Origin of the sequence: Bacillus sp. YKCMOAS1 (assembly GCF_030268125.1) — a bacterium.
Classification (GTDB): domain Bacteria; phylum Bacillota; class Bacilli; order Bacillales; family Bacillaceae; genus Bacillus; species Bacillus safensis.
Genome location: NZ_BSEI01000002.1, coordinates 346,029 through 459,531 on the forward strand (window position 1 = coordinate 346,029; position 113,503 = coordinate 459,531).

A 113,503-nucleotide genomic window follows, 5' to 3' on the forward strand; every position below is an offset into this window, starting at 1 on the left:
ATAAAGTGATGGTGCTCGTGCCTCAATTCATCCCGAAAAAAAGATGGCATACGATCTTGCATAACCAATCTGCCTTTTTATTAAGATTCCGTCTATTATGGAAGCGGGATATAGTGGTCGCCACCCTTCCATATCATTTTAAAAAGTAGCAGCAAGTTGAAACGTTTGATCAAAAGGGTGCGGTGGTATGGACTAAGAAAAAAGGAGTTTTCTCACATGCCGCAAAGAACCGCAGGAAAAGAAGTAACAGCGCTACTGGAAGAGTGGGGCGTAAAACATATTTATGGAATGCCCGGCGACAGTATAAACGAATTGATTGAAGAGCTTAGGCATGAATCAAGCCAAATACAATTTATACAAACGAGACATGAAGAAGTGGCGGCACTTTCAGCGGCGGCTGATGCCAAACTAACAGGTAAGCTTGGTGTCTGCTTATCCATCGCTGGACCAGGTGCTGTCCACTTATTAAATGGACTATACGATGCAAAAGCAGATGGGGCACCCGTATTAGCAATTGCAGGGCAGGTTGCGTCGACTGAAGTAGGGAGAGACGCCTTTCAAGAAATCAAATTAGAGCGGATGTTTGACGACGTCGCTGTCTTTAATCAGCAGGTACAAACAGCAGAAGCTCTGCCTGATTTATTGAATCAAGCCATTAAAGCAGCTTATACCCACAAAGGTGTGGCAGTTCTCACCGTATCGGATGACTTATTTTCTCAAAAAATTAAGCGTAAGCCTGTTTATACATCTCCTCTTTATGTTGAGGGAGAAGTACGGCCAAAGAAAGATCAACTGTTAAAAGCCGCACAGCTGATTAACAATGCGAAGAAGCCAGTCATTCTAGCAGGTAAAGGTTTAAGAAATGCAAAAGAAGAGCTTTTGTCGTTTGCAGAAAAGGCTGCTGCACCTATTGTTATTACACTTCCTGCAAAAGGGGTTGTGCCAGACAGGCATCCATACTTTTTAGGGAACCTAGGTCAAATTGGAACGAAGCCAGCATATGAAGCGATGGAAGAGTGTGATCTCTTAATTATGCTTGGCACTTCCTTCCCATATAGAGACTACTTACCTGAGGACACACCTGCCATTCAACTGGATATTAAACCAGATCAAATCGGTAAAAGATATCCAGTAGACGTAGGAATCGTGAGTGACAGCAAGAGTGGTTTGCAGGAACTGACCTCCTACATTGAATATAAAGAGCAGCGTGGTTTCCTTGAAGCGTGTACAGAGCATATGATGAAATGGCGAGAAGAAATGGATAAGGAAAAATCCGTTGCCACATCACCGCTTAAACCTCAGCAAGTCATTGCTAGATTAGAAGAAGCAGTCGAAGACGATGCCATTCTTTCTGTTGATGTAGGGAATGTGACCGTATGGATGGCCCGCCATTTCGAAATGAAACAGCAGGATTTCATCATTTCCAGCTGGCTTGCCACAATGGGCTGTGGATTACCTGGAGCGATCTCTGCTAAGTTAAATGAACCGAATCGTCAAGCAATTGCTGTCTGTGGTGATGGTGGCTTCACAATGGTCATGCAAGACTTTGTGACAGCGGTAAAATATAAGCTTCCGATCGTTGTTGTGATCTTAAACAACAGCAACCTTGGAATGATTGAATATGAACAACAAGTAAAAGGAAACATCAATTATGGCATAGAGCTTGAAGATATTGATTTTGCTAAGTTTGCAGAAGCATGTGGCGGCAAAGGAATCTCCGTGTCATCGCATGAAGAACTAGCTCCGGCTTTTGATACAGCCCTTCAATCTGATAAACCCGTCATTATTGATGTTGCTGTCACCAATGAACCGCCGTTACCTGGGAAAATTACCTACACACAAGCAGCCGGTTTTAGTAAGTACTTACTGAAAAAATTCTTTGAAAAAGGCGAGTTGGATATCCCTCCACTCAAGAAAAGTTTAAAACGCTTTTTCTAAGCAAAATGTAGTCGGTCCTCTCAAAAGAGGACTGACTTTTTTTGCTGAAAGGAAAAAACATTTCAATTATCACTTGTTTTATTCCCTCTAAAAATATTTGGAAATTATTTTTGTAACTTAAAGCCTATTTTTCCAATTCGCTGAGAAAGGTAAAATAGACTTTATGATCAATAATGGAGGGAGTGACGTCTTCTGGGTAAGATACTTGATGCAAAAGCACTAACCAGTGCCATGGACACAAGGGCAAAACACTATCAGGAACTCCGCGAACAAATGGTAGATTTAAAAAAGGCATTACAAGGTGTTGCCAACCTCGGTGACGACTTCACTGGGAAAGGTGCCGATAACATTAAAAGCTTTTATAAAGAGCTCGCCGGAAATGTAGACATGTTTATCAGCTTCATCGATAAGCAAAAAGCCTTTCATGAAGGTATTTCTGGGACACTGGATGATACAAACTTTGGCGGTGATACCTTTATAGAAGAACACTTTTTAGACAACGCAGTACATATGGGCATCAAAAACGCCAAAAGCATTGTAAAGGATCAAAAAAAGGCACTCAAAACGATTTTTCAAGACATCGATGACCTTATTTCCCTAGAGGTATTTGATAGTCAAACTTTCGATGAAAAAATAGAAGATGCGGAAGATGAACGAAAAAAGACGGTCAAAGAATTAAGAGAGCTTGATCAAAATTTAAAAGATGAATATGCTTTGTCAGAGACGGAGCAGCAAGCTACAATGGCATTGTACGCTGAAATGATGAATGCGACAAATGACGGAAAAGCGATTTCGCCTATGAATTTTGACAAGAAAGCGTATCAAAATAGCGAAATCTACAAGGCAAAAAGCGATATTGAAAAGCAAACTTCTGAATATCTGAAAATCAAAAAAGAACAAGAAGAAGCCCGAGAGATCGCAAAGGAACAAGAAGCCCTCGCCAACCGTCCTTGGTATGAAAAAGCGCTCGATTACGGTGGAAATATCGTGAATGAACTGACAGGTGTGAACGATGCAAAACGTGCCGCAACAGGCGTTGATCCAATCACAGGTGAGGAACTCACCGCAGGACAGCGAGTCGCGGCAGGCGGCATGGCAGCAGCCGGTTACATCCCAATCGTCGGCTGGGCAGGCCGCATTTTCAAAGGCGGAAAAGCTGTCTATAAAACAACCCAAGCCACATCAGCTGCAGTCAGAGCAGTCGACATCTACAAGACATCTCAAAAATCCTTTGACGCCCTGAAGACATCTCAAAAAGGATTATATGGCCTCACCGCCACCAACGGCTTCAGCGAAGCAATCACAGGCCGAGACATGTTTGGAAACAAGATCTCAAAAGAACAGCAGGAAGCAAGTATGAATGCGGCGCTTGGAATGCTTTTGCCGTTTGGGGCGAAAGGGTTTAATGGCAGAATGGGAATTAATCAGAAAAGCAACCACCTTAATCAAGCAAGCGTAGGAAAGACTGATTTAGATCGTTTGCGGAAGAAGTGGAATGTTCCAGAAACTCAAACTGTTGCTGTAGGAAAAACAGATGTCAAAGGTTTGGAACGTAGCGTGTTCGAAGGTGGGTCGCCAAAAGTTAGGAAAGAAGGAGGTCTTCCTTCATTAGATGAAGTTTATCCTGATCGGAAAATTAAGGCACCATATAAAAGATCAGTTAGAGGGCACGCTCAATTTATGGATCATGCAGAAGAAGGCGTAATCGCAGAATTTGAGGACGCAGTTAAAAAGGCAGGACTTAAACCAGAAGAGATAAAAGGTATACTAAATATCCATCAATCCAATCCAAATGGAGTTTGTAATAAATGTACAAAAGGTTTGTTTGATCGAGTTCCAAGTGAGGAAAGAGGAATATTCAAGCAACTGACAGATCAATATCCTGAATTGAAAATAAAAGTAACAACAGAACGAGATCCAAGTGTCCCACATCCAAGAGATACTTTATCTTTTGATGTTAAAAATGGTGTTACAGAAAATGTAGTTAAAATGAAAAAATAGGAAAGAGGCTATAGAATGGATTTTATAAATGACCTTAGTGAAGAGGCTAAAGTTGCTCTAGGATTAGCAATAGCTGAAAAAATGTATACATTCATAGATAAAGAAGATGATGGTTACCACATAGGAGAAAAAGCTTTAGATGATTGTTGGAAATGGCTTTCTGGCAAAGAGTTAAGTGCAGAAGATTTATGTAATTATATAGATAGTGAAGATTATATGGATGTAGCTGAGTTCGCTACTAAAGAAAAAGATGAACAAAAACAATATGGCTGGTATTCAGTATTAGATGCAGTTTCTTACACAGCGTATCAAGCGTATAGACGAGAAAATAAAAAATTTGTTCCTCAAGTGCTAGAGGTAATAGACGATGAAACATTAATTGTAATGTGGGAAAATGCAATTGAAACAAAAAAGATTGATAGGGCTGAATTAAATACCTTGAGAAAATATTTAATTGATCATTATCCTAGCAAAGATCACGATCATAACAAAATATATTTAATTAACAAAGAGGACATCGCAGTCATTTAAATTAGATTAATTGGGCGATATGAATAAAGGGCAGCTATTATCAAAAGAAATGCAGAGTGACAGTAGCGTAGCTTAGTGCCGAAATAAAAAACAGACCTCATGAGGTCTGTTTTTGTTAGAAGTTAGGGGAATTTTTTTCACTTCCCCTTCTCCCGCTTCCGTTTTTCCTTCTCCGCCTGGTAAAACTCATGAAACATCTTCATCAGCGCCCGCTTTTCAATCCGTGACACATAGCTCCGCGATATCCCGAGCTCTTTGGCTATTTCCCGCTGCGTTTTTTCTTTCTTTAAATCAAGTCCGAACCTGCCGACGATGACTTCTTTTTCTCGGCCGTCGAGGATGTCGATATACTCCTTTACTTTTTCAAGCTCCATGTTGAGCTGAATATCGATTACATCTTCATTTTCGGATTTTAAGACATCGATTAATGAAATTTCGTTGCCTTCTTTATCCTGACCGATTGGGTCATGCAAGGAGACATCTTTTTTCATTTTTTTGAGGGCGCGTAAGTGCATGAGAATTTCATTATTAAAGTCAAAAGGGGGGGGGCAGAATTTAAAAATCGAATTTCACTTTTGCCCCATCATGCAATAATTCAGGTTCGTCATTTAGAAATACATCTCCTAAGTGAAGTGTGATTGAGCTCAAATCTGAAACATCATCTACAAGTAAAGGAACTACAACCATACCTTCATTTTCGACTTTACCATAAAAAGAACCAACACCTTTATCCGTATACAAATTAGACTCATTGACTTCAATTTGTTTTTTTGTATTAGTGGTAATAACTTTAACACCAGAAAACAAAACATCTTTATCGGAAGTGTTTTCAGTCGTGTAAGTGATTTGTATTCTATGATATTTATCTTTTTCATATTGATTATCAGAAAGAAGCTCTTTATCGTCTTCACCTAAATTACTGTATTCAAAAACTTTAATATCTTGTATTTTCATCTTAATAGGACTTAAATCTATTTCTTTTTGTTTGTTGTTTATCTTTTTCAAAGTCAGTGTTGACCCATTTTTATCTTTCTTCCACTCCCCAATCTTTGATAAGCGTCCTGACGTTGGTTTATTCTCTTTTTGTGCTGATTCTTTTGAAGCCTCTTTGCTCGTTTCTTCTTTTTTTGCTGGATCAGTTGAACTGTTAGTGTTACCGCAAGCAGTTAGAACTGCCATAAAGCATAAGAATAAAATTAGTTTAGCTTTTTTCATTAGTCTGCACCCTTCTATATACACATTTTAGTAATACAGGAAACATTATAATATAAAAAATATTAAATTGATGATTTTCGACAAAATAAGACAAAACAATTCATGACTTATAGCATGGGTTTAAAGTCACGAAACGTTCGGTAGTGAATTCGGATGTAACATTAAAAAGTGCTGATATTTCATTTGTGAAATTATTATAAGTCTGAATAGCTTTTATTTTTCTAAACATAAAAGTTGAAATACAAAACTATGCAAACAGTTTGTCCTGCATTTTTCCACAATTCTCTAAACAGTGGGACATAATTAGTTGATTTCCTTCATGTCTAAACGCATGACACAAAGTTCATCACCAAAATATTTCCATTTTCTTGAGGTCTAAGGCGGTAGCTATTATCAAAAGAAATGCAACGAGACAGTAGCTTATTGCCGAAATAAAAAACAGACCTAGTAAGGTCTGTTTTTGTTAGAAGTTAGGGAAATTCATTTTCACTTCCCCTTCTCCCGCTTCCGTTTTTCCTTCTCCGCCCGATAAAACTCATGAAACATCTTCATCAGCGCCCGCTTCTCTATACGTGACACATAGCTCCGCGATATCCCGAGCTCCTTGGCTATTTCCCGCTGCGTTTTTTCTTTCTTTAAATCAAGTCCGAACCTGCCGACGATGACTTCTTTTTCTCGGCCGTCGAGAATGTCGATATACTCCTTTACTTTTTCAAGCTCCATGTTGAGCTGAATGGTATCGATCACATCTTCATTTTCGGATTTTAAGACATCGATTAATGAAATTTCGTTGCCTTCTTTATCCTGACCGATGGGGTCATGCAAGGAGACGTCTTTTTTCGTTTTTTTGAGCGCACGTAAGTGCATGAGAATTTCATTTTCAATACACCGCGCCGCATACGTTGCCAGCTTTGTTCCTTTTCCAGAGGAATAGCTTTCGATGGCTTTAATGAGTCCGATCGTCCCGATGGAGATGAGGTCTTCAGCGTCTTCCCCGGTATTTTCAAATTTCTTTACAATATGGGCGACGAGCCGAAGGTTATGTTCAATCAGCATGTTTCTTGCGTGTTCATCGCCCTGTGCCATGAGGGCTAAGTATTTTTTTTCATCATCTCCCGAAAGGGGCTGTGGAAAGGCATTGTTTTTGACATAGGACACTAAAAACACCAATTCTTTGACCATCAATCCCATCGCTGTAAATACTCCTGCCACGATTTTCACCTCCACCATGTTTAGGCTGCTGCCTATATCCTCAAATGTATGTGAAGGAGGGATTGTCTGTGTCTGTACGATGAAAAAATCATCTTTTTCAAAAAAATCGTGCTTCTGTGCGTCTCTTTTTTATGTTTGCGGTTTCTTTTCGGTGCTTGGCGGTCAAGAAGCGTGCTAAAATATGTAATATTAGACCGAAAAGGAAGGGGTCATTTCGGAACATGGGGAAGGTTCTATCTTCACATGTAGGTATGAAAATTAATGAATGGTATCGAATGATACGGCAGTTCAGTGTTCCAGATGCGGAAATCTTGAAAGCGGAAGTTGAAGCGGAAATTGAACAGATGGAAGAGGACCAGCATTTACTGATTTATTATCAGCTCATGTGTTTTCGGCACCAAATCATGCTTGACTATATACACCCTTCAAAATACCAACCTTTCTCAGTATCTAATCTAGTCGATAAAATCGAAAATTCCAATCATGAGTTATCTGATATGCTGCATTATTACCATGCATTTTTTCGTGGCATGCATGAATTTAGTCAAAAAGAATATTTAGAAGCCGTCAAATATTATCGAGTCGCAGAAAAGCAGCTGTCCATGGTATTTGATGATATTGAGCAGGCTGAGTTTCATTTTAAAGTGGCAGAAGCCTACTATATCATGAAACAAACACATGTCTCCATGCACCATATTTTAAAGGCGCTGGAAATATACGATCAGCATGATGCGTATACCATTCGCATCATTCAATGTCTCTTTGTCATTTCAGGAAATTATCAAGATTTAAAACGAAAAGACCGGGCACTGCCTCATTTAAAAAAGGCAAAACAGCTCGCATCTCAAATTGATCACCCGCGCATATACAGTTCAGCGCTCTATAATTTAGGAAAATGTTATGGCGAGCTTGGCTATAGAGAGGAAGCGGAACGATATTTAACGGAATCCGCTGATCTTGCCCGCAAAGAGCTGCTTCCAACGCTTCCGCATACGCTCTATACGCTGGCGAAGCTGCTTTTTAGACAGAATGAACAGGCGGATGCCTTGCGCATATTAGAAGCTGGGAAATTGGCTGCAAAGAAGCATGAAGACCAGCTGTTCTGTCATATGTTTGAGTATCTGGATGCTTTATATGTTCAGGAAATCAATGAAGACCAACTGCAAAAAACCATTGATTATTTGGAAAAACTTAGCCTATACTCTTATATAGAGGATATCTCACTAGAAATTGCGACAGCCTTAGAAGCCTCTCAACAATACAAAAAGTCCAACCAGTATTATCAGAAATTATTATGGGCTCAAAATCAAATCCAAGAAGGAGAGTGTCTGTATGAATTCTAAGCAACGTTCGACAGTTGAAGAGAGAAACCAAACGTGAAACACAAAGAGCGGGCCAGTATGGCCGGCTTTTTTTTATGTGAAAAAGATGTCGATATCCTCATGAGGTTTGCATGAATTGATGAGAAAGCGGGCAATTTAATTGGTAATGATGTTCGGTGGAGGAGGCGGTCGAATGAAAGGGCTGCATATCTTAATGTGTATATGGCTGCTATGTGCTTTTGTTCCTAATAAAGTAGAGGCACGTACATTAAAACGAGTCGATCTTGAAAAAACGGGACGTGCCTTTTGGGACATGAGAGCGGAACGGAAAAAGATTGCAATCACCTTTGATGATGGACCTCACCCAGTGTATACAAATCAAATATTGGATGTGCTGAAGGAGCATCAAGTGAATGCGAGCTTTTTTGTGATAGGGAGCCGAATCCATGCATATCCGATGATCGCAGAACGGATTGTGGACGAAGGGAATGAACTTGGCAATCATACGATGAATCATACGTATTTTGACCTGTTGTCGTCAAAGGAGATCAAGCGGGAATTAAAAGAATCAGCGGCTCATATCGCTTCACTCCAGCCTGGCGGTCCCTTATTATTTCGCCCTCCTGGTGGACGTTTAACAATGAAATCATTCCGCATTCTGTCAAAGCAAGGGTACGATGTGGTCATGTGGTCATTTACGCAAGATCCGAAGGACTGGTCAAGACCAGGCGCACATAAAATTGCAAGCCGAATTATTGATCATATTCAAGGCGGCGATATCATCCTTTTACATGATGGCGGGGGAAATCGCAAGCAAACGGTAGAAGCATTAAAGCAGGTGATTCCTGAATTAAAGAAGAGAGGCTATGAATTTGTAAAAGTAAGTGAGCTGCTTCACCATGACAAAGCATATATGCCAGTTCAACTGCAATAGGAAGCATTCGTCAAAAACAGTCATTCATTGAAACCAAAAGTCTTGTCGTTTACTATATGAAGAGGGCTTTTGGAGGTGAATGTTGTGAAGAAGTATGTTTTCCTACTTATCCTATTATGTGTTGCTACTGGGTGCTCAAAGCCAGTACAAGAAAGCGTCATTGCATTTGGTGACAGCAATACAAGAGGATCAAACTGGGACTTTCGAGATTACCCAACATCTGAAAAATGGGTGAATCTCATGAAAAACGTCGAGCGCGGCCAAATTCAAGTGAAGAATGCAGGCATTGGCGGGCAGACGACTGAAGACGCGAAACTTCGCTTTAAGCAGGATATTTTAAAACAGAAACCAACTTACGTCCTCATCATGTTCGGTACGAATGATGCGGCGATTTTAGACGGCAAACATCCCCGAGTGACGAAAAAACGGTTTAAAGAAAATTTAACCTACTTTATTTCTGAAAGTAGAAAAGAAGGCATTACCCCGATTCTCATGACCTGTGTGCCTGTTGTAGAAGGCGGGAAAAAGGGCTTGTATTATTACTCTAGATATAAGTCGTCTTATTTTGCCGGAAGAGGCGGGGCAAGAGCTTGGCAAAACTCTTATAATGACATCACGAGAGAAGTAGCGAAGGATGAGCAGGTGCCGCTTGTCGACAACTGGAAAGCTTTCATCCGAGAAGCTGGTGAAGATAGTGATCATGCCCTGATTCAGTCAGGCTTGATCGACCCTTCTGGCAATCATATGACACCAAAAGGTGCGAGAATTATTTATAACGAAATCAAAGAGCGTGATGTCATCAAACATTTTTAAATGATGGCCATCTGCCTAAACAAGACCATCCATCCAGCATAGTCTAACAGTATATCTTCCTAGAAGGAGGTAACTGATATGTGGGGATGTCCTTATCCTTACCCTGCGTGTTCGCCTTATCCAGCACAAGGAGCAGGAATCGGTTACGCTTTTCTTGTTGTGTTCCTTGTGGTCATTTTAGTCGTAGGCGGAGGGTTATGGTTTTGGAATGAACAGCCTTACAATTAAGACACCTCTTCTTTTATCAGAAGGGGTGTTTTTTACGGAAAATAGTAGTAAGCCTATAGCGCAAGTGATATAATATCAGTCACCTGAGTTTAAAAAAGGAGAGTGCTCGGGAGGCATGGTTCCTGTGATATGGAATTAAGAGGAAACAGAGAGCATATGCCCGAGCGAACGTCTTTTCATTTCTGTCTCAATTAATTCAATGAAGTCGCGATTTAAGTTCATTTCATTTGCTTTATAATACGATTCTATAAGTAAATCATCTGACAGCTTTTTCATACTAGAAACCCATATGATGGGAAAAACACCTCCCCTGAAAAAGTTGGCATAAAATTTGAGGAAAAGACATATCATCATAGGTTGATCGACTGTCTTTGAAGTACCTTTAATCTACCATGAATGGGAAACAAGAACAATCGTTCTGTTATCCACATGGTTAAGTGGATAACTTGTGGGTAGAGTGTTTATAATTGAATGAAAGCGTGATGAAATATAGGTGGATAATGTGTGTAAAATTATCCACACCTGTTGAAGGTCCTCATCATATGTCGAAAACTTTTTCATTGTATTCGATAGACAGACAAATTGTGATTTGATTCGACACAATCGCTGAAAACCAATGGAAGAAAGGGTGCAAATTGTGCTAAAGAAGTATTTCTTACCGGATGAATTTGTGAAAAGTATTTTCCACATTTCACCGCAAAAATTAAAAGAACGAAATGTAAAAGGAATTATTACTGATCTAGATAACACACTAGTAGAATGGGACCGTCCAAGTGCGACACCGCGCTTAATTGAGTGGTTTCAAGAAATGAAAGATCACGGGATACAAGTGACGATTGTATCGAACAATAATGAAAAAAGGGTCAAGCTTTTTTCTGAACCGGTTCATATCCCGTTTATCTATAAAGCGAGAAAGCCTATGGGAAGAGCCTTTAATAAGGCAGTCGCTGATATGCAATTGAAAAAAGAAGATGTGGTTGTCATTGGGGATCAGCTCATGACAGATGTTCTTGGCGGGAATCGTCATGGCTTCCATACGATTTTGGTCGTTCCTGTTGCTGCCTCGGACGGATTTTTCACAAAGTTTAACAGGCAGATTGAACGCAGAATTTTAGGAGCCTTAAAGCGTAAGGGCCACATTCAGTGGGAGGAAGAGTAATAATGGAAAAGGTTGTTTGTATTGGCTGCGGTGTAGCCATTCAGACGGAAGATAAAGATCAATTAGGATATGCGCCGGCAGCATCTCTATTGAAAGAAGATGTGATCTGTCAGCGCTGTTTTAGGTTAAAGAACTACAATGAAATTCAAGATGTTTCTTTAACAGAAGACGACTTTTTAAATATATTGCACAGCATTGGAGAGACAGATTCTCTCATTGTGAAGGTCGTTGATATTTTTGACTTTAACGGAAGCTGGATCAATGGACTGAGCCGTATTGTCGGTGGTAATCCGATTTTACTTGTCGGCAACAAAGTGGATATTTTACCGAAATCCGTGAAAAAAGATCGTCTGATTCATTGGATGAAACGGGAAGCAAAGGAAAACGGATTAAACCCTATTGATGTTTTCTTAATTAGTGCAAGCAGAGGCCAGGGCGTACCTGAGGTGATGGAAGCGATTGATCATTACCGCGAGGGAAGAAATGTCTATGTTGTCGGCTGTACGAATGTTGGGAAATCAACATTTATCAATCGAATCATCAAAGAAGTATCTGGAGAAGAGAATGTCATTACTACCTCCCAATATCCAGGTACTACACTTGATGCGATTGAAATTCCGCTTGATGATGGGTCTGCTTTATTCGATACGCCGGGCATCATCAACCGACATCAAATGGCACACTATGTCAGCAAAAATGACTTGAAGATTTTAACGCCGAAAAAAGAATTGAAACCGAGAACGTTCCAATTAAATGAAGCACAAACGCTTTATTTTGGCGGACTGGCTCGATTTGATTACGTAAAAGGCGGCAGAACGTCATTTGTCTGCTATATGCCAAATGAGCTGAACATTCACCGTACAAAGCTGGAGAACGCAGATGATTTATATGAAAAACATGCAGGAGAACTGCTGTCACCGCCATCAAAAGAGGGAATAGAAGATTTCCCGCCGCTCGTTCCGCATACCTTTACCATTGATCAGCCAAAAATGGACATCGTCTTTTCAGGTTTAGGCTGGGTCACTGCAAATGATGCGGACAAGCAAATCAAAGTTTATGCGCCAAAAGGCGTTCATGTGTTTATGAGACGTTCGTTAATTTAAATGTTCAAAGGGGGAGAGACCTTGAAACCTTTATACGGAGTAATCGGCAACCCTGTTGGCCACTCAATGTCTCCGGATATTCATAATGCAGCACTAAAGGATGCTGGAATAGATGGACATTATCATGGCTTTCAAGTAGAAAATGATGACCTGAAAGATGCGATTAGCGGCATGAAAGCGTTAGGAATCAGAGGCATTAACGTCACTGTTCCGCACAAGGTAGAAATCATGAAGTACCTTGACAAAATTGATGTGACAGCTGAACGCCTCGGTGCCGTCAATACGGTACGGCGCGAAGGGGATCAGCTCGTTGGGTACAATACAGATGGAGAAGGCTTTCTTCATTCATTGCTTGAAGCCTTGGATCAGCCGTTATCAGAGCTATCATTTCTCTTGATTGGTGCTGGCGGAGCGGCAAGAGCGATTTATACGACAATTGCTCAGTATGCACCGAAGAGCTTTGATATTACGAACCGCACCATTGAAAAAGCTGAAGCTTTAATTGAAACTGCAGAGGGGAAAATCACATCTCATGCAATCACATTAAATACAGCAGAAGAGCGGCTTGGGGAATATGATGTCATCATCCATACGACCTCGATCGGCATGTATCCGAATGTTGAAGAAACCCCGATTTCTTTAGCGAACGCAAAAAAAACAGCGGTCGTTTGTGATATTGTGTATAATCCAATAGAAACAAAACTGCTAAGTGAAGCAGCAGGTTTAGGCTTGAAAACAGTGGATGGGGTTGGCATGTTTGTTGGACAAGCAGTAAGAGCCTTTGAACTGTGGACAGGCATTACGCCTGACGCCGGAAAAATGAAGTCAATTGTCATAGAGAAATTAGGAGGAACACCATGTTAAAAGGTAAGCAAAAACGTTTTTTACGTGCACAAGCACATCATTTATCACCTATTTTTCAAGTTGGAAAAGGCGGGGTAAATGACAATATGGTCAAGCAAATTTCCGAGGCGCTTGAAGCAAGAGAACTGTTAAAGGTCAGCGTATTGCAAAATTGCGATGAGGACAAAACGGAAGTTGCGAAAGCACTTGTAAAAGGTGCAAAGGCTGAACTCGTTCAAACGATCGGAAATGTGATTGTCCTTTACAAAGAATCTAAGGAAAATAAACAAATTAAGCTGCCGTAAAGGTGGATGCGATATGAAAAAAATAGGATTGTTCGGCGGTACGTTTGACCCTCCCCATAACGGGCATTTACTGATGGCAAGTGAGGTGCGGACTCAAGTGGGGCTGGATGAAATATGGTTTATCCCAAACCATATGCCTCCTCATAAAGCAGGAAGGAAACGAGCAGATAGTCATCACCGGATAAAAATGGTGGAGACGGCGATTCTGTCAAATTCGTATTTTCGTCTCGAGCTCATTGAAATGGAGCGGGAGGGTCCGTCTTATACGGTAGATACAGTGGATCTGTTAAAGAAGCGTCATCCAGAAGATCAGTTCTTTTTTATGATAGGAGCGGACATGGTCGAGTATTTGCCAAAATGGCATCGGATCGACGATTTGCTTCAAATGATCACCTTTATTGGGATGAAAAGACCGGGTTACGTTGGAAGTACGGCATATCCGCTTTTATTTGCAGATGTTCCAGCTTTTGATGTATCATCGACATTGATTAGGCAGCGAATAGAGCAGGGAATACCTGTTGATTATTTGATTCCGAAAGCTGTTGAGCGTTATATAAAGGAGCATCATTTATATGAATCGTGAAGAAGCATTGAACTGTGTCAAAGAGCAGTTAACAGAGCATAGATATACACATACACTTGGAGTCATGGAGACAGCCATTTCATTAGCGGAACGGTTCGGTGCAGATGTGAAAAAAGCAGAGATCGCCGCTATTTTTCATGATTATGCGAAATTTAGACCAAAGGAAGAAATGAAGGGGATTATCGAGCAAGAGAAGATGAACCCTTTATTGCTTGAATATTCGCCTGAGCTTTGGCACGCGCCGGTTGGTGCCTATTTGGTCAAAAAAGAAGCTGGAATTGATGATCACGATGTGTTAACAGCCATTGAATTTCATACTTCCGGCAGACCAGACATGACTTTACTTGAAAAAGTCATTTATGTCGCAGATTATATTGAACCAGGACGACATTTCCCTGGTGTCGAAGAAGTAAGGGAGTTAGCAGAACATGATCTAGATCGTGCACTGATCCAATCATTAAAAAACACCATCAGTTTTCTAATGAAAAAGAATCAGCCAGTCTTTCCAGATACGCTTGCTACTTACAACTCGCTTGTGCATAAGAACAACTAAGGAGGAATTTTGGATGGATTCATCATCAATTTTAAACGTCGCAGCAGGAGCATGCGATGATAAACGGGCTGAGGATATTATTGCCCTTAATATGCAAGGAATCTCGCTTGTTGCAGATTATTTTCTCATTTGTCACGGGAATTCTGATAAACAAGTGCAAGCCATTGCAAGAGAAGTAAAACATCTTGCAGAGGAAAGCGGAATCGAAGTGAAGAAGATGGAAGGCTTTGATGAAGCAAGATGGGTATTGATTGACCTAGGAGATGTCATTGCCCATGTGTTCCACAAAGAAGAAAGAGGATATTACAATCTAGAAAAGCTTTGGGGAGATGCGCCGAGAGAAACGCTTTCACTTGGCATTAACTCATGATTTATCAAGGGTTTGCAGGTGTGTATGACGAGCTCATGACACATGCGCCTTATGATGAATGGGTTCAGTGGATCCAGCAGTATATTAAGCCGAATGCTGACATCATCGATGTAGGCTGTGGAACTGGAGAGATTTCTCTTCGGTTAGCTGAAAAGGGCCACAAGGTCACAGGAATTGACCTCAGTGAAGAAATGCTGGCCTTCGCGCAGCAAAAAGCCCAGGCGAAAAAGCAGTCGATTCAATTTTTACATCAAGATATGAGAGAGGTTACGGGCTTTGAGCAAGCCTTCCAGGCAGCCGTTATTTGCTGTGATTCCTTGAATTACTTAAAAAACGAAAATGACGTCAAAAAAACCTTTAAAAACATGTTTCAGCTTTTAGAGGCAGATGGGGTTTTACTTTTTGATGTTCATACGCCTTATAAAATGGAAGAGGTATTCCCGGGATCGACTTTTGCAGATCAAGATGAAGAGATTAGCTATATTTGGCAGAGCGATAAAGGGGATGACATGTATTCGGTCATTCATGATTTAAGCTTTTTTGTAAAAGATGGAGACATGTATCAGCGTTATGATGAGACGCATGAACAGCGCACATTTCCATTTGAAACATATTCAGCGTTCCTTGAGTCCGCTGGTTTCGAACAAATAGAAGTGACCGCTGATTTTACAAATGAAGCCCCCGGTGAATTCGCCGAAAGATATTTCATCTCAGCTAAGAAACCAAAAACCATCGTTTAATAGAACGATGGTTTTTTAAAACCCTTTTTTAGCAAGTTGCAAAGATGATTAATTTCTGCGATCATCAGTGAACACACTTGGTGGATATTGATGCGCAACTGCTTCAAGATCTTCATCGAATTTTTCATGAGTGTTTTGAAAGAGACGGTGAAACATATCTTGCACACCTGCTTCAAGTGCTTTAATGCCTTCACCAGTGATCCCGCCTTTCACACATACTTTGTCTTGCAGTGTCGGAAGGGTATAGACTCTTTTTTCAATCAAACGGCCAAGTCCAACGAGCATATCTTCTGATAAGGTGGTGGCTTCTTCTTTAGAAATATCCGTTTCTTCTACAGCCGCTTCAATCATCTTCTGAACGAGAAAACTGATAAAAGCAGGTCCGCAGCTGACAATATCGGAAGCCACTCTTGTAATCGAATGATGGATCTCGATTGGTGTTGAAATGCACGAAGCCAACTGTCTTAACGCTGTTTTCGTCGCGGCATTGCAGGATGAACCAAAAGTTAAAAGTGATGCGCCTGATAAAGCGCGGTTTGTAATGCTTGGAATTAGCCTGGCTGTTTGACAAGGAACGATATCCTGAAGCTGTTCAGGATGAACCGGACTTGTAATGATGACAATGGTTTGCTGCTCCGTTAAAAGAGGACTCAGCTCTTTTAAAAGTGGATAAATATCAAGTGGTTTGACACAAACAAAAATGAAATCTTTATTCGTGACAGCCCCTGAAAGCTGTTTCGTTACTTCAAGCTCTGGATGGTTCTTTTTTATATTGAACGCTTTTTCAATGGTTCGGTTTGTAATGGTGATCGATGAGGGATTGACTGCCTTTGATTCAATAAATGCCTCAGTAAGTATGGTACCCATGTTTCCTGTACCGATTAACCCTATATTCAAACGTTCTCCCTCCTTAGACGCATAGGATCTGTTATCTTCTAAACAGTATGTTGAGCAGTAGAAAAATATGATTGAAAGAAGCGTGAGTAAGTGAAACGACTCATATCATTAAAAAAATACAGTCTTTATATTGCAGCTGGGCTCATGGTTGTGATGATCATCAGTTTCTTCTTTTTCACTGGAAAAGGGGAGGGAAGCAGAGAACCAAATGTATTGAAGGGGAATAAAGACATACAAGTCACATTAGAAGACAAACAAGAAAAGACAGAAAAAGAGCCATCGACGATTTTTGTAGAAGTCAAAGGAGCTGTAAGAAAGCCAGGTGTTTATACGTTTCAATCTGATGCTCGGGTAGAAGAAGCGATTCGAAGGGCAGGAGGCTTTACTAGCAAAGCAGACTCGATTGAAATCAACCAAGCAGCAAAATTAGAGGATAGTATGATGATTTATGTTCGGAAGCAGGGGGAAGCGGAAAGAGGGACGCAAACAGCATCAGCTGACGCGTCAACGGACGTTGAAAAGAGTGAGGGTGTAAATGTCAATCAGGCCAATGCAGCCGAATTGCAAACCATTAACGGCATAGGACCAGCTAAAGCCGAAGCTATTATTACCTATAGAGAGGAACACGGAGATTTTCAACAAATTGAAGACTTGCGGAACATTTCAGGTTTTGGGGAAAAGACGATTGAACGGCTGAAAAGTCAATTGACCGTGAAGTAGAATTGACGGTATAGAAGAAAGGCATGTACACTTAATATCAACCATCATTCTGGAGGGATCAGCTCGTGGAAAGAATTTCATGGAATCAATATTTTATGGCACAAAGCCATTTGCTTGCTTTACGAAGCACCTGTGAGCGGTTAGCTGTTGGGGCGACCATCGTAAGGGACAAGCGCATCATTGCAGGGGGGTATAATGGCTCCATTGCCGGTGATGTTCATTGTGCGGATGTAGGATGCTATGTCATTGATCATCACTGTGTTCGCACGATCCATGCGGAAATGAATGCTATTTTACAATGTGCCAAATTTGGTGCACCTACAGCTGATGCTGAAATATATGTCACACATTTTCCATGTTTACAGTGCTGTAAAGCCATCATTCAAGCGGGCATACGGACAGTGTACTATGCAAAGGATTATAAAAATCATCCATATGCCGTTGATTTATTCGAGCAGGCGGGTGTTCAAACAGAGCAAGTTGAATTAGATGAAATGATCATCGACTTAAAAAATCAAGAAAAATTGGCCTTTGTTGCAGATTTAATTGGGAAGCTGAGTGAATCAGGACTTAGCGAAACAGAAATTCGCGATATGCATGAGAAGGCGAATCGATTATTTACTTCCTATGTTTAAATATTTGCCGTTTGGGGCAATTTCAGCAGCTGTTGGAATTGCTCTGGCTGCATATCATCTTCATATATATTTCCTTCTCTTTCTTCTCATCATATTACTTCTCAGCCTACTGAAAAAAATGCCCCAGCTTTTTTTAATGGTCAGCCTATGCGGGGCTGTCTATACACTCATTTTTATGGTTCATGAGTCTCTTGAAACGGAGCTAGCCGTACAAGAAAAATTCCTATCTGGTTCCGTTGTGATTGAAAGCATTCCGAAAACAGATGGCAATCGTTTTTCAGCGACTGTATCGACAGTCCATGAACGACTAGCCACTTTTTATACAATTCAAACAGAGCGTGAAAAAGAGGCATTAAAAGAGGTAGAACCTGGTATGAGCTGTCACATGACAGGTGATGTTCGCCCAGCAAAACACGCCACCATTCCTAATGGGTTTCAATACGATCAATTTTTAAAAACAAAAGGCATTGACGCTATTTTTCTGCCGCAGTCGATCAAAAACTGTACAAAAAAAGGCGGTTCTTCCTACTATCTTCAAGCGATGAGGCAAAAGGGTTTGACATTTTTAGAGGATCATGTGCCAAAACACTCTGTTGGCATTGTACAGGCACTTATTTTTGGCGATCGTGAGTTGATAGAACCTGACATATTAAGAGATTATCAAATGCTCGGCATTATTCATTTACTAGCGATCTCAGGACTGCATGTGCAAGCGCTTCTTGCATGTTTATTTTGGTGTCTCCTTCGTGTGGGTGTGACAAGAGAGACAGCACGTATTCTTCTATTATGCTTTCTTCCTGTTTATGCTTGTTTGACAGGTGCTGCACCATCTGTTTTAAGAGCTTGTCTCATGGCAGGAATCTATTTAGTGATGACTAGTCTGCCAAAAGAATTGAAACAGCCTTCTGCTGTGGTATTAAGTGCAACGTTTTTACTCTTATTAGCAATTCATCCTCTTTATTTATTTGATATCGGATTTCAGCTTTCCTTCGTGGTGACGTTTTTTATTTTGTTATCGACTAGGATTTTATCAAAAGCAAAAAGTTCGGTCATGCAATTATTCCTGATTTCCTTTATTGCACAGTTAGCTTCGCTCCCTGTTCTTTTATATCATTTTCATCAATTCTCTTTATTGAGCGTTCCTTTGAACATGATATTTGTTCCTTTTTATACGACGATCGTCATGCCGCTATCCTTACTCTTTTTTCTTTTGACGATCATTTATCTTCCGCTTGGACAAACATTGTTTCAACTTCTTGATTCGGTGATCCAGCTTAGTCATCAATTGTCAGCCTATATGGCTGATTTTGATGGATTCAACTTGATTTTTATGAAGTCAACTTGGTGTCATATTGTTCTTGAGGTGAGTGCCTTAATTGTTCTGTTAGTTGTGATGGAGTGCAAAACGTCTGTGAAGTCCTATGCTGTGCCGCTCCTTTTTCTCATTGGTGTCTTGAGTGTTCACTATTTTACCCCGAATTTTTTCGAAAAAGGGGAAGTGACGATGCTGGATGTAGGACAGGGGGATAGTTTGTTTATTCAGCTGCCCTATCGAAAGGGGCACCTACTTGTGGACACGGGAGGCAGGCTTTCTTTTGAAGAAGAGCCGTGGAAAAAAAGACGAAAAGTGTCTACGATCGGTGATCAAACGCTGATCCCGTTTCTGCATTCTAAAGGTATAGTAAAACTTGATGTTCTTATTCTGACGCATGCGGATCAAGACCATATGGGAGAAGCAGTTCGGTTAATCAAGCGAAATAAAGTAAAGCGGCTGGCTATACCAAAAGGCTTTGCCCGGAGTCCAGAGGATGCGGAGCTGTTAAAAGAAGCAGCTGATAAAGGGATCATGATTGATGAATTAGAGAGAGGAGATCGGCTTCAGATTGGAGAGCAAATATTTGAGGTTCTTCATCCGTCGCGTCATCGAGTGACAACTAAGAATAATGATTCGCTCGTTTTGACATTTACTCTAGGCGGGAAGCGGTTTATGCTCACTGGAGATCTTGAACAAGAAGGGGAGCGAGACATTATAAAAGCCTTTCCTCATCTGCGGGCAGATATCTTAAAGGTTGGACATCACGGGAGTAAAGGGTCAACAAGCGAAGAATGGCTTCAGCATCTCAAGGCCTCACATGCACTCATTTCAGCAGGTGAACGCAATCGTTATCAGCATCCACATCAAGAAGTTTTGAAGAAATTAAAGGACCAGCAAATGAAGGTGTATCGTACAGATACCGACGGGAGCGTGACGTATGAATTTCTCGATGAGGAAGGAACGTTTTACACTCATCCTCCATATGATATCTTACAAACTCAATAAAAAAACTGCCAAAAAGGCAGTCATGTAACCTTCATGAAGTTAAGATCCAACGAGGTGTATAATGGTTGCCAAAATAAACATTGAGGCGAAAAATCCGAATGTGACGATAAAACCAACGGCTGAGTCGGTCACATCATTCCGCTTGCTTTGAACATTTTTTTCAAATTCATTCATTTTCATCCCTCCTGGCTAATTTTAGTATACTTGAACTCATTTGGAATTGCTAGAAGGTAAAGTAACCGTTTTCCATTTTCATGATCATTTTGTGAATATCGTCTGACAGCAGGCTGACCCGGGAGCTTGCGCCGGACGTTTACTATAAATGAGGAGGCGGCACTTTCAGCTTCCTCTTTACTAATGTCTTCGCACACTTTAGGATAGAGGAGGAAGTGAAAGAGAGGGATTCAATTGATGGTCTTTGATGTATGGAACAATTTAAAACGAGGGGATATCCATCCCGTTTATTGCTTATATGGGAAAGAAACATATTTACTGCAAGAAACCGCCGCTAAATTGAGACAAGCTGTAGTAGACGAGGAAACGAAAGATTTTAATTACTCCATCTTCGATATGGAAGAGGTGCCGCTTGAACAGGCTGTGACCGATGCAGAAACATTTCCGTTTATGGGAGAAAGACGTCTCGTCGTGATCAAGAATCCTTATTTTCTTACAGCTGAGAAGAAAAAGGAAAAGATCGAGCATGAGCTTTCTGTATTAGAAGCTTATTTAGAAAAGCCCGCGCCCTATACCATTCTCGTGTTATTAGCACCATATGAAAAGCTGGATGAGCGTAAAAAAATCACCAAATTGCTAAAAAAGAAAGCTGCTGTTGTTGAGGCGAAAGAATTAAACCCAAAAGAAACAACTGATTTCACCATTACACTGGTGAAGACAGAAGGAAAGATGATTACATCTGAAGCGGCTGAACAGCTTGTGATGTTATGCGGCGGAAGTCTATCTTCTCTATTCCAAGAGGTTCGGAAGCTAAGTACATATATTGGAGAGCGGGAAGAAATTGAGTTAGCAGATGTCAATCAGCTCGTTGCAAGAAGCTTAGAGCAAAATATTTTCGAGCTGATTAATCAAATCGTAAACAGACGCCGCTCTGAGGCCATGCAGATGTTCTATGACCTCTTGAAGCAAAATGAGGAACCCATTAAAATATTAGCACTCATTTCAACTCAATTTCGATTGATTTTACAGACGAAGTACTTCGCTCAGCAAGGCTATGGGCAAAAACAAATTGCTTCAAACCTAAAAGTCCACCCATTCCGTGTCAAACTCGCTATGGATCAGGCAAGACTGTTTTCAGAAGAAGAGCTCAAACAGATCGTCAAAGAACTCTCAACGATTGATTATGAAATGAAAACGGGTAAAAAGGACAAACAGCTATTGTTAGAATTGTTCCTGCTTCGACTATTAGGCGCTTGAACATAAAAAAACGACCTTCTAAAAAGAGGGTCGTTTTTGTTTAGATGTATAATTGCCAGTCTGTCCTTAAGGCTCGGCCGGTCAGGACGGACGTACAGTTAAACAGGTGCCTCATTACTGAGGCGTTGCAAGCATTATGCAGAAAGTCCGTTTACTTGTTTAGCAAGTCTTGATTTGTAACGCGCAGCTGCGTTTTTGTGTACAAGACCAGTTTTAACGGCTTTGTCAATGCGTTTTGCAGCAGAAGCAAGAGCAGCTTTTGCTTGCTCAGCATCGTTGTTAGCTACAGAAACTTCAACTTGTTTAATCGCAGTACGCATCGCAGACTTGATTGTTACGTTATGTGCACGGCGTTCGTTATTCGTTTTTGTACGTTTGATCGCTGATTTAATATTTGGCATGTGTTTCACCTCCTAAGATACAACCTAAACACAATTGTCTTAAGGTTAAATCTTCACAATAGAACAAATTGTATTCTATCAAACACACCTTTAGAATGCAATATAAATGTAAAGTATTTTTCATTGATGACGTGCTCGAATGTTTCTTTCAAGAGATGGAAAGACTACTGTTAATTACTTGGTGGAAGGAGTCTTTTTATGGAGAAACAGAAACTCGATTTAAGCGTTTATCAAATCCGGACAGACCTGGCTGTTGAAACAAAAGAGATACTAGAACAAGAGAACGATCCGAATGTCGTCAAAAAGGACGGGATCCAAGGGATCGTCGAAAAAGAAAAAGATGAGCAAGGCATCCGCATCCGTACTGTAGAAATCACGAAAGAAGGGGAGGAGCTGACCGGCAAAAAGGCAGGGACATACTTGACGTTTGAAGCGCAAGGTATTCGGGAGAAAGACTCTGAGATGCAAGAAAAAGTCGTCCAAGTCTTTGCCCGTCATTTTGCTCAGTTTTTAAAAGACAGAGGCATTCAGGCTGATGCGAGCTGCCTTGTTGTAGGACTGGGAAACTGGAATGTCACGCCTGATGCACTAGGTCCTCTCACAGTCGAAAACCTGCTTGTGACCCGTCATCTCTTTGAATTGCAGCCGGAAAATGTTCAGGAAGGCTATCGCCCAGTTTCCTCTTTGTCGCCAGGTGTGATGGGACTGACTGGTATTGAAACAAGTGACATTATCCAAGGTGTGATTGAGCGGTCTAAGCCTGATTTTGTCATTGCTGTCGACGCCCTTGCTGCTCGTGCGGTGGAACGAGTGAATACAACCATTCAAATTTCTGATACAGGTATCCATCCTGGTTCTGGTGTAGGGAATAAGCGAAAAGAATTAAGCAAAGAAACATTGGGCATTCCAGTAATTGCAATTGGCGTTCCGACAGTTGTGGATGCAGTAACGATTGCTAGTGACACAATTGATTATGTCTTAAAGCATTTTGGTAGAGAACTAAAAGATGATAGACCATCCCGCTCTCTTGTGCCGGCTGGTTTGACATTCGGGAAGAAAAAAGTGCTCAACGAAGAAGACTTGCCAGATGAGGAAACACGCCAATCATTCTTAGGCATCGTAGGAACCCTTCCAGAAGAAGAGAAAAGGCAGCTGATCCATGAAGTGCTTGCGCCGCTCGGGCAAAATTTAATGGTCACGCCTAAAGAAGTCGATACATTCATTGATGATATGGCCAACGTACTTGCCAACGGATTAAACACAGCGCTTCATCAAAAAATCACGCAAGATAACATGGGTTCATATAATCATTAATCGGTTCTACTTTCTCTAGCTCGCTCATAGTGTAATTACTAGAAAGCGTGCTGGAGGGAGTAAATCATGAAAAAAAGACCCCGCCGTCCTCGACAGTTGGTCGTTGCGATTAATGGAACGAAAGTAGTCAAAAGCATTTTCTTATTTATTGCCTCTCTTGTTGTGGTGTTTGTGATGTCAGGGGCTTTAACATCTTTAAAACCTGAGCTGAGGCCGCAAGCCTCGTTATATGGTGTAGCAGAAGAGCTCTCTGGCGCATTTTTTGCTACATTAATGGGCATGGAAAACCAATATTTCGCCTCAGCAGTTCCAGAAGCTCAAAAAGGATTTCATTTCTCTGGGCTGTCACTGAAGCTTGCAACCAGTATTAATTTAGAAGACCCGCGCAGTTTTCTAGGAAGAGAACTTCCAGGCTTTGAACATTTTGATACAAAAATCATCTTAGCGGGTGAAGGCACAGACTATACCAACATGCCAATGGAATCGCCGCCTCCGAGTGAAGTGATCCAAGATGAAAAAGAAGCAAATTTAGCTGAACTGGACAAGCTTGATGAAGATGGGCCGAAAAAGCCTGCCAAAGAACCGGACCGGTCAACAGGAAAACGAAAAGCTGTGTACATTTATCACACACATAATACGGAATCATATTTGCCATTTTTAAAAGGAGAAACGAATCCAAATAATGCACGGCACTCAAAAGTGAATGTCACCCTTGTCGGCGACATGTTTGGAAAGGCACTTGATCAGCAAGGAATCGGCAATACAGTCGACAAAACGGAAATTGAAAAAAGACTCGTGAAAAAAGGATTAAAGTATCCGCAGTCTTATAATGAATCAAGATTGGTCGTGAAAGAAGCCTTAGCGAAAAATGATGACCTCGATTATTTAATTGATATTCACCGGGACTCAAGAAGAAAGAAAGATACGACTGTCGAAATCAAAGGGAAGAAATATGCGAGAATTGCGTTTGTTGTTGGGAAGAAGAATCAAAGCTATGAGAAAAACTTAAAGCTTGCGACAGTGTTCCACCATTTGATGGAGAAAAAATATAAAGGTCTTAGTGTCGGCGTGTTTGCCAAAGGAGAAATTGGCGATAATGGAATCTATAATCAAGATTTATCCGACAAAGCCCTTCTTTTAGAATTTGGCGGAGTGGATAATAATATGGAAGAATTAAGAAATGCATCCAATGCGGCAGCTGATGTATTCAGCGACATTTTCTGGGACGCGGAAAAGGTGGATGGCAAAGCAACGGGTGAGAAAAAACGCTCTTAAGGTGGTGACGGGTATGGGCTCATTTATTGGAAAAACCATTATTTTAGGATTGGTCTTGCTGTTTGGTGTCTTTTTAGGAATGCAGCAAGCGAATAATGGCATGCTGCAAATGAAGGGCTACCATGATCCGCAATTAAAAGGAGCTTTCTCCATTCAAATGAACGACGATGAAGAAAAGGAAGCTTCTATCTTAGGAACGGCTGTTACAGAAAAGGATCTTGCCGAAAAACAAAAGCAGCTGGAGGAAATAGAAGGCTTTAATGCCTTTTCCAAAGCAGGAAAAGTCCTGTCTGATGGTATGACACATGCAGCCCGTTCTCTTTATGATTGGGTGAATGGGAAATAAACGAATTTCATGAGATATCACCCTTTTAATCAAAGCCGCTGACCGATAAGCGGCTTTTCTTGATTTCGATTGAATCTTTACAGCCCTATTGATATAATCTAACCTAGCGCAACCCGCGTTTTATAGTAGGAGTGATAGATTGTGACAGATAAAGAAAAACGATTAGAACGGCAATCAAGAATTCGAAATTTCTCCATTATCGCCCATATTGACCATGGGAAATCCACATTGGCGGACCGTATTTTGGAAAAAACAGCGGCGATTACTCAACGGGAAATGAAAGAACAATTACTTGATTCCATGGATTTAGAGCGTGAACGCGGCATAACGATTAAATTAAACTCTGTCCAGCTGAAGTATAAGGCGAAGGATGGAGAAGAATATATCATGCACCTGATTGATACACCAGGGCATGTCGACTTCACCTATGAGGTATCTCGAAGCCTAGCTGCCTGTGAGGGTGCGATTCTCGTAGTAGATGCAGCACAAGGAATTGAAGCACAGACACTTGCGAACGTTTATTTAGCTCTTGATAACAACTTAGAAATTCTTCCGATTATCAATAAAATCGATCTGCCGAGTGCAGAGCCTGAGCGTGTAAGAGAAGAAATTGAAGATGTCATCGGGTTGGATGCGTCTGAAGCTGTTCTCACCTCTGCTAAGGCGGGTATTGGAATCGAGGATATTTTAGAACAAATCGTTGAAAAGGTGCCGGCACCTGCTGGAGATCCAGAAGCACCACTTCAAGCCCTTATTTTTGATTCTCTTTACGATGCGTATCGCGGCGTTATTGCGTACATACGAATTGTTGAAGGAACCGTCAGACCTGGTCAGAAAATTAAAATGATGGCGACGGGGAAAGAATTTGAAGTTCTTGAAGTCGGCGTATTCACACCAAAAGCCATGCCAACAGATGAACTCACCGTTGGAGATGTTGGCTACTTAACAGCTGCGATTAAAAATGTCGGTGATACACGAGTAGGGGATACGATCACAAGTGCGGAAAACCCTGCGAAAGAAGCGCTGCCAGGATACAGAAAGCTAAACCCAATGGTATACTGCGGGCTTTATCCGATTGATACAGCGAAATACAACGACTTACGTGAAGCGTTAGAAAAGCTTGAATTAAATGATTCTTCACTTCAATATGAGGCAGAGACATCCCAAGCACTTGGCTTCGGTTTCCGCTGCGGCTTCCTTGGAATGCTTCATATGGAAATCATCCAAGAACGGATTGAACGTGAATTTAAAATTGATCTGATTACGACAGCGCCAAGTGTTATTTATGATGTATATATGACAGATGGAGAAAAAATCGTCGTAGATAACCCGTCCAATCTGCCTGATCCGCAAAAGATTGAGCGAATTGAAGAACCATATGTAAAAGCAACAATGATGGTGCCGAACGATTATGTAGGCTCTGTGATGGAGCTTTGCCAAGGAAAGCGCGGAAATTTCATCGATATGCAGTATCTTGATGCGAACCGTGTGAGCATTGTGTACGAAATTCCTTTGGCAGAGATCGTATACGAATTCTTTGATCAGCTAAAGTCCAACACAAAAGGCTACGCGTCCTTTGATTATGAGCTGATTGGCTATCGTCCATCGACGCTGGTGAAGATGGATATCATGCTGAATGGCGAAAAAATCGATGCCCTTTCCTTTATTGTTCACCGCGATTATGCATATGAACGAGGTAAGATCATCGTAGAAAAGCTAAAAGAACTGATTCCGCGCCAGCACTTTGAAGTGCCAGTTCAAGCAGCAATCGGTCAAAAAATCGTTGCTCGTTCCACCATTAAAGCGATGCGTAAAAACGTACTTGCCAAATGTTATGGTGGAGACATTTCCCGGAAAAGAAAGCTTCTTGAGAAGCAAAAAGAAGGGAAAAAGCGCATGAAGCAAGTGGGCTCTGTTGAAGTCCCGCAAGAAGCATTTATGGCCGTGCTGAAGATGGATGACAGCACACCGAAAAAATAACATCCTCAAGGCTGCTTGCTTTACAATGTTCGCCTTGACGTTTATAGTCGATAACAAACAAAGGCGCCGCAGCGATAAACTGCGGCTCTTTACCTGTAAAGAAGGTGTCATCAAATGAAAGCAGCATACATTCACATTCCATTTTGTGAGCACATTTGCCACTATTGTGATTTCAATAAATTTTTCATTAAAACGCAGCCAGTCGATGAATACTTAGCGGCTCTTGAAAAAGAGATGCAGCATACGATCGAACAAAAGGGCGAGCAGGAACTCAAGACGATTTTTATTGGCGGGGGAACCCCGACATCACTGACTGTCAGCCAGCTAGACAAGCTCATGAACAGCATTCACCGTGTATTAAAGCCGACAAAAAAACTGATTGAATTTGCAGTGGAAGCGAACCCAGATGAATTATCACTCGAGAAGCTGCATGTGTTAAAAGAAGCCGGTGTCAATCGGCTGAGTTTTGGCGTTCAAACCTTTGAAGACGATTTGCTCAAAAAAATCGGACGAGTTCATCAAAAAAAGGATGTCCTTACGTCCTTTGAGCGGGCTAGAGCTGTTGGATTTAACAATATTAGCCTCGATCTCATGTTTGGCTTGCCGCATCAAGAAAAGCATCATGTGATGAATTCACTTGAGACAGCTTTCTCGCTGGGGGCAGAGCATTATTCGGTTTACTCACTCATCGTCGAGCCGAAAACCGTTTTTTACAACTTAATGCAAAAGGGAAAACTTCATTTACCGCCGCAAGAACGTGAGGCTGAAATGTATGAGCTTGTGATGGATGAAATGGAGCGCCATGGATTAAAGCAGTACGAAATTAGCAATTACGCCAAACCTGGCTTTGAAAGTCAGCATAACCTGACCTATTGGAGCAATGAAGATTACTTCGGTTTTGGTGCAGGCGCACACGGGTATGTAGATGGCGTCCGAAATGTGAACGCAGGGCCGGTGAAGCATTATTTGGAGCTGATTGACCAAACAGGGTTCCCGTATAAGGAAACACATGAGGTCACAAAAGCAGAGCAAATAGAAGAAGAAATGTTTCTAGGTCTTCGAAAGATCGAAGGAGTGAAAAGTGCTGATTTCCAAGCAAAATATGGTACTGCACCAGAAGCACTTTTTCCCACTGTTCTTGAAGAATTAGAAGAAAAAGGCCTCATTGTAAAAGATGACATCGGGATCCGTTTAACAAGAAAAGGAAAATTGTTAGGGAATGAAGTATTTCAAGCGTTTCTCGGTGAGTTATAATTGACATTTTAATTTGAGTTTGGTAATTTTGTTTATACAATTAGCACTCGTTGAAAGAGAGTGCTAACAGGGGTGATGATGATGTTAACAAATCGTCAGCTTTTGATTCTGCAAGTCATCATTAATGACTTTATTCGTTCGGCGCAGCCAGTTGGATCAAGGACTCTTTCTAAAAAAGAAGACATTACATTCAGCTCTGCGACGATTAGAAACGAAATGGCTGATTTGGAGGAACTTGGTTTTATTGAAAAGACCCATTCTTCATCAGGAAGAATTCCTTCCGAAAAGGGATATCGTTATTATGTAGATCATTTGCTCTCTCCGCGAAAACTGTCGTCTAAAGAGCTTGTGCTCATCCAGTCGGCCTTTCAGGAGAAAATTTTTGAGCTGGAAAAGACAGTTCAAAAATCGGCGGAAATTTTATCAGATCTCACAAACTATACATCGATTGTGCTTGGTCCAAAGCTAAGTGAAAATCGATTAAAGCAAATTCAGCTTGTCCCTGTTCAGCCGAACAAAGCAGTGGCAATCATGATTACAGACAGCGGACATGTTGAAAACAAAACCATTACCTTCTCTGAGCATCTCGATGTCTCCGATATTGAGAAGCTGATGAATATTTTAAACAGCCGCCTAGCCGGAGTCCCGATGGATCAGCTGAAGGACAGAATGTATAAAGAAGTTGTGATGCTTCTTCGCACGCATTTAAAAGATTATGATCATATTTTAGATGCGCTCGGCAATACATTTACATCGACTCAAAATGAATCAAAACTTTTCTTTGGCGGGAAGATTAATATGTTGAATCAGCCAGAGTTTCATGACATTGACCGCATTCGTTCACTCATGATGCTTATTGAGCAAAAGAATGATGTCATGCAGCTGTTTCATCCAAATCAGCAAGGAATCACCATTAAAATTGGTTCAGAAAACAATTTGGAAGCGATGGAGAACTGCAGCTTAATCACAGCCACTTATTCGATTGATCAAAAATCACTCGGCTCCATTGCTGTCATCGGTCCAACCCGTATGGATTATGGCAGGGTTGTCAGTCTCTTGCATCATGTATCAAAAGACTTGTCAAACGCACTTTCCAATTTGTATGATGAGTAGGGTGATAAAAGATAGGGGCATAGCCCCTTCGTATTTTTGAATCTTTTGAGGGAGGTGAACACAATGTCAGAAGAAAAACAGACACCTGAGCAAGAAGCAGAGGTTGAAGCACAAGAAGAAGCAGTTCAAGCAGATCCTGAGGAAGTAACACATGATGAACAGTCTGCCTTCCAAGAAAAAATCGATGAATTGCAGCAGCTTCTAGATGAAAAAGAGAACAAAATTCTGCGTGTTCAAGCAGATTTTGAAAACTATAAACGCCGTGCTCGAACTGAAGTGGAGACCGTGCAAAAATATCGTTCTCAACATGTTGTCAGTGATCTTCTCCCAGCTCTTGATAACTTTGAAAGAGCGCTTGGAATTGATCCAGACAATGAGCAGACGAAAAGTTTGTTAGAAGGAATGCAAATGGTTTACCGCCAGCTGGTAGAAGCGTTGAAAAATGAAGGCGTTGAACCAATTGAAGCTGTCGGCAAAGAGTTCGATCCAAACCTTCATCAAGCCGTCATGCAAGTTGAAGATGAAAACTATGATTCAAATATTGTTGTAGAAGAATTGCAAAAGGGCTATAAACTCAAAGATCGAGTTATTCGTCCATCAATGGTAAAAGTAAATCAATAACTACATAATGGGAGGTCATCGAATATGAGTAAAATCATTGGGATTGACTTAGGAACAACAAACTCATGTGTTGCAGTACTTGAAGGCGGCGAGCCAAAAGTCATTGCAAACGCTGAAGGAGCACGTACAACACCATCTGTTGTCGCTTTTAAAAACGGAGAGCGCCAAGTGGGTGAAGTAGCAAAACGTCAATCAATTACAAACCCAAACACAATCATGTCTGTTAAAAGACATATGGGTACAGATTATAAAGTAGAAGTTGAAGGCAAGAACTATACACCGCAGGAAATCTCTGCAATCATTCTTCAACACCTTAAATCTTACGCTGAAAGCTATCTTGGTGAAGAAGTAACAAAAGCAGTTATCACTGTTCCTGCTTACTTCAACGATGCAGAACGTCAAGCAACGAAAGATGCTGGTAAAATTGCCGGTCTTGAAGTAGAACGTATCATCAACGAACCAACAGCAGCTGCACTTGCGTATGGTTTAGATAAAACAGATGAAGATCAAACGATCCTTGTATACGACCTTGGCGGCGGTACATTTGACGTGTCAGTTCTTGAACTTGGAGACGGCGTCTTTGAAGTGCGCTCAACTGCTGGGGACAACCGTCTAGGTGGAGACGATTTTGACCAAGTCATCATTGATCACCTAGTGGCTGAATTCAAAAAAGAAAATGGCATTGATCTTTCTAAAGATAAAATGGCGCTTCAGCGTTTAAAAGATGCGGCTGAAAAAGCGAAAAAAGATCTTTCTGGTGTATCTTCTACACAAATTTCACTGCCATTTATCACAGCTGGAGAAGCAGGACCTCTTCACCTTGAATTAACGTTAACTCGTGCTAAATTCGAAGAGCTTTCTGCAGATCTTGTAGAGCGTACAATGACACCTGTACGTCAATCACTGAAAGATGCTGGTTTATCTGCTAGCGAGATTGATAAAGTCATCCTTGTAGGTGGATCAACTCGTATTCCTGCAGTCCAAGAAGCAATCAAAAAAGAAACAGGCAAAGAGCCTCATAAAGGTGTAAACCCTGATGAAGTTGTTGCACTTGGTGCAGCGATCCAAGGTGGAGTGATCACAGGAGATGTCAAAGACGTTGTTCTTCTTGACGTAACACCACTTTCTTTAGGAATTGAAACAATGGGCGGCGTGTTCACGAAGCTGATTGAACGTAATACAACAATTCCAACAAGTAAATCTCAAGTATTCTCAACGGCTGCTGACAACCAAACAGCTGTAGATATCCATGTCTTGCAAGGTGAGCGCCCAATGGCTGCAGATAACAAAACATTAGGCCGCTTCCAATTGACTGATATCCCGCCAGCACCACGCGGCGTACCACAAATTGAAGTATCATTTGATATCGATAAAAACGGTATTGTCAACGTACGTGCGAAAGATATGGGTACAGGCAAAGAGCAAAACATCACAATCAAATCTTCTTCAGGTCTTTCTGATGATGAGATCGAAAAAATGGTCAAAGAAGCAGAAGAAAATGCTGAAGCAGATGCGAAGAAAAAAGAAGAAATCGAAGTGCGCAACGAAGCAGATCAATTAGTGTTTACAACTGAAAAAACATTAAAAGATCTAGAAGGCAAAATCGATGAAGAGCAAGTGAAAAAAGCAAACGACGCGAAAGATGCACTAAAAGCTGCGATCGAAAAAGGCGAGTTTGAAGACATCAAAGCGAAAAAAGATGAGCTGCAAACAATCGTTCAAGAATTAACGACCAAGCTCTATGAAGAAGCTGCAAAACAAGCACAAGCTCAGCAAGAAGGCGCTGAAGGTGCTCAAAAAGCAGATGACAATGTAGTGGATGCAGAATACGAAGAAGTAAACGACGATCAAGAGAAAAAATAATCACCTTTACTTTTGAAAAAGACTGCTGAAACGTACTCGTCAGAAAGTCAAAGTCAGGATCTCTTGGCTTTGACTTTTTTTCTTTTCAACGATGAAAGGAATTGAAAAAAGTTAAATCAAAATGATACAATCGTATTTATGTGAGAAAATCGGGAGTGTGAAGAGATGAGTAAGCGTGATTACTATGAAGTGCTTGGCGTAAGTAAGAGCGCCTCAAAGGACGAAATCAAAAAGGCATACCGCAAGCTTTCAAAAAAGTATCACCCTGATATTAATAAAGAAGCTGGCTCAGATGAGAAATTCAAAGAAGTAAAAGAAGCCTATGAAACCCTTTCTGATGATCAAAAGCGTTCGCATTATGACCAGTTCGGTCATACCGATCCAAACCAAGGCTTTGGCGGTGGCGGTTTTGGTGGAGGAGGAGACTTTGGCGGCTTCGGCGGCTTTGATGACATCTTCTCTAGTATTTTTGGCGGCGGAGCGAGAAGAAGAGATCCAAATGCACCGCGCCAAGGAGCGGACCTGCAATATACAATGACGCTTTCATTCGAAGAAGCGGCATTTGGAAAAGAAGCAACCATTGAAATCCCTCGTGAAGAATCTTGTGAAACATGTCATGGATCAGGTGCAAAGCCTGGTACGCAGGCGAAAACTTGTTCACATTGCGGAGGATCTGGTCAATTAAATGTTGAACAGTCAACCCCATTTGGTAAAGTGGTCAACCGCAGAGTATGTAACTACTGCAGCGGAACAGGGAAACAAATTGATCATAAATGTTCAACATGCGGCGGATCTGGCAAAGTGCGCAAGCGTAAGAAAATTAACGTGACGATCCCTGCAGGTGTTGATGATGGTCAGCAGCTCAGAGTATCTGGTCAAGGTGAACCAGGTGTAAATGGAGGACCTCCAGGCGATCTATTCGTTGTATTCCATGTGCGTGCGCATGAATTCTTCGAACGTGATGGAGATGATATTTACTGCGAGATGCCGCTCACCTTTGCCCAAGCTGCATTAGGTGACGAAATTGAAGTGCCGACATTACACGGAAAAGTAAAATTAAAAGTTCCTGCTGGCACTCAAACTGGCACGAAGTTTAGACTTAAAGGAAAAGGTGTGAAAAATGTACGCGGCTACGGCCAAGGCGATCAGCATATCGTTGTACGTGTCGTCACACCGACAAATTTAACAGACAATCAAAAAGATATCATTAGAAAATTTGCTGAAGTGAGCGGAAATAAACCGGACGAACAAGAAATGAGCTTTTTCGATAAGGTAAAACGCGCATTTAAAGGCGAGTAAGACGGATAAGGAGTTGGTAGTATTGAAGTGGTCAGAAATTAGCGTCCATACAACAAATGAAGCGGTGGAACCGATCACCAATATTTTGCATGAAGCAGGTGCAAGTGGTGTCGTGATTGAGGACCCGCTTGATTTAGTCAAGGAACGTGAAAATGTATACGGTGAGATCTACCAGCTCGATCCGAATGACTATCCGGATGAAGGTGTCATTGTCAAAGCCTATCTTCCGATGAACAGCTTTTTGATGGAAACGGTAGATGAGATCAAAGAAGCCATCAACAATCTTCTTCTATACGATATTGACCTTGGACGCAATACACTGTCAATTTGTGAAGTAAATGAAGAAGAATGGGCCACCGCATGGAAGAAATACTATCATCCTGTGAAAATTTCTGAAAAATTCACCATCGTTCCAACGTGGGAAGAATATACACCGGTTCATTCTGATGAACTGATTATTGAAATGGACCCTGGAATGGCATTTGGAACAGGTACGCATCCCACAACCGTCCTTTGTATTCAGGCGCTTGAGCGCTATGTAAAGGAAAACGATATGGTGATTGATGTTGGAACAGGCTCTGGGATTTTAAGTGTGGCAGCAGCGATGCTTGGTGCAAAGAACATTCAAGCCTTTGATCTCGACACCGTTGCGGTAGAAAGTGCGAAGCAAAACATCGAACTCAATGGTGTAAGTGACCAAGTGACGGTCAAACAAAACAACTTGCTTGATGGGATTTCAGGTGAGCGTGATGTGATTGTCGCCAACATTCTGGCAGAAGTAATTTTGCGCTTTACAGATCAAGCCTATGACCTATTGAAGAAAGATGGCTATTTCATTACATCAGGCATCATTGGACAAAAGAAATTACAAGTCAAAACAGCATTAGAAGAAGCAGGTTTTGATATTGTTGAAGTGCTGTCAATGGAAGATTGGGTCAGCATTATAGCGAAAAAATAAAGCGAGTAGGTGTCAGGACACGTATGCAACGATATTTTATCGACCTCACGAAAGAAGAAGTGACTGCAAAGGGAGCCATCGTCATAAAAGGTGAAGATGTACATCATCTTTCCAATGTTATGCGGATGAAAGCGGGACAGGAAATCCTTTGTTTAACGACAGACGGCTTTGAAGCGCTCAGTAAAATTGATACAATAACAAAGGAAGAAGTGATTTGTCACCTTGAAAGCTGGACAAATCAGGACAGAGAACTTCCGATTCGGGTGACGATCGCAAGCGGTCTTCCAAAAGGAGATAAGCTTGAGCTCATTATCCAAAAAGGCACAGAGCTTGGCGCAAGTGCTTTTATCCCATTTCAAGCGGCTCGTTCTATTACAAAGCTAGACCAAAAAAAGTCACATAAAAAACGAGAACGCTGGGAGAAAATCGCGAAAGAAGCAGCAGAGCAGTCCTACCGGAATATCATTCCGCGTGTTTATTCAGTATCAACGTTTAAAGAGCTGACGCAATTAGCTGGTGAATTCGATAAATGTGTCGTTGCATACGAAGAATCATCGAAAGAAGGAGAGCAAAGCCGCTTTCAAACTGTGCTTCAACAGATGAAAGGCGGACAAACCTTGCTAGTGGTTTTTGGCCCTGAAGGCGGTTTGGCAGAAAAGGAGATTGAAGAGCTTGAAACGCTTGGTGCAGTCATTTGCGGGCTCGGACCACGCATTTTAAGAACGGAAACCGCTCCTTTATACGCGCTTTCCGCTATATCTTATCAAACAGAGTTATTAAGAGGTGAATCATGATGGGAACAGTAGCGTTCCATACACTTGGCTGTAAGGTCAACCACTATGAAACAGAGGCGATCTGGCAGCTGTTTAAAGAAGCTGGCTATGAAAGAAAAGAGTATGAATCAAAAGCAGACGTATATGTCATTAATACATGTACGGTCACGAATACAGGCGATAAGAAAAGCCGCCAAGTCATTAGAAGAGCCATTCGTCATAACCCGGATGGTGTCATTTGTGTAACCGGCTGCTATGCGCAAACATCTCCAGCAGAAATCATGGCGATTCCTGGTGTTGATATCGTGGTTGGAACACAGGATAGACATAAATTACTAGGTTATATAGAAGAATACCGCAGAGAAAGACAGCCGATCAACGGGGTTGGCAATATCATGAAAGCACGTGTGTTTGAAGAACTTGATGTTCCTGCCTTTACAGACAGAACGCGCGCTTCATTAAAAATCCAAGAAGGCTGTAACAACTTCTGTACATTCTGCATTATTCCTTGGGCACGCGGCCTTCTTCGTTCTCGCGATCCAGAAGAGGTCATCAATCAAGCGCAGCAGCTTGTTGATGCAGGCTATAAAGAAATTGTGCTTACAGGTATTCACACAGGCGGATACGGAGAAGACTTAAAGGATTATAACTTTGCGAAGCTTCTGAGAGAATTAGATGAACGTGTTATTGGCTTAAAACGAATCCGTATTTCATCTATTGAAGCTAGTCAAATTACAGATGAAGTGATTGAAGTGCTTGATCAGTCAGATAAAATTGTCAGACACTTACACATCCCGCTTCAATCTGGCTCAAATACTGTGCTAAAAAGAATGCGCCGTAAATATACGATGGAATTCTTTGCAGAGCGTTTAACAAAGCTGAAAAAAGCATTGCCAGGACTTGCTGTCACCTCTGATGTAATCGTAGGGTTCCCTGGGGAAACAGAAGAAGAGTTCTTGGAAACGTACAATTTTGTCAAAGACCATCAATTCTCTGAGCTGCACGTATTCCCTTACAGCAAACGTACAGGCACGCCAGCTGCAAGAATGGAAGATCAAGTGGATGAAAATGTGAAAAACGAACGTGTCCACCGTTTGATCGCTCTTTCTGACCAGCTTGCGAAAGAGTATGCATCTGCATATGAAGGTGATGTGCTAGAAATTATTCCGGAAGAATCCTTCAAAGAGCAAGAAGGAAACCACAATCTTTATGTTGGTTATACTGATAACTATATGAAGGTTGTTTTTGAAGGAACAGAGGACATGATCGGACGTCTGGTCAAAGTAAAAATTACGAAAGCGGGTTATCCTTATAACGAAGGACAATTCGTTCGCATCAGCGATGATGTGCAGCCAAACAAAGTGAGAATGACCTCATAATAGATAAAAAAACCGGCAGCCAAAAGGGCAAGCCGGTTTCTTTTATTTTGACTGATTCGGCATGAGACACAAGATCAATGCGTGAAAAGGGCGTATGAACGGCAAGAAGAGGAGAGAGCTTGCCACATTAAACAGCAGGCTGAAATGCGCAATCTGCTGGGCGGGTGAGCTTGCGAGAAGGGCGACAACCTCTGTGATCAGGGCGAGAAACGGAAGGCATAAAAGAACCCCGAGCACATTAAACACGACGTGTGCATAAGCCGTTTGACGTGCTGCGTAGCCGCCAGATATCGCAGCCATCACAGCCGTAATACATGTCCCGATATTGGAACCTAACACAAAGCTGATGCCTTCCTGAAGTGCCACAGTTCCCTCATTCATAAATCCCATTAAAATGCCGATACAGACGGAGCTCGAATGAACAATCGCTGTGAAAATGGTACCCGAAAGCAGCGCTGTCCAGTCTGAATGCTGCATCATTTCAAGAAAACGCAATGTCTCAGGCTGACTTGTCATCATCACTGCAATTTTTGAAAAGCCTTGTATGCAAAAAAAGATCATCCCGAGCCCAAATAAACTTTTTCCTGCATGTCTAAAAGATGTTCTGCCAAAAAGGATGCATACAAGACCGGTTATGATCAAAACCCACATGAAGACATCCATTTTAATAGCGATAAATTCTGTCGTAAACGTGGAGCCGATATTGGTTCCAAGAATCATAGGGATCGATTTTTTAAAAGAGAGAATGCCTGTACTGACAAAGCCGATGACGATGACCATAAACGCCGAACTGCTTTGTAGAACCCCTGTAAACACAATGCTGACCAAGAATGCTTTGACCGGGTGATCTGTAAAGAGAAGAAGTGATTTCTCAATACGAGAGGACGCAAGCGCCATTAATCCTTTTCTCAGCAAACCCATTGACCATAAAAAAATGAAAATAAGTGCACAAAAATAAATGATCGCCATCATAGAAAAGTCCTCCTCTTACCAATGAATATATGGACTTGTCTACCTGCTCATGACGAAAATATATTTCCAAATCACTTAGTTGACCTCACACAAGGCTTATATTATAATGTCTAGGTACATGTTTTGCATGTATATCTTTTTTTAATGCAGTCGATTGGTGTATTCGGAGGGAGGGAAAGAGAATGTCAAAAACGGTCGTTAGAAAAAACGAATCGCTTGAAGATGCTCTTCGTCGCTTTAAACGCAGTGTATCCAAAACTGGAACATTGCAAGAAGCAAGAAAGCGTGAATTTTATGAAAAGCCTAGCGTAAAGCGCAAGAAAAAGTCTGAAGCTGCTAGAAAACGTAAATTCTAAAGAGGGTGGATTTTATGAGTCTTCTTGAGCAATTAAATTCTGATATGAAGCTTATGATGAAAAACCGTGAGAAAGACAAGCTTGTTGTCATTCGTATGGTAAAGGCTTCGCTGCAAAATGAAGCAATTAAGCTTAAGAAAGACAGTTTGACCGGCGATGAGGAACTAACCGTCCTTTCCCGCGAGATTAAGCAACGTAAAGACTCCCTCCATGAATTTTCGAAAGCTAATCGCTTAGATTTAGTAGATAAAGTTCAAAAAGAGATTGACATTTTAGACGTTTATTTACCTGAACAGCTTTCTGAAGAAGAACTGCAAACGATCGTGAAAGAAACGATCGCTGAAACAGGTGCTTCCTCAAAGGCTGACATGGGTAAAGTGATGAGCGCTATTATGCCAAAAGTAAAAGGTAAAGCTGATGGAGCTGTCATTAACAGACTTGTCAGCGAGCAGCTGTCTCAATAAAAAAGTATCCTTCTATTGTTAGAAGGGTACTTTTTTTATGCCCTCATGATTCTGTCATATAAAAATGAAACCTATGATACATTTGTAACGTATGTAAAGGAACAGTAAAATGGAAGAAAGAGAGGAGGGATCACCAAATAGATGAAAAAAATAAAAATTTCTATTGCTCTCTTCAGTTGTTTTATAATATGCTTGTTATTAGGGGTTCAATTGACCGCGAAATCAGCAGATCAGAAAGTTCATGTTATCCCAATTGAAGATACAGTAGAAAAAGGACTTTCTAAATTCATTGAACGATCGTTTGAGCAGGCAAAGGCGGAACGGGCGAAGCATATTATTCTCGACATCAATACACCGGGTGGTGCAGTCGATGCAGCGCTTGAGATCGCAGATACCATCCGCGCTTCCGATATCCCAGTGACAGCGTTTGTCAATCATAGAGCGCTTTCAGCCGGGGCATTCATCGCGCTAAATGCCGATCAAATTTATATGACCCCGAATGGAAAGATGGGGGCTGCTGCGATCATTGATGGAGAAGGCAATGCTGCCGATCAAAAATCTGAATCTCTATGGCTTGCTGAAATGAGTGATGCTGCCGAAAAGCAGGGGCGTGATCCAAAGTATGCTCTTGCCATGGCGGATGTAGATATAGACGCAAAAGAAGCCGGTGCACCAAAAGGGGAATTGCTCACCTTTAACACAGATCGGGCGCTTCAATTCGGGTATGCAGAAGGTGAAGCGAAAAATATGGATGACTTGCTTCAGAAGCTGAAATTAACAGACGCTTCTGTTCAATACGATGAAGTGAGCTTTGCTGAAAAGGTTGCGCGTTTTCTTACGCACCCAATCGTCATTCCGATCCTTTTATCCATTGCAAGCTTAGGATTAATTGTTGAGCTCTATTCTCCTGGCTTTGGAGTCCCGGGCACCATGGGAGTGACAGCGCTTCTTCTATTCTTTTATGGTCATCTCGTGGCAGGTTTTGCAGGATATGAGACATTGTTCCTGTTTTTAGCAGGGATTGCACTCATCATTCTGGAATTGTTTTTGCCAGGGGGAATCGTAGGTGTCATTGGACTGATCTGTGTCGTTGTCAGCTTATTTTTAGCAGCTGGAAGCTTTACAGAAATGGCGATTTCCATCTTGATTGCCACTGCTGTTTCAATCATAGCAGTTATTTTATTGACAAAGGTGTTGGGGAAACGTATGAAATTCTTTAAAAAGTTCATTTTAACCGATTCAACCAATAAGGAAAGCGGTTATGTCTCAAATGAAACAAGAGAAGATCTTGTTGGACAAATCGCAGTGACAGCAACTGCACTTCGTCCATCTGGTACGATCGTATTCGGAGATGAGCGCATTGATGTTGTGTCAGAAGGTGCATTTATCGATAAGGATGAGCAAGTAAAAATTGTGAAAGCGGAAGGCTCACGCATTGTCGTGAGGAAAGTATAGATATACTGATTTTAGAGGAGGAATAAAATGGATCCATCTACTTTACTATTATTTGTGATTATCGCAGCAGGTTTGATTGTTCTTTCGATCTTTTTCACCTTTGTACCGGTGATGCTGTGGATTTCTGCCCTAGCGGCTGGCGTAAAAGTGAGCATTTTTACACTTGTAGGAATGAGACTGCGCCGAGTCATTCCAAACCGAGTGGTCAACCCGCTCATCAAAGCACATAAAGCAGGTCTTGATGTGACGATTAACCAACTGGAGAGCCACTATCTTGCAGGTGGTAACGTGGACCGAGTTGTGAACGCATTAATTGCAGCTCAACGCGCGAATATCGAATTGAACTTTGCTCGCTGTGCAGCCATCGACCTAGCAGGCCGTGATGTACTAGAAGCAGTTCAAATGAGTGTAAACCCTAAAGTCATTGAAACACCATTTATCTCTGGTGTTGCGATGGACGGGATTGAAGTCAAAGCAAAAGCACGTATTACAGTTCGTGCAAACATCGACCGTCTTGTCGGTGGTGCAGGGGAAGAAACAATTATTGCCCGTGTAGGTGAAGGGATTGTCTCGACAATCGGTTCATCAGATAATCATAAAAAGGTTCTTGAGAATCCTGATATGATTTCTCAAACGGTTCTTGGTAAAGGATTAGATTCAGGTACTGCATTTGAAATTCTCTCGATTGATATCGCAGATGTGGATATCGGTAAGAATATCGGGGCGATTCTGCAAACAGACCAAGCAGAAGCAGACAAAAACATTGCACAAGCGAAAGCAGAAGAACGCCGCGCAATGGCTGTTGCACAAGAGCAAGAGATGCGTGCGAAAGTTGAAGAAATGCGCGCGAAAGTTGTAGAAGCAGAGGCTGAAGTACCACTTGCAATGGCTGAAGCATTACGTGAAGGCAATATTGGTGTCATGGACTACATGAACATTAAAAATATCGATGCTGATACGGATATGAGAGATTCATTTGGTAAAATGACAAAAGGTCCATCTGATAATGAAAACAAATAAGCATCCTCTCACGCTGTAAGGAGGGAGCCCATTGGACATTCTATTTGAAAATCCGCTACTAATTGCGATTATCATCGGTATCATCTCTGCCGTCTTTGGGAAGATCGGCAAACAAGAGGAGAACGAAGAGCAGAATCAGCAAAAGAAGCCCGCTCCTCAGCGTAAGCAGGTGCCCCAAAAACAAACAAAGCAAACAAGTCCAGATCCAGTCGTGACGGATCAGCTGGACGATTTCGGTGATGTACATGATCATGGCGGGATGAAGAAAAAAACATCTCAGTCCTTACAAGATCGCTATACGGCTACACTTGCCGAAATGGAAGAAAGAAAAAACGAGTTGAACAAAGAGTTTCAATCGCTTGAAAGAGAGCTGACAAGGCCAAAGGCTGCATCTGCTGAAGTGAGGCCAAAAGTCATTGAGAATCTGAACCAAGATACAATTGTTCAAGGAATGATCCTTGGAGAAGTATTTGGAGAGCCGCGCGCGAAAAAACCGCACAGAACGATGAAACGGCCATATAAAAGATAAAGAAGAAAGCCCCCTTCAAAAAAGGGGGCTTTTCAGCGCGCGGACAAACCCTCGCATTCGGTGTCAGTCATGCTTGCCGGTGCTCACGTATGTTCAATTAGCTCCGGTACTCGTTCAAAGGGTTTCCTATCACGCTGAAAAGAAGACAGAGGGCTAAAATAAAGATCATTTTAGCCCTTTGTCAACAATCTGGAAAGCCCCTTCATGAAAAAGGGACTTTTTTTGTCTGATAACGATTTTTCATAAAGAAAATGCTGAAACGGCTGTTTTACGGGATTCATTAGCATGATATGAACCCCTGAGGAATAGGATGATATAGAGGCTTTCTCATCAGTCTCACCATCTTTCAGTTTGATCTCATACACATGAGGTGGGAAGGGGTTCTTATTGAATGGGAAAAAGAAAAAATCGACTTAAAGCATGGCTGACAAGAACACTTGAAATCCCTCCAGACGTGATGATGGATCTTCCCCGTATTACGATGGTTGGCAGACTCCACATTTACATAGAGAACCATAAAGGGCTTCTGCTTTTCAGTGATCAAGAGGTAAGGCTGATGCTCAAACAGGGACAATGCATTATTTCAGGGAAAGATTTTGTGATTAAAACGATTTTGCCAGAAGAGATTTTATTGGAAGGGAAAATCGATGAGGTCCGTTATATTGATTCTTAACTGACGGAGGGGAGAAGCGTGAAGAATAAATGGTTCGGCTATTTTATTGGCAGAGTGGAAGTGGAGATCAAAGGAAATGGCATTGAGCGGCTCATCAATGAGTGCACGAGGCAGGGGATCACAATGTTTCAAGTGAGCCGCCGTCAAGACAGCGTGCGCTTATTTATTCGCCTATCAGATGTACATGCCTTCAGAAAAGTACGCAGACATCATGACGTGACATGTTCATTTCATCAAAAGAAGGGCTTTCCGTTTCTACTTCTTTGGTCAAGGAAGAATATCGGATTTACCCTTGGGATTGTATGCTTTCTAGTGACGATATTGGCACTTTCAAACATGGTATGGAAAATTGATATTAAAGGAGCCAATCCAGAAACTGAACATCAAATGAGAAAGCATTTAGACGACATTGGGGTGCAAAAAGGACGTTTTCAGTTTCTAATGGGAACACCTGAAAAAATTCAAAAATCCCTGACAACCAATATTCAAAGCATCACATGGGTCGGCGTTGAACTAAACGGCACAACCTTTCAAATGAAAGTTGTGGAAAAAAATGAACCCGAAAAAGAAAAATACACGAGTCCTCAGCATATCGTCGCCAAGAAAAAGGCTGTCATCACGAGAATGTATGTAGAAAAAGGGGAGCCGCTCGCCGCGGTTGATGAACATGTAAAGAAAGGACAGATGCTTGTCTCTGGACTCATTGGCAGCGAAGATCAGCAGAAAACGGTAGGAGCCAAAGCGAAAATCTATGGTGAAACGTGGTATCGTTCTGAAGTTTCTGTCCCTCTTCGAACATCTTTTGACGTCTTTACGGGTAAAATGAAGACAAAGCACAAGCTCTCCGCATTTGGAGGCTCACTGCCATTTTGGGGCTTTTCTTTTAAAAAGGATGATTTTAAACAGCCAAAAACAGAAACAGAAGTTCATCCGCTTCATTTCTTAAACATGCAGCTCCCATTCTCTTATGAAAAGGAAATCACACGTGAAAGTGAGAAAATAAATCGAGAATACACAAATAAAGAAGCGGTTCAAGCAGGGATTAAAATGGGTAAAAAAGAATTAGAAGAGAAGCTAGGTCAAACAGGAGAGGTGAAAAGTGAAAAAGTTTTGCACGAGACAACAGGGAATGGTAAAGTTAAGTTAATCATCCTTTACCAAGTAATAGAAGATATTGTTCAACCAACACCTATTGTTCAGGGAGACTAGAGAATGACAGAACATTTACTTGAGATTCAACAAAAATTGGATAGCCCAAACGAAGCGATTGCTTTATTTGGCAATCAAGATGCTTATCTGAAACTAATGGAAAACGAGCTGAATGTCTCCATTATTACGCGTGGAGAAAAAGTGTATGTTTCTGGTGAGGAAACATCAAGAGATACAGTAAGCCGTTTGATCACATCTCTTTTACATCTCATCCGTAAAGGAATCGAGATATCTGAACGGGATGTCGTCTATGCCATTAAAATGGCGCAAAAAAACAAGCTGAATTATTTTGAGAATATGTATGAAGATGAAATTACGAAAAATGCAAAAGGAAAGTCGATCAGGGTGAAAACAATCGGCCAGCGGGAATATGCTGCGGCGATGAAAAAAGATGACCTGGTCTTTGGAATTGGACCAGCTGGTACAGGGAAGACGTATTTGGCAGTCGTCAATGCGGTACATTCATTGAAAAATGGACATGTGAAACGGATTATCCTGACCAGACCAGCTGTTGAAGCAGGGGAGAGTCTTGGCTTTTTACCAGGCGATCTAAAGGAAAAGGTAGATCCTTATTTAAGACCACTATACGATGCCTTGCATGATGTGCTTGGCAGTGATCATACGGAACGTTTAATCGAGCGCGGCGTGATTGAAATAGCACCCCTTGCCTATATGAGAGGCCGGACGCTTGATGATGCATTTGTTATTTTAGATGAAGCGCAGAATACAACACCTGCCCAAATGAAAATGTTTTTGACGAGACTTGGCTTTGGTTCTAAAATGGTCATTACAGGAGATATTACACAGATTGATCTGCCAAAGGGCATGCAATCAGGTCTTGCGGCTGCAAAGGACATGCTTGCAGAGATCAAGGGCATCTCATTTATTGAATTAGACCAGACAGATGTGGTCAGACACCCGCTTGTGGCGAAGATCATTGGCGCATACGAAAAGCAAAAATGAACTGAGTGACCCGATCGTCTTCATCGGGTCATTTTGTTTCGATCGTGGTTTAAAGTAAAAAAGGAGGTACTTTCCTTGAGAAAGAATCAAAAAGGCAGTAAGCGCAAAAGACTGCTGTCTAAAAAAGAACCTCAGAAAATGGAGCGCTCACGTTATTTAAATGTCTTGCTGTACGCTGCTTTAGCAGCCATTTTATTCGTGGTGCTCTTCTTCCATGTAAAGCCTGAATCGCTAGACTTAGATTTATTTTCTGTGAGCGAACAGACCATCTATTCTCCGTCAACTGTTGATGATCAAGAAGCGACAGAAGAAAAGAAACAAGAAGCAACAGATCAAGTAGAAGATCAATATACGCTCAAAAAAGCGTATTCTGATAATCGTGTAGACCTCATCTCATCCCTCTTTGAAGCCATTAAAGAAGAGAAGAAAGCAGCTGATGATAAAGAGAAAGCGCCATCAGATCAAGAAATGGTCAAGCGTGTCAAAGAAAAGCTCACAACAGATATGCAGGAAGCTGTTTCGGATCAATCCATTAAAGCACTGCTTCAGGCAAGTGATGAGAATCTCTCATTTACTAAAGATTCCATCATCACAGTGGTGAATTCACTGATGAGTAAAGAAATCACAGCAGCGAAATTACAAGATGAGAAAAAACAAGTCAAAACAGAGCTTGAAAACAATTCGATTCCATCAAAATACTTAAATGCAGCGAAAGAAATCGGTGAATTTGCGATCATCCCAAACTATGTATTTGACCCAGTGGCAACAGAGAAGAAAAGACAGGAAGCGGCTGACAATATTCAGCCAGTGCAAATTAAGCAAGGGCAAATCTTAGTTGAAGAAGGAGAGCTCATCGACCGGGAAGTTTATCGCAAATTAGAACTCACGGGTCTATTAAACAGCTCAAATTTATTTAAGCCTGTAAGTGGTCTTTTCATATTAATTGGCCTTTTCTTAGCAGCGATTATTCATTCCCTTGAATCGAGAAAAAAGTCGCTTGTCCATAAGAATAAGTCATTATTGCTCTACTCGCTTATTTTTACGATTATTTTAATTATTATGGAAGTGTTCAGTCTCTTTCAGGAAACGAAATATACAACGATAGGCTATGTTGTGCCAGTGGCACTTGGCACGATGCTGATCAAACTGCTCATTAATGAGCGGTTAGCAATCTTCTCCGGTCTTGTATTTGCTCTTTGCGGCAGTATGATGTTTAATCAAGGAGTAACCGGCGTCTTTAACTATGTGATCTGCGCTTATTATCTGATGAGCGGGATGGCAGGTATTTTATTTTTAAGAAAACATAATGCAAGATCAAAAATATTGCAGGCTGGGCTTTTGGTGGCCTTGGTGAATGTGCTTGTGGTTTTATCCATTACACTGATCCAAAACTCTTCACCATCAGGGCTTGAAATCGGTGTGAACCTCATGATGGCGATTGTGTCAGGGTTTGCATCATCTATCTTGGTCATTGGGTTAATGCCTGTTTTTGAGAGCATGTTTGGCATTCTTTCCACAATGAAGCTGATCGAATTATCTAACCCAAATCATCCGCTGCTCAAAAAGATTTTAACCGAGACACCAGGTACATATCATCATAGTGTCATGGTGGCGAATTTAGCGGATGCTGCATGTGAAGCAGTCGGTGCAAACGGTCTTTTAGCAAGGGTCGGCGCTTATTATCATGACATTGGGAAAACGAAAAGACCGCAATACTTTATCGAAAACCAAATGAACATTGATAATCCGCATGATAAGCTTTCTCCTCAGCTGAGTAAAAATATTATTATTGCCCATACGACAGATGGCGCTGATATGCTGAGAGAAAAGAAGTTTCCTGAAGAGCTTGTCGACATTGCAGAACAGCATCACGGGAAGTCTCTTTTAAAGTTCTTTTACTATAAGGCAAAAGAGCGTGATGATCAGGTGACAGAAGAAGAATTTCGTTACCCTGGTCCAAAGCCGCAATCAAAAGAAGCAGCGATTATTTCTGTGGCTGACAGCGTTGAAGCGGCAGTTCGTTCCATGCATAATCCAAATCCAGAGCGGATTGAAAAGCTTGTCAAAGGCATTATTTCGGATAAAATGCAGGACGGGCAATTTAGTGAATGTGACCTGACATTTAAAGAATTAAATATTATCAGCCAAACAATTTGTACAACATTAAAGGGGATTTTCCATTCTCGGATTGAATATCCAGATGCCCCGAAGCAGAAGGTGAAGTAAATGACATTGTTAATCGATTTAATAGATGAAACAGGACAAGTATCAAAAGAGCAGCTTGAAGAAGTGGAAAAGCTTCTTCAGTTTGCTGCAGACGAACTTGAGGTTAAGGATCAAGCGGAAGTATCAGTGACGATCGTTTCGAATGAAGAGATTCATCAAATCAATAAAGAATACCGCGGAAAAGACGCACCAACGGATGTGATCTCCTTTGCACTTGAAGAAGAAGGAGAAGGGGAGATTGAAATCATTGGAGCGGATGATATCCCGCCTGTACTTGGTGACATTATCATTAGTGTAGATCGAACGAAAGAGCAGGCGGAGGAATATGGACATTCCTTTATGAGAGAGCTTGGATTCTTAACGATTCATGGCTTCCTTCATTTGCTCGGGTATGATCATATGACAGAGGAAGATGAAAAAGAAATGTTCGCCAAACAGACAAAGATTTTGGATGATTATGGCCTTTCGAGATCATCGTAAGAAAAGAAGGCCGCTCGCCCGTTTTTTTCGGAGTTTTTACTATGCATTTAGAGGAATATGGCGAACTTTCTTGAATGAACGGAATTTTCGATTTCACACAGTCGCAGCCATCATCGTGGTGATCTGCGGCTTTTGGTTCCGCATTGACCCATTTGAATGGCTAATTGTTCTTCTTCTATGCGGGGGGATGTTTGCGCTTGAACTTGTCAATACAGCCATTGAACATACAGTGGATCTGATGACAGAAGAAAGGCACCCGCTTGCAGAGAGAGCGAAGGACGCTGCGGCAGGCGCTGTTTGCGTTTACGCCGCAATTTCGGTTATGATTGGGTTGATCATCTTCTTACCGAAGATCATGCAATAGAACAATATTACTATTTATTAACATTTTTAGAAATGGGCGTGAAAATGTCACGTGAATTATGTAAAATATAAATGTGACAGTGGTACCATTTCTTCTGAAAGTGGGAACTAGGAATGAACAAACAAGAGTTGATTTCAGAAGCAATCAAAGCAAGAGATTTTGCATATGTACCCTATTCTAAATTCAAAGTCGGTGCAGCGTTACTGTCGAATGATGGAAAAGTGTATGGCGGCTGCAACATTGAAAATGCAGCATATGGTATGTGTAATTGTGCGGAAAGAACAGCACTTTTTAAAGCCTATTCAGAAGGCATTACATCTTTTCAAATGTTAGCAGTGGTGGCTGATACAGACCGTCCTGTTTCGCCGTGCGGCGCATGCAGACAGGTCATTTCAGAGCTATGTGCACCTGACATGCCAGTGATTCTAACGAACTTAAAAGGACATATATACGAAACAACAGTAAACGAACTATTGCCAGGAGCATTTTCACCGGAGGATTTAAATGACTAACGAAAGCTTCAAATCAGGATTTGTATCAATTATTGGAAGACCAAATGTAGGGAAATCAACTTTTCTTAATCGTGTTATTGGACAAAAGATCGCCATTATGAGCGATAAGCCCCAAACGACGCGAAACAAAGTGCAAGGTGTCCTGACAACGAACACATCACAAACGATCTTTATCGATACACCGGGGATTCATAAACCTAAGCATAAGCTTGGTGATTTTATGATGAGGGTGGCTCAAAATACACTGAAGGAAGTCGACCTGATCTTATTTATGATCAACGCACAGGAAGGCTATGGCAAAGGTGATGAATTCATCATTGAACGACTAAAGCAAACATCTACACCGGTGTTCCTTGTCGTGAATAAAATTGACCAAATTCATCCAGATGAACTGTTCCTTTTAATTGATGAATACCGCACACGTTATCCATTCAAGGAAATTGTGCCAATTTCAGCTCTTGAAGGGAACAATATCGACACGCTTCTTCAGCAGATTGAAGGTTATCTTCCAGAGGGCCCTCAATTTTATCCGGCAGATCAAGTAACAGATCATCCAGAACGGTTTATTATTTCTGAATTAATTCGTGAAAAAGTGTTGCATTTAACGAGAGAAGAGATTCCGCACAGTATTGCGGTTGCGATTGAATCGATTAAGCCAGATGAAAATGGCAAGATCCATGTCGCGGCAACCATTGTTGTAGAACGTGATTCACAAAAAGGGATCGTCATTGGTAAACGAGGCAGCTTGTTAAAAGAAGTGGGACAAAAAGCGCGCAGAGATATTGAAGCACTTCTAGGCTCAAAAGTGTATTTAGAGCTTTGGGTCAAAGTTCAGAAGGACTGGCGTAATAAATCCACTCACCTTCGTGACTTCGGATTTAGAGAAGACGAATATTAAAAAATCGCTGCATTTGTCAGCAAATCTGACAATGGTGCGGTTCGATTAGTAAAAATTGTTTATCATGAAATGGAGGTAGCCTGGTCAAGATAAAATTAATATGTTGGATGTAGCGTTGCTGCTTCTAATAAAGAAAGGTGGGGTTTTTATGTTGAATTTTACATGGAACGTATTTTCACAAACAGGAAGCGTTGACACGTATCTGCTTTTCAAAGAGTTAGAAAAGGAGAACCTGGAAAGACCCGATGTACTTGAAGAAGAAATAGCACGATTTGATTTTCCAATTTTATAATTCTTGACCCCCTCCAGCGCTCGGAGTGTAGACAAATGCTCATTAAAAGTGAAGGAATCGTCCTTAGAACAACAGATTATGGCGAAACAAACAAAATTGTCACGCTGCTCACTAGAGAACATGGAAAAATTGGCGTGATGGCAAGAGGCGCAAAAAAATCAAACAGCCGCCTGTCAGCCATAAGCCAGCCGTTTTTATACGGCACCTTTCTTATCCAATCATCAACAGGACTTGGAACGCTCCAGCAAGGCGAAATGATTGAAAGTATGCGGGCCATTCGGGAAGACTTATTTCTGACCGCATATGCCGCATATATGACGGAATTGATTGATAAAGGCACAGAAGAAAAAAAGCCAAACCCTTATTTGTTTGAGCTTCTGCTTCAATCTCTGCGTCATCTCAACGAAGGCACAGATGCTGATATTATTTTATTTATCGTAGAGGTTAAAATGTTATCAGTGATGGGGATGAAGCCTGAACTTGATCAATGTGTTCACTGTGGTCAAAAAGAAGGGCAGTTCCATTTCTCGATAAGAGATAACGGCTTCATTTGCCAAAATTGTTTTTCGAAAGATCCATATAAACTGCCCTTATCCCCCGCAGCTGCAAGGCTGCTCCGTTTGTTTCATTATTTTGATTTATCAAGGCTTGGTCAGGTTGATGTGAAGCCTCAGACGAAACAAGAAATTCGTCAAGTGCTTGATCACTACTATGACGAATATTCCGGCCTCTATTTAAAATCAAAAAAATTCATGAATCAGATGGAATCCATGAAAAAGCTAATGGGTGACGAAAACAAAAGTTGACATCTCCCATGACTTTTTGTAAGATCATCTAAGATAAAATATGTTGCATTGACAGAAAGAAGTACTTACGTAAAATCCATAAAAGCGACCTTAGGGCGGTGTGAGCTAAGGATGGAGGCGTAACGAAAGGCATTCTTGAGCAGCGTAAAACAAAGCGGCTGGATGCTACGACACCAGCAAATAGGGTGGAACCGCGGGAAAAACTCTCGTCCCTATGTTTGCAAAGAACCTTGCGAGCATAGAGACGGGAGTTTTTGTGTTCTCTTACAAGGTTCTAATCCCACCCGCCATACATAGCGGTTGGTGTAGAAAAGATGGAGGTGCGATCATTGAATATTCAAGACATGATTTTGACGCTGCAAAAGCATTGGTCAAATGAAGGCTGCGTATTAATGCAGGCGTATGACACAGAAAAAGGTGCCGGAACGATGAGTCCATACACGTTCCTCAGAAGCATCGGCCCAGAGCCGTGGAAGGTAGCATATGTAGAGCCTTCAAGACGCCCGGCTGATGGCAGATATGGAGAAAACCCAAATAGATTGTATCAGCATCATCAATTTCAAGTGATCATTAAGCCATCACCTGACAATATTCAAGAACTATATCTTGAATCATTGAAAGCACTTGGCATTGACCCGCTGAAACATGATATTCGTTTTGTAGAAGACAACTGGGAAAACCCATCTCTTGGCTGTGCAGGACTTGGCTGGGAAGTATGGCTTGATGGGATGGAAATTACGCAATTCACGTATTTCCAACAAGTCGGCGGCTTAGAATGTAAGCCCGTTTCTGTTGAAATCACATACGGTATTGAACGTCTTGCTTCTTACATCCAGGACAAAGAAAATGTCTTCGATCTTGAATGGACAGACGGATTTACGGTCAGAGATTTATTCTTAATGGCTGAATATGAGCACTCTGTGTATACATTTGAAACATCTAATACTGACATGCTGTTCGAGCTATTTACAACCTATGAGAAAGAAGCACACAGTCAAATGGACAAAGGACTTGTTCACCCGGCATACGATTATGTCCTCAAATGCTCTCATACGTTTAACCTGCTCGATGCAAAGGGCGCTATTTCTGTGACTGAGCGAACTGGTTATATCGGAAGAGTACGTCAGTTAGCAAGAAAAGTAGCCAAAACCTATTATGAAGAACGCGAAAAATTGGGATTCCCTATGCTAAAAGAGGAGGCGGCTTCTCATGAATAAACAAGATGTATTACTTGAGATCGGCTTAGAAGAGATGCCGGCTCGTTTCATGCCAGAGAGCACAAAACAGCTAGGTGAGAAAGTAAAAGCATGGTTTGAAACGCAAAATATTTCATTTGAAGAGACTGCTTTATTCAACTCACCAAGACGTCTTGCTGTACTTGTGAAAGGTGTCGCAGAAAAACAAGAAGACATCAAAGAAGAAGCAAAAGGCCCAGCTAAAAAGATTGCCCAAGATGCTGAAGGCAATTGGACAAAAGCTGCTGAAGGCTTCGCCCGGGGCCAAGGTGCTTCAACAGATGATCTCTATTTCAAAGAGATCAAAGGAGTGGATTATGTCCATGTCCAAAAGTTTCAAGAAGGGAAGCAAGTCAAAGACCTTCTCCCAGCGTTAGGTGAGATCGCTGCTTCATTAAGCTTTCCAAAGAACATGAGATGGGGAAGCGAAGATTTACGCTATATCCGTCCGATTAAATGGATTGTTTGTCTATTTGGACAAGAGATTGTACCTGTTGAAATTGCTGGGGTGAAAAGCGGCCGTGAAACAAGAGGACATCGTTTCCTTGGTACGACAGCCAGCATTGACTCACCTGCTTCTTATGAACAAACTTTGCGCGATCAATTTGTGATTGCAGACTCAGATAAAAGAAAACAATTAATTACTGAACAGCTAAATGCGCTATCTTCAGAAAAAGGCTGGGTCATTCCTGTTGATCCTGAACTTCTAGAAGAAGTGAACGATCTTGTAGAATATCCAACTGTGCTGTCTGGTTCCTTTGAAGAGGAGTTTCTTGCATTGCCGGAAGAAGTATTGGTGACAACAATGAAAGAGCATCAACGCTACTTCCCTGTGAAAAATGAGCAAGGAGAATTATTGCCTCATTTTATTACAGTCAGAAATGGAAACAGTGAGGCGCTGGAAAATGTCGCAAGAGGGAACGAAAAAGTACTTCGCGCACGTTTATCAGATGCTGCATTCTTCTATAAAGAAGACGAAAAACTAGTGATTGAAGACAATATTAAAAAGCTTGATAAAGTGGTATTCCATGAGAAACTTGGAACAATCGGCGACAAGCTGAAGAGAGTGACAGACATTGCAACCCGTCTAGCGGCGCATGTCGGAGCAGATGAAGAAACAACAAAACGTGTGGCTAGAGCAGCAAGTATTTCGAAGTTTGACCTTGTGACTCAAATGGTCTATGAATTCCCTGAATTACAAGGAATCATGGGTGAGAAATATGCAAGAGCTCTTGGTGAGCATGAAGAAGTGGCAAGAAGCATTAACGAGCATTATATGCCGCGCTTTGCTGGTGATGAGGCGCCGTCTACTTTGATTGGTGCGATTGTGGCAGTAGCAGATAAGCTCGACTCTATTTGTTCATTCTTCTCAATCGATGTGATCCCTACAGGTTCTCAAGACCCTTATGGACTTAGAAGACAAGCGAGTGGTATCGTTCAAATCCTGCTCGACCGTCATTGGAATATTTCATTTAAAGAGCTGTTAGCACTTGCTCAAGTAAAAACAGATCATGAAGCTGCTCTAATTGAATTTTTAACGCATCGTTTAAAATATGTTCTTCAAGCAGAGCATATCCGCCATGATGTTGTTGATGCAGTGCTTGATGTTGAAAATATTGAGCCATATGCAGTTGTCAAAAAAGCAGCTGTTCTTGAAGAGAGTGTAAAACAAGAAAGCTTTAAAGAAACGGCTGAAGCATTGGGACGCGTCATTTCAATCAGTAAAAAAGGCGAAGACACAGAGATTCAGCCTGAACTGTTTGAAAATGAACATGAGCAAAAGCTGTTTGAGGCGTATCAGCAAGTAGAGAAAGCTGTCAAGGAACATGTAGCAGCAGGACAATACAGCTTGGCACTTGAGGCACTGGATACGTTAAAAACACCGATCGTTCATTATTTCGATCACACAATGGTTCATGCGGATGATGAAAAACTGAAGCGAAATCGGTTGGCACAGATGGTCAAACTAGCCAAAGTGATTCAATCATTTGCGAACATGAACAATTTAATTGTAAAATAAATACCTAAGAACGGTTGCCTTTTCCGAAGGGCAATCGTTTTTTACTCATTTAATTCACGGTTTTTGAGTGGATTTTTGTTTCATTCGGACAAAGATGCGCTATAATATGATGAGTTATGAAAATGATATACATAAAATAAAGATTTCGCTCTCTCTATTTAAAGGTGGTGAGTACAATCGAGTTAAATAAACGGCAAGAGCAGATTTTACAGATTGTCAAAGAGAATGGTCCGATCACTGGAGAGCATATCGCCGATCGGCTGAACTTAACAAGGGCGACCCTCAGACCGGATTTAGCCATTTTAACAATGTCAGGCTTTTTAGAAGCAAGACCAAGGGTCGGCTACTTTTTCACAGGAAAAACAGGCACGCAGCTTCTCGCAGATAAGCTGAAAAAACTTCAAGTGAAAGACTTTCAATCCATTCCAGTGGTGATACATGAGAATGTTTCGGTTTATGATGCGATTTGTACGATGTTTTTAGAGGATGTGGGCACATTATTCGTTGTGGACGATCACTCTATTTTAACAGGCGTATTATCAAGAAAAGACCTCCTTCGCGCAAGTATAGGGAAACAGGAGCTTCCATCTATCCCTGTCCATATTATTATGACAAGAATGCCGAACATCACCGTTTGCCGCAAAGAAGATTTCATTATGGATGTGGCGAAGCACTTGATTGAAAAGCAAATAGATGCACTTCCTGTGATAAAAGATACGGAAAAAGGCTTTGAAGTGGTCGGAAGAATCACGAAAACAAACATGACGAAAATACTTGTCAGCTTATCGGAGAACGAAATAATCTAATGACAGAAGACTGCGAGGGGATGTTATGAGTAATCGCGTAATTTTTGTGGTATCAGATTCAGTAGGAGAAACGGCAGAGCTCGTGGTCAAAGCGGCACTTAGCCAATTTGATGGCGGCTCATCAGACCATTCAAATATTAGAAGAATCCCGTATGTAGAAGATGTTGGTACGATTAAAGAAGTCATTTCACTGGCGAAAGCAGATAATGGGATCGTCTGCTTTACTCTTGTTGTGCCAGAAATGCGCCAATTCTTAATCGAGGAAGCAGAAGCAAACGGTGTCGTTTATTATGACATCATCGGTCCACTCATTGATAAAATGGAGACGGCATACGGAAATGAAGCGAAACATGAGCCGGGTCGTGTACGTCAATTAGATGAGGACTATTTTAAAAAGGTAGAAGCCATCGAGTTCGCTGTGAAATACGATGACGGCAGAGACCCAAGAGGTATTCTAAAGGCTGATATTGTGCTCATTGGTGTATCACGCACGTCCAAGACACCATTATCTCAATATTTGGCGCATAAACGGCTGAAGGTAGCGAACGTACCAATTGTACCTGAAGTTGATCCGCCAGAAGAGTTATTTTCAGTTGATCCGAAGAAATGTATCGGTTTGAAAATTAGTCCAGACAAACTAAATCATATTCGCAAAGAGCGTTTAAAATCTCTTGGTTTAAATGATCGCGCTATTTATGCGAACATTGAGCGGATTAAAGAGGAACTAGAGTATTTTGAAAAAGTGGTTGACCGTATTAACTGTCAAGTCGTTGATGTATCGAATAAAGCAGTTGAGGAAACGGCAAATGTCATCCATCAAATGCTGACCAAAAGAGGTTCCGAATAAACTCAGGATGCTCCTCCTGGGTTTTTCCTATGGGGGGAAACGGGTAAACAAAAACAATAGCATATTTGCTGCATTTGTATTATAATAAAAAATTGTGATAAAATGATTGATTTTAGGTTTAAGTTAAGTCAAGAACGAATAAACTAATATTGGCAGAAGTCAAGTGATTCTGAACATAACTTTTCGACAAAATGAGTTTTACTGTTGATTGCTTTATGGGGGAAAAGTATGGTCTTTTTGCTTCTCTAAAGCAGGAATAAGGTGGAGGGATGGAGAATTAGTCACCTGAATGAACGTAAAAAAGAGAGGACGATTTATGTCGATGCAGATGCTTGTCCTGTAAAAGACGAAATCCTTTCTGTCGCATCTCAATTTAAAGTACCAGTGACATTCATTGCTTCATATGAGCATTTTCAAACCAAAAGATCTCCACTTGAAGATTGGCGGTTTGTAGATACACATAAGGAAGCAGCGGACTTAGTCATTGCCAACTCAGCTGCCGCGCATGATATTGTCGTCACCCAAGATATTGGTCTTGCCTCCTTACTGCTTCCGAGACAGGTCATTGTTCTGTCTGAAAGAGGACGAATGTACACAAACGAAACAATTGATTTTGATTTGGAACGCAGGCATGTTTCCAGCCAACAGCGAAGAAAAGGTGTATACGGAAAAGGTCCCAAAAAGCTTTTAGAAGAGGATAAGAAGCGATTTATGGCGCAACTACAAAAAATCCTGTCGAATCATGAAGGATTTTTAAATTAAAAGGCGAATAATGTACGACGGAGTGTTATTAGGATGAGCAAACGTATACCAGATGAACTTTTGGAGCAGATCCAAAAAAACGCAGACATTGTCGAAGTGATTGGAGAATACGTACAGCTTAGAAAGCAGGGTCGAAATTACTTCGGTCTTTGTCCATTCCATGGTGAAAATACTCCTTCATTCTCTGTTTCAGCAGATAAGCAAATCTTCCATTGTTTTGGCTGTGGTGCAGGAGGCAATGTGTTTTCGTTCCTCAGACAAATGGAAGGCTACTCATTTATTGAAGCCGTTTCACATGTGGCTGATAAGTACCATATTGATCTGCCTGATCAGGTGGCGAATGCTCAGATGAGTTCCTCTCAGCAAGAGGACACAGCAGATCATAAAATGATTGAGGCCCATGAGCTTCTTAAGAAATTTTACCACCATTTGCTGGTAAATACAAAGGAAGGTCAAAACGCACTTGATTATTTACGGTCCAGAGGCTTTACGGATGAAACGATTGCCAAGTTTGAGATCGGGTATGCTCTTGATTCTTGGGATTTCGTGACCAAGTTTTTAGAAAAACGAGGATTTGATCCTGTGATGATGGAGAAGGCTGGTCTTTTGATTCAACGTGAAAACGGCACAGGCTTTTTTGACCGCTTTAGAGATCGTGTCATGTTTCCCATTCATGATCATCATGGAACGGTCATCGCTTTTTCCGGAAGATCGCTTGGTGATCAGCAGCCTAAATATATGAATAGTCCTGAAACGCCGCTTTTTCATAAAAGTAAGCTGCTTTATCACTTTCATGACGCACGTATGCATATTCGCAAACGCGAACGGGCAGTTCTTTTTGAAGGATTTGCAGACGTCATCTCAGCTGTTACATCAGGTGTCGGTGAAAGTGTTGCAACAATGGGTACGTCTCTTACAGAAGAGCACGTAAAGCTTCTCAGGCGGAACGTAGAAGAGATCATCCTTTGCTATGACTCTGATACGGCCGGATACGAAGCGACCATGAAAGCATCAGATTTGCTTGGAAAAAGAGGATGTAAAGTTCGCGTTGCCATGATACCAGATGGACTTGATCCAGATGATTACATTCGTAAATATGGCGGCGAGAAATTTAGGAATGACATCATAGATGCAAGTGTGACATTAATGACGTTTAAGATGAATTTTTTCCGAAGAGGAAAAAACTTATCAGACGAAGGAGACCGTCTTACTTATATGAAGCAGGTTCTTCGAGAAATCAGCCGGTTAAACGGCTCTTTGGAGCAAGAGATTTACATGAAACAGCTTGCTGGGGAGTTTTCGATCTCACTTGATTCATTAAAAGAACAACTGGAGCTGTTTGAAAAGCAGCAGCGGCAAGAAACCAAAAGCACACAGGAAGAAAACGGGCTTGAAAAACGGCGTGCACATCTGTCAACACAAGTGAGAAGAAAGCGTCTGCGGCCGGCATATGAAAATGCAGAGCGAATGCTGCTTGCTCATATGTTAAAAAGCGATGACGTGATCCGCAAAGTACTTGACAGAATCGGGATTGAATTTAATATAGATTCGCACAGGGCGCTGGCAACGTACATTTATGCCTTGTATGAAGAAGGCAAAGAACCAACGCCGCAGCATCTGATGAATCGGATAGAAGATGATGTCATGAATCAGCTGTTGACGGATATATTGATGATTCAAGTCGGAGACGAACTAAGTGAAGCTGAATTAAGTGATTATGTAAAAAAAGTGTTGAATCATCGGAATTTGTCAATGATAAAGGAAAAAGAACTAGAACGTGCAGAAGCGGAGAGGCAAAAAGATTTCTTCAAAGCGGCAACACTTGCAAAAGAAATTATTCAGTTGAACCGTTCGCTGAAGTAATACGTCTATTATTAATGACAGGACTTACGGCTGGCAATGAATCCTTTACGGGAGGAGCATAAGACCGCAAGCATCTTGCCTTCATCATTATTTATTTTATTCCTATTTGCTTGGCTCATGTTTGATAGAGAGAGAAAAGCAGAGCGGAAGCAAATCGCAAGTTACTTTAGAATTCGTTGCAAGCTTTGGAAGGAGGGATCCATAATGGCTGATAAACAAGCCCACGAAACCGAAACTGAATTAACCTTTGAACAGGTGAGAGATAAGCTCACTGAAACGGGTAAAAAACGGGGCGTTTTAACATACGAAGAAATTGCAGAGCGTATGTCTAGCTTTGAAATTGAATCAGACCAAATGGATGAATACTATGAATACTTAGGCGAACAGGGTGTAGAGCTCATTAGTGAAAACGAAGAGACAGAAGACCCAAATGTTCAGCAGCTGGCTAAAGCGGAAGAAGAATTTGACCTGAATGATTTAAGCGTACCACCAGGTGTCAAAATCAATGACCCTGTTCGTATGTACTTAAAAGAAATCGGACGCGTCAATTTGTTATCTGCTAAAGAAGAAATTACGTACGCTCAAAAGATCGAAGAGGGCGATGAGGAATCAAAAAGAAGATTAGCGGAAGCGAACCTTCGTCTCGTTGTCAGCATTGCGAAACGCTATGTCGGTCGTGGTATGCTGTTCCTTGACTTGATTCAAGAAGGAAACATGGGTCTGATGAAGGCGGTTGAGAAGTTTGATTACCGCAAAGGATATAAATTCTCAACATATGCGACTTGGTGGATTAGACAGGCGATCACACGTGCGATTGCCGATCAGGCGAGAACAATCCGGATCCCGGTTCATATGGTGGAAACCATTAATAAATTGATCCGTGTTCAAAGACAGCTTCTGCAAGACCTAGGCAGAGAACCAACGCCTGAAGAAATTGCTGAAGACATGGATTTAACTCCAGAAAAGGTAAGAGAGATTCTTAAAATTGCGCAAGAGCCTGTATCTTTAGAAACACCTATTGGTGAAGAAGATGACTCGCATCTTGGTGATTTTATCGAAGACCAAGAGGCGACATCTCCATCTGACCACGCTGCGTACGAACTCTTAAAAGAGCAGCTTGAAGATGTATTAGACACGCTGACGGACCGTGAAGAAAATGTGCTGAGACTACGTTTCGGACTAGACGACGGAAGAACACGCACGTTAGAAGAGGTTGGTAAGGTGTTCGGCGTAACAAGAGAGCGTATCCGACAAATTGAAGCGAAAGCTCTTCGTAAATTAAGACACCCAAGCAGAAGTAAACGATTAAAAGACTTCTTAGAGTAGAAACCGGACGGATCTTGAAAGAGATCCGTTCTTTCTTATCAAAAATGAAAACGCTTTTTTCAATCTGATTATATTTTACTGAATAACAAATGAATTTGCAACGTTCTTAGAGAAAAGATGTATAAAAAATACATCTAAATGTGCTGGAGGCTTCATTTCTCATCTTGAATCATTTTTGTCTAATCTGTGAACTTGACCAAAGTTTTGTATCATAATTCGTTTACTTTTTGTAAAATTAAAGTAGAATTAGAATTGTTTGCATAGTCTCAAAGGGGTTTTCACAAAGGGGAGGATGAAAGAAATGAAACGGAATCCACTTATACCATTTTTATTGATTGCCATTTTAGGTATTGGACTCACTTTTTTCTTATCAATGAAGGGGCTGAAAGATGAAGAAAAAATTGCCTCAGGGGGCAAGGAGCAAAAGCAAGAAGAGACAGCAAATGCGACGCCGGAAGAATTGTATAAACAGAACTGTCTAAGCTGTCACGGGGAAAACTATGAAGGCGGCGCAGGTCCTGCTTTAAAAGGTGTTGGAGACAAGCTTGAAGTGGCTGACATCAAGAAGAAAATTCAAGAAGGCGGCAACGGGATGCCAGGCGGGCTGATTCCGAATGAAAAGCTCGATGAAATGGCGGAATGGGTGTCTAAAATTAAATAATCTTACACAAAAAGCTCTTTTTCAAAAGAAGAGCTTTTTTCATTTGAAAACGACTTTTAAAAAGTCCATAATTTATATAAGATAGACAAGTATGAACATTAAAGAAAAGTAGTGATACGTATGAATGAAATGAATTTATCCAAACGATTAAAAAAAGTCGCAGACTTTTTACCAGATGAGGCAGTCTTCGCTGATATCGGCTCAGACCATGCCTATTTGCCATGCTATGCGATCCTGCATCAAAAAGCAGTGAAAGCCATTGCTGGTGAGATTACCGATGGACCGCTCCAATCGGCGCAGCAGCAAGTACATAGACTTGAATTAGATGAACAGATATCGGTCAGAAAAGGAAATGGCCTTGAAGTCATTGAAAAAGGCGAAGTGAATGCAGTGACGATTGCAGGTATGGGCGGGGCACTCATCGCAAGCATTCTAAATGATGGAAGGCATAAGCTCGCAGGCCATGAGCGGCTCATTCTTCAGCCGAATATCCATGCCCACCATATTCGTTTATGGCTTTATCAAGAGGGGTATGAATTGATGGATGAAGTCATTTTAGAAGAGGACGGCAAAATATACGAAATCATCATCGCAGAAAAAGGCGATAAAGATAAAGCTTATGAAGGAATGTCACTTGAAGCAGGCATGCTCGTTGGTCCGTTTCTTGCGAAAGAGCAAAATGACGTCTTCCAGCGCAAGTGGATGCAAGAGCTTCAGCATATGGAGAAGATAGAAAGTCAAATTCAGCAGGCAGCACGGACAGAAGAAAACAAAGAGCGCCTTGAAGAGCTGAATGCGAAAATAAAGACGTTAAAGGAGGTTTTGACTGTTGGCTAAAACAGTAAACGGGCATGAAATCATCCAATTGTTTGAACAATTTTCACCAAAGGCATATGCCATGGAAGGTGATAAAATTGGTCTCCAGATTGGAACATTAAATAAAAAAGTAAGTAATGTGATGATCACCCTAGATGTATTAGAGAATGTAGTAGATGAGGCGATCGAGCGAAAAGTGGATCTCATTATTGCGCACCATCCGCCGATTTTTCGTCCATTAAAACATGTAGCGACAGATCAGCCAGCTGGACGGATCATTGAAAAATGTATCAAACATGATATTGCGGTATATGTGGCACATACGAATTTAGACGTAGCTGATGGAGGAGTCAATGACTTGCTTGCTGAGGCTTTAGAGCTTGAGGACACAAGTGTGTTAGTGCCGACATACGAGGATCCAATCAAACAGCTTGCTTTGTATGTCCCTGAAGAGTTTGAAGAGGCCATCCGGACAGCTTTAGGAAATGCGGGCGCAGGACATATCGGCAACTACAGCCATTGTGCGTTTTCAAATGAAGGGACAGGCAGCTTTTTGCCATCAGAAGAAGCTAAGCCGTTTATTGGGGAGTCGGGTCAATTAGAATTTGTGAAAGAAGTGCGGATTGAAACCATTTTCCCAGCAAGTATAGAAAAACAAGTGATTCGCGACATGATCAAAGCACATCCTTATGAAGAAGTCGCCTATAGTGTACACACGACAGATCTTCCTCCTATTCAAAAAGGCCTTGGCCGTATTGGAAAGCTAAATGAGCCTATGACACTTAGAGATTTCACACAATTTGTGAAAACGAAGCTAGATGTGAATGGTGCTCGTTTTGTAGGAGATCAAGACGCTGTAGTGAAAAAAGTGGCGGTGCTTGGCGGAGACGGAAATAAATACATCTATCAAGCGAAAAGAATGGGTGCAGATGTGTATGTGACAGGAGACCTTTATTTCCATGTTGCGCATGATGCCATGATGCTTGGGCTGAACGTAGTGGACCCAGGGCATTATGCTGAAAAGATTATGAAAGAGGGCGTAAAGGCGAAGCTTCAATCGCTATGTGCAAATAAAAAGTATGACGTACAGCTCTTTGTTTCTGAATCAAACACAAACCCATTTCAATTTATGTAAACAAAAAACGTCAGAGCGGATATGCTCTGACGTTTTCTTATTTCTTTGTTTTGACGCGAGGTAAAATTTTAGAAAGAGGAACCGTTCGTTCAATCTTCCAAGTCGTTTCATCATCCGGTTCATAGTTTTCTAAGAAACGAATGACTTCCTTTGTAATAGGTGTTGGTGTTGAAGCACCAGCAGTAACAGCAACGGTTTTGACGCCCTGCAGCCATTCCAGCTTGAGTTCACTTAAATCGCCAATACGGTAAGCCTGCGTTCCGGCTATCTCCATTGACACTTGTGCGAGACGGTTGGAGTTATTACTTTTTGGATCGCCGACAACAATGGTTAAATCGGCTTGACCAGCTTGCTGCGAGACAGCTTCTTGACGCACCTGTGTCGCAAGGCAAATTTCTTGATGATACTCGACGTGAGGGTATTTCTCTTTAATCAGCTCCATCAGATCGTGGACATCCCATTGAGACATCGTCGTTTGGTTCGTGATGAGCAGTTTTTCTGATGTTAGATCGAGCGACTCAATATCGGCTTCTGTTTCGACAAGATGTACCTTGTCAGGGGCTACTCCGACAGCTCCTTCTGGCTCAGGATGCCCTTTTTTTCCAATATAAATAATGTCATAGCCATCGGCTGTTTTCTCTGAAATGAGTTCGTGGGTTTTCGTGACATCAGGACAGGTCGCATCAATGGCGACAAGGCCCTTTTCTTCTGCGATTTGACGAACCTCAGGAGAAACGCCGTGAGCCGTGAAAATGACTGTTCCGCTTTCTACCTGCTTTAAAATGTCTAAGCGGTTTGGTCCGTCCAGTGTGTAGATTCCATCTTCCTCGAAGGCATCAGTGACATGTTTGTTGTGCACAATCATACCTAATATATAAATTGGGCGTGGCAAGTTCTTATCAAGTGCGGCATTTTTAGCAATGACCATTGCATCCACAACGCCATAGCAATAGCCACGCGGCGATATTTTAATTACATTCATTTATTCGTCCTCCTGTAGGGAAGTGCTGCTAGAGAAGAACAATATAAAAAGCCGTAAAAAACGGCTTTTTATCATTCTCTTGCTTCCATTATAGCCAAAGTAAGCGTATATATCAAAGATTGTTATACGCAGTGAACACTTCGCCGTTAAAAGATCACTAGACATATAGTTTTGGAACAGAGCTGCCAGATCTTTTTTTCGGTTTTGCTTCAGGAGCAGGTGATGTGTGTGGTGCTGCTTTTTTGACAAGGATGTCTTCGGGTTCAACATTTTCTTCTATTTCATCAGGTTGTGCTTCTTCCTCGGGCACTTCTGTTTCCGCGCTGGTCTCCGTTGATTCTGCATCATCGTCATTTGCATTTGCTTCATCATCGTCCGCACTGCCAAGCTGGCTGTACAGTTTAATCATTGCAGGTAAGTTTCTCACTAAAGGACCGTATTGCTGAATCATTGGCGTAAATTGCTGCGCCATCCCGAGCACTTTTTGAACATTTCCTAACATGCTTGAGAGAGTCGCAGGATTCGTGAAGCTCTGGATTCCTTGTAATCCCGCACCACCTCCAGAGACTCCAGCTCCTCCTGCGCCAGGAAGAAATTTAGAGAGCATGCCTTTAATTCCTGCTCCGCCGCCTAGTGCACGGCTCTCACCTCCTGGAATTCCGCCCATCCCGGGTAAACCGCCTCCCTGTACAGACGGGGAGCGAGGCATCATTTGCTGAAATGGATTGCCTTGCCCTTGAAAAGGCTGTTGGATAGGAGGCTGCTGCCCTCTTTGAAACATTCGGGGCTGTCCGCCATTTCCAAGGTGCCGGCGTGAGGGGCGGCGCGGCTGAAAATCGCCCATAGGCCTTTGCCCTAACATACTTGTACCTCCCTTACTGCATTCTCTTTCTCTTCATAGGTTATGCAAGGAAGCATCAATTGGTTTCCTGTAGGAAAAGCGGACATGGTTTTTTTACTGAAAATCAGCTATAATGAGGAGATGAGCAAAAAGGCATTGCCTTAAGGAGTGAAAACATGAAAGAAACAAAATTTACGACATATGAATTAAAGCCTTTTATTATAGATGCTATTCATGAACTAGGCTTTTATGAGCCGACTGATATTCAAAAAAGAATCATCCCTGCTGTTTTAAAAGGAGAAAGCGTGATTGGCCAGTCACAAACAGGAACAGGAAAAACTCATGCGTACTTACTGCCGCTGATTCATTCAATTGATCCAAGCAAAGAGCAGGTACAAGTCGTGATTACTGCGCCTACAAGAGAATTAGCCAATCAAATTTTCAAAGAAGCTCAAACGATTTTAAAGAATGCTTCTCCAGAAGAAGAGATCAAAGCAAAGCTTTACATTGGCGGAACGGACAAGCAGAAATCAATTCAAAAGCTAAAAAACCAGCCGCATTTGGTTGTCGGCACACCTGGACGTATTGCTGATCTCATTCATGAGCAGGCGCTGAATGTTTACAAAGCGACCTCTCTTGTCATTGATGAAGCGGATTTAATGCTGGATATGGGATTTTTAGAAGATGTGGACCGTATTGGTGCACAAATGCCAGAACAGTTGCAAATGCTAGTGTTCTCTGCAACCATCCCAGAAAAACTAAAGCCTTTCCTGAAAAAATATATGGACAATCCAAAGTATGCGCATGTTGAACCAAGACGGATTACAGCAGAAAACATTCAGCATATTTTAGTTCCATCTAAACAGCGTGATAAATTAAAATTGCTCCATGAAATGGTGACGAATGTACAGCCATATTTAGGGATTATTTTTGCCAATACAAAAACAACTGTTGATGAAATCGCATCGTTCCTACAAGAAAAAGGAATGAAAATCGGTGTGCTTCATGGCGGTTTAACGCCGCGCGAACGTAAAAAAGTCATGAAACAAATTGAAGATTTGGAGTTCACTTATATTGTGGCATCTGATCTTGCAGCTCGCGGAATTGACATTAAAGGCGTCAGCCACGTGATTAACTATGAGCTACCATCTGATCTTGATTTTTATGTGCACCGCGTTGGAAGAACAGCTCGTGCTGGCTCATCTGGAATTGCCATGACCATTTATGAGCTGGCTGATGAGGATGCACTCATTCAAATTGAGAAAATGGGCGTTGTGTTTGAAAACAAAACCATTGTTCATGGTGAATGGCGAGATGCAGATGACCGTCTGAAGCGTCAAAGACGTAAAAAAGCACCAAATGAAATTGAAGAAAAAGCAAAACGTCTTGTGAGAAAACCGAAAGCCGTCAAACCTGGATATAAAAAGAAAATGACACGTGAGATGGATAAAATCAAAAGACAGGAACGTAGAAAGTCAAAGCGTAATGGAAAGTAGGGGGAAACATTGTTAAAGATTGGTTCACATGTATCCATGAGCGGAAAACATATGCTTCTTGCAGCGAGTGAGGAAGCTGCCTCTTATGGTTCGAATACGTTTATGATTTATACAGGTGCACCGCAAAATACGCGCCGCAAAAAAATCGAAGACCTCAATATTGAAGCTGGACAAGCGCATATGAAAGAGCACGGCATGACAGATATCGTCGTCCATGCTCCGTATATTATCAATATTGGAAACACAGTGAATCCCGCGACATTTGAGCTTGGCGTAGACTTCCTGCGCTCTGAGATCGAGCGTACGGAAGCGCTAGGTGCAAGACAAATTGTTCTTCACCCAGGTGCGCATGTTGGAGCAGGGGCAGAAGCAGGGATTCAAAAAATCATTGAAGGCTTAAACGAAGTCATTGTGAAAGGTCAAGAGGTTCAAATCGCACTTGAAACAATGGCAGGAAAAGGATCAGAGTGCGGAAGAAGCTTTGAAGAGCTTGCCCAAATTATCGACGGCGTGACACATAACGAAGCTCTTTCTGTCTGCTTTGATACGTGTCACACGCACGATGCTGGTTACCCGATTGTGAGTGACTTTGATGGTGTATTAGAAGAATTTGACCGAATCGTCGGTATTGACCGAATCAAAGTTCTTCATATTAATGACAGTAAAAACGTACAAGGCGCAAGAAAAGACCGACATGAAAATATCGGTTTTGGTGAAATTGGTTTCGATGCACTGAACTATATTGTGCATCATCCGCAGCTTCAAGATGTGCCAAAAATTCTAGAAACGCCTTATGTAGGTGAAGATAAAAAGAACAAAAAACCACCTTACAAATTCGAAATTGCGATGCTGAAAGAAAAGCAATTTGATGAAGGCTTACTAGACAAAATTATGGGTCAGTAAAAAAGGATGCAACATGTTGAGGTGCCGCTAAATGCGGCCCTTTTTTGCTTAACTTGTAAACTGGTTAAACAAATCATTCACAGTCTGTGCTGTCTGTTTAGAAGTAATCGCTTCCACTTGCTTAAGAAGCCGGTTACGCTCTGAATCATTAAAAATATTGATGTTTTTCCCGTTCATGAGTTTGGCAACCTCAGCTGCTTGATGTGACGTTAAACTGACACCATACTGTTTCGCATACCTTAACAGATCATTTGCTGTGATCTGATTGAGCCGCTGCAGGACAATTTTTTGGATTAAAATCAATTCCATTCCTCCCCTCTGTAACAATGTATGGGCGAAAACGGAAAATGTGCAAAAAATTTTATTTTATTCTGTGAAATGATAAAATAGTAAAGTGAATAAAATGTTCATTGAAAATTTAACATGTGTAGAAGGGAGAACGTATGGCAAATAGTAAACAGCATAGAAAGGAATCAGTGCCTCATTTTATTTTGAGAATTTTCCTGATTCTAGTAGGGGCTGCATGTGCAGCAGTCAGCATTGAATTATTTTTAGTGCCAAACAATATTATTGATGGGGGCATCATCGGCATTTCGCTTATTTTGGATTATCTCTTTACAGATAACCCGTTTATTAATTTTGCGACGATTGTTGTCATTTTAAATATTCCATTTATGATATCAGGATACAAGCATATTGGAAAAACCTTTCTGGTTTCCACTGTGATTGGGATTGTCAGCTTAGCCGTGATTGAATCTTCACTTCATCATGTGGAGGCATTTACAACACAGCCGATCTTAGCCACTGTATTTGGCGGGCTATTACTTGGATTTGGTGTTGGACTTGTCATCCGTAATGGAGGCTCAATGGATGGAACAGAGATTTTAGGAATTCTTTTGACGAAAAAAATCCCTTTCTCCGTCGGTGAGTTTGTTATGATCGTCAATGTGTTCATTTTTATTTGGGCGGGCTTTGTTTTCGGACCAGAGCAGGCTATGTATTCTGTCATGACATATTATTTGGCAATGAAAACAATTGATGCTGTCATTCAAGGGCTTGATGAAACAAAAGCTGTCATTATCGTATCAGATTATTATGATGAAATTTCAGATGCGATTCTGCATCGACTCGGCAGGGGAACGACAAAGCTGAGAGGAAAAGGCGGCTATACAGATGAAGAAAAAGATGTCATCTACGCCGTTGTCACAAGGCTTGAAATTACAAAGCTGAAATCCATCGTATTTGAAATTGATGACCAAGCATTTATCACGATTATGGATACGCATGAAACAAAAGGCGGTAAGTTCAAAACAGCCATTCATTAGCTTTTATTTTACTTTTTTATCTTTCTTTTATATAATGAAATGTATGTATGGACAGAGAAAATGGCAAAAGCCATTTTCTTTTTGTTGTATAAATCGTAATCATTCTTTTTATATTGATTAAAGGTGGAAAGATTCATGGCAAAGCCAATCATTGAAATGAAGGACATTTCGTACTCATATGGACAGCGAAATGTTATTGATCACATTCATTTAACAGTAGAGGAAGGAAACTTTCTAGCACTTGTTGGACCGAATGGTTCTGGTAAAACAACCTTATTAAAATGCCTGCTTGGGCTCATTAAACCGCAGCAAGGTGAATTAAAGCTATTTGGCACGCCTGTTTCAAAATTTAGAGACTGGGATCAAATTGGATTTGTTTCTCAAAAGGCGAATAGCTTCAATACGGGTTTCCCTGCTTCTGTATATGAGGTCGTCGCAAGCGGATTGACCGCGAAAATTGGTTTGTTTAAACGAATGAGCAAGCAGGATAAATGGCAAGTGGAAGATGCCATTCGCTCAGTTGGTATACAAGATTTAAAGCATCAAAACATCGGGGAGCTATCTGGCGGTCAGCAGCAGCGCGCATTTATTGCCCGTGCGCTTGTCAGTCAGCCAAAGCTGCTCATTTTGGATGAGCCCACAGTTGGGGTAGACCAGCGGACAGTAGAAGGCTTTTATCAGCTGCTCGAAACATTGAACAAAGAAAAAGGAATGTCTTTAATTCTCGTCACACACGACGTTGGCACCGTTTCCGATAAAGTCACCCATGTGGCTTGTTTAAATCAGACACTGCATTTCCACGGGGATGCAGAAGCGTTTGATTCAATGGATGATCAGGCGCTATCCCAATTTTACGGGCATGACATTCAAGTGATTCATCACGACCATCACCATCATGGGGGACATGAATAATGCTATTTCCATTTTTTCATTATGAATTTTTACAAAATGCGTTTATCGCAGGGTTACTGATTGGTTTTATTGCGCCCTTACTTGGTGTATTTATTGTCGTCAGAAGGCTCTCGCTTATTGCAGATGCCCTCAGTCACGTATCACTTGCCGGTATTGCGGCAAGTCTATTTCTTGATAAAAAGTTTGGCCTTTTGACAGGGGTAAGCCCGCTGTACTTAGGGATGGCTTTTTCTGTTGCTGGTTCATTGTTTATTGAACGTCTGCGCTCCGTGTATAAGCATTATCAGGAGCTGGCCATTCCCATTATTTTATCTGGGGGTATTGGGATCTCCGTCATCTTCATTTCACTAGCGAATGGCTTTAATACAGATTTGTTTAGTTATTTGTTCGGAAGTGTCAGTGCGGTGTCAAGACTCGATCTTTGGATTATTGTAGGGATCTCACTCGTTGTTGTGTTAGTTGTTGTGCTTTTATATAAAGAATTATTTTTGCTTTCTTTTGATGAAGAGCATGCAAAGGCTTCTGGTATTTCAGCAAAATGGATTCATTTTATTTTTATCTTAGTCGTTGCACTTGTCATTGCGGCATCGATGCGTATCGTCGGTACACTGCTTGTGTCGGCGCTCATGACGCTTCCTGTTGCGGCAAGTATCCGCATTGCCAAAGGATTTAGACAGGCGATTTTCCTTTCGATCTTGTTTGGTGAATTGTCGGTATTAGCCGGATTGATTTTAAGCTATTATCTTGATTTAGCGCCAGGCGGAACCATTGTGATGCTGTCTATTTTGATTTTAATCGGGTGTATTAGTATTGGGAAATTCAGAAGGGGGAATCAACATGAACGTACAAGAAGCGCTTGATTTATTAAAGGAAAAAGGCTACAAATATACAAGCAAACGTGAAGATATGCTTCAATTGTTTTCTGATTCTGATAAATACTTGACCGCTAAAAATGTGCTGACGGCACTAAGTGAAGATTACCCGGGTCTTAGCTTTGATACAATTTATCGAAACTTGTCACTATATGAAGACCTTGGAATATTAGAAACTACGGAATTGTCAGGGGAGAAACTATTCCGTTTCAAATGTTCATTTTCCCATCATCACCATCACTTTATTTGTCTTACATGCGGGAAAACAAAAGAAATCGATGCCTGTCCTATGGACAAGCTTGACGCCGATTTAGAGGATTATCATATTAGCGGACATAAATTTGAAATATACGGAACGTGTCCTTCCTGCGAACCGAAGGAAGTTCACTCGTGAAAAAGCCAGCCATGGAGCTGGCTTTTTTGTTTTGTCATTTGAAAACGTTTTACAAAGAGTGGCTGTTTCATTAAAATGAGATCAAGGTACTACAGCGTGCAATTTGAGTCTTTTGGAGTAAAGGGAGGGGTCAAAAGTGGCTTATTACGTCGTGTTTGATGTAGGCGGGACGAGAACGAAACATGGATTAATGGATCAGGATGGAAAGCTGGTCACTAGCGGTGACTATCAGACGAACTGCCGGCAGCTTGAACCGTTTTTAGAAGCAATGGCGGGTGTGGTCAGGGATTATCAAAGGAAGCAGAATGTCAGGGGTATCGCCATCAGTCTTCCAGGCTTTGTGGACAGTGAATCAGGTTTTACAGAATTTGCAGGCGCCATTATCGCCTTAAATGGTCAAAATGTAAAAACACTTTTAGAAGAGAAAACATCTCTTCGTGTAGAAGTGGAAAATGATGCGAACTGTGCAGCTCTCGCAGAAAAATATAGCGGCCATGCGAAAGAGTGTGACAGCTTTATTTGTATGACGCTTGGCACAGGTGTTGGCGGTGGTATTTTCGCTGGTGGTCAGCTTGTGCGCGGGGCTTCCTTTCGCGGCGGTGAATTTGGCATGATGCTGACAGAAACAGACAATGGACAATTTACAACACTCAACAGCAGCGCTTCAACGGCTGGACTCATTCGCAGCTATAAAGAAAAGCAAGGAATTCCGCAAAGTACACAAATAGACGGACAAGACATTTTTGAAAAGGCGAAGCACGATCCGTCCATTGAAAAACTGGTGGATCAGTGGTACAAGCGAATCGCCATTGGCATTTACAATGTAGCAACCGTCCTCAATCCAGAAAAAATTCTCATTGGCGGCGGCGTGAGCGCAAGACCAGATTTACTATCAAGTATTGAGAAACACCTACATACACTGCCTGCGTGGAAGAACATTCAGGTGAAGCTGGAAACGTGTTATTACTTGAATCAGGCAGGCATGAAGGGAGCGTTGTACCATTTCCTCATGAAAGAAGGGCAGCTTGCTCCATCGAAAAAGCCGATACATTAAACGTATCGGCTTTTCTACCTTAATAAGCAGCTTGCAGACTTTGTTCATATTGTTTGATCCATTGAGACGCTTCGTGCCAGTTGTTTACGCGAATAATTCTGTCGTCAATTGGCATCTGGTTATAAGGGGAGTTAAAAAGTATAACCGGGATGTCTGCCTCTTTTGCAATCATTGTGGCATTGCCGTGATGGTCTTCAAAAAATACATCAATCTTGTGCTTTTGAACGGCTTCCAGCTTATGATGACCGCCAACCAGCTCAATGTCATCATAATGCACGTCATGTTCTTGAAACCACTTGTAGGTGATATCTGAATGCTTCTGCCTTCTTGCTGTAATATAAATCAATTTGTGCTGCTGCTTCATTTGGTCGAGGATTTCTTTAGCACCCTCAGCAGGCTTTGCCTGTTTATAAATAAGAGGCTCATGCTCATTCATCCAGCCCCAAAATTCTTCTTGAGAAATCTTTAAAAGCTTCGTCAAATCATATTCTGTCATATCATCTAGTGTCATGGCACATTGGAACGACTCGTTTAAATAGGGAACAAAAGTGTCCTGCGCCGTCACTGTACCATCAATATCAATTCCTAAACGTAACATGCCCACACTCCTCATTTTTATACTCTTAAAGTGTAACATAATCATTTCACAATTCCAGCAAGTTTTAGCAAACATGAAACAGACATTTTTGCTCATACTAAAAAAGCTCCTTTCTATTAACCAAAAGGGGGAATTGATCATGGAAAGAGACGAGGATTTCAGAAGAAATGATCGTGAAATCGACACACACTTTAGTAATGATGATGGCTATTTAGAGGAAACAGCTGCTGAAATTGCAGAGCCATATCAAGCATCAAGAGATCGAGAAGATAGACGAGGACGTGACCATGCAGGTGACGATTCGGGCAGTAAGGGGATAGGCTATACAGCACTCGCGATTGCGATTATCTCATTATTTGTCTTGCCGGTGCTATTAGGGGTAGCGGCAATCGTCGTTGGTTATATTGCAAGAAGAAAAGGAGCACATGCGCTTGGCGCGTGGTCAATCGGGATCGGAATTGTTTCCGTCATCCTAGGCATATTTATCACCCCGTTCTTTTAACAAGGACAGAAAAACGCCTGACAATGACGTCAGGCGTTTTTTGTTATGCATTCGCTTGTTTTTCTTTTTCAGCTTCCATTTTCGCATAATGTTCTTCAGCGATTTTATCGATTTCTTTTTTCAGTTCTTCGACCATTGTTTCTTCAGGTACTTTACGAACAATTTCACCTTTACGGAACAATAATCCTTCGCCTCTAGCACCTGCGATGCCGATATCTGCTTCACGCGCTTCACCTGGACCATTTACAGCGCAGCCGAGGACTGCTACTTTAATCGGAGCTTTGATTTTAGAAATATATTCTTCGACTTCATTTGCAATGCTGATAAGGTCAATTTCAATTCGTCCACAAGTTGGGCAGGAGATCAGAGTTGCTGCATTTGATGCAAGACCAAATGATTTCAACAATTCACGTGCTACTTTTACTTCCTCAACTGGGTCAGCACTTAATGAGATACGGAGTGTGTTCCCAATCCCCATATTCAAAATAGCGCCAAGTCCAGCTGCACTTTTGACTGTACCTGCAAATAACGTACCTGATTCTGTAATCCCAAGATGAAGAGGATAATCAAAGGCTTTAGCCGCTTTTTCGTATGCTTCAATTGCAAGGTTTACATCAGATGCTTTCATACTGACGATGATGTCATGAAAGTCTAGGTCTTCTAGAATTTTAATGTGATGCAGTGCACTTTCGACCATACCATCTGCAGTTGGGTAGCCGTATTTATCAAGAATCTTTTTCTCTAATGAACCAGCGTTTACCCCAATACGAATTGGAATGCCTTTTTCTTTTGCTGCTTTGACAACAGCTTCGACTTTTTCTCTTCTTCCGATGTTTCCTGGATTGATTCGGATTTTGTCTGCGCCTGCTTCAATCGCTTTCAGTGCAAGCTTGTAGTCAAAATGAATATCCACAACAAGCGGGATGTTAATTTGTTTTTTAATGTCCGCAATTGCATTTGCTGCACGCTCATCTGGACATGCGACACGCACGATTTGACAGCCTGCCTCTTCTAAACGTTTAATTTCAGCGACTGTCGCTTCGACATCATGTGTTTTGGTTGTTGCCATACTTTGAATGACAACCTCATTATTTCCACCTATAGTTAAAGGTCCCACTTTGACGGGACGCGTTTTAGTACGATGTGTGACTTCACTCACTTGTCAATCGCTCCTTAGTGTACAAGCAATTCTTTGCCGTGTACGTCGTGTTTTACAGTTCATATTGTAACAGTCTCTTTGTATGAATGACAAGGAATTAACGTTTTATCTCTTATAGACAGGAAACTTATATGTGCTGCCTGCTCTGATTTCGTTCGCTTTCACACCTTGATTCAGCTCCTCGAAATCTTTAATGACATCATCAAGTGGCTTGCTTGTATGTACGATGGAGAGGACCGTTTCACCTTGTTTTACCGTGACGTTCTTATATGTCTTTTTCTCAGCTGTTTGAAGGGCACTTGCTGGAACGGCTGGGTTTTCCTCAACAGGAATGGTTCCATTTTTTAAATCAAAAAAGATAATAAAGAGGACAAACAAACTGATTAGTAAAAAAAGAATTCGCCGCATTTTACTCACCGCTTTTAAGAGTTTACTTCAGTCTATGCATATCCTGAAATGATAGAACCAAAAAGAGGAGAAAAGCTGGAAAGGATGGTTCTAGTTAGTTCTAGTATGTCTTGTAATAAAACTGCTTGGATCGTTGGTGTAAATAGGAGAGCAATCTCATATGACGATTATGATAAAATAAGAAAGGGGGGAGATTTAATGAAGAAAGTTAGTCAGCATATATATGTGAGAACACTAACAGAAAATGATGCAGAATCACTGTTAACATTAGAGCTTGAGAATCGCTCATATTTTCAGGAATTTACACCTTTGATCAAAGATGATTTCTTCACGTTACCTCGTCAAATTGAACGAATTCAGCGGAGTAGGCAAAGAAGTGAACAAGATGAATCATACATGCATGGTATTTTCTTAAATGAAACAGGTGCCTTAATTGGGACGATCTCTTTAAGTTCTGTCGTAAGAGGTCCGATAGAAGGAGCTTGGCTCGGGTATGTACTCGATCAAAGGCAGGGCGGAAAAGGATATATGACAGAAGCCATTCGTTTAATCATTGACTATGCCTTTTTTGAGTTGAATCTCCACCGGATTGAGGCTGGAGTAAAGCCGAGTAACAAGGGTTCCATTCGTGTACTTGAAAAGACAGGTTTTGAAAATGAGGGACTAAATCGTAAAAAAGTAAAGATTAATGGCGTGTGGGAGGATCATTATTTATTTGCGATCATCCATCCAGATGAGTCCTAGTGCATGAACATACATAAAAAGCTCCTCCGAGACGGGGGAGCTTTCATTGTGATGGATCATTTGCTTTTTTTGGCAGGTATTTCTTTTACAACAAGATATAAAAAGATAAAGTTAATGACCCAATTTAATAAAAATGAGTTTGCAACAGGCGTGTTTAATGCACTCATGATAGCGAAAAAGACCGTTGTTAATGTGAGTGAATAAGCGGAGAGCTTCCAAAGCATTTGGAAAGACAGCTCTTTTTGCTGCATTCGTTTAATAAATGTACCAAGCATCGCAAGGAATGTTGCGCTAATAAACATGAGAGCCGCAGTTGATAAATATAGCAGTACACAGATGACAGGGATAATAATCGCTTGGTTCTGATTTGTGACGCGAGCAAGTTCGTCTTTTGTCAGCGTTCCGCCAAGGAGCTGGTATGGAATATCTGTCATTTGCCCATCAATCGCAATCACTGCTTTTTCCTTTAATAAAGCGATGGCTGTTTGCTTTGATTCAAGTTCACTTGCTTTTATTTTTTCAGCAGGATCAAAGATGATCGTAATGCCGTTTTCTTCTTTTTCTATTGGTGCACTTTGATCCGCTTGAAGCTTCCCTTTTTCAATTGAAAAGTCGGGTAAATCTTTTTTGATCACGTGCTGAAATCCTGACATCGCATTCGAGATCTCTTGGCTCATATGATATCCCTGCGGAACTGCTGCGATAATTGAGAGGATAAAAATGAATAAAATCGCTTTACCGATTCCTGTAAATCTTGCTTTGGCAATATCTTTTGGTGAATAAATTCCTTTTAACAATAGATTAAATACGTTCAATACCCATTCACTTCCTACATTCTTTTCTATTTCTCATATTGTATCAATGTCTATCCATCAAGTACAAGTATGGCCCTCATCACTGGTTAAGATAGAAGGAATGAGGCATAATGTATACAGCATATAAAAAGGAGGCGGCAGGGTCTTGGACGTGCTTTATTGGATACTGATTGGCTGTGCATTTATCATTGCGTTTGTTGGACTGGTTTATCCAATTATCCCGAGTGTGGTCTTTATGGTACTCGGATTTATTCTATATGGTTTCTTCTTTAGCTTCGAGCCGCTTACACTGACGTTCTGGCTCATTCAAGCGATGTTTACTGCCGTCTTATTTGCGGCAGATTATGTCTCAAACCTTATTGGGGTCAAGCGCTTTGGCGGCAGCAAGGCTGCTATATGGGGAAGCACCATTGGGTTATTGGCTGGTCCTTTTGTGATCCCCATTGCAGGAATTATTATTGGGCCATTTCTCGGGAGTGTCATTGCAGAGCTCCTTGTTCATCAAAAAGATTTGAAGACGAGTGTGAAAGTCGGATTAGGTTCATTAATTGGATTTGTATCAGGTGTTTTTGCAAAAGGATTGATTCAGGCGCTGATGCTGGGCATCTTTTTATTTTATGTCCTTCGCTAAGTTGAAAAAGGGTGTTTAAAACTTTATCTAAAGGGCTAAATACAAAATAAACACTGAAATGTTTCAGAACATGAGCAATAACGTTGAAACAAGCTGTTTCTTTTGATACTCTTTGAGTAGGGTGAATTGCTGACTTACAAAGGAAGCATTTCAGTACATACATTTTAAGGAGGAATTTAACCATGGCTTTTAAACTTCCAGAATTACCATATGCTTACGATGCATTAGAACCACATATCGACAAGGAAACAATGACGATTCACCACACAAAACACCACAACACATACGTAACAAACTTAAACAAAGCAATCGAAGGTGTATCAGCTCTTGAAGATCAATCAATTGAAGAGCTAGTGGCTAACTTAAACTCAGTGCCTGAAAACATTCGTACAGCTGTACGTAACAATGGCGGAGGACATGCGAACCACTCATTATTCTGGACGCTTCTTTCACCAAACGGTGGCGGCGCACCAACTGGTGAACTTGCAGATGCAATCGAAAAAGAATTAGGCGGATTTGAAAAATTCAAATCTGATTTCGCTGCAGCAGCTGCAGGACGCTTTGGTTCTGGTTGGGCATGGCTTGTTGTGAACAACGGAAAACTTGAAATCACAAGCACGCCAAACCAAGATTCTCCTTTAACTGAAGGAAAAACGCCTATTCTAGGACTAGACGTTTGGGAGCATGCTTACTACCTAAACTACCAAAACCGTCGTCCTGATTACATTTCAGCATTCTGGAATGTTGTGAACTGGGATGAAGTAGCTCGCCTTTACAGCGAAGCAAAATAATGATTTGATTCTAAAAGACCTGCTTTCAAGAGAAGCAGGTCTTTTTATATTTTCCCTCCTTTTTTTACATATCTGCCTTTTGATGAGACAGACTATTGTGTAGAAAAGGAGAATGAATTGTATGAGCAGATTAAAGAAAATGTTCGGGGACATGGATGTTACAAGAGATTTATTGCTCCTCCTCACGATTGGCGGGTTATACGCACTTGCCATTGCGCTTTCAAATACGTTTGTAAATGTGTACTTATGGAAACAGTCTGGGAAATTCACAGATCTTGCGATTTATAACTTGGCCATTGTGGTGCTTCAGCCCATTACGTTTTTATTTGCTGGCCGGCTCGCTAAAAAAATAGACCGGGCGTTTGTCCTTCGTTTCGGTGTCATCTTTTTAGCCGCTTTTTATTTAATTGTTTTAATGGCAGGAGAACAAGCGGCCGCACGGCTTGTTTTATTGGGAAGTGTCCTTGGGATCGGCTATGGTTTTTACTGGCTTGCTTTTAACGTACTCACCTTTGAGATCACCGAGCCTGAAACAAGAGACTTCTTTAATGGGTTTCTCGGGGTGCTTACTTCAACTGCCGGCATGATCGGTCCTCTCATTGCGGGCATTGTCATTTCTCAGTTAACGGATGATACAGGCTACACAGTCATATTCACATTATCGCTTTTTTTGTTTTCATTAGCGGTTGTGATGAGCTTTTTCCTCAAAAGAAGGCAGTCAAAAGGCAAATTTATCATCAAACAAATTTGGAAAGAACGCCATGCAGACGAGAATTGGCGTAGGATTACAACAGCTCATTTTTTTCAAGGGCTTCGTGAAGGGGTCTTTGTCTTCTTAATCAGTGTCTTCGTGTTTATTGCAACAAACAGTGAGCTTGCTCTCGGGACGTTTGGTTTAGTGAATTCAGGTGTTGCGTTTTTTGCTTATTTCTTCGCTACACGTTTGATTAAGAAAAAGTGGCGGAAGAAGGCGATTATGCTTGGCGGGCTGATTTTATACGGCGCCCTGTTTTTAATCGTTTTCCACTTGTCCTATGTTTCACTTCTGATGTATGCGGTAGCCATTGCGATAGGATATCCGCTCCTGCTTGTTCCTTATGTATCCTTAACATATGATGTCATCGGCCATGCAAGGTATGCCAGAAAGGCCAGAATTGAATATATTGTGGTCAGAGAGCTATTTTTAAATGCCGGCCGTATTAGTTCGATTGTTTTGTTCCTGCTGTCTGTCACCTTACTAGGTGATGAGCTCGGAATCCCAGCATCTCTTGTTGTGCTCGGGGCGGGACATACCCTCATTTATTATTTTGTAAAAGATATTCATTTAAAAGAAAAAACAGCTGATATGAAAGAGGCTGACGGTCAAAAGCCAGTTTCTCACACGAACCTTATTAAGGGAGAAAGGTAAAATTTCTTACCAATGGAACATCAAATTTCTAGATAAATGATAGAAAAACCGCTAAAATGATGATGGCACCTTTTAAACACAAAAAGGGGTGCCATTTCTTTCTTGATAGAAAAGGTGATGTGATGAGAAACAAGAAAAACAAAAAAGACGCGAAGGAAGGGCGCAAAACACTTCCGATCCGGCTGAATTTATTATTTTTAGCTGCGTTTATTATTTTTACTGGCGTTGTCGTTAGACTCGGGTTTGTGCAAATTGTCAATGGAGAAGATTATAAAAAGCAGGCAGAGAAACAAGAGGATGTGAATGTCAGCTCATCTGCTCCGCGGGGAAAAATTTACGATCGAAACTACAATACGATTGTCAGCAATAAAGCGCTAAATGCCATTACATATACGAGAACCTCGACGACTTCACAAGAAGAGCGGCTCAAAGTGGCATCAAAATTAGCGGATATGATTCATGTGAGTACGAAAAAAATCACAGATCGTGACAAAAAAGATTTCTGGATCTTAACGCATCCGAATGAAGCGAAAAAGCTTGTTCAAAAGGAATCAGAATTAAAGGATGACGATAAGGTCTCTGATGATAAACTATATGAGCTTCAGCTAAAACGCATCACAGACAAGGAATTGAATCAACTGACGAAAAAAGATTTACAAGTGCTTGCTATTAAAAGGCAGATGGATGCAGGCTATGCACTGACGCCTCAATTTATTAAAAATGAAGATGTAAAGCCAAGTGAAATTGCTTACGTCTCTGAGCATTTGGACGAGCTGCCAGGTGTTGATGTGACGACAGACTGGTCACGTAGCTATCCGTATAAAGGACTGCTCCGCAGTATGCTTGGCAGTGTGTCTTCGAGTGATGAGGGTCTTCCGCAGTCACTTCTTGAGCATTATCTATCACTCGGCTACAGCCGAAATGACCGTGTAGGAAAAAGCTATCTTGAATATCAATATGAAGATGTCCTGCAGGGCCAAAAGGAAAAAGAACAGAGTACAACTGATAAACAGGGCAATGTCACAAGCTCTAAAGTGTTAACAGAAGGTAAGAGCGGGAAAGACCTTGTGCTGACAATTGACATTCAGCTGCAAAAAGCGGTTGAAAAAATTATTGAAAAGAACTTGAGAAGTGCGAAACAAAGAGGGGGAACTGAGCTTCTTGATCGCGCATTTGTTGTCATGATGGATCCGAGAAATGGAGAGGTTCTCTCTGTTGCGGGTAAGCAGATTTCAAACAAAAACGGAAAATACAAGTTCGATGACTACTCATTAGGAACGATGACATCCTCATATGCGATGGGATCAGCTGTAAAAGGGGCAACGGTACTGACCGGATATAAAACAGGCGCTATTCATATTGGAAGTACCCAATATGATGAACCTCTCTATATCGCCCAGTCACCGCCAAAGAAATCCTATCAAAATATGGGACTCATTAATGATTTAACAGCACTAGAGCGTTCATCAAACGTGTATATGTTCAAAACAGCGATCGCTATTGGGAAAAGCGAATATCGTAAGAATCAGCCGCTCCCAATTGATCCGAAAGCATTTGATACGTTCCGCTACAATTTCAGTAAATTTGGCCTTGGCGTCAAAACTGGTATTGACCTGCCAAACGAGGCAACGGGCTACAGAGGAACGTCTACACAATCGGGTCTCCTACTTGACTATGCGATTGGACAGTATGATACGTTTACACCGCTGCAAATGGCGCAATACGTTTCAACCATTGCAAATGGCGGGTATCGTTTACGTCCGCAGCTTGTCAAAGAAGTGAGAGAGCCAGATCCGCAGCGCGGCATTGGAGCTGTGACAGAATCCGTCAAACCGGATGTATTGAATAAGCTAGACATGACAAGTGATCAAATCAAGCGTGTCCAGCAAGGATTCAAGCTTGTGATGCAGAACCCAAGAGGGACAGCTTATTCAAACTTTGGCAACAAAAAGTATAATCCAGCTGGCAAAACAGGAACCGCTCAATCATTCTATGACGGTCCAATTAAAAGCAAGCGCGGTACACCGACGTATAACACAACTCTTGTTGCATACGCGCCTGCTGATAATCCTGAAGTGGCCATTTCCGTTGTCGTCCCGTGGGTGTATCAAGACTACAACCAGCGCTATCCAATTACAAACGATATTGGGGAACAAGTATTAGACAAGTACTTTGAACTGAAATCAAAACAGGAAAGCAATGATACACAGGCGAAAAACAAAAACAAAATTGAAAATGAAGCAGAAACAAATAACTAGACCTTTCATAGGTAAAAACGCTCACTTTTTGTGGGCGTTTTTTTACGTTTTCTTCAAAAATTACGATATAAATTGACAAAATTCATAAAAAACGCCGCAATTTCTCTACAAAACTTCGACATTTACAAAACCTTAACATTCCATTTAAACGAAATTAATAAAGAACCTTTAATGTATTACTCGTAGGACAAATTATTCAGGGGGTATTCTTGAAATGAAAAAGAACAAATTATGGCTGCTTACTTTCCTTACTATCGCATTGTTAGCATTCGTCACAGCATGCGGAAACAGCAGCTCAAGCGGAGATTCAAAAGACAGTAAAGGAAATGCTTCAAACAAAGATGAGGCATCAGGTTCCATTACCATCTCAGGATCATCTGCGATGCAGCCTTTAGTTCTTGCGGCAGCAGAAAAATTCATGGATAAACATCCAAAAGCCGATATTCAAGTACAAGCCGGCGGTTCAGGAACAGGACTTTCTCAAGTTTCAGAAGGATCTGTACAAATTGGTAACTCAGATGTATTCGCTGAAGAGAAAGATGGAATCGACGCAAAAGCTTTAAAAGACCACAAAGTAGCAGTGGTTGGAATGGCCGCAGCTGTAAACCCTGAAGTGGGTGTCAAAGACATCACAAAGGACGAATTGAAAAAAATCTTCACTGGTAAAATCAAAAACTGGAAAGAGCTTGGCGGGAAAGACCAAAAAATCACGCTTGTCAACAGACCTGATTCTTCAGGAACTCGTGCAACATTTGTGAAATATGCACTTGATGGTGCAACACCTGCAGAAGGAATCACAGAAGATTCTTCAAACACAGTGAAAAAACTGATTGCAGAAACACCAGGTGCAATTGGATACCTAGCATTCTCTTATTTAACAGATGACAAAATTACACCGCTTAGCATTGATGGTGTGAAACCAGAAGAAAGCAATGTAGAAAGCGGTAAATATACAATTTGGGCATACGAGCACTCTTACACAAAAGGTGAGCCGGAAGGTCTAGCAAAACAATTCTTAGATTACCTTATGAGTGACGAAGTACAAAAAGAAATCGTTAAAGACCAAGGCTACATCTCAGTCTCTAATATGAAAGTAGAAAGAGACGCAGCAGGCAAACAATCAGATAAGTAAGAGGTCTTGAATTGCTGATGAAGGAAAAGTGGAGCATTTCACTTTTCCTTTTATGACATTCATAGGAGTGTAGAAAAAGATGAAGCAGATAGAACATACAGAAGCGAGCGATCGGCTGATCAGCTCGAAGAAAAATAGGCAAATGGATGAAGTAAGAGGAAGTATTTTGGTGAGATTCTGCGCATTCTTAATGATTGCAGTATCCATCGCCATCACCATCTTCCTTGGCATTAAGGGTTTACAATCTTTCATCGTAAATGGTGTAAGCCCAATTGAGTTCTTAACCAGTATCAATTGGAACCCAACAGCAGAAAACCCAGAGTACGGCGCATTTCCTTTTATCTTTGGATCGATCGCCGTCACGCTTCTATCGGCACTCATTGCAGCGCCGCTAGGCATCGCAGGAGCGATCTTTATGACAGAAATTGCACCTGCATGGGGCCGGAAAATTCTCCAGCCAGTCATTGAATTGCTTGTAGGGATTCCATCCGTTGTTTACGGATTCATAGGTCTTACAGTATTGGTGCCGTTTATCGGACATTTCAAGTCAAGCGGCTCAGGGCATAGCGTGTTAGCAGGAACGATTGTCCTGTCTATTATGATTCTGCCAACCGTTACATCTATTGCAACTGATGCAATGGCTTCCCTTCCAAAAAGCTTACGTGAGGGATCGTATGCACTTGGCGCAACAAGATGGCAAACGATTAGACGTGTGCTTGTACCAGCAGCTCTTCCAACATTAATGACAGCTGTCGTTCTTGGGATGGCGAGAGCATTTGGAGAAGCCCTTGCCGTTCAAATGGTCATTGGAAACACACGTAATTTACCAGAGAGCATTATGGATACAGCTGGTACATTAACAACCATTATTACGTTAAACATGGGTCACACAACGTATGGAAGTGTTGAGAACAATACACTTTGGTCAATGGGGCTTGTCCTTCTAGTTGTATCGTTTATGTTCATACTCATTATCAGATACTTGTCGTCTAGGAGGAAGATTTAATGAATAGCAAAATGACCGATCGTTTTGCCACGATTGTTTTTGGATTATGTGCCGCCATTATTACGGCGATCCTAGTTGGTTTGTTTTCTTATATCATTTTCAACGGTGCAAAAGAATTAAATTTTGACTTTTTGACAACTCGCTCAAGTGCGATTGGCTCTGGCGGCGGCATTAGGGACCAACTGTTTAACTCGTTTTACATTTTGTTTATTACAATGCTGATCACAGTACCACTTGGTGTCGGCGGCGGAGTGTACATGGCTGAATATGCGCCTCAAAACAAAGTCACTGATTTTATCCGCACATGTATTGAAGTGCTGTCTTCACTTCCTTCTATTGTCATTGGTATGTTTGGTTTACTCATGTTTGTCAATTTAACAGGCTGGGGCTATACAATCATCGGAGGAGCTCTTGCGCTCACGGTGTTTAACCTGCCAGTGATGGTCAGGGTGACAGAAGACGCGCTTCGCTCTGTACCGAAGGATCAAAAGGAAGCATCACTAGCGCTTGGTGTGACGAAATGGCATACAGTGAAGACGGTCCTAATTCCAGGTGCGATTCCTTCTATTATTACCGGTGCGATTTTAGCATCAGGAAGAGTCTTCGGTGAGGCAGCAGCGCTTCTTTTCACAGCAGGTCTCACCACACCGCGTCTAGATTTTACAAACTGGAGTCCATTTTCTGATACGTCACCGCTGAATATTTTTAGACCGGCAGAAACATTAGCCGTTCATATATGGAACGTCAATACACAAGGAATCATTCCAGATGCGGAGGCCATTGCAAATGGTGCATCAGCCGTACTTGTGCTTTCAGTTTTAGTATTCAACTTAGCAGCTAGATGGCTTGGTTCATTTATTCATAAGAAGCTTACGTCAAAATAATGTGAGAAAGGTGTGAAGGGGATATGGTTCAAATGCTAGCAGAAAAAAAAGAGATTGCAGCAAAAAAGGCTCCACTTCAAGCAGAACAGATTTTACAGGTGCAGGATTTAAGCATTTATTATGGGGAAAAAAAAGCGGTCAATCACATTTCATTTGAAATTGAGAAGAACGCAATTACCGCATTAATCGGCCCATCTGGCTGCGGGAAATCAACCTTTTTACGCAGCATTAACCGCATGAACGACTTGATCCCAGGTGCGAGAAGTGAAGGGGCGATCATGTACGAAGGGCTCAATATTTTGGATGACCGCATTAATGTGGTGAATTTACGAAGAGAAATCGGCATGGTTTTCCAAAAACCAAACCCATTTCCTAAATCGATCTACAATAACATTACCCATGCATTAAAGTATGCGGGAGAAAAAAGAAAATCAGTGCTTGATGATGCGGTAGAGGAAAGCTTAACAAAAGCAGCGCTTTGGGATGAGGTCAAAGATCGTCTGCACCGCTCAGCTTTGTCATTATCCGGCGGTCAGCAGCAGCGCCTTTGTATTGCACGTACACTTGCGATGAAACCTAGCGTTCTTTTATTAGATGAACCTGCTTCTGCCCTAGACCCGATCTCAAATGCAAAAATTGAAGAGTTATTATCAGATTTGAAAAATGATTATTCGATCGTCATTGTGACTCACAACATGCAGCAAGCGTTACGTGTATCTGATCATACGGCCTTTTTCCTAAACGGTGATCTAGTAGAATATGATGCCACTGAACGTATCTTTACACGTCCTGCGCAGCAAAAAACAGAAGACTATATCAATGGTCGATTTGGATAAGGCGGGTGGATTTTGATGAATGCAGTAGCAACTGAAACAGCAAAAAAAGAAGTGTTTCGTGTGAATGATATGAACCTTTGGTATGGACAGCATCACGCACTGAAGCATATTGATTTAGACATAAGAGAGCATGAAGTCACAGCAATTATCGGTCCGTCCGGCTGCGGAAAGTCAACGTTTATCAAGACCTTAAATCTCATGGTCAAAACAGTCCCAGGTGTGAAAATCACCGGGGATATGATGTATAACGGTGACAATATTTTAAAAGGCCGCGTCGATCTAGTGGAACTGCGTAAAAACGTCGGCATGGTCTTTCAAAAAGGGAACCCATTCCCTCAATCTATCTTTGATAATGTCGTCTATGGGCCAAGAATTCACGGGGTGAAGAGCAAGCAGCAATTGAAAGAAATCGCTGAAAAAGCGCTTCGTGATGTTGCCCTTTGGGATGAAGTGAAGGATCGATTAAGTGCGCCTGCATTAGGTCTTTCCGGCGGTCAGCAGCAGCGTCTTTGTATCGCAAGGGCTATTGCCACAAGCCCAGACATCTTATTAATGGATGAACCAACATCAGCGCTTGATCCTGTCTCAACATTAAAGATTGAAGAATTGATTATGAAATTAAAAGAGAAATACACGATTGCCATTGTGACGCATAATATGCAGCAAGCGGCCAGGGTATCAGATAGAACAGCCTTCTTCTTAATGGGGGAGCTTGTTGAGATCAATGATACAAATGTGATGTTCTCTGAGCCAAATGATCAAAGAACAAATGATTATATATCTGGTCGATTTGGATAATAAAAATCCCTGGAGGTCAGCGCCGCCAGGGATTTTTATTGTTATTTTGTTAAGGCTTTGACGATTTGTTTGAACGTCATCCCTGTTTTTAAATTGAACTTGCCTGCACGAATTTCTTTATGGTAGCCGGCGTCAATCACGTAATCATTAAAATCTTTAGACGAGTTGATGATTCCGTCCTTTTCAAGCATGTCTGAAACATCACTTGTGCTCATCCCGTTTTTAATAACGAATTTGACCGATTTGCCTTTAGGCTTGTCTGATGTTTGTTTATCATTTTTAGAATCGCCGTCTTCATTTGCTTTCAGTGCTTTTTCTTTATAATCAAGAAGCTGCTGATATGTTTCACGGCTGACGGAGACTTCTTTTTTAGAGTCTAAATAGTTTTTCACGTCAGTGTCTGTTACTTTCGCTGCGAGCGTTTCTTTTGTGGTCGTATCAGCCGTCGCTTCATCTTTTCCAGTGAGGAAAAAAACGATTGCCAGAACACCAGTTGCAAGAATCATACCTGCCGCAAACGTTTGGATGCTTTTTTTCGTCATACAAGCACCTTCTCGTTGTCTTTAATGATCATGTTGACTTCATCTACAGATACATGCTCAGCACGCGCAATGGCCTCAGGAGACATGCCATTTTGATGCTTTGAAATGATTTGTCTTGCGATAGATGGATCAATTTCTGAATGTTTGCGGACGACGATGTTTGTTTCAAGCAATTCTTCTTCAAGAACCTTCATTTTCTTTTTCAGTTTATAGATTTCTTGCATTGCAGATAGTTGAAGTGTTTCAAGTTCCTGCTCGACTTCTTTAATCGGCTCTCTTTGAAAATATGAGAATGCGATCAGTACGATACTGACAACAAGCAATCCGATAATTGCAATTTCCATGTTTCATCACCTTTTATTCATATTTTAATGCTGAAAACCATAAAAGGCTTTCATGATTGTTTCAGACAGTTTTCGACCCTTCTTTTTTATACCATAAAAAAGCTAGTTTCAAAAGGAATTGCTGAAAAAATCACCTTTTCTTCATCTTTTTTCTTTTTAAATGAAAAACGAGTATGAAAATCTTGCTCGCTGTCAAAATAAAAGAGGGTTTCTCACGTATACAGTACGACAAAGATTGACGTTTTATAGGGGAGCAGGCCATTTTTCATAAAATGACCGTGCGATATAGATCAGAACGTAGACGGATTGCACTGAAATTGAAATTGGTGAAAAAACATTCTAGCATTCCTAAGCTAGAAGTGGTATTATAGTTAGGTCTGAATGTGAATTGATTTTAGTTTGGAGGGAAAAACATGCGCGTAAATATTACTCTAGCTTGCACTGAATGCGGTGAGCGTAACTATATTACTAAAAAGAATAAGCGAAACAATCCAGATCGCGTTGAATTCAAAAAGTATTGCTCACGTGATAAAAAACAAACTTTACATCGTGAAACAAAGTAAGCAGCAGGGAATTTTCCTGCTGTTTTTTTATGATGGGAGATGATCTGTGTGAAAAAGGAACTCCGCCTTCAAACATTAGCCAAGCTGGATCAGATGAGTGCTGAGGAATTCGAGCGAAGCACCGCTTTACTTCATGAGCACTTGTTTCAGCTGCCAGCATGGAAACAAGCAAATACGATTGCACTCACCATGTCTAGAGGAAAAGAGGTACCGACAATGCCTCTCATTGAAAAAGCATGGCAGGAGGGGAAAACAGTATGTGTACCCACCTGTTTTCCGGAAACAAAAGAGATGACGTTTTATAAATATACACCGGAAACGAAGATGATATCCCGCTACTTTGGGCTATTGGAGCCCGACCCTATGGCGTCGGCCGCTGCATCTAAAGAATCAATCGATTTGATCATTGTGCCTGGGGTGTGCTTTGATCGACAAGGTTACCGTATCGGATATGGGGGCGGCTATTATGACCGCTACTTAGCTGACTATCACGGCGATACGCTTGCCCTTTGTTTGACAGTACAGCAAACCGAGCATATTCCGGTTGAAACGCACGACATCCCGGTCTTCATCATGGTCAGTGAGAAAGGTATCTTATATCAAAAATAAAGTCCGCTGCTTATACGTATGAACGGGCTTTTTGTGTTGAGCGAAGGTCTTGTTTGTGATCAAAAGTCACATGAACGATAGCGATCAACATTTTTCATTAAAAAGCATTTTAGCTGACGGGGGGATATGTTTTGAAAAAATTTCGTGGAAAGAAAAGATACTTCCGTAATATGTGGGAGGAAGTGAATACTTATCAATTAACGCTCGACCACGATTCGTGGTTCTCTTTTTCGCATACGCACCTTGATTTTTTTGGAGTCGGGGAAAATAGCTTAAAAATAAGGAGAGAACATATCAAAGCTCATATCGCTTTATATCATAGGCTGCTAAAACAGCTTGAAGGCTTTGAAAAGCCATACCAAACTTGGATTTGTATTCACGAGCATGACCCTGGTTTAGACGCTGTATATGTTCATACACCAAATCCATACGACAGTTACTTCCCGCACAAGGTGGAGGGGTTAGAGCGGAATTGTAAGCTGCCTCATACTTTCAAGGATTTAATCGACCTTCATCAATTTGACGTTTCTTATGATCAATCAGAGTGCGGAGAGGTTTATTATATTCAATCAAAAGAACAAGGGATTAGATTGTGAAGGCCTGCTTTTAGGCGATAAAAATGTTGGTTCATGCATAAACAAATCCTATTTAAGCCACGATACGAACATAGGAGGGAATATGATGAATAAAATGATTTGGAGCATTGTGTTCACACTGTTTGCATTCGTTCTCGTGCAAAATCGTTATCGGCTCATGAATTTGATTTTAGGCCAAAATCAAGTACGTCACTTTTTGATTAAATGGCTGATGAAAATCCCATATTTTCGGACGAAATTTATTCGCCAAGCATTCTAATCCCGCAAAAGCCGGGATTTTTTTGTTTTGAAATGCGGATCAGAACGATTCTTGCTATAATAATGTAAAAAATGGAGCGCGAATGTATGAATGTCATAGATAGTCTATTTTGGCGAGTTGTTGATGAACTAAGACAAAAAGGATACGAGATGATTCAAAGTCCGTACCCAGAAGATGAAATATTTTTTGAAGCACCACGAAACTCAGGCTATGATCTCATCCGTCTATATAGAAAAGATGTGAATTTTAGACAGGAGATTGTTCGAGATATCGAGGAGCAAACATATCGGATCAATCAACTGAGAGAAGCTATGCGTAAACGATCGCTTCATCTCTTGCAGCTGCAATTTACAACTGATGTTCCAGTAGATGATTGGGAAGACCTAAACGGTGAGCCGCAAAAAGAGAATAAGGTGACAGTTACTCCTGTGTTACTCAATGCAGACACGCTTCAAAACGATGTAAACGAACTGCATAAATGGCTCAATACATCTCTTGCAGTTGATGTAGAAGAAGCAAAGAGAGACACAGCTGAGGATGCAATGCAGCTTAAAAGGAACGTGCTCCAGGCATTTGATGATCAGGAAAAACAGCGTGAACGAGAACGGGCCGTGTTTCAAAATGGCAGACCCATTTTTACCTACTTGCTGATCGCTGTCCAAGTGGTGATGTTTCTTTTACTTGAGCTGTCTGGTGGAAGTACCAATACGGCAACTTTAACAGCATTTGGTGCTAAAAATAATGTGCTGATTTTAGAGGGTGAATGGTGGCGCCTGATAACACCAATGTTTTTACATATTGGCTTGACGCACTTACTCTTTAATACTTTTGCTCTTTGGTCCGTTGGAGCGGCTGTTGAGAGAATTTATGGGTCAGGAAGATTTTTGCTCATCTATTTGATTTCTGGCATTTTTGGCTCCATAGCGAGCTTTGTGTTTAATACGGCAATTGCAGCCGGAGCATCAGGCGCGATTTTTGGCTGTTTAGGGGCACTGTTATATTTAGCTATCTCAAACCGAAAGCTTTTCTTTCGGACGATGGGGACAAATATTATTGTCATTATTCTCATTAACCTAGGAATAGGCTTCACTGTATCAGGTATTGATAACGCAGGGCATCTTGGCGGCCTGGTTGGAGGTTTTTTCACCGCATTAGCTGTCCGTCTTCCTAAACAGACGCAGCCTGTCAAAATGCTTCTTGCGACTGCTGCCTTGCTCTTGATTGGTGGTTTTGGATTGTATACAGGGTTTCATTCAGATAATCAAAAGGAAGCAGCGGCAACAAGTGAGGCAGCGAGTTTATTTGATGAGAAAAAGTATAGCGAAGCAAGTGAACGACTAGAGGAATATGTACACGAAAAAGATGCATCAGCTGAGGCACTTCATATTTATGCACTATCGGAAGCGCAGCAGGGCCACCTTGATAAGGCCATTCAATTTTTACAAAAGTCGCTTGAAAAAGATCCAGATGAACCAAATAAACTGTATCATTTATCGTTGTTATTCGTAGAAAAAGGAGAGACAACGAAAGCAGATGATCTATTAGCGAAAGCATTAAAACAGGATCCTCAAAATGATCAATTTTTAAAGCTGAAACAATATATCGAAAATAGTCAAACACGTTGAATGACTTGACTGAAAGCGCATTTATGAATACGCTTATCCTATCTGTTGATGAGAAGAAATGGTGGAAACAATGAAAACGTTATATGATGTACAGCAGCTGCTTATGAGATTTGGAAATTATGTGTATTTCGGAGATCGTGAAGTAGAATTAGAATTTATGGCAGACGAATTGAAGGAAATGTATACATCGGGCATCATTGACCGCACTGAATGGTCAAACGCAATGACGATTCTTCAAATGGAACTAGCCAAATTAAATCGAAAAACAATGTGAAGGTGGAGGGCATATGACAGGGGATTGGTTTGTAGGTATTGATCTTGGCGGTACGACAATTAAGCTTGCGTTCATTAATCTATATGGTGAAATTCAGCATAAGTGGGAGATTCCTACAGATAAATCCGGGCAGACGATCACAGTCGATATTGCCAAATCAATTGACCATAAACTGGTTGAGATCAGTATGCCAAAATCAGCACTTATTGGGATCGGAATGGGTGCACCTGGACCTGTAGATAAAGTATCTGGAATCGTCTATAAAACAACGAATCTGGGCTGGACAAACTATCCGTTGAAAGATCACCTAGAGGCAGAGACAGGACTTCCATCTGTCATTGAAAATGATGCGAATATTGCTGCACTCGGTGAAATGTGGAAGGGTGCAGGAGATGGCGCAAAAAATATCCTGATGGTCACACTTGGAACGGGGGTTGGTGGCGGCATCATCGTCAACGGTGAAGTTGTTCAAGGGGAGACAGGAGCTGGCGGAGAAATTGGCCATATTTGTGCCGTTCCATTTCAAGGAGCACCTTGTAACTGCGGAAGAACAGGCTGTATTGAAACGATCGCATCTGCAACTGGCATCGTCCGGCTTGCAAAGAATAAATTAGAAACCGAGCAGCATACATCTTCACTTGGCACGCTCGCTTCGCTATCAGCAAAGAATGTATTTGAAGCGGCAGAAAACGGAGATGATCTTGCAATGCGTGTCGTAGAAGAAGTGACGACACATCTTGGACTTGTCCTAGCGAATCTTGCCAGTGCTTTAAACCCAACGAAAATTGTGATTGGCGGCGGTGTTTCAAAAGCAGGTGAGCTTCTTCGCAGTAAAGTAGAACGCGTTGTGAAACAACATGCGTTCCCGCCTTGCGCAGACGATGTCGAAGTGGTGATAGCATCACTCGGAAACGATGCGGGTGTCATCGGCGGTGCATGGATGGCAAAAACCAAATGGCTGTCTTGAACAAAAAAGTCATAATGATGTCATTTTTATTAAAAAAAGCGATAGATAGGCATGAAATTGGATGTTTAGCATATTCATAAGTTTGTCATGAGGAAAAAGACATTGATTTTCCATCATATACAGGATAAGATATACTTTAGTTATTTTTCTAGAAGCACCAATAATTAGGGTATATCTAGGACCTAGATGCGCGCTTAGCACAAGGAGGTTACAATGCGAAAGAATAGATTAAAGGCGATTTCATTTTTACTGATTGCGACATTGCTGATGTGGGTCAAAACCTATGTTATCTATAAATCTAGCTTCAATATTAAAATTGAAAATTTCATGCAGGAGTTTATCCTGTTTATTAATCCGCTTAGCTTTCTCTTGTTTATCTTCGGCATCGGTTTATTTTTCAAAGAGAAAAATCGAAATCGATATATCATCGTGACAAGCTTTATCCTGACATTCATTTTGTTAGCCAACATTGTGTTTTATCGATTCTATAGTGACTTTCTAACCATCCCCGTCCTATTTCAAACAAACAATATGGGTGACCTCGGGTCAAGTATTACCTCTTTAATTGAACCAGTCGATTTACTGATGTTTGTTGATATCATCATTTTAATTTGGCTCTATAAAAAACAGCCTTCCTTTAGAACAGATGTCACAGTTTCACGAAAAGAACGAGCAGCATATTACTTATTTGTGGCAGCTACATTTTTCTTTAACCTTGGTTTAGCTGAAACAGAAAGACCAGAACTGCTTACTCGCTCATTTGACCGTGAGATGCTGGTGAAAAATATCAGCTTATATAACTTCCATATTTATGATGGGGTATTGCAATCGAAGCAGTCTGCTCAACGAGCCCTTGCTGACAGTAATAGCTTAACTGAAATTGAAAACTATGTAAGCGCAAATCAAACGGACCGTAATGAAAAGACTTTTGGTCAAGCGAAAGGACGAAATGTCATTCTTGTATCACTTGAGTCTACACAGAGTTTTGTGATCAATGAAAAATTAAACGGGAAAGAAATTACTCCGTTTTTAAACAAATTGATCAAGAAGAGCTATAACTTTACTAATTTTTATCACCAAACAGGTCAAGGGAAAACATCTGATTCAGAGTTTATTGTAGATAATTCTCTTTATCCACTTGGAAGAGGGGCTGTGTTCTTCACAAATCCAAGTAATGAGTTTACAGCGACACCTGAGCTGTTAAAGGATGAGGGCTACCACTCTTCTGTTATTCATGCGAATAACAAAAGTTTCTGGAACCGTGACCTTATCTACGATAGCTTTGGCTACGATAAGTTCTTTGATATTAAATCATTTGATGTGAATGAGGAAAACTCAGTTGGCTGGGGACTGAAAGATGGTCCGTTTTTTGAGCAGTCCGCTGAATTAATGAAATCGATCCCGCAGCCTTTCTATACGAGATTGATTACATTAACGAACCATTTCCCTTTTGATTTAGATGAAGAAGATAAGCTCATTGATGAATATGATTCAAAGAGCAAAACGCTGAACAAGTACTTCCCTACAGTGCGTTATCAAGATGAAGCCCTTAAGCTTTTCTTTAAAAAGATGAAGGAAGCTGGGTTATACGATAAATCCATTTTTGTTTTATATGGGGATCACTACGGAATTTCTGAAAACCATAACGAAGCCATGGGACAATTTTTAAATAAAGAGATTACGCCATTTGAAGAAGTACAGCTTCAAAAAGTCCCATTTGTTGTACACATTCCAGGGGTAACGGATCAACATCCAAAAGAAATTGATACGGTAGGTGGTCAGGTCGATATCCGTCCAACTGTACTCAATCTTCTAGGTATTGATACAAGTAAACAAATTCAATTTGGTCATGACCTTTTATCAAAAGATACGAATGACTTTACAGTACTCCGTGATGGAAGCTTTATTACGAAGGACAGCATTTTTACAGATGGTGTTTGCTACAATAAAGAGACAGGCGAGCCAGCAGATGATAAAAATGTGTGTCAGTCTTATGAAGAGAAAGCGAAGCAGGAGCTTCAATTCTCTGATCAAATCATCTACGGAGATCTCCTTAGATTTTATGATCGAAACAGCCCGGACCATTCACCATCTAAAAAAGAAGGTGAAACGGAGCTGAAAAAGGCGTCCTAATAGATGAAAAAACCTCTGCTATTTTTAGAAGCAGAGGTTTTCTTTTTTTGCCTGACGGTTCATATAGTATGAGAGGAGGGATGTAAATGAAGACAACGTCGTTTGGAAAAATTGAATGGCAGCTGGATGAAGCGGAGAGGGATGCTGTGGCAAAGCAGCTTGGTATTGGCAAAGCTGCTTTCCATTTATCTAACACAAGCACTGATGACCTTCTTTTACCGGGATATAGACTTCCAGAAGGAGTCCATGTATTTGATTCCATCGGTGATGTGCAGAGATTTATTACGCCTTACAGACTGCAGCAATCCGATGATTGGATCAATGGAACATTTGAATATGATAGCGCTCAATTAGAAAAAGAGCTGAGCCACTTGAAAGCCATATTTCCTTTTCTTCATATCAGCATTATTGGCCATTCAGTGCTTGATACACCTATTTATGAAATCCGAACAGAGCCTGTTCAGCATTTACATTCTATTCATCTCAATGCCTCATTTCATGCAAATGAATGGATCACGACGTCTGTTTTATTAAAATGGTTGAAATCGCTTTGCTTAGCAGCGTCTGACCCGGTGCAGGCAAGACATTATGAAGCGGTTCATATTCTGCAGACCACCGCTTTATCCATCGTACCAATGGTCAATCCAGATGGAGTGGATTTGGTTCGTAATGGACCGGAGTCACTAGGTCTTCATCGTGAAGAATTCACACTGCTAAACGGTGGATATTCCGATTACCGGGAATGGAAAGCAAATATTCGAGGGGTGGATTTAAACAATCAATTCCCTGCTTATTGGGAGATCGAGTACTATCGTCATCAGTCGAAGGCACCGTCCTACCGGGATTATCCTGGGCGTGAGCCATTAACAGAACCAGAAGCGAAAGCGATGGCAAATCTTGCGTTGCGAAAACGATTTGACCGGCTGATTGCCCTTCATACACAAGGAGAAGAGATTTATTGGGGTTTTCTTGGCCATGAGCCAGCCATCTCAAAAGAAATAGTCAAACGATTCGAACAAGTGAGCGGCTACAAACCGATCCAATATCTCGACAGCTATGCAGGCTATCGCGATTGGTTTATTTATCAATTTCATAATGAGGGCTATACAGTTGAGCTTGGTCTAGGGAAAAATCCTCTTTCCATGGATCAATTTGATTCAATTTATGAAAAAACAAAGCGGCTTTTGTGGGAAGCGTGTAAGTGTTAAAAGCACCTGTCTGGTGCTTTTTCATATTGGAGAAACAATTAATTGCTTAAGGTCAATAAAAACAATGTTGAAGTAATTGACGAAGTCTTTCTTGTAAGCTATTGTGAAAGATATGGATGTAAAAAAAAGGATATGATTTAGGGAGATGTCGACTATTGAGTGCTCAAAGCCTGTGGAAAAGAAATTTTACTTATCTATTTGTTTCTAAAATGTGCAAAATTACAGCTGATAGTTTATCTTTCAACACCATCTTATGGCTTTTGGTACTAGGAGGGAAAGGAGCAATAGGGACAGCTTTTTTTATTGCGGTCAGCTTTGTCCCTCAAGCGATTGTTGGACCATTTATTACGCCCATGATGAAGCCGCATCAATTGAAGTTTTGGATGTGCTTTGCTGATTTAACACGAGGAGCGATTATTCTTGTGATCGTGGTTAGTTACTTTTATGGTTTCACACCATTAGTCCTCATCATCGGCTGCATGCTGCTTCATTCGGCGACAGGAGGCTCCTACGAACCGGCATCTGTATCGATTATTCCAAAGCTTGTCCATGAGGACCTCATACAAAAAGCGAATGCAACCATCCAATCAGCAAGTCATGTCGTAAGACTTGTGACGGTAACGATTTGTGGTGTCATGATTGCATTTGTAGGCGTAGGCTATACAATGCTTGTGATCATTCCCCTTTATCTTTTGTCCGCTTTATTGGTGTTCATGATTTCATATCAAACAGAAGCCATCATCGATAAAGCCAAAAAAGGATTATCTTACGGCAAAAGATTAATTCGAGGTTTTTCACTTGTTAAAAGCCATCATATTTTGTTTCCATTAGCCATTTTTTGTGTCTGCTCAAACTTTGCTGCGGCACCATGGGAAGCATTGTCTGTTATTTATTTAACTGAAGATTTACATAGTGGACCGATCGTCTATTCATTCATCAAAGTCACAACCGCACTAGGCGCCTTTTTGATGGGGTTTGTTTTGACAAAGATAAAGGTGAATCGGTATGGATTGCTGTTTATAGGTGCTGGGATTGTTGATGGAATCGCCTTCTTCATCACAGGTATGAACGCATTGTTACCACTTGTGTTTATATCAGCTTTTGCTTTAGGAGCAGCCATTAGTGCAGTTAACGTACCCGAACATACGATGATTCAATTGTCAGTAAAGGCAGAGGATCAGCCGCAAGTGTACGCGATTATCAACATGATTTCCTTCTTGATGATTCCGTTAGGCGCTCTCATTGGCGGTTATATGGCTACACTGTTTGGATCTGGGTATGTCATTGCGGCTGGCGGCATCATTGAAGCTGTTTCAGGTATATGCCTGCTTTTGTTTACAAAGATCGGAAAGGTAGAGAGGGCAGATTTGACGATAGAACGAGACAAACCTGCCGTAAACGCAACGTAAGCATGGCATGATTGATTGAAGATAGGTTACAATGGGGACGAGAAAATATGAGATTTGATTGAAAGGGGAAAAACGATGGCTATAGCAGACGTCACCATCATTCCGATAGGCACTGAAACACCAAGTGTCAGTGCTTACGTAGCAGATGTACAAAGAATTTTAGAAGGCTTTCAACAAGAAGGAAAAATCAAATATCAATTAACACCGATGAATACGTTAATTGAAGGCGAATTATCCGTTTTATTTGAGGTCATTCAGCGCATTCATGAAGCCCCTTTTGAAAAGGGATTGCACCGAGTAGCGACCAATATTCGCATCGATGACAGACGGGATCAAACCACAACGCTTACAAGCAAATTAGAAAGCGTGAATAAGCATTTAAATCAATAAAAAAAGCCTGCTATAAGCAGGCTTTTAATGTGCAGTTGGATAACCGCTATAGATGATGGTCATGACAGTGAACCATCCAAAAACCAAAAATGTAGCGCCAGCAAAAGCGATGGCAAGTACGTTCACTTTTTTTAGTGAGCGATAGATACCGAGCGCAGCTAAAATCGTGACTAGACCAAAAATAATGACGAGCATCATGTGAAAGTCCCCCTTTGTCATCAATCCCCTTGATTTCCTTTCTTTTCATTTTAACCGTTTTCATAAAGCTTGTCGAGTAGATTCCAGTTGACGATTGTTTGAATTTTTATTGAATAGCCTTCATAATAAAAAAGAATGAATAAAGTAGGTGATGAAAATGAATTGGAGAAGAATGCCACTAGGCTATGTACAAGCGAACGCATATATTTGGAAAAACGAGCAGGGAGAATGCTTAATTTTTGATCCAGGCGGTGAGGCGCAAAAGCTAATTTCCTATGTAAAAGAAAAACAGCTCAAACCGCTTGCTGTCTTATTGACACATGCTCATTTTGATCATATTGGTGCGGCAGATGAGGTACGCGATGAGTGGGGAGTGCCGCTGTATGTACACGAAAATGAAAAAGAATGGCTCACGAACGCTGAATTAAACGGTTCAGCTCGATTGATTGGAAATGGAATTACGGTCAAAGAAGCTGAAAAATTGATTACGACAGAAGGAACGCTTCAAATTGGGTCGTTTACATTAGAAATGTTCCATACCCCTGGGCATTCACCTGGCAGTGTGTCTTACTATTCGGCGGAAGAGGGCTTTGTTATTTCTGGTGACACGCTATTTGAAGGCGGCATTGGAAGAACAGATTTAGTAGGCGGCAGTCAGGAAGTGCTGCTTCAATCAATCCATCATAAATTATTGTCCTTGCCAGAATCAACTCTTGTATTAAGCGGGCATGGCGGGGAAACGACTGTGCTGACAGAGCAGGAGCAAAATCCGTTTATTAATGGTTTTTCTCTTTAAATGAAAAAGCATCTCTTTAAAAGAGATGCTTTTTCATTTAATGTCCGGTACCGGGAACCATGATGAAAATCGAATAATATGTAAATCCGGCAAAGAAAATCGTCAAGTACGCTCCGAAAATGTAAATATACATTCTTTCGGATAAATTCAAGTAGGATAAAAATACAAAAAGAACGGTTTGACCGAAGAACAGCAGCGATGCATCTTTCATATGTCCTAAATAGAACATGACAGCAAAAATACCCGTCCAAAAGCCAAGCACGCGGAACATGCGATTCATTTCTTTCCCTCCCCTTAAAAAACCCCTTTGATTCATATTATAGCTGATCACCACTTGTTATGTAAACATTTACATTTTTGACAACGTGTGAACAATTTATTTTGAATGTAGAAAAATTTTTTTGAAAAAGTGAAGAAAAAGTGTTTATGCTGAAAAACATGAGGGTACTTACTCCATAAGAGAAAAGGTTAACGACCTAAGGAGGAAGACTAATGAGTGACATTACTTTTTATTCATACCCGAGCTGCACGTCTTGCCGCAAAACAAAACATTGGTTAAAGGCGAATCAAATTGATTTTAAAGAGCGTCACCTTTTCAGAGAAACGCCAACTCTAGATGAATTAAAAAAGATTCTTTCTTTAACAACAGAAGGAATGGATGAAATTTTAGCCACACGAAGTCAAGCTTTTAAAAGCTTAAATTTAAATATTAATGACTTAAAAGTAAACGAGGTTTTGCAGCTTCTCATTGAAAAACCAAAACTGCTTCGAAGACCCATCATCATTGATGGAAATAAATTAGTAGTTGGTTATAATCCAGGAGAACTCATGAAAATATCAAAAAAGAAAGCGATTCATCAATCAGTTTCCTAATAAAAAACGAAGATCAGCTGAAACATGCTTCAGCCGTCTTCGTTTTTGTGCTGAACTGGGCTAGCTGGGTTCGAACCAACGATCACGGAGTCAAAGTCCATTGCCTTACCACTTGGCTATAGCCCAATATCAAACGTGTAATGATATTGTTCACCATCTACGGTCATTTATACATAAAAATTGTATGTCACGAGTTTTAAGTGCAAAAGGAGCGAAAGAAGTAAATGAGAAATGAAAAATCAAAGCAATTATACGAATTTATCCTAAAAGAAGCCCCTGTCATGACCGAAGAATGGCTAAAGACAAGAACAGAAGAAGGCTCATTATATTCTAAACATGCTTCAGAGGAAACGGAAAAGAAGCTGAAGGAACAGAACACAGCGTTTATTCAAACCATTGCAGCAACACTTGTGACACTGTCAGACAAAGTAGAAAATCATTTGAAAAAGTGGTCTGTTGATATTGCTCGTGATCGAGCAGTGCACGAGGTGCCGTTATATGAAATCATTGGACAATTTAAGATCTTTCGCCACATTTTCTGTTCGAGAATTGAGACATTCACCCAAGAAACCGAGCTTGAAGTGACGCTGCAAGATGTGTGTCAATGGAATCAGCACTTTCACGCCACATTTGATGATATGATTGAGCGTTTATCAGAAGAATATGACCGCGTGACACTCAGTCAGCTCAATGCACAAAGAGAGATGATTCAAGAACTGAGTGCCCCTGTTATTCCAGTATCAAAGGAAATCGGGATTTTGCCATTGATCGGAGAAATCGATACGTACCGGGCCAAAATCATTTTGGAATCCGTGCTAGAACAGGCTTCAAGACTGCGTCTAACGCATTTATTTATTGATATTTCTGGCGTTCCCGTTGTTGACACGATGGTTGCTTATCAGCTGTTTAAAGTGGTCGATAGTACGAAGCTATTAGGAATTGAAACGATTATATCAGGTATTCGCCCAGAGATAGCTCAAACTGTAGTGAAACTCGGCATTGATTTCTCAAAAGTAAATACAGAACACAGCCTTGCAAAAGCTTTAGAAAAAAGAGGATTTCGCATTTTTGAAGAGCAGCAGCAAGAAGCCACATCATGACGAAAAAACCTGTACTTGTAAAAGTCAGGTTTTTTTATATGCTCTTTTCTAAAAAATGATGTGATGCATCTTGAGTTGAGGGTTTTCATGCTTTATTAGTCATGAAAATCATAAAATGCTCTTTTGTCATTCAGGTTCCTCCATTCTACAATGTGATCAATGAAAGGAGTGATCCACTTGTATGGGATTGAATATTTAAGGCAAGAGCTGCTAGAAGAAGCATGCCGCATGAGAGCATCTGATGTGCACATTGTCCCGAAAGAAAAGGAAGCGTTGGTATCTTTCCGCGTAGATTCAGATTTAATCCAGCAGCGAACCATCGATAAAAAAACCGGCGAGCGGCTCATTGCTCATTTTAAATTTTTATCATCCATGGATATTGGAGAAAAACGGAGACCGCAAAATGGGTCATTAGCTGTGATGTTAAGAAGCGGCCAGGTGTTTATTCGAATGTCTACCTTACCAACTGTAAATGATGAGAGTTTAGTGATTAGAATATTGCCGCAGGATCATGCTCCGAAAATAAAACATCTGTCACTATTTCCGAAAGCTTCAGCCAGGTTATTGTCATTTTTGAAGCATTCGCATGGGCTCATTTTATTTACCGGTCCAACCAATTCGGGGAAAACAACAACCCTCTATTCACTGATCCAGTTTGCAAAAAAGAATTTCAACCGAAATATTATTACACTTGAAGATCCTGTGGAAACAAGAAATGAAGAAGTGTTACAGGTTCAAGTAAATGAAAAAGCCGGCATCACATATGCCGCAGGATTACGCGCTATTTTAAGACATGATCCAGATATGATTGTGCTAGGAGAAATAAGAGATGCTGAATCGGCCAGAACGGCGATTAGAGCAGCACTGACAGGCCATTTAGTATTGAGTACGCTCCATGCAAAAAATGCAAAAGGAGCCCTTTATCGTATGCTTGAATTTGGTGTCACGATGAATGAACTTGAGCAAACGATGGTTGCAATTGCTGCCCAGCGATTAATCGAGCTCACCTGTCCTTTTTGCGGAGAAACATGTCAGCTTTACTGTAAATTAAATCGACCGATCAGACGAACAAATGTATTTGAACTGCTGTTCGGAAAAGAGCTTGGTGAGTGTATCAAGGAGGCTAAAGGAGAATTTGCTCACTCGTCATATGAAACACTGCAAAGATTAATTCGTAAAGGAGTGGCACTCGGCTATCTATCAAAAAACACTTACCATCGCTGGGTTTATGAAGAAGCGAGCCTTTAAAATATGGTCTAAAAAGGACCAAGCTGAATGCCTATCAAAACTGGCTCAATTAATTCAGGCTGGATATACATTGATTGAGGCATTAGTAATGGTGAATATCCAGTTATCAAAACAACATCGGCAGCAATTAAAACTAGGTATTCAGTGGCTGCACGAAGGCGAGCCTTTTTATGTAGTGCTCGAGCGACTCCATTTTCAGCGGGAAGTCATCGCCATACTATGTTTTTCTGAGAAGCATGGCAGTCTAGCCCGTGCTTTAGAACAAAGCGCCCGTTTTTTAGAGAAAAAAGTCAAGCAGTTAGACACGTTTAAACGCATGTTACGTTACCCGCTCTTCCTCATCTTCACGGTTTTGGTCGTGCTGGTACTCGTTCAGCGAATGATCATTCCTCAATTTTCTGTTTTGTACTCATCGATGGATACCCGCATGTCTTGGCTGATTCAAGTAATGTTTGGAATGTTTCAATTCCTTCATGCTTTTCTGCTTATCATCAGTTGTCTGTGTATTTGTCTTATCGGATATTATGCTGTGTTTTTTAGGAAAAAGTCGACCCTTGAGAAACTCAGGGTGATGAGTAAGCTGCCTTTTTTATATAAAGGGATGCAGCTGATGCATACGTACCTTTTTTCTCTTCAGCTCAGCGGACTGCTTCAGGCTGGATTATCGATGTACGAGGGCTTGCAAGCTTTTAAACAGCAAAGCTACCTGCCTTTTCTTCAAGAAATAGGTGTACAAATGATGGATGAGTTAAGAAAAGGAGAAAGCATGGCAAACCAAGTAAGCGTGAGTCCTTTTTTCGAAAAACATTTTGCAGCTATCATCAAGCATGGTGAAGCAAGCGGGATGCTTGCAAGAGAAATGTACACGTATAGCCAATTTCTATTAGAGAATGCAGAGCTGAAAATTGAAAAATGGATGTCTTGGCTGCAGCCGGTGATCTATAGTGTAACGGCACTTCTTATACTCATCGTGTATTTATCTATTCTTTTACCAATGTATCAACTAATGGAGCAAGTGTAAGAAGGAGGACAAAGACATGAATGATAAAGGGTTTACCCTGTTAGAAATGTTAATTGTCATGCTCGTGATATCCATTCTTTTACTCATTACCATACCGAATATCACACGTCATCACCAAGCAATTCAAGCAAAGGGCTGTGAAGGGCTCAAATCAATGGTCAGCACACAAGTGATGGCATATGAATTAGAGCATGATGGGAAGACGCCATCTTTAGCTGAATTAGAAAAAGAAGGTTATGTTAAAAAGGGATTAACCTGTCCTAATGGAAAAGCGATTGTCATTCAAAACGGCAACGTGAAGCATGAATAAATTACTTTTACACGAGAAGGGTTTTACCCTCATAGAACAGCTAATGATCTTACTAGTTCTGTCGATCTTATTGTCGATCATAGGAGTGAAAATCCCAAATTTAATAGTAAGCGCTGAAGCCAAAAGACAAGTGAATATCATGAAACAAGATCTTCAATTGGCGTCATATACTGCATTTATCAAAAAAACACGAGTGCACGTTGAGATCCAACCGCCGCATGTATCTTATCAGGTAATAGATCAAAAGAGTAACGAAGTCATTGCTTCTTATCAGCATAAAAAGGGCAGCATCAAAACTTCTACATTCTCACAAGGTATCTATTTTAATGAAAACGGACATCCAAGCAGCGGTGGATCTTTCATTGTCGAATTTGGCAGTCAATCCTATAAACTCACGATTTATTTAGGAAGCGGGCGAATCCATGTTCAAAAGCAATAGAGGGTTTAGTACGATTGATACGCTGTTTGCTTGTCATATCTTCCTATTTGCAGCCCTTGTGATTATGCCGGCCTATGAAAAGATCATGCTGGGGAAAAAGGAAGTAAGAGCCAAACTTGAAGCTTACCAAATCTTACATGAACAGATGAATGAAGCATTCATAGAGGGTACAAAATCGTCTGTCAAAAAGAAGCGAGGCGACAACACATATGTATTCAATTGGAGTAAAGAGAAGGGATGTGTATCATACAACTTACAAAAAAAGCAGACCATATGCTTTCACCAGGTTGCGGAACGGTGAACAAGGTTTTACCCTTGTCCAGGCTTTGTGGCAATTGCAGCTATTTTTGTTCCTCTCTTTTGGATGTGTACTGATCTTTTCAGCAGCTGAGAAAGCCCTTCCTTTTGAAGAGATTAACCGATTTTCACAAATGGAGTGGAAACAGACTGTCCTGCAATTAGATGAGGATTTAAGCCGTGCAACGGCTGTTCGATCGGTGCAAGGAGGTAATGCGTTAGAGTATGTATCTGATCAAGGGCGAGTGGTAACGATTGAGCCATATCAAGAGATGCTTCGAAAACGTACGGATCAAGCTGGACATCTTCCATTATTGCACAAGGTGAAACAATTTCATGTGAGAACGAGTCAGTATAGAGCCATACTGAAAGTCAAAGATGGATCTGGTAAGGTTCATGAAGCCGTTTTTTTCACATATAAAGGGGTGGTTCCTAAATCGTGAAAAGAGAGGAAGGGTTTATCTATCCGCATGTGCTTGCTGTGATTCTATTTTTTCTCTTGATTCTAGGAGCGATAACGATGGGCTTTCAAAAAGAGCTGAGAAGTGCAGAGCTCACGATTTCTTTTTATAAAAAACAGCAGCTTTTTAGGGTGGGTGTGAGTGAAGCTGCCACCAAAGTAAAACGCATTTGTGAAAAGCGGAAGGTCCATATTGATACTGAAGAAGGCCATGTGGCACTGAAGCAGATGAAATGCGATCAACAGAAAAAACGTGTCCTCGCTTTGGTGAGGGTGAAAACAAAGGACGGATTATCCGATGAGCGGGAGCTGATGCTGGATTGGAAGACCGGTGAAATCATGAGATGGGCAAACCCTGATTAGCCAGTGTATAAAATCATCCTCTTTCTGGTAACACTTGAAGGAAGAAGAGGTGAATTTGCTTGAAAACAAATGACTATGTAAAATATATGACGCAGGAAATCATTAAATATATGAATACACCACGAGACGAACGTAAGGAACACAAACAAGAAAAAATGGAAACAAAACCTCCGTTTTCACAGCGATTATTTGGGGTTCTGCCGTTTGGTTTCTCCATGATGCTTAAAAAACGTCAGCGACATCGACGAAAGTAAAAAGCCGCCAGCAGGCGGTTTTTTTATGCCATTTTAGTTGTATTCCTCCACAACAATCACTTTATTCACCTTGTTTGAGTAAGGATTATAGGAAATGGTGACAAACACCCCAAATTCCTTTGTATGGTCTTTTAACGTAATATGATACTGTTTTACAGATTCCTTATCGCGGTGGCGGTCCCATACTTTTTGTTTAAATAAAACTTGCGTTAGCGGGTATCTTTTTTTGGCTTCTTTGACTGCTCGCGTTTCCCATTGGTCTGCGGTGGCAGTCAAACCTCTCGCAGCCACAGGTTTGACGTCTAGTATCATAGGACTCAGCAGTAAACTGAGCATGATTATGATTTTTCCATATTTCACTTAACATCACCTCACCTCTTCATATCCTGACCAAATCCTACATTTTTATGTAAGTTTTAAGAAGTACAAATGTCACACAAAAAAATATTGAATATGGCGAAAGAATGAGAAAATGGAAGAATTTTCTCGTAATTGTTCTTGTTTAAGAACAAAATGAACTAATTTGACGTTTTGGGTTTTATAGGTATTTCCTTATACTGTATATAATCGTTCTTTTTAAAGAACAACCGTTCAAGGAGTTGAAGGGATTAATGAAACAGTCGCTCTTTGTCCTTTTTTGTGCCATTTGTTTGATGTTGACGTCTTTCCTCATGACACCAACGAATGCCTCTTTTAACGATGTCGAGCACAAAAATTTTGTAATGAAAACATGTGAAAACTTTGAACAGACAGATCAGCATTGTCAGCCTAAAAAATGGGATCAAAGTCAATTGGAGCTTGTCGATCAAACGATAATCGAAGGAACAGTCTGCGCACCTCAAAGGCTGAGCATGACACTAAAAAATAGTGGACAGCCTATTGCGTACTCTGAATGGAAGTGGGAATTACATAAAGTGGGAAATGGTCAGGAGCCATTACAAGATGGTCATATTCTTGAAAAGGGCTCCATAAAGTCCCTATTGTCGCAAGAAACAGCGATTGTCACGACAGATAAAGCAAAAACAAATGGAATCTATGCATTTAAAATCTATTATCCTAAAGGATTTGGCGCATCTGATAAGGCGTACTTTTGGTCTAAACAGATGGTGCTCTCAAAGTGTCAAGAAAAGGCGTCCTAAATGGAGCTGTCTTTTAAAGTGAAAAAATGATAGGCGAAGGGGAGAAGGGGTCATGAAAAAATGGATGAAGATGTCTGGGAGTATTCTTTATGTGGTGGTGTTCACGGTGATGATAGCCTCAATTATTGTCGTGTTGTCATCAAGAACAACAGGAGGAGAACCTCAGATTTTCGGTTATCAATTGAAGCAAGTATTATCAGGTTCGATGGAACCAGAATTTGCAGCTGGGTCACTGATTGTTGTAAAGCAGGTCGCCTCACCTGAGACGCTCAAAAAAGGAGATATTATTACGTTTCAAACAAAGCAAGATCAGTCCTTTGTGACCCACCGAATTGTTGGGGTGAAGGGAAAGGATGCAAATAAAGCGTTTGAGACGAAGGGTGACAATAATATGTATCAGGACGGCACGCTGGTAAAAGCGGATCAGGTGACTGCGCAGTATATGGGAGTGAACATTCCTTATGCGGGAAAGCTTCTTTCGTATGCAGGGACATCAGCTGGAACTGCTTTGCTCCTTATTATACCAGGTGTCATGCTGCTTGTTTATTCAACCATTCATTTTGTGGGCGCAGCAAAACACCGTAGACACACGGCTGATGTACATATGTCAGAGGAACAAGCTTAAATCGTTTGTAACCTAATCAGGTTTCAATAAAACAAAATATTAGGGGGTTTATTATTCATGGCAATGAAGAAATCAATTCGTTTAGGTGTATTATCAGGGGCTTTAGGTCTTGCATTAATCGGCGGGGGAACATGGGCGGCGTTTAATGATTTTGAAAAGGCAAATGCGGTCTACTCGACAGGAGAGCTGGATTTATCTGCTAAAGAGAACTCCGGCGCCATCAACCTTTCGAACTTAAAACCTGGTGATCGGATCAAGAAGGAATTTCATTTTGATAATAAGGGATCACTAGCGATAAACCAAGTGCTGATGAGTCTTGATTATAGCCAGTTTACAGATGGATCTTCCGCGAAGAATGGCGGTAAGAATACAGCTGAAGAATTTCTCAGTCAGTTTCAGGTGAGTGTTCTGACGGTTGGAGCCGAAGGTGGAAATGGTTATCCGAAAAACATTATTTTAGACCATGCAAACCTGCTTGACTTGCATCAATTAACGTCAAAACAGGATCAGACCGCATTTGAAAAGCTTCGTCATGCCGTCGATGAGAAGTTTTTACATGAAAGTGGGAAAATTAATGTAGCAACTGTTGATGGAACAGTGGCTCCAGAGTATGACGGCATTCCAAAGAATCCGTTTGATTACGATAAAGTGGAAATGACCATTGAATTTATCAATGACCAGACGAAGGATAAAGCTGGTCACTATATCCAAAATAAATACCAAGGCGATGCGATTCAAATTGATCTTTCCTTCGAAGCGACTCAGTGGAATGGTTTAACGATCAATCCAAAAAAGCATACGGATGAAAAAGGCTACGTGAAAGAAAACGAAAAAGCACACAGCGAAGATAAAAAATAAAGCCAGTCTTTAGGCTGATATCAAGATCTGCATAGCAATTGGAGGAGTATGCGCTAAAACGTGCGCTTTACTCCTCTTCTTGCTTTTTTCTCCAGATTTGATAATCTAAAAATTCACGAAATTGCTTTTTCGAAACCCCTGATGTCATTGCATCTCGAACTAGTTTTTCCCATTCACTATCTAATTGACCATCGTATTCGGTTTCATCTTTTTCGTTTAAAAGTGTATGAACCGAGACGTCCAGAACAGCGGAGACTTTTTCAAGAAATTGAATGGAGGGGTTTGTTTGCAAGTTTCTTTCTATTGAGCTTAAATAAGACTTCGCTACCCCAGCCTTTTCGGCCAGTTCTGATAGTGAGTAGCCTTTTTCATTGCGGTATTGTTTAATACGCTGGCCAATCAATGTCATCACCTTCCTTTCGATATTATAGCACATTCAGAAAGGTTTGATAGAATGACTTCTTACCAGAGGGGGAGACTCAGAGGACTTTTCATTTGATTTGAGGAAATGACGGACTTCTTCAACTGTTAGTCCTGCCTTGCGAGCTTCACGTAATAATTGAACCCATTCACTGTCTAATTTGTTCGTTTTCTTTTCCATACAAATACCCTCCTAAAATACTGAATCATGTATTTCAGGCACTTAACGCATGAAATGGAAAGACATAGGTGGTAAGACCTCATAGTTTGCTTGCGTCATGTTTCCGCCCAATACAAACAGACAAACTTAGCTTTAGACTGATCGAAAATTGTAAGTCACATAAAAGGGGAGGGGACTATGGGTCAACCTCCTCTTTTTTGCTGTAAGTAAAAAAGTCCGCCATTTTCAATCGTAAGACTGATTTTTGGTTCGTATAAAGTTTTGAGTGCTTGCCTTTCTATTTCATATTCTACAGATGTGTCTGAAGTCCCTTCATAAAACTGGTTTAAAAGTTCGGAGTCTTCCTTCCATTTTTGAACGGCTCGCACTGCCCAGTCGTTCGGTTCCTCATGGGCATAACGCTCCATAAGGCTGTAGAGCCGTTTGATTCCGCTTTCTGGCTTAATCATTGTACTCATCGTAAAACAATAATCGGGAATTTGAGACGACAGCTCGCGAGCTTCCAGCTTTTCTTGAAATTGTTCAATGACTTCTCCGCGTATAAGATGGAGTCCTAATGATAAAAGCTTATCCTTCTTCCGGTCTGCAAGGTAAGAAATTTTTACATTGAGTCCAAGCCATGGCTCAAGTGCGATCTGATTGTTCGTGAGCGGACTGACTCGTTCATAAAGCCGGATAAAACGTCCCTGTTGTTTGACCGCCTCAAATATTTGAAATAACCGGGGGGAGCCGAAATGGATGAATTCACCACTGACCGTATCACCCGCTTTTTTTTGATCTGTGATGAAAGTCAATTGCCGCGGTTCAGGTACACCGCCAGTTTTTTCAAGCCAGTGCCAATAAAAAGGACGGTTCATAATCAATTTATCCATTTCAATTGTCAGCTGTACGGTCATATGTCCTGCACTTTCTTCTAATATACTGCATTGATTCGCCTTGAAAAAACGGAGAAGAAAGGTGTGAATGTCATGCTGCTCCATTGATCAACTCTCCTTTATGAGCCCTGCTGTCTCTTTTCTAAAAGTGGTGTTTGTGCTTCAGTTAAATAAGAAGCAAACTGGGTTAATTTCTTTTTCATGTCTCCATCGGATTCATGCTGGAAGAGAATTTGATGCAACTCTGTTTCGACTTCTTCAATATCAATTCTCGTTAAAATATCATCTAAATCGCCTATGACGTTTTCAAACAGCTGAATTTTTTCATATAAAAGCTTTAAAATATGCTCCTCAACTGTTCCGTTCGTTGACATATTGTAAATGTGAACATCTCGCTCTTGGCCAAGGCGGTGGATACGTCCGATTCTCTGTTCTAAACGCATCGGGTTCCACGGGAGGTCGTAGTTGATGATTTGATTACAAAACTGAAGGTTGATCCCTTCGCCGCCAGCTTCTGTAGCAATTAACACTTGCGCCCGTTCTCTAAATAAATCTTTCATCCAATCTTTTTTGCCCCGCTTAAAGCCGCCCCGAAATGGCACGGAGCTAATGCCGTTTTGCTGTAGAAACCATTGTAAATAAATTTGTGTCGCGCGGTATTCGGTGAAAATAATGACTTTCTCATTTAACTGCTGAATGAGTTTGACCACTTCAAGCGCCTTTGAGTTTTGCTCCACTTGATTGATTTTCTCCATGATTTGCGCTATAGCAGAAGAGCCGAGTATATGCTTTTCTTCTTCCTGCATTTTTTTAATCGTCATATAAACTGCCTCACGGCTTGAACAGCATTCTCGTTCCAAGGTCATAATGGAAAACATATGCTTTGTATAAGACGGATTCTCTTTCAGCTTGCAGATTTCATCATACAATGCTTGTTCTGTCGGAGAAAAATCAATGGAAATCGTTTTGACATGCCGTTTTGTCCACTCGATGCCTGTGTCTTGTCTTCGGTTTCGAATCATCACTTTATTGACGAGCTGTTTTAATCGGTCATGGTCTTCAAGCTGCAAGTCCTTTTTGGCAAAGATATCTTTAAATTGATGTTCATTTCCTAGGTGGCCTGGCTTCAGAAGAGAAACGAGATTAAATATTTCTCCGATCCGATTTTGAATAGGTGTCGCTGTCAGCAGCAGACAGAACTTCTTATTCAGGTTTCTCACAAATTCATAGTTTTTCGTTTTATTGTTTTTCAGTTTGTGTGCTTCATCGATAATGACCATATCGTAGGCAATCGATAAAATCGTGTCTCGATGCGGCTGTCTTTTGGCTGTGTCAATGGAAGAAACGACAACGTCGCACTGCTCCCACACATAGCTCTTTTTTTGTTCAACAGCATCAATATAAAATTTCGTCCGCAGCTCCTGTACCCACTGAGATACAAGGGAGGCGGGGACGAGAATAAGAATTTTTTTGGCAAGTCCACGAATCATGTATTCTTTGATAATGAGTCCTGCTTCTACGGTTTTTCCCAGACCCACTTCATCTGCTAGAATGGCTTTCCCATTCATTTCTTCTACGACTCTTCTGGCTACTTCGAGCTGGTGCTGTAAAGGGGTGAATGCAGGCAGGTGCGCAGGAGCTTGCAGCCCCTCGAATGAATCAATGGCTGTGACTTTTTGAACCTGCGTCGCTAATCGATACATATCCCAGTTCGCCCAGGGGCCGTCTGATGAAAGCCGCTGCTGAAATTCATTTGCCCATTCCTGATCAAAAATCGTTTGAATATTCAATGTGGTCGCCTGCCTTTCTAGTAGGGTCTGATAAATTGTTCTGTTTTTAAACGCTTCATTTTTTAAGAGGTCTCTAAAAGACTAGATATATGAATAAAAGCGAACGATATCGAAAGGTTATTTTAAAAATGTTAATGATTTTTCTGTTGCTCTCCATCCATTTCTAATGGTAGGATGTTGATAAGTGATCTAGAAAATAAGTCACCCATTTTGATAGTATGTCCAATAAATGTGAAAAATATGAGCGGATGATGGTATGGGGAGAGACTTGGCGGTTATTTTGCACTGGCAGGCGCCGAAGGAGCAAGCTGAATGATTCAGTGAATCTCTCAGGCAAAAGTACTCTTACCGGACGCAACTCTGGAGAGTGTTTGCTGATCGTTTTAGCAAACCACCAAAGGGGAAAACGCACAATGATGTTGTGCTGTAAACTTTCAGGTGCAAGGACAGAGACTTCTTTTTGATAAAAGGGAGCGCTCTGTCCTTTTTTGCTGTGATTTTTTTCTGAAAATTCAGCTTGCATTTGCACTAAAAAAAGGGGGAAACGATTGATGTTGAAACGAACACCGCTTTTTCATGCGTATGAAACGTTTGGCGCAAAAACCATTGACTTCGGGGGCTGGGAATTACCTGTCCAATTTTCTTCCATTAAAGAAGAACATGAAGCTGTTCGAACAAAAGCAGGGCTTTTTGATGTGTCTCACATGGGTGAGGTGGACGTCAAAGGTCAAGATGCCCTTCCTTTTTTACAAAGGTTATTAACCAATGATGTGTCTAAGCTGACAGACGGTAAGGCACTATATACAGCCATGTGTTATGAAGATGGCGGAACGGTAGATGACCTGCTCGTCTACCAAAAAGAAAAGAACCACTATTTACTTGTCATCAATGCATCAAATATCGATAAAGACGTGGATTGGCTTTTGAAGCACCAAGAGGAGGATGACGTATTGATCAAAAATATATCTGATCAAACCGCCTTGCTAGCGCTTCAAGGACCTCTTGCAGCTGACATCATCAAAGAGGTGGCGGATGAAGAGGTGACATCGCTTAAACCATTTACGTTTTTATCAAAAGCTGAGGTCGCAAATAAAGAAGTGCTCGTTTCCAGAACAGGCTACACAGGGGAAGATGGCTTTGAAATCTACTGCCAGTCAGAAGATGCGATTCACCTGTGGTCAGCTTTATTAAAAGCAGGGCAGCCAAAAGGATTAATACCGTGCGGACTCGGTGCACGTGATACCTTGAGATTTGAAGCAAGGCTTCCGCTTTATGGCCAGGAGCTGACAAAGGATATTTCTCCATTAGAAGGCGGAATTGGTTTTGCTGTCAAAACGGATAAAGAAGCTGATTTTATCGGAAAAGCAGCACTTAAAAAACAAAAAGAAGAGGGACTGAAGCGAAAGCTTGTCGGCATTGAAATGATTGAAAAAGGGATTCCGCGTACAGATTACCCAGTCTTTTCAGGAGAAAAGCAGGTTGGGTTTGTCACAACGGGCACTCAATCCCCAACATTAAAGAAAAATGTCGGTCTTGCTTTGGTCGAAACCTCAGAAGCGGAGCTTGGGGCAGAGGTGGAAGTACAAGTTCGTAAAAAACGTCTAAAAGCCAAAATCGTCACAACACCATTTTATAAAAGAACCAAATAACGAGGGGGAATAGAGGATGAAGCACAGGTATTTGCCGCAAACAGAGCAAGATCAAAAAGAAATGCTGGATGTCATCGGCGTTCAGTCGATTGATGAGCTTTTTTCAGATATCCCAGAGAAAGTTAGATTCAAAGGAGCATACAACATCAAAGAATCCGCATCTGAAACAGCGCTTGTCAGGGAATTATCCCGGCTAGCTGCAAAGAATAAGGATACAGTTTCCTATGCATCGTTTCTTGGTGCAGGTGTATATGATCATTACCAGCCTGTCATTGTCGATCATGTCATCTCACGCTCTGAATTTTATACAGCGTATACACCTTATCAGCCGGAGATTTCACAAGGTGAATTGCAAGCGATTTTTGAATTTCAAACAATGATTGCTGAGCTGACTGGTATGGATCTTGCCAACTCCTCGATGTATGATGGCGGAACGGCACTAGCTGAAGCGGCAATGCTCGCTGCGGGACACACAAAGAAGAAAAAAGTGGTGGTTTCTGAAACGGTTCACCCTGAATCAAGAGCGGTGCTGAAAACATACGCCAAAGGACAAAACATTGAAGTTGTTGAAGTGCCTGCGAAAAAAGGGCAGACAGATTTAGCTGCACTGGAAAAGGCCATCTGCGATGATACAGCAGCAGTTCTCGTGCAATATCCAAACTTTTTTGGTGTCGTCGAGCCGTTAAAAGACATTGAACCCATTGCACATAAAGGAAAAAGCCTGTTCATTGTCTCTAGCAATCCCCTCGCACTCGGGCTATTGACGCCGCCTGGAAAACTTGGGGCAGACATTGTCGTTGGTGATGCGCAGCCGTTCGGTATCCCGGCGGCATTTGGCGGACCTCACTGCGGATATTTTGCTGTGACGAAAAAGTTGATGAGAAAAGTGCCAGGTCGATTAGTCGGGCAGACAGAAGATGAAAATGGTGTTCGTGGATTTGTCCTGACTCTTCAAGCGCGTGAGCAGCACATTCGAAGAGATAAAGCGACGTCAAATATTTGCTCGAACCAAGCATTAAATGCGTTAGCTGCTTCTGTTGCCATGACGGCACTAGGAAAAACAGGCATAAAAGACATCGCCTATCAAAACGTGCAAAAAGCCCATTATGCCAAGACGCAGGCAGAAAAATATGGACTGCAGGCGGATGTAGAAGGGGCTCATTTTAATGAATTTGTGATCAAGTTACAGGAGCCTGTGAAAGAAGCCAATAAACGATTGCTTGAAAAAGGAATCATCGGCGGCTACGACTTAGGGCTAGACTACCCAGAGCTTCAGCAGCACATGCTTGTAGCCGTGACAGAGCTGAGAACAAAAGAAGAAATTGATACGTTTATCAAGGAATTGGGGGATCGCCATGAATAAACAAGATCAGCCGCTTATTTTTGAATTATCTAAAGAAGGAAGAATTGGGTACAGCCTGCCTGATTTAGATGTACCTGGACAGGAGATCCCGTCTTTATTTGATGAGACGTACATCCGTGATGAGGATGCTGAGCTTCCTGAAGTATCTGAGCTTGATATTATGCGTCATTATACAGCATTATCAAGACGCAATCATGGGGTCGATTCTGGATTTTATCCTCTTGGCTCTTGTACGATGAAATATAATCCAAAGATTAATGAAAAGGTTGCACGCCTTGCAGGTTTCTCGCAGGTCCATCCACTACAGGAGGCAGACACTGTACAAGGTGCATTGGAATTACTATACGATCTAGGTGAACATCTTGAAGAAATTACGGGGATGGACGCTGTGACATTACAGCCTGCGGCAGGAGCACATGGCGAGTGGACGGGACTCATGATGATCCGTGCGTACCATGAAGCAAGAGGAGATCATCAGCGTACAAAAGTCATTGTGCCTGATTCTGCTCATGGAACGAACCCGGCATCTGCGACAGTCGCTGGATTTGAAACCATTACTGTCGCATCTGATGAAAACGGGCTTGTTGATTTAGAAGATTTACGCCGCGTTGTTAATGAAGAAACAGCTGCTTTAATGCTTACAAACCCGAATACACTTGGCCTCTTTGAAGAAAATATTTTAGAAATGGCTGAAATCGTTCATGGAGCTGGCGGTAAACTTTATTATGACGGAGCCAACTTGAATGCGGTTTTAAGTAGAGCAAGACCAGGGGATATGGGATTTGATGTTGTCCACTTAAATCTTCATAAAACCTTTACAGGCCCACACGGAGGCGGAGGTCCTGGTTCAGGTCCTGTTGGCGTTAAAAAGGATTTAATTCCGTATTTGCCAAAGCCGGTGCTTGTAAAGAAGGAAGGTCGTTTTTACTTTGAATATGACCGTCCGGAATCAATTGGGCGTGTGAAGCCATTCTATGGAAACTTTGGCATTAACGTCAGAGCCTATGCGTACATCCGCTCTATGGGTCCAGACGGCTTAAAGGCTGTAACTGATAATGCCGTGTTAAATGCGAACTATATGATGCGACGCTTAAGTGCTCATTATGATTTGCCGTTTGATCGTCACTGTAAGCATGAATTTGTTCTTTCAGGTAAACGTCAGAAAAAATTAGGTGTGCGGACACTGGATATTGCCAAACGATTACTTGATTTCGGCTACCATCCGCCAACGATCTACTTCCCGCTCAATGTAGAGGAATGTATCATGATTGAACCGACTGAAACAGAATCAAAAGAAACACTTGATGCATTCATCGAAGCAATGATTCAAATTGCGAAAGAAGCAGAAGAGAATCCTGAAGTGGTGCAGGAAGCGCCGCATACAACGGTCGTCAAACGTATGGACGAAACAAAGGCCGCTCGGAATCCCATTCTCGTTTTTGAAAGAAAATAAAGAAAAAAGACTCAGGGGGAATCATGCTCCCAGAGTCTTTTTTGTTAGTTCTTCGTTTTAATGCGGCCGCCCCATTTTTTAAAGCCGCCTTTTAAATTATAAATCTCACGGCAGCCGTTTTTACGTAAAGTTTGGGCTGCTTTTCCGCTTCTGAAATTATTTTGACAATAGAGATAAACAGGCTTGTCAGGACGTATTTCATTTTTGCGCTGCTTTAGTTGGGAAAGAGGGATATTTCTTGCCCCTAAAATATGTCCGCCTTCAAACTCATTTGGCTCTCTCACATCAATGAGCTGGGCTTTGCGGTAACCTTTAATAAATTCTGCTTCCGTCAGCGTTTTCATAATGCGCTGCTGATAAATGTAGCTGCCGATGGAATAAAGAACAAAAAGTCCACAAAGTGAGAGGACGATATAGTTGAACATTGACAATACAACTCGACTCCTTCTTGAGCATCAGCACAGTAGCCTGTCTGATGGTACGTTTTAGACAAATACTATTATAGTAAAGCATAAGAAACTTGTCATCATAAATGGTAAGAATTATTTTCAATTCCGTTCCGATTTGATAGACTGATGAAGAGAGAAAACCGGTGGTCACCACCATCATCTAACATTGACTACGTAAAAGAGAAGGGATTTTATATGCAAAAAGAGAAATGGTGTTTCATTGATTCAGGAAACCAAGACCCTGCCTTTAACATGGCAATGGACGAAGCCTTGCTTTATTGGCATAGTGAGAAGCTCATTCCGCCTGTTATCCGCTTTTATGGATGGGATCCGGCGACATTATCTGTTGGGTATTTTCAGAACGTTGAAAAAGAAATCAACCTAGAAGCTGTCAAGCGCTATGGTCTTGGATTTGTCCGCAGACCAACCGGAGGACGAGGAGTACTACATGACCAGGAGCTGACCTACAGCGTGATTGTGTCAGAGGAACATCCAGAAATGCCAGCAACGGTGACAGAGGCGTACCGCGTCATTTCAGAAGGCATTTTAGAAGGC

Annotated in this window: 128 protein-coding genes, 1 tRNA gene, 1 pseudogene, 2 riboswitches and 1 other annotated feature (2 of these 133 only partly in view); of the genes and pseudogenes, 104 read left to right on the forward strand and 26 right to left on the reverse strand. The window is 41.3% G+C overall.

All coding sequences use genetic code 11. The features are described 5' to 3' along the window. The 4 genes from QSJ46_RS06530 to QSJ46_RS06545 form a co-directional block, all read left to right on the forward strand. Positions 1-149: the end of an APC family permease gene (locus QSJ46_RS06530; protein WP_224930307.1), read on the forward strand. Its footprint begins 1,678 nt before the window's first position; only the last 149 of its 1,827 coding nucleotides appear in the window; its start codon lies off the left edge, out of view; the stop codon is at positions 147-149. A gap of 67 nt (positions 150-216) precedes the next feature. After that, entirely contained in the window at positions 217-1,938 is a 1,722-nt protein-coding gene (locus tag QSJ46_RS06535) for a pyruvate oxidase (protein ID WP_047203837.1), read from the forward strand. Between the two features lie 231 nt (positions 1,939-2,169). After that, positions 2,170-3,939 (forward strand): ribonuclease YeeF family protein, encoded by a 1,770-nt coding sequence (locus QSJ46_RS06540; RefSeq protein ID WP_483298728.1) that lies wholly within the window; start codon positions 2,170-2,172, stop codon positions 3,937-3,939. Positions 3,940-3,954: 15 nt separating this feature from the next. Beyond that, on the forward strand, positions 3,955-4,470 hold the full coding sequence (locus tag QSJ46_RS06545; RefSeq protein ID WP_285604490.1) for an Imm6 family immunity protein: 516 nt from the start codon (positions 3,955-3,957) through the stop codon (positions 4,468-4,470). Between the two features lie 137 nt (positions 4,471-4,607). Here the strand turns inward: QSJ46_RS06545 and QSJ46_RS06550 are convergent. The 3 genes and pseudogenes from QSJ46_RS06550 to sigK all read right to left on the reverse strand — a co-directional run. Beyond that, positions 4,608-4,997 (reverse strand): annotated as a pseudogene (locus QSJ46_RS06550) (sigma-70 family RNA polymerase sigma factor); the annotation flags it as partial. A 28-nt stretch (positions 4,998-5,025) separates the two neighbouring features. Beyond that, on the reverse strand, positions 5,026-5,685 hold the full coding sequence (locus tag QSJ46_RS06555) for a hypothetical protein (RefSeq protein ID WP_008342520.1): 660 nt from the start codon (positions 5,683-5,685) through the stop codon (positions 5,026-5,028). 486 nt (positions 5,686-6,171) lie between these two features. Then, a complete protein-coding gene (sigK, locus tag QSJ46_RS06560) occupies positions 6,172-6,900 on the reverse strand; it encodes an RNA polymerase sporulation sigma factor SigK (protein ID WP_034738387.1) in 729 nt (242 codons plus the stop codon). A 218-nt stretch (positions 6,901-7,118) separates the two neighbouring features. On the opposite strand from sigK, the gene QSJ46_RS06565 reads away from it, so the two are divergent. From QSJ46_RS06565 to QSJ46_RS06580, 4 genes are all read left to right on the forward strand, one after another. Further along, positions 7,119-8,240 carry a response regulator aspartate phosphatase gene (locus tag QSJ46_RS06565; protein ID WP_041086294.1) on the forward strand — a complete coding sequence of 374 codons (1,122 nt, stop codon included), beginning with the start codon at positions 7,119-7,121 and terminating at the stop codon, positions 8,238-8,240. A gap of 172 nt (positions 8,241-8,412) precedes the next feature. Then, a complete protein-coding gene (locus QSJ46_RS06570) occupies positions 8,413-9,153 on the forward strand; it encodes a polysaccharide deacetylase family protein (protein ID WP_047201930.1) in 741 nt (246 codons plus the stop codon). A gap of 84 nt (positions 9,154-9,237) precedes the next feature. Beyond that, positions 9,238-9,966, forward strand: coding sequence for an SGNH/GDSL hydrolase family protein (locus tag QSJ46_RS06575; RefSeq protein WP_285604491.1), 729 nt, complete (start codon positions 9,238-9,240; stop codon positions 9,964-9,966). A gap of 78 nt (positions 9,967-10,044) precedes the next feature. Beyond that, the gene (locus QSJ46_RS06580) at positions 10,045-10,194 is read left to right on the forward strand and encodes a hypothetical protein (RefSeq protein ID WP_181286113.1); all 150 of its coding nucleotides are present in this window, start codon (positions 10,045-10,047) and stop codon (positions 10,192-10,194) included. 135 nt (positions 10,195-10,329) lie between these two features. On the opposite strand, the gene QSJ46_RS06585 is transcribed toward QSJ46_RS06580, so the two are convergent. Beyond that, a complete protein-coding gene (locus QSJ46_RS06585) occupies positions 10,330-10,470 on the reverse strand; it encodes a sporulation histidine kinase inhibitor Sda (protein ID WP_003217327.1) in 141 nt (46 codons plus the stop codon). A gap of 361 nt (positions 10,471-10,831) precedes the next feature. Between QSJ46_RS06585 and QSJ46_RS06590 the strand changes: the two genes are divergently transcribed. From QSJ46_RS06590 to QSJ46_RS06625, 8 genes are read left to right on the forward strand one after another with little or no spacing between them, the layout of a single operon-like run. Beyond that, positions 10,832-11,353 (forward strand): YqeG family HAD IIIA-type phosphatase, encoded by a 522-nt coding sequence (locus tag QSJ46_RS06590; protein WP_008356191.1) that lies wholly within the window; start codon positions 10,832-10,834, stop codon positions 11,351-11,353. A gap of 2 nt (positions 11,354-11,355) precedes the next feature. Continuing rightward, positions 11,356-12,456 (forward strand): ribosome biogenesis GTPase YqeH, encoded by a 1,101-nt coding sequence (yqeH, locus tag QSJ46_RS06595; protein WP_047201929.1) that lies wholly within the window; start codon positions 11,356-11,358, stop codon positions 12,454-12,456. Between the two features lie 21 nt (positions 12,457-12,477). Further along, the gene (aroE, locus tag QSJ46_RS06600) at positions 12,478-13,320 is read left to right on the forward strand and encodes a shikimate dehydrogenase (RefSeq protein ID WP_047201928.1); all 843 of its coding nucleotides are present in this window, start codon (positions 12,478-12,480) and stop codon (positions 13,318-13,320) included. After that, the gene (gene yhbY, locus QSJ46_RS06605) at positions 13,314-13,604 is read left to right on the forward strand and encodes a ribosome assembly RNA-binding protein YhbY (protein WP_008342507.1); all 291 of its coding nucleotides are present in this window, start codon (positions 13,314-13,316) and stop codon (positions 13,602-13,604) included. The genes aroE and yhbY overlap by 7 nt, the downstream gene beginning before the upstream one ends. A gap of 13 nt (positions 13,605-13,617) precedes the next feature. Further along, entirely contained in the window at positions 13,618-14,187 is a 570-nt protein-coding gene (locus QSJ46_RS06610) for a nicotinate-nucleotide adenylyltransferase (RefSeq protein ID WP_285604492.1), read from the forward strand. Continuing rightward, entirely contained in the window at positions 14,177-14,740 is a 564-nt protein-coding gene (yqeK, locus tag QSJ46_RS06615) for a bis(5'-nucleosyl)-tetraphosphatase (symmetrical) YqeK (protein WP_048238932.1), read from the forward strand. Before QSJ46_RS06610 ends, yqeK begins: the two co-directional genes overlap by 11 nt. Positions 14,741-14,753: 13 nt before the next feature. After that, entirely contained in the window at positions 14,754-15,110 is a 357-nt protein-coding gene (gene rsfS, locus QSJ46_RS06620; RefSeq protein ID WP_003217467.1) for a ribosome silencing factor, read from the forward strand. Then, positions 15,107-15,850 carry a class I SAM-dependent DNA methyltransferase gene (locus tag QSJ46_RS06625; RefSeq protein WP_285604493.1) on the forward strand — a complete coding sequence of 248 codons (744 nt, stop codon included), beginning with the start codon at positions 15,107-15,109 and terminating at the stop codon, positions 15,848-15,850. Before rsfS ends, QSJ46_RS06625 begins: the two co-directional genes overlap by 4 nt. A 48-nt stretch (positions 15,851-15,898) precedes the next feature. Here the strand turns inward: QSJ46_RS06625 and comER are convergent, their stop codons facing one another. Then, entirely contained in the window at positions 15,899-16,747 is an 849-nt protein-coding gene (gene comER, locus QSJ46_RS06630; RefSeq protein WP_285604494.1) for a late competence protein ComER, read from the reverse strand. A gap of 90 nt (positions 16,748-16,837) precedes the next feature. On the opposite strand from comER, the gene QSJ46_RS06635 reads away from it, so the two are divergent. The 3 genes from QSJ46_RS06635 (at position 16,838) to QSJ46_RS06645 (ending at position 20,422) form a co-directional block, all read left to right on the forward strand. Then, complete coding sequence (locus tag QSJ46_RS06635; protein WP_285604495.1) at positions 16,838-17,467, forward strand: helix-hairpin-helix domain-containing protein; 630 nt, start codon at positions 16,838-16,840, stop codon at positions 17,465-17,467. Positions 17,468-17,532: 65 nt separating this feature from the next. Beyond that, positions 17,533-18,102 (forward strand): ComE operon protein 2, encoded by a 570-nt coding sequence (locus QSJ46_RS06640; RefSeq protein ID WP_106025010.1) that lies wholly within the window; start codon positions 17,533-17,535, stop codon positions 18,100-18,102. Further along, positions 18,095-20,422, forward strand: a complete 2,328-nt coding sequence (locus QSJ46_RS06645; RefSeq protein WP_352230646.1) for a DNA internalization-related competence protein ComEC/Rec2 — start codon at positions 18,095-18,097, stop codon at positions 20,420-20,422. The genes QSJ46_RS06640 and QSJ46_RS06645 overlap by 8 nt, the downstream gene beginning before the upstream one ends. 39 nt (positions 20,423-20,461) lie before the next feature. On the opposite strand, the gene QSJ46_RS06650 is transcribed toward QSJ46_RS06645, so the two are convergent. Continuing rightward, positions 20,462-20,596: a YqzM family protein gene (locus QSJ46_RS06650; protein ID WP_012010638.1), complete on the reverse strand. Its 135-nt coding sequence runs from the start codon at positions 20,594-20,596 to the stop codon at positions 20,462-20,464. Between the two features lie 237 nt (positions 20,597-20,833). Here QSJ46_RS06650 and holA point away from each other — a divergent pair, with 237 nt between their 5' ends. Next, positions 20,834-21,853: a DNA polymerase III subunit delta gene (gene holA / locus QSJ46_RS06655; protein WP_047201921.1), complete on the forward strand. Its 1,020-nt coding sequence runs from the start codon at positions 20,834-20,836 to the stop codon at positions 21,851-21,853. A gap of 134 nt (positions 21,854-21,987) precedes the next feature. On the opposite strand, the gene rpsT is transcribed toward holA, so the two are convergent. Then, entirely contained in the window at positions 21,988-22,254 is a 267-nt protein-coding gene (gene rpsT / locus QSJ46_RS06660) for a 30S ribosomal protein S20 (RefSeq protein ID WP_024423042.1), read from the reverse strand. A 198-nt stretch (positions 22,255-22,452) separates the two neighbouring features. Here rpsT and gpr point away from each other — a divergent pair, with 198 nt between their 5' ends. The 12 genes from gpr to mtaB all read left to right on the forward strand — a co-directional run bounded on the left by gpr (position 22,453) and on the right by mtaB (position 36,429). Further along, a complete protein-coding gene (gene gpr, locus QSJ46_RS06665) occupies positions 22,453-23,568 on the forward strand; it encodes a GPR endopeptidase (RefSeq protein ID WP_059374591.1) in 1,116 nt (371 codons plus the stop codon). A 66-nt stretch (positions 23,569-23,634) separates the two neighbouring features. Then, the gene (locus QSJ46_RS06670; protein ID WP_285604497.1) at positions 23,635-24,843 is read left to right on the forward strand and encodes a stage II sporulation protein P; all 1,209 of its coding nucleotides are present in this window, start codon (positions 23,635-23,637) and stop codon (positions 24,841-24,843) included. Positions 24,844-24,856: 13 nt separating this feature from the next. Then, on the forward strand, positions 24,857-25,189 hold the full coding sequence (locus tag QSJ46_RS06675) for a YqxA family protein (protein ID WP_285604498.1): 333 nt from the start codon (positions 24,857-24,859) through the stop codon (positions 25,187-25,189). A 141-nt stretch (positions 25,190-25,330) separates the two neighbouring features. Then, the gene (lepA, locus tag QSJ46_RS06680) at positions 25,331-27,169 is read left to right on the forward strand and encodes a translation elongation factor 4 (RefSeq protein ID WP_024423038.1); all 1,839 of its coding nucleotides are present in this window, start codon (positions 25,331-25,333) and stop codon (positions 27,167-27,169) included. 114 nt (positions 27,170-27,283) lie between these two features. Beyond that, entirely contained in the window at positions 27,284-28,423 is a 1,140-nt protein-coding gene (gene hemW / locus QSJ46_RS06685) for a radical SAM family heme chaperone HemW (RefSeq protein ID WP_107163342.1), read from the forward strand. 81 nt (positions 28,424-28,504) lie between these two features. After that, positions 28,505-29,536, forward strand: coding sequence for a heat-inducible transcriptional repressor HrcA (gene hrcA / locus QSJ46_RS06690; protein ID WP_003217350.1), 1,032 nt, complete (start codon positions 28,505-28,507; stop codon positions 29,534-29,536). 63 nt (positions 29,537-29,599) lie between these two features. After that, positions 29,600-30,157, forward strand: coding sequence for a nucleotide exchange factor GrpE (gene grpE, locus QSJ46_RS06695; RefSeq protein ID WP_047201916.1), 558 nt, complete (start codon positions 29,600-29,602; stop codon positions 30,155-30,157). Between the two features lie 24 nt (positions 30,158-30,181). After that, complete coding sequence (gene dnaK / locus QSJ46_RS06700) at positions 30,182-32,020, forward strand: molecular chaperone DnaK (RefSeq protein ID WP_047201915.1); 1,839 nt, start codon at positions 30,182-30,184, stop codon at positions 32,018-32,020. 165 nt (positions 32,021-32,185) lie between these two features. Further along, positions 32,186-33,319 carry a molecular chaperone DnaJ gene (gene dnaJ / locus QSJ46_RS06705; protein WP_024427952.1) on the forward strand — a complete coding sequence of 378 codons (1,134 nt, stop codon included), beginning with the start codon at positions 32,186-32,188 and terminating at the stop codon, positions 33,317-33,319. 22 nt (positions 33,320-33,341) lie between these two features. Then, the gene (gene prmA / locus QSJ46_RS06710) at positions 33,342-34,277 is read left to right on the forward strand and encodes a 50S ribosomal protein L11 methyltransferase (RefSeq protein ID WP_247544513.1); all 936 of its coding nucleotides are present in this window, start codon (positions 33,342-33,344) and stop codon (positions 34,275-34,277) included. 23 nt (positions 34,278-34,300) lie between these two features. After that, a complete protein-coding gene (locus QSJ46_RS06715; RefSeq protein WP_126681572.1) occupies positions 34,301-35,071 on the forward strand; it encodes a 16S rRNA (uracil(1498)-N(3))-methyltransferase in 771 nt (256 codons plus the stop codon). Continuing rightward, on the forward strand, positions 35,071-36,429 hold the full coding sequence (gene mtaB, locus QSJ46_RS06720) for a tRNA (N(6)-L-threonylcarbamoyladenosine(37)-C(2))-methylthiotransferase MtaB (RefSeq protein WP_047201912.1): 1,359 nt from the start codon (positions 35,071-35,073) through the stop codon (positions 36,427-36,429). The genes QSJ46_RS06715 and mtaB overlap by 1 nt, the downstream gene beginning before the upstream one ends. Before the next feature lie 42 nt (positions 36,430-36,471). Here the strand turns inward: mtaB and QSJ46_RS06725 are convergent, their stop codons facing one another. Further along, on the reverse strand, positions 36,472-37,401 hold the full coding sequence (locus tag QSJ46_RS06725) for a Na/Pi symporter (protein WP_285604499.1): 930 nt from the start codon (positions 37,399-37,401) through the stop codon (positions 36,472-36,474). Positions 37,402-37,583: 182 nt separating this feature from the next. On the opposite strand from QSJ46_RS06725, the gene rpsU reads away from it, so the two are divergent. From rpsU to QSJ46_RS06850, 25 genes are all read left to right on the forward strand, one after another. Beyond that, on the forward strand, positions 37,584-37,757 hold the full coding sequence (rpsU, locus tag QSJ46_RS06730) for a 30S ribosomal protein S21 (RefSeq protein WP_003152957.1): 174 nt from the start codon (positions 37,584-37,586) through the stop codon (positions 37,755-37,757). 14 nt (positions 37,758-37,771) lie between these two features. After that, on the forward strand, positions 37,772-38,221 hold the full coding sequence (locus QSJ46_RS06735) for a GatB/YqeY domain-containing protein (protein ID WP_041086254.1): 450 nt from the start codon (positions 37,772-37,774) through the stop codon (positions 38,219-38,221). 141 nt (positions 38,222-38,362) lie between these two features. Continuing rightward, a complete protein-coding gene (locus QSJ46_RS06740) occupies positions 38,363-39,676 on the forward strand; it encodes an NfeD family protein (RefSeq protein ID WP_058839062.1) in 1,314 nt (437 codons plus the stop codon). Positions 39,677-39,703: 27 nt separating this feature from the next. After that, entirely contained in the window at positions 39,704-40,696 is a 993-nt protein-coding gene (gene floA / locus QSJ46_RS06745) for a flotillin-like protein FloA (protein WP_024423026.1), read from the forward strand. A 31-nt stretch (positions 40,697-40,727) separates the two neighbouring features. Further along, positions 40,728-41,225 (forward strand): hypothetical protein, encoded by a 498-nt coding sequence (locus QSJ46_RS06750; protein WP_251180487.1) that lies wholly within the window; start codon positions 40,728-40,730, stop codon positions 41,223-41,225. Between the two features lie 391 nt (positions 41,226-41,616). Continuing rightward, on the forward strand, positions 41,617-41,898 hold the full coding sequence (gene yqfC, locus QSJ46_RS06755) for a sporulation protein YqfC (RefSeq protein WP_012010618.1): 282 nt from the start codon (positions 41,617-41,619) through the stop codon (positions 41,896-41,898). 18 nt (positions 41,899-41,916) lie between these two features. Next, positions 41,917-43,107, forward strand: coding sequence for a sporulation protein YqfD (gene yqfD, locus QSJ46_RS06760; protein WP_058839064.1), 1,191 nt, complete (start codon positions 41,917-41,919; stop codon positions 43,105-43,107). Between the two features lie 3 nt (positions 43,108-43,110). Next, complete coding sequence (locus QSJ46_RS06765) at positions 43,111-44,070, forward strand: PhoH family protein (RefSeq protein WP_047202323.1); 960 nt, start codon at positions 43,111-43,113, stop codon at positions 44,068-44,070. Positions 44,071-44,184: 114 nt separating this feature from the next. Continuing rightward, a complete protein-coding gene (locus tag QSJ46_RS06770; protein ID WP_390275287.1) occupies positions 44,185-46,296 on the forward strand; it encodes an HD family phosphohydrolase in 2,112 nt (703 codons plus the stop codon). After that, positions 46,297-46,776: an rRNA maturation RNase YbeY gene (gene ybeY, locus QSJ46_RS06775; RefSeq protein WP_024423021.1), complete on the forward strand. Its 480-nt coding sequence runs from the start codon at positions 46,297-46,299 to the stop codon at positions 46,774-46,776. Continuing rightward, positions 46,754-47,140: a diacylglycerol kinase family protein gene (locus QSJ46_RS06780; RefSeq protein WP_024423020.1), complete on the forward strand. Its 387-nt coding sequence runs from the start codon at positions 46,754-46,756 to the stop codon at positions 47,138-47,140. The genes ybeY and QSJ46_RS06780 overlap by 23 nt, the downstream gene beginning before the upstream one ends. 113 nt (positions 47,141-47,253) lie before the next feature. Continuing rightward, on the forward strand, positions 47,254-47,652 hold the full coding sequence (locus QSJ46_RS06785; protein ID WP_008356263.1) for a cytidine deaminase: 399 nt from the start codon (positions 47,254-47,256) through the stop codon (positions 47,650-47,652). Beyond that, a complete protein-coding gene (gene era, locus QSJ46_RS06790; protein WP_007501305.1) occupies positions 47,645-48,550 on the forward strand; it encodes a GTPase Era in 906 nt (301 codons plus the stop codon). The genes QSJ46_RS06785 and era overlap by 8 nt, the downstream gene beginning before the upstream one ends. Positions 48,551-48,698: 148 nt before the next feature. Next, a complete protein-coding gene (locus tag QSJ46_RS06795; protein ID WP_003217288.1) occupies positions 48,699-48,842 on the forward strand; it encodes a YqzL family protein in 144 nt (47 codons plus the stop codon). Between the two features lie 35 nt (positions 48,843-48,877). Beyond that, the gene (gene recO / locus QSJ46_RS06800) at positions 48,878-49,648 is read left to right on the forward strand and encodes a DNA repair protein RecO (protein WP_047202320.1); all 771 of its coding nucleotides are present in this window, start codon (positions 48,878-48,880) and stop codon (positions 49,646-49,648) included. 39 nt (positions 49,649-49,687) lie between these two features. Further along, positions 49,688-49,865: a binding site (T-box leader), on the forward strand. A 112-nt stretch (positions 49,866-49,977) separates the two neighbouring features. Then, positions 49,978-50,865, forward strand: a complete 888-nt coding sequence (gene glyQ, locus QSJ46_RS06805; protein WP_012010611.1) for a glycine--tRNA ligase subunit alpha — start codon at positions 49,978-49,980, stop codon at positions 50,863-50,865. Then, positions 50,858-52,903: a glycine--tRNA ligase subunit beta gene (glyS, locus tag QSJ46_RS06810; protein ID WP_107163347.1), complete on the forward strand. Its 2,046-nt coding sequence runs from the start codon at positions 50,858-50,860 to the stop codon at positions 52,901-52,903. The genes glyQ and glyS overlap by 8 nt, the downstream gene beginning before the upstream one ends. A gap of 167 nt (positions 52,904-53,070) precedes the next feature. Further along, positions 53,071-53,709 carry a transcriptional regulator CcpN gene (gene ccpN, locus QSJ46_RS06815; RefSeq protein WP_039180035.1) on the forward strand — a complete coding sequence of 213 codons (639 nt, stop codon included), beginning with the start codon at positions 53,071-53,073 and terminating at the stop codon, positions 53,707-53,709. Between the two features lie 25 nt (positions 53,710-53,734). After that, positions 53,735-54,556: a pyruvate, water dikinase regulatory protein gene (locus QSJ46_RS06820; RefSeq protein ID WP_008342399.1), complete on the forward strand. Its 822-nt coding sequence runs from the start codon at positions 53,735-53,737 to the stop codon at positions 54,554-54,556. Between the two features lie 261 nt (positions 54,557-54,817). After that, positions 54,818-55,318 carry a YaiI/YqxD family protein gene (locus QSJ46_RS06825; RefSeq protein ID WP_269773153.1) on the forward strand — a complete coding sequence of 167 codons (501 nt, stop codon included), beginning with the start codon at positions 54,818-54,820 and terminating at the stop codon, positions 55,316-55,318. A 33-nt stretch (positions 55,319-55,351) separates the two neighbouring features. Then, on the forward strand, positions 55,352-57,181 hold the full coding sequence (gene dnaG / locus QSJ46_RS06830) for a DNA primase (RefSeq protein WP_024423015.1): 1,830 nt from the start codon (positions 55,352-55,354) through the stop codon (positions 57,179-57,181). Positions 57,182-57,385: 204 nt separating this feature from the next. Next, complete coding sequence (rpoD, locus tag QSJ46_RS06835) at positions 57,386-58,507, forward strand: RNA polymerase sigma factor RpoD (RefSeq protein ID WP_008342392.1); 1,122 nt, start codon at positions 57,386-57,388, stop codon at positions 58,505-58,507. Positions 58,508-58,808: 301 nt separating this feature from the next. Further along, on the forward strand, positions 58,809-59,168 hold the full coding sequence (gene cccA / locus QSJ46_RS06840) for a cytochrome c550 (protein ID WP_034280134.1): 360 nt from the start codon (positions 58,809-58,811) through the stop codon (positions 59,166-59,168). Positions 59,169-59,288: 120 nt separating this feature from the next. Beyond that, the gene (locus QSJ46_RS06845) at positions 59,289-60,005 is read left to right on the forward strand and encodes a tRNA (adenine(22)-N(1))-methyltransferase (protein ID WP_073979119.1); all 717 of its coding nucleotides are present in this window, start codon (positions 59,289-59,291) and stop codon (positions 60,003-60,005) included. Continuing rightward, positions 59,998-61,119 (forward strand): Nif3-like dinuclear metal center hexameric protein, encoded by a 1,122-nt coding sequence (locus tag QSJ46_RS06850; protein ID WP_107163350.1) that lies wholly within the window; start codon positions 59,998-60,000, stop codon positions 61,117-61,119. The genes QSJ46_RS06845 and QSJ46_RS06850 overlap by 8 nt, the downstream gene beginning before the upstream one ends. 37 nt (positions 61,120-61,156) lie before the next feature. Here the strand turns inward: QSJ46_RS06850 and QSJ46_RS06855 are convergent, their stop codons facing one another. Both QSJ46_RS06855 and vrrA read right to left on the reverse strand, forming a co-directional pair. Then, a complete protein-coding gene (locus QSJ46_RS06855; RefSeq protein WP_212040019.1) occupies positions 61,157-62,101 on the reverse strand; it encodes a 4-hydroxy-3-methylbut-2-enyl diphosphate reductase in 945 nt (314 codons plus the stop codon). Positions 62,102-62,258: 157 nt separating this feature from the next. Then, on the reverse strand, positions 62,259-62,963 hold the full coding sequence (vrrA, locus tag QSJ46_RS06860; RefSeq protein ID WP_212040018.1) for a VrrA/YqfQ family protein: 705 nt from the start codon (positions 62,961-62,963) through the stop codon (positions 62,259-62,261). A 155-nt stretch (positions 62,964-63,118) separates the two neighbouring features. On the opposite strand from vrrA, the gene QSJ46_RS06865 reads away from it, so the two are divergent. Together QSJ46_RS06865 and QSJ46_RS06870 are read left to right on the forward strand one after the other, a co-directional pair. Beyond that, a complete protein-coding gene (locus tag QSJ46_RS06865) occupies positions 63,119-64,438 on the forward strand; it encodes a DEAD/DEAH box helicase (RefSeq protein WP_024423009.1) in 1,320 nt (439 codons plus the stop codon). Positions 64,439-64,447: 9 nt separating this feature from the next. Next, complete coding sequence (locus tag QSJ46_RS06870) at positions 64,448-65,341, forward strand: deoxyribonuclease IV (protein WP_047202314.1); 894 nt, start codon at positions 64,448-64,450, stop codon at positions 65,339-65,341. A gap of 48 nt (positions 65,342-65,389) precedes the next feature. On the opposite strand, the gene QSJ46_RS06875 is transcribed toward QSJ46_RS06870, so the two are convergent. Then, positions 65,390-65,644: a DUF2624 domain-containing protein gene (locus tag QSJ46_RS06875; RefSeq protein WP_024423008.1), complete on the reverse strand. Its 255-nt coding sequence runs from the start codon at positions 65,642-65,644 to the stop codon at positions 65,390-65,392. Between the two features lie 140 nt (positions 65,645-65,784). Between QSJ46_RS06875 and QSJ46_RS06880 the strand changes: the two genes are divergently transcribed. The 5 genes from QSJ46_RS06880 (at position 65,785) to QSJ46_RS06900 (ending at position 69,898) form a co-directional block, all read left to right on the forward strand. Then, complete coding sequence (locus QSJ46_RS06880) at positions 65,785-66,666, forward strand: YitT family protein (protein ID WP_047202313.1); 882 nt, start codon at positions 65,785-65,787, stop codon at positions 66,664-66,666. Positions 66,667-66,801: 135 nt separating this feature from the next. Next, a complete protein-coding gene (locus tag QSJ46_RS06885; RefSeq protein WP_024423006.1) occupies positions 66,802-67,578 on the forward strand; it encodes a metal ABC transporter ATP-binding protein in 777 nt (258 codons plus the stop codon). Continuing rightward, positions 67,578-68,438 carry a metal ABC transporter permease gene (locus tag QSJ46_RS06890; protein WP_285604500.1) on the forward strand — a complete coding sequence of 287 codons (861 nt, stop codon included), beginning with the start codon at positions 67,578-67,580 and terminating at the stop codon, positions 68,436-68,438. Before QSJ46_RS06885 ends, QSJ46_RS06890 begins: the two co-directional genes overlap by 1 nt. Next, a complete protein-coding gene (gene zur, locus QSJ46_RS06895) occupies positions 68,416-68,844 on the forward strand; it encodes a zinc uptake transcriptional repressor Zur (protein ID WP_003217433.1) in 429 nt (142 codons plus the stop codon). The genes QSJ46_RS06890 and zur overlap by 23 nt, the downstream gene beginning before the upstream one ends. Before the next feature lie 136 nt (positions 68,845-68,980). Further along, positions 68,981-69,898: an ROK family protein gene (locus tag QSJ46_RS06900; protein ID WP_107163354.1), complete on the forward strand. Its 918-nt coding sequence runs from the start codon at positions 68,981-68,983 to the stop codon at positions 69,896-69,898. A 19-nt stretch (positions 69,899-69,917) separates the two neighbouring features. On the opposite strand, the gene QSJ46_RS06905 is transcribed toward QSJ46_RS06900, so the two are convergent. Continuing rightward, on the reverse strand, positions 69,918-70,496 hold the full coding sequence (locus QSJ46_RS06905; RefSeq protein WP_285604501.1) for a 5' nucleotidase, NT5C type: 579 nt from the start codon (positions 70,494-70,496) through the stop codon (positions 69,918-69,920). Positions 70,497-70,635: 139 nt separating this feature from the next. On the opposite strand from QSJ46_RS06905, the gene QSJ46_RS06910 reads away from it, so the two are divergent. Then, entirely contained in the window at positions 70,636-70,998 is a 363-nt protein-coding gene (locus QSJ46_RS06910) for a DUF308 domain-containing protein (protein ID WP_039180010.1), read from the forward strand. Positions 70,999-71,041: 43 nt separating this feature from the next. Here QSJ46_RS06910 and ispG read toward each other — a convergent pair whose 3' ends face one another. Together ispG and QSJ46_RS06920 are read right to left on the reverse strand one after the other, a co-directional pair. Continuing rightward, positions 71,042-72,157 carry a flavodoxin-dependent (E)-4-hydroxy-3-methylbut-2-enyl-diphosphate synthase gene (gene ispG, locus QSJ46_RS06915; protein ID WP_024423001.1) on the reverse strand — a complete coding sequence of 372 codons (1,116 nt, stop codon included), beginning with the start codon at positions 72,155-72,157 and terminating at the stop codon, positions 71,042-71,044. Between the two features lie 105 nt (positions 72,158-72,262). Beyond that, positions 72,263-72,565, reverse strand: a complete 303-nt coding sequence (locus QSJ46_RS06920) for a hypothetical protein (RefSeq protein WP_039180007.1) — start codon at positions 72,563-72,565, stop codon at positions 72,263-72,265. A gap of 198 nt (positions 72,566-72,763) precedes the next feature. On the opposite strand from QSJ46_RS06920, the gene QSJ46_RS06925 reads away from it, so the two are divergent. Continuing rightward, complete coding sequence (locus tag QSJ46_RS06925) at positions 72,764-73,309, forward strand: GNAT family N-acetyltransferase (protein ID WP_047202309.1); 546 nt, start codon at positions 72,764-72,766, stop codon at positions 73,307-73,309. A 56-nt stretch (positions 73,310-73,365) separates the two neighbouring features. Here QSJ46_RS06925 and QSJ46_RS06930 read toward each other — a convergent pair whose 3' ends face one another. Next, positions 73,366-74,124 (reverse strand): DUF1189 domain-containing protein, encoded by a 759-nt coding sequence (locus QSJ46_RS06930; RefSeq protein ID WP_041117993.1) that lies wholly within the window; start codon positions 74,122-74,124, stop codon positions 73,366-73,368. Between the two features lie 145 nt (positions 74,125-74,269). Between QSJ46_RS06930 and QSJ46_RS06935 the strand changes: the two genes are divergently transcribed. The 9 genes from QSJ46_RS06935 (at position 74,270) to pstB (QSJ46_RS06975) (ending at position 83,868) form a co-directional block, all read left to right on the forward strand. Beyond that, entirely contained in the window at positions 74,270-74,755 is a 486-nt protein-coding gene (locus tag QSJ46_RS06935) for a DUF456 domain-containing protein (protein ID WP_039180001.1), read from the forward strand. A 182-nt stretch (positions 74,756-74,937) separates the two neighbouring features. After that, positions 74,938-75,546, forward strand: a complete 609-nt coding sequence (gene sodA / locus QSJ46_RS06940) for a superoxide dismutase SodA (protein WP_007501264.1) — start codon at positions 74,938-74,940, stop codon at positions 75,544-75,546. A 121-nt stretch (positions 75,547-75,667) separates the two neighbouring features. After that, positions 75,668-76,954 (forward strand): MFS transporter, encoded by a 1,287-nt coding sequence (locus tag QSJ46_RS06945; RefSeq protein ID WP_047202307.1) that lies wholly within the window; start codon positions 75,668-75,670, stop codon positions 76,952-76,954. A gap of 122 nt (positions 76,955-77,076) precedes the next feature. After that, a complete protein-coding gene (locus QSJ46_RS06950; RefSeq protein WP_047202377.1) occupies positions 77,077-79,212 on the forward strand; it encodes a peptidoglycan D,D-transpeptidase FtsI family protein in 2,136 nt (711 codons plus the stop codon). A gap of 214 nt (positions 79,213-79,426) precedes the next feature. After that, positions 79,427-80,344 (forward strand): phosphate ABC transporter substrate-binding protein, encoded by a 918-nt coding sequence (locus QSJ46_RS06955; RefSeq protein ID WP_047202306.1) that lies wholly within the window; start codon positions 79,427-79,429, stop codon positions 80,342-80,344. A gap of 79 nt (positions 80,345-80,423) precedes the next feature. Further along, positions 80,424-81,350, forward strand: coding sequence for a phosphate ABC transporter permease subunit PstC (gene pstC / locus QSJ46_RS06960; protein ID WP_047202305.1), 927 nt, complete (start codon positions 80,424-80,426; stop codon positions 81,348-81,350). Further along, complete coding sequence (pstA, locus tag QSJ46_RS06965; RefSeq protein ID WP_039179988.1) at positions 81,350-82,234, forward strand: phosphate ABC transporter permease PstA; 885 nt, start codon at positions 81,350-81,352, stop codon at positions 82,232-82,234. The genes pstC and pstA overlap by 1 nt, the downstream gene beginning before the upstream one ends. A gap of 23 nt (positions 82,235-82,257) precedes the next feature. Continuing rightward, on the forward strand, positions 82,258-83,070 hold the full coding sequence (gene pstB / locus QSJ46_RS06970) for a phosphate ABC transporter ATP-binding protein PstB (protein WP_483298729.1): 813 nt from the start codon (positions 82,258-82,260) through the stop codon (positions 83,068-83,070). A 15-nt stretch (positions 83,071-83,085) separates the two neighbouring features. Then, positions 83,086-83,868 carry a phosphate ABC transporter ATP-binding protein PstB gene (gene pstB, locus QSJ46_RS06975; RefSeq protein WP_039179987.1) on the forward strand — a complete coding sequence of 261 codons (783 nt, stop codon included), beginning with the start codon at positions 83,086-83,088 and terminating at the stop codon, positions 83,866-83,868. A gap of 41 nt (positions 83,869-83,909) precedes the next feature. On the opposite strand, the gene QSJ46_RS06980 is transcribed toward pstB (QSJ46_RS06975), so the two are convergent. Next, entirely contained in the window at positions 83,910-84,410 is a 501-nt protein-coding gene (locus QSJ46_RS06980; protein WP_039179985.1) for an endolytic transglycosylase MltG, read from the reverse strand. Beyond that, positions 84,407-84,754, reverse strand: coding sequence for a hypothetical protein (locus tag QSJ46_RS06985; RefSeq protein ID WP_024422989.1), 348 nt, complete (start codon positions 84,752-84,754; stop codon positions 84,407-84,409). The genes QSJ46_RS06980 and QSJ46_RS06985 overlap by 4 nt, the downstream gene beginning before the upstream one ends. 413 nt (positions 84,755-85,167) lie before the next feature. Between QSJ46_RS06985 and rpmG the strand changes: the two genes are divergently transcribed. The 11 genes from rpmG to QSJ46_RS07040 all read left to right on the forward strand — a co-directional run bounded on the left by rpmG (position 85,168) and on the right by QSJ46_RS07040 (position 94,787). Continuing rightward, on the forward strand, positions 85,168-85,317 hold the full coding sequence (gene rpmG, locus QSJ46_RS06990; protein ID WP_008360061.1) for a 50S ribosomal protein L33: 150 nt from the start codon (positions 85,168-85,170) through the stop codon (positions 85,315-85,317). Between the two features lie 48 nt (positions 85,318-85,365). Beyond that, entirely contained in the window at positions 85,366-85,926 is a 561-nt protein-coding gene (locus tag QSJ46_RS06995) for a 5-formyltetrahydrofolate cyclo-ligase (RefSeq protein WP_285604503.1), read from the forward strand. 131 nt (positions 85,927-86,057) lie between these two features. Next, entirely contained in the window at positions 86,058-86,522 is a 465-nt protein-coding gene (locus QSJ46_RS07000; protein ID WP_039179980.1) for a hypothetical protein, read from the forward strand. Positions 86,523-86,607: 85 nt separating this feature from the next. Next, positions 86,608-86,781, forward strand: coding sequence for a hypothetical protein (locus tag QSJ46_RS07005; protein WP_162473402.1), 174 nt, complete (start codon positions 86,608-86,610; stop codon positions 86,779-86,781). A gap of 86 nt (positions 86,782-86,867) precedes the next feature. Then, complete coding sequence (locus tag QSJ46_RS07010) at positions 86,868-88,406, forward strand: rhomboid family intramembrane serine protease (protein ID WP_285604504.1); 1,539 nt, start codon at positions 86,868-86,870, stop codon at positions 88,404-88,406. A 70-nt stretch (positions 88,407-88,476) separates the two neighbouring features. Continuing rightward, the gene (locus tag QSJ46_RS07015) at positions 88,477-88,680 is read left to right on the forward strand and encodes a YqgQ family protein (RefSeq protein WP_008342322.1); all 204 of its coding nucleotides are present in this window, start codon (positions 88,477-88,479) and stop codon (positions 88,678-88,680) included. A 13-nt stretch (positions 88,681-88,693) separates the two neighbouring features. Beyond that, positions 88,694-89,647: an ROK family glucokinase gene (locus QSJ46_RS07020; protein ID WP_285604505.1), complete on the forward strand. Its 954-nt coding sequence runs from the start codon at positions 88,694-88,696 to the stop codon at positions 89,645-89,647. A 213-nt stretch (positions 89,648-89,860) separates the two neighbouring features. Further along, a complete protein-coding gene (locus QSJ46_RS07025) occupies positions 89,861-91,780 on the forward strand; it encodes an LTA synthase family protein (protein ID WP_285604506.1) in 1,920 nt (639 codons plus the stop codon). An 86-nt stretch (positions 91,781-91,866) separates the two neighbouring features. Next, on the forward strand, positions 91,867-92,988 hold the full coding sequence (locus QSJ46_RS07030) for a M14 family metallopeptidase (protein ID WP_285604507.1): 1,122 nt from the start codon (positions 91,867-91,869) through the stop codon (positions 92,986-92,988). Positions 92,989-93,143: 155 nt separating this feature from the next. Beyond that, positions 93,144-94,397, forward strand: a complete 1,254-nt coding sequence (locus tag QSJ46_RS07035) for an MFS transporter (RefSeq protein WP_285604508.1) — start codon at positions 93,144-93,146, stop codon at positions 94,395-94,397. A 75-nt stretch (positions 94,398-94,472) separates the two neighbouring features. Next, positions 94,473-94,787, forward strand: a complete 315-nt coding sequence (locus QSJ46_RS07040) for an MTH1187 family thiamine-binding protein (protein WP_024427984.1) — start codon at positions 94,473-94,475, stop codon at positions 94,785-94,787. 24 nt (positions 94,788-94,811) lie between these two features. Here QSJ46_RS07040 and QSJ46_RS07045 read toward each other — a convergent pair whose 3' ends face one another. After that, positions 94,812-94,985, reverse strand: a complete 174-nt coding sequence (locus tag QSJ46_RS07045; RefSeq protein WP_003217333.1) for a DUF2759 domain-containing protein — start codon at positions 94,983-94,985, stop codon at positions 94,812-94,814. A gap of 157 nt (positions 94,986-95,142) precedes the next feature. Here QSJ46_RS07045 and QSJ46_RS07050 point away from each other — a divergent pair, with 157 nt between their 5' ends. Further along, a complete protein-coding gene (locus QSJ46_RS07050) occupies positions 95,143-95,781 on the forward strand; it encodes an MBL fold metallo-hydrolase (protein ID WP_064497601.1) in 639 nt (212 codons plus the stop codon). 37 nt (positions 95,782-95,818) lie between these two features. On the opposite strand, the gene QSJ46_RS07055 is transcribed toward QSJ46_RS07050, so the two are convergent. Further along, on the reverse strand, positions 95,819-96,061 hold the full coding sequence (locus QSJ46_RS07055) for a DUF2626 domain-containing protein (RefSeq protein ID WP_003217440.1): 243 nt from the start codon (positions 96,059-96,061) through the stop codon (positions 95,819-95,821). A 212-nt stretch (positions 96,062-96,273) separates the two neighbouring features. On the opposite strand from QSJ46_RS07055, the gene QSJ46_RS07060 reads away from it, so the two are divergent. Then, complete coding sequence (locus QSJ46_RS07060; protein WP_007501232.1) at positions 96,274-96,654, forward strand: Spx/MgsR family RNA polymerase-binding regulatory protein; 381 nt, start codon at positions 96,274-96,276, stop codon at positions 96,652-96,654. Positions 96,655-96,709: 55 nt separating this feature from the next. Here QSJ46_RS07060 and QSJ46_RS07065 read toward each other — a convergent pair. Beyond that, positions 96,710-96,780 (reverse strand) — tRNA-Gln (locus QSJ46_RS07065). Positions 96,781-96,878: 98 nt separating this feature from the next. On the opposite strand from QSJ46_RS07065, the gene QSJ46_RS07070 reads away from it, so the two are divergent. From QSJ46_RS07070 to QSJ46_RS07110, 9 genes are all read left to right on the forward strand, one after another. Then, positions 96,879-97,754 (forward strand): STAS domain-containing protein, encoded by an 876-nt coding sequence (locus tag QSJ46_RS07070; protein ID WP_285604509.1) that lies wholly within the window; start codon positions 96,879-96,881, stop codon positions 97,752-97,754. A gap of 177 nt (positions 97,755-97,931) precedes the next feature. Then, complete coding sequence (gene comGA, locus QSJ46_RS07075; protein WP_285604510.1) at positions 97,932-99,002, forward strand: competence type IV pilus ATPase ComGA; 1,071 nt, start codon at positions 97,932-97,934, stop codon at positions 99,000-99,002. Beyond that, positions 98,983-100,023: a competence type IV pilus assembly protein ComGB gene (gene comGB, locus QSJ46_RS07080; RefSeq protein WP_285604511.1), complete on the forward strand. Its 1,041-nt coding sequence runs from the start codon at positions 98,983-98,985 to the stop codon at positions 100,021-100,023. Before comGA ends, comGB begins: the two co-directional genes overlap by 20 nt. A gap of 16 nt (positions 100,024-100,039) precedes the next feature. Then, the gene (comGC, locus tag QSJ46_RS07085; protein ID WP_024422977.1) at positions 100,040-100,333 is read left to right on the forward strand and encodes a competence type IV pilus major pilin ComGC; all 294 of its coding nucleotides are present in this window, start codon (positions 100,040-100,042) and stop codon (positions 100,331-100,333) included. Then, positions 100,326-100,772: a competence type IV pilus minor pilin ComGD gene (comGD, locus tag QSJ46_RS07090; protein WP_224928854.1), complete on the forward strand. Its 447-nt coding sequence runs from the start codon at positions 100,326-100,328 to the stop codon at positions 100,770-100,772. Before comGC ends, comGD begins: the two co-directional genes overlap by 8 nt. Continuing rightward, positions 100,756-101,073, forward strand: a complete 318-nt coding sequence (gene comGE, locus QSJ46_RS07095; protein ID WP_107163363.1) for a competence type IV pilus minor pilin ComGE — start codon at positions 100,756-100,758, stop codon at positions 101,071-101,073. Before comGD ends, comGE begins: the two co-directional genes overlap by 17 nt. Next, positions 100,982-101,512: a competence type IV pilus minor pilin ComGF gene (comGF, locus tag QSJ46_RS07100; RefSeq protein ID WP_181286115.1), complete on the forward strand. Its 531-nt coding sequence runs from the start codon at positions 100,982-100,984 to the stop codon at positions 101,510-101,512. Before comGE ends, comGF begins: the two co-directional genes overlap by 92 nt. Then, the gene (locus QSJ46_RS07105) at positions 101,509-101,892 is read left to right on the forward strand and encodes a competence type IV pilus minor pilin ComGG (RefSeq protein WP_285604512.1); all 384 of its coding nucleotides are present in this window, start codon (positions 101,509-101,511) and stop codon (positions 101,890-101,892) included. Before comGF ends, QSJ46_RS07105 begins: the two co-directional genes overlap by 4 nt. A 59-nt stretch (positions 101,893-101,951) precedes the next feature. After that, entirely contained in the window at positions 101,952-102,146 is a 195-nt protein-coding gene (locus tag QSJ46_RS07110) for a YqzE family protein (protein ID WP_024718846.1), read from the forward strand. A gap of 33 nt (positions 102,147-102,179) precedes the next feature. Here QSJ46_RS07110 and QSJ46_RS07115 read toward each other — a convergent pair whose 3' ends face one another. Beyond that, positions 102,180-102,458, reverse strand: coding sequence for a DUF3889 domain-containing protein (locus tag QSJ46_RS07115; RefSeq protein ID WP_285604608.1), 279 nt, complete (start codon positions 102,456-102,458; stop codon positions 102,180-102,182). 299 nt (positions 102,459-102,757) lie between these two features. Between QSJ46_RS07115 and tapA the strand changes: the two genes are divergently transcribed. From tapA to tasA, 3 genes are read left to right on the forward strand one after another with little or no spacing between them, the layout of a single operon-like run. After that, complete coding sequence (gene tapA / locus QSJ46_RS07120) at positions 102,758-103,285, forward strand: amyloid fiber anchoring/assembly protein TapA (protein ID WP_285604513.1); 528 nt, start codon at positions 102,758-102,760, stop codon at positions 103,283-103,285. Between the two features lie 52 nt (positions 103,286-103,337). Then, complete coding sequence (gene sipW / locus QSJ46_RS07125) at positions 103,338-103,910, forward strand: signal peptidase I SipW (RefSeq protein WP_107163366.1); 573 nt, start codon at positions 103,338-103,340, stop codon at positions 103,908-103,910. A gap of 57 nt (positions 103,911-103,967) precedes the next feature. Further along, a complete protein-coding gene (gene tasA / locus QSJ46_RS07130; protein WP_039179929.1) occupies positions 103,968-104,768 on the forward strand; it encodes a biofilm matrix protein TasA in 801 nt (266 codons plus the stop codon). A 67-nt stretch (positions 104,769-104,835) separates the two neighbouring features. Here the strand turns inward: tasA and sinR are convergent, their stop codons facing one another. The 4 genes from sinR to QSJ46_RS07150 form a co-directional block, all read right to left on the reverse strand. After that, complete coding sequence (gene sinR, locus QSJ46_RS07135; protein WP_024422969.1) at positions 104,836-105,171, reverse strand: transcriptional regulator SinR; 336 nt, start codon at positions 105,169-105,171, stop codon at positions 104,836-104,838. A 33-nt stretch (positions 105,172-105,204) separates the two neighbouring features. Beyond that, positions 105,205-105,369, reverse strand: coding sequence for an anti-repressor SinI family protein (locus tag QSJ46_RS07140; RefSeq protein WP_073206269.1), 165 nt, complete (start codon positions 105,367-105,369; stop codon positions 105,205-105,207). Positions 105,370-105,551: 182 nt separating this feature from the next. Then, positions 105,552-106,349: a YqhG family protein gene (locus QSJ46_RS07145; RefSeq protein ID WP_224928845.1), complete on the reverse strand. Its 798-nt coding sequence runs from the start codon at positions 106,347-106,349 to the stop codon at positions 105,552-105,554. A 14-nt stretch (positions 106,350-106,363) separates the two neighbouring features. Further along, complete coding sequence (locus tag QSJ46_RS07150) at positions 106,364-108,034, reverse strand: DEAD/DEAH box helicase (RefSeq protein WP_285604514.1); 1,671 nt, start codon at positions 108,032-108,034, stop codon at positions 106,364-106,366. A 248-nt stretch (positions 108,035-108,282) separates the two neighbouring features. Further along, positions 108,283-108,389, forward strand: a riboswitch (glycine riboswitch). A gap of 3 nt (positions 108,390-108,392) precedes the next feature. Continuing rightward, a riboswitch (glycine riboswitch) is annotated at positions 108,393-108,486 on the forward strand. Between the two features lie 99 nt (positions 108,487-108,585). Here QSJ46_RS07150 and gcvT point away from each other — a divergent pair. From gcvT to gcvPB, 3 genes are read left to right on the forward strand one after another with little or no spacing between them, the layout of a single operon-like run. After that, the gene (gene gcvT / locus QSJ46_RS07155; protein WP_285604515.1) at positions 108,586-109,683 is read left to right on the forward strand and encodes a glycine cleavage system aminomethyltransferase GcvT; all 1,098 of its coding nucleotides are present in this window, start codon (positions 108,586-108,588) and stop codon (positions 109,681-109,683) included. A 16-nt stretch (positions 109,684-109,699) separates the two neighbouring features. Next, on the forward strand, positions 109,700-111,046 hold the full coding sequence (gcvPA, locus tag QSJ46_RS07160) for an aminomethyl-transferring glycine dehydrogenase subunit GcvPA (RefSeq protein WP_047202284.1): 1,347 nt from the start codon (positions 109,700-109,702) through the stop codon (positions 111,044-111,046). After that, a complete protein-coding gene (gcvPB, locus tag QSJ46_RS07165; RefSeq protein ID WP_285604516.1) occupies positions 111,039-112,499 on the forward strand; it encodes an aminomethyl-transferring glycine dehydrogenase subunit GcvPB in 1,461 nt (486 codons plus the stop codon). Before gcvPA ends, gcvPB begins: the two co-directional genes overlap by 8 nt. A 44-nt stretch (positions 112,500-112,543) precedes the next feature. Here the strand turns inward: gcvPB and QSJ46_RS07170 are convergent, their stop codons facing one another. Continuing rightward, positions 112,544-112,924 (reverse strand): rhodanese-like domain-containing protein, encoded by a 381-nt coding sequence (locus QSJ46_RS07170; protein ID WP_039183198.1) that lies wholly within the window; start codon positions 112,922-112,924, stop codon positions 112,544-112,546. A gap of 219 nt (positions 112,925-113,143) precedes the next feature. Here QSJ46_RS07170 and QSJ46_RS07175 point away from each other — a divergent pair, with 219 nt between their 5' ends. After that, positions 113,144-113,503, forward strand: partial view of a lipoate--protein ligase family protein gene (locus QSJ46_RS07175; RefSeq protein ID WP_039179911.1) — the 5' end (the start) only. 477 nt of this gene lie beyond the right edge of the window; 360 of the gene's 837 nt are visible here — the first part of the coding sequence; the start codon lies at positions 113,144-113,146; its stop codon lies beyond the right edge, outside the window.

Excerpts from the sequence above, each read along its gene's own strand:
- QSJ46_RS06535 (WP_047203837.1), top strand. The coding sequence starts at position 217 with ATGCCGCAAAGAACCGCAGGAAAAGAAGTAACAGCGCTACTGGAAGAG.
- QSJ46_RS06540 (WP_483298728.1), top strand. The coding sequence starts at position 2,170 with ATGGACACAAGGGCAAAACACTATCAGGAACTCCGCGAACAAATGGTA.
- QSJ46_RS06545 (WP_285604490.1), top strand. The coding sequence starts at position 3,955 with ATGGATTTTATAAATGACCTTAGTGAAGAGGCTAAAGTTGCTCTAGGA.
- QSJ46_RS06555 (WP_008342520.1), bottom strand. The coding sequence starts at position 5,685 with ATGAAAAAAGCTAAACTAATTTTATTCTTATGCTTTATGGCAGTTCTA.
- QSJ46_RS06565 (WP_041086294.1), top strand. The coding sequence starts at position 7,119 with ATGGGGAAGGTTCTATCTTCACATGTAGGTATGAAAATTAATGAATGG.
- QSJ46_RS06570 (WP_047201930.1), top strand. The coding sequence starts at position 8,413 with ATGAAAGGGCTGCATATCTTAATGTGTATATGGCTGCTATGTGCTTTT.
- QSJ46_RS06580 (WP_181286113.1), top strand. The coding sequence starts at position 10,045 with ATGTGGGGATGTCCTTATCCTTACCCTGCGTGTTCGCCTTATCCAGCA.
- QSJ46_RS06585 (WP_003217327.1), bottom strand. The coding sequence starts at position 10,470 with ATGAAAAAGCTGTCAGATGATTTACTTATAGAATCGTATTATAAAGCA.
- yqeH (WP_047201929.1), top strand. The coding sequence starts at position 11,356 with ATGGAAAAGGTTGTTTGTATTGGCTGCGGTGTAGCCATTCAGACGGAA.
- yhbY (WP_008342507.1), top strand. The coding sequence starts at position 13,314 with ATGTTAAAAGGTAAGCAAAAACGTTTTTTACGTGCACAAGCACATCAT.
- QSJ46_RS06610 (WP_285604492.1), top strand. The coding sequence starts at position 13,618 with ATGAAAAAAATAGGATTGTTCGGCGGTACGTTTGACCCTCCCCATAAC.
- yqeK (WP_048238932.1), top strand. The coding sequence starts at position 14,177 with ATGAATCGTGAAGAAGCATTGAACTGTGTCAAAGAGCAGTTAACAGAG.
- rsfS (WP_003217467.1), top strand. The coding sequence starts at position 14,754 with ATGGATTCATCATCAATTTTAAACGTCGCAGCAGGAGCATGCGATGAT.
- QSJ46_RS06625 (WP_285604493.1), top strand. The coding sequence starts at position 15,107 with ATGATTTATCAAGGGTTTGCAGGTGTGTATGACGAGCTCATGACACAT.
- QSJ46_RS06645 (WP_352230646.1), top strand. The coding sequence starts at position 18,095 with ATGTTTAAATATTTGCCGTTTGGGGCAATTTCAGCAGCTGTTGGAATT.
- QSJ46_RS06650 (WP_012010638.1), bottom strand. The coding sequence starts at position 20,596 with ATGAATGAATTTGAAAAAAATGTTCAAAGCAAGCGGAATGATGTGACC.
- holA (WP_047201921.1), top strand. The coding sequence starts at position 20,834 with ATGGTCTTTGATGTATGGAACAATTTAAAACGAGGGGATATCCATCCC.
- rpsT (WP_024423042.1), bottom strand. The coding sequence starts at position 22,254 with ATGCCAAATATTAAATCAGCGATCAAACGTACAAAAACGAATAACGAA.
- gpr (WP_059374591.1), top strand. The coding sequence starts at position 22,453 with ATGGAGAAACAGAAACTCGATTTAAGCGTTTATCAAATCCGGACAGAC.
- QSJ46_RS06670 (WP_285604497.1), top strand. The coding sequence starts at position 23,635 with ATGAAAAAAAGACCCCGCCGTCCTCGACAGTTGGTCGTTGCGATTAAT.
- QSJ46_RS06675 (WP_285604498.1), top strand. The coding sequence starts at position 24,857 with ATGGGCTCATTTATTGGAAAAACCATTATTTTAGGATTGGTCTTGCTG.
- hemW (WP_107163342.1), top strand. The coding sequence starts at position 27,284 with ATGAAAGCAGCATACATTCACATTCCATTTTGTGAGCACATTTGCCAC.
- hrcA (WP_003217350.1), top strand. The coding sequence starts at position 28,505 with ATGTTAACAAATCGTCAGCTTTTGATTCTGCAAGTCATCATTAATGAC.
- grpE (WP_047201916.1), top strand. The coding sequence starts at position 29,600 with ATGTCAGAAGAAAAACAGACACCTGAGCAAGAAGCAGAGGTTGAAGCA.
- dnaK (WP_047201915.1), top strand. The coding sequence starts at position 30,182 with ATGAGTAAAATCATTGGGATTGACTTAGGAACAACAAACTCATGTGTT.
- dnaJ (WP_024427952.1), top strand. The coding sequence starts at position 32,186 with ATGAGTAAGCGTGATTACTATGAAGTGCTTGGCGTAAGTAAGAGCGCC.
- QSJ46_RS06715 (WP_126681572.1), top strand. The coding sequence starts at position 34,301 with ATGCAACGATATTTTATCGACCTCACGAAAGAAGAAGTGACTGCAAAG.
- mtaB (WP_047201912.1), top strand. The coding sequence starts at position 35,071 with ATGGGAACAGTAGCGTTCCATACACTTGGCTGTAAGGTCAACCACTAT.
- QSJ46_RS06725 (WP_285604499.1), bottom strand. The coding sequence starts at position 37,401 with ATGATGGCGATCATTTATTTTTGTGCACTTATTTTCATTTTTTTATGG.
- rpsU (WP_003152957.1), top strand. The coding sequence starts at position 37,584 with ATGTCAAAAACGGTCGTTAGAAAAAACGAATCGCTTGAAGATGCTCTT.
- QSJ46_RS06735 (WP_041086254.1), top strand. The coding sequence starts at position 37,772 with ATGAGTCTTCTTGAGCAATTAAATTCTGATATGAAGCTTATGATGAAA.
- QSJ46_RS06740 (WP_058839062.1), top strand. The coding sequence starts at position 38,363 with ATGAAAAAAATAAAAATTTCTATTGCTCTCTTCAGTTGTTTTATAATA.
- floA (WP_024423026.1), top strand. The coding sequence starts at position 39,704 with ATGGATCCATCTACTTTACTATTATTTGTGATTATCGCAGCAGGTTTG.
- yqfC (WP_012010618.1), top strand. The coding sequence starts at position 41,617 with ATGGGAAAAAGAAAAAATCGACTTAAAGCATGGCTGACAAGAACACTT.
- QSJ46_RS06765 (WP_047202323.1), top strand. The coding sequence starts at position 43,111 with ATGACAGAACATTTACTTGAGATTCAACAAAAATTGGATAGCCCAAAC.
- ybeY (WP_024423021.1), top strand. The coding sequence starts at position 46,297 with ATGACATTGTTAATCGATTTAATAGATGAAACAGGACAAGTATCAAAA.
- QSJ46_RS06780 (WP_024423020.1), top strand. The coding sequence starts at position 46,754 with ATGGCCTTTCGAGATCATCGTAAGAAAAGAAGGCCGCTCGCCCGTTTT.
- QSJ46_RS06785 (WP_008356263.1), top strand. The coding sequence starts at position 47,254 with ATGAACAAACAAGAGTTGATTTCAGAAGCAATCAAAGCAAGAGATTTT.
- era (WP_007501305.1), top strand. The coding sequence starts at position 47,645 with ATGACTAACGAAAGCTTCAAATCAGGATTTGTATCAATTATTGGAAGA.
- QSJ46_RS06795 (WP_003217288.1), top strand. The coding sequence starts at position 48,699 with ATGTTGAATTTTACATGGAACGTATTTTCACAAACAGGAAGCGTTGAC.
- recO (WP_047202320.1), top strand. The coding sequence starts at position 48,878 with ATGCTCATTAAAAGTGAAGGAATCGTCCTTAGAACAACAGATTATGGC.
- glyS (WP_107163347.1), top strand. The coding sequence starts at position 50,858 with ATGAATAAACAAGATGTATTACTTGAGATCGGCTTAGAAGAGATGCCG.
- QSJ46_RS06820 (WP_008342399.1), top strand. The coding sequence starts at position 53,735 with ATGAGTAATCGCGTAATTTTTGTGGTATCAGATTCAGTAGGAGAAACG.
- dnaG (WP_024423015.1), top strand. The coding sequence starts at position 55,352 with ATGAGCAAACGTATACCAGATGAACTTTTGGAGCAGATCCAAAAAAAC.
- rpoD (WP_008342392.1), top strand. The coding sequence starts at position 57,386 with ATGGCTGATAAACAAGCCCACGAAACCGAAACTGAATTAACCTTTGAA.
- cccA (WP_034280134.1), top strand. The coding sequence starts at position 58,809 with ATGAAACGGAATCCACTTATACCATTTTTATTGATTGCCATTTTAGGT.
- QSJ46_RS06845 (WP_073979119.1), top strand. The coding sequence starts at position 59,289 with ATGAATGAAATGAATTTATCCAAACGATTAAAAAAAGTCGCAGACTTT.
- QSJ46_RS06855 (WP_212040019.1), bottom strand. The coding sequence starts at position 62,101 with ATGAATGTAATTAAAATATCGCCGCGTGGCTATTGCTATGGCGTTGTG.
- vrrA (WP_212040018.1), bottom strand. The coding sequence starts at position 62,963 with ATGTTAGGGCAAAGGCCTATGGGCGATTTTCAGCCGCGCCGCCCCTCA.
- QSJ46_RS06865 (WP_024423009.1), top strand. The coding sequence starts at position 63,119 with ATGAAAGAAACAAAATTTACGACATATGAATTAAAGCCTTTTATTATA.
- QSJ46_RS06880 (WP_047202313.1), top strand. The coding sequence starts at position 65,785 with ATGGCAAATAGTAAACAGCATAGAAAGGAATCAGTGCCTCATTTTATT.
- QSJ46_RS06885 (WP_024423006.1), top strand. The coding sequence starts at position 66,802 with ATGGCAAAGCCAATCATTGAAATGAAGGACATTTCGTACTCATATGGA.
- QSJ46_RS06890 (WP_285604500.1), top strand. The coding sequence starts at position 67,578 with ATGCTATTTCCATTTTTTCATTATGAATTTTTACAAAATGCGTTTATC.
- zur (WP_003217433.1), top strand. The coding sequence starts at position 68,416 with ATGAACGTACAAGAAGCGCTTGATTTATTAAAGGAAAAAGGCTACAAA.
- QSJ46_RS06905 (WP_285604501.1), bottom strand. The coding sequence starts at position 70,496 with ATGTTACGTTTAGGAATTGATATTGATGGTACAGTGACGGCGCAGGAC.
- QSJ46_RS06910 (WP_039180010.1), top strand. The coding sequence starts at position 70,636 with ATGGAAAGAGACGAGGATTTCAGAAGAAATGATCGTGAAATCGACACA.
- QSJ46_RS06920 (WP_039180007.1), bottom strand. The coding sequence starts at position 72,565 with ATGCGGCGAATTCTTTTTTTACTAATCAGTTTGTTTGTCCTCTTTATT.
- QSJ46_RS06925 (WP_047202309.1), top strand. The coding sequence starts at position 72,764 with ATGAAGAAAGTTAGTCAGCATATATATGTGAGAACACTAACAGAAAAT.
- sodA (WP_007501264.1), top strand. The coding sequence starts at position 74,938 with ATGGCTTTTAAACTTCCAGAATTACCATATGCTTACGATGCATTAGAA.
- QSJ46_RS06945 (WP_047202307.1), top strand. The coding sequence starts at position 75,668 with ATGAGCAGATTAAAGAAAATGTTCGGGGACATGGATGTTACAAGAGAT.
- QSJ46_RS06950 (WP_047202377.1), top strand. The coding sequence starts at position 77,077 with ATGAGAAACAAGAAAAACAAAAAAGACGCGAAGGAAGGGCGCAAAACA.
- QSJ46_RS06955 (WP_047202306.1), top strand. The coding sequence starts at position 79,427 with ATGAAAAAGAACAAATTATGGCTGCTTACTTTCCTTACTATCGCATTG.
- pstC (WP_047202305.1), top strand. The coding sequence starts at position 80,424 with ATGAAGCAGATAGAACATACAGAAGCGAGCGATCGGCTGATCAGCTCG.
- pstA (WP_039179988.1), top strand. The coding sequence starts at position 81,350 with ATGAATAGCAAAATGACCGATCGTTTTGCCACGATTGTTTTTGGATTA.
- pstB (WP_483298729.1), top strand. The coding sequence starts at position 82,258 with ATGGTTCAAATGCTAGCAGAAAAAAAAGAGATTGCAGCAAAAAAGGCT.
- pstB (WP_039179987.1), top strand. The coding sequence starts at position 83,086 with ATGAATGCAGTAGCAACTGAAACAGCAAAAAAAGAAGTGTTTCGTGTG.
- QSJ46_RS06980 (WP_039179985.1), bottom strand. The coding sequence starts at position 84,410 with ATGACGAAAAAAAGCATCCAAACGTTTGCGGCAGGTATGATTCTTGCA.
- QSJ46_RS06985 (WP_024422989.1), bottom strand. The coding sequence starts at position 84,754 with ATGGAAATTGCAATTATCGGATTGCTTGTTGTCAGTATCGTACTGATC.
- rpmG (WP_008360061.1), top strand. The coding sequence starts at position 85,168 with ATGCGCGTAAATATTACTCTAGCTTGCACTGAATGCGGTGAGCGTAAC.
- QSJ46_RS07005 (WP_162473402.1), top strand. The coding sequence starts at position 86,608 with ATGAATAAAATGATTTGGAGCATTGTGTTCACACTGTTTGCATTCGTT.
- QSJ46_RS07010 (WP_285604504.1), top strand. The coding sequence starts at position 86,868 with ATGAATGTCATAGATAGTCTATTTTGGCGAGTTGTTGATGAACTAAGA.
- QSJ46_RS07015 (WP_008342322.1), top strand. The coding sequence starts at position 88,477 with ATGAAAACGTTATATGATGTACAGCAGCTGCTTATGAGATTTGGAAAT.
- QSJ46_RS07020 (WP_285604505.1), top strand. The coding sequence starts at position 88,694 with ATGACAGGGGATTGGTTTGTAGGTATTGATCTTGGCGGTACGACAATT.
- QSJ46_RS07025 (WP_285604506.1), top strand. The coding sequence starts at position 89,861 with ATGCGAAAGAATAGATTAAAGGCGATTTCATTTTTACTGATTGCGACA.
- QSJ46_RS07030 (WP_285604507.1), top strand. The coding sequence starts at position 91,867 with ATGAAGACAACGTCGTTTGGAAAAATTGAATGGCAGCTGGATGAAGCG.
- QSJ46_RS07040 (WP_024427984.1), top strand. The coding sequence starts at position 94,473 with ATGGCTATAGCAGACGTCACCATCATTCCGATAGGCACTGAAACACCA.
- QSJ46_RS07045 (WP_003217333.1), bottom strand. The coding sequence starts at position 94,985 with ATGATGCTCGTCATTATTTTTGGTCTAGTCACGATTTTAGCTGCGCTC.
- QSJ46_RS07050 (WP_064497601.1), top strand. The coding sequence starts at position 95,143 with ATGAATTGGAGAAGAATGCCACTAGGCTATGTACAAGCGAACGCATAT.
- QSJ46_RS07055 (WP_003217440.1), bottom strand. The coding sequence starts at position 96,061 with ATGAATCGCATGTTCCGCGTGCTTGGCTTTTGGACGGGTATTTTTGCT.
- QSJ46_RS07060 (WP_007501232.1), top strand. The coding sequence starts at position 96,274 with ATGAGTGACATTACTTTTTATTCATACCCGAGCTGCACGTCTTGCCGC.
- QSJ46_RS07070 (WP_285604509.1), top strand. The coding sequence starts at position 96,879 with ATGAGAAATGAAAAATCAAAGCAATTATACGAATTTATCCTAAAAGAA.
- comGB (WP_285604511.1), top strand. The coding sequence starts at position 98,983 with ATGAAGAAGCGAGCCTTTAAAATATGGTCTAAAAAGGACCAAGCTGAA.
- comGC (WP_024422977.1), top strand. The coding sequence starts at position 100,040 with ATGAATGATAAAGGGTTTACCCTGTTAGAAATGTTAATTGTCATGCTC.
- comGD (WP_224928854.1), top strand. The coding sequence starts at position 100,326 with ATGAATAAATTACTTTTACACGAGAAGGGTTTTACCCTCATAGAACAG.
- comGE (WP_107163363.1), top strand. The coding sequence starts at position 100,756 with ATGTTCAAAAGCAATAGAGGGTTTAGTACGATTGATACGCTGTTTGCT.
- comGF (WP_181286115.1), top strand. The coding sequence starts at position 100,982 with ATGTATTCAATTGGAGTAAAGAGAAGGGATGTGTATCATACAACTTAC.
- QSJ46_RS07115 (WP_285604608.1), bottom strand. The coding sequence starts at position 102,458 with ATGATACTAGACGTCAAACCTGTGGCTGCGAGAGGTTTGACTGCCACC.
- tapA (WP_285604513.1), top strand. The coding sequence starts at position 102,758 with ATGAAACAGTCGCTCTTTGTCCTTTTTTGTGCCATTTGTTTGATGTTG.
- sipW (WP_107163366.1), top strand. The coding sequence starts at position 103,338 with ATGAAAAAATGGATGAAGATGTCTGGGAGTATTCTTTATGTGGTGGTG.
- tasA (WP_039179929.1), top strand. The coding sequence starts at position 103,968 with ATGGCAATGAAGAAATCAATTCGTTTAGGTGTATTATCAGGGGCTTTA.
- QSJ46_RS07140 (WP_073206269.1), bottom strand. The coding sequence starts at position 105,369 with ATGGAAAAGAAAACGAACAAATTAGACAGTGAATGGGTTCAATTATTA.
- QSJ46_RS07145 (WP_224928845.1), bottom strand. The coding sequence starts at position 106,349 with ATGGAGCAGCATGACATTCACACCTTTCTTCTCCGTTTTTTCAAGGCG.
- gcvT (WP_285604515.1), top strand. The coding sequence starts at position 108,586 with ATGTTGAAACGAACACCGCTTTTTCATGCGTATGAAACGTTTGGCGCA.
- gcvPA (WP_047202284.1), top strand. The coding sequence starts at position 109,700 with ATGAAGCACAGGTATTTGCCGCAAACAGAGCAAGATCAAAAAGAAATG.
- gcvPB (WP_285604516.1), top strand. The coding sequence starts at position 111,039 with ATGAATAAACAAGATCAGCCGCTTATTTTTGAATTATCTAAAGAAGGA.
- QSJ46_RS07170 (WP_039183198.1), bottom strand. The coding sequence starts at position 112,924 with ATGTTCAACTATATCGTCCTCTCACTTTGTGGACTTTTTGTTCTTTAT.